Annotated in this window: 96 protein-coding genes, 2 tRNA genes and 4 pseudogenes (2 of these 102 cut by a window edge); 68 read left to right on the top strand and 34 right to left on the bottom strand. The window is 70.1% G+C overall.

From position 1 onward, the window contains the following. Together ACH35V_RS29950 and ACH35V_RS29945 are read left to right on the top strand one after the other, a co-directional pair. On the top strand, nucleotides 1-231 hold the 3' portion of the coding sequence (locus ACH35V_RS29950; RefSeq protein WP_395977333.1) for an LLM class flavin-dependent oxidoreductase. 1,176 nt of this gene lie to the left of the window's left edge; the window shows 231 of its 1,407 coding nt (coding positions 1,177-1,407); its start codon lies off the left edge, out of view; it ends in the stop codon at nucleotides 229-231. Beyond that, on the top strand, nucleotides 228-752 hold the full coding sequence (locus tag ACH35V_RS29945; protein ID WP_395977331.1) for a flavin reductase family protein: 525 nt from the start codon (nucleotides 228-230) through the stop codon (nucleotides 750-752). The genes ACH35V_RS29950 and ACH35V_RS29945 overlap by 4 nt, the downstream gene beginning before the upstream one ends. A gap of 124 nt (nucleotides 753-876) precedes the next feature. Here the strand turns inward: ACH35V_RS29945 and ACH35V_RS29940 are convergent, their stop codons facing one another. From ACH35V_RS29940 to ACH35V_RS29930, 3 genes are all read right to left on the bottom strand, one after another. Further along, the gene (locus ACH35V_RS29940; protein ID WP_395977329.1) at nucleotides 877-1,776 is read right to left on the bottom strand and encodes a glycoside hydrolase family 19 protein; all 900 of its coding nucleotides are present in this window, start codon (nucleotides 1,774-1,776) and stop codon (nucleotides 877-879) included. Then, nucleotides 1,773-2,294 (bottom strand): lytic polysaccharide monooxygenase auxiliary activity family 9 protein, encoded by a 522-nt coding sequence (locus ACH35V_RS29935; RefSeq protein ID WP_395977327.1) that lies wholly within the window; start codon nucleotides 2,292-2,294, stop codon nucleotides 1,773-1,775. The genes ACH35V_RS29940 and ACH35V_RS29935 overlap by 4 nt, the downstream gene beginning before the upstream one ends. A 432-nt stretch (nucleotides 2,295-2,726) precedes the next feature. Next, nucleotides 2,727-3,185 carry an Lrp/AsnC family transcriptional regulator gene (locus tag ACH35V_RS29930; protein WP_395977325.1) on the bottom strand — a complete coding sequence of 153 codons (459 nt, stop codon included), beginning with the start codon at nucleotides 3,183-3,185 and terminating at the stop codon, nucleotides 2,727-2,729. A 72-nt stretch (nucleotides 3,186-3,257) separates the two neighbouring features. On the opposite strand from ACH35V_RS29930, the gene ACH35V_RS29925 reads away from it, so the two are divergent. Beyond that, complete coding sequence (locus ACH35V_RS29925; protein ID WP_395977323.1) at nucleotides 3,258-4,133, top strand: phytanoyl-CoA dioxygenase family protein; 876 nt, start codon at nucleotides 3,258-3,260, stop codon at nucleotides 4,131-4,133. A gap of 168 nt (nucleotides 4,134-4,301) precedes the next feature. Here the strand turns inward: ACH35V_RS29925 and ACH35V_RS29920 are convergent, their stop codons facing one another. Continuing rightward, on the bottom strand, nucleotides 4,302-4,943 hold the full coding sequence (locus tag ACH35V_RS29920) for a GNAT family N-acetyltransferase (protein ID WP_395977321.1): 642 nt from the start codon (nucleotides 4,941-4,943) through the stop codon (nucleotides 4,302-4,304). A 40-nt stretch (nucleotides 4,944-4,983) separates the two neighbouring features. Here ACH35V_RS29920 and ACH35V_RS29915 point away from each other — a divergent pair, with 40 nt between their 5' ends. After that, on the top strand, nucleotides 4,984-5,472 hold the full coding sequence (locus ACH35V_RS29915; RefSeq protein ID WP_395977319.1) for a winged helix-turn-helix transcriptional regulator: 489 nt from the start codon (nucleotides 4,984-4,986) through the stop codon (nucleotides 5,470-5,472). 68 nt (nucleotides 5,473-5,540) lie between these two features. Here ACH35V_RS29915 and ACH35V_RS29910 read toward each other — a convergent pair whose 3' ends face one another. After that, complete coding sequence (locus ACH35V_RS29910) at nucleotides 5,541-6,116, bottom strand: TetR/AcrR family transcriptional regulator (RefSeq protein WP_395977317.1); 576 nt, start codon at nucleotides 6,114-6,116, stop codon at nucleotides 5,541-5,543. 86 nt (nucleotides 6,117-6,202) lie between these two features. On the opposite strand from ACH35V_RS29910, the gene ACH35V_RS29905 reads away from it, so the two are divergent. Beyond that, nucleotides 6,203-6,682 (top strand): hypothetical protein, encoded by a 480-nt coding sequence (locus ACH35V_RS29905; protein ID WP_395977315.1) that lies wholly within the window; start codon nucleotides 6,203-6,205, stop codon nucleotides 6,680-6,682. Between the two features lie 7 nt (nucleotides 6,683-6,689). On the opposite strand, the gene ACH35V_RS29900 is transcribed toward ACH35V_RS29905, so the two are convergent. After that, nucleotides 6,690-7,346 (bottom strand): alkylmercury lyase family protein, encoded by a 657-nt coding sequence (locus ACH35V_RS29900; protein ID WP_395977313.1) that lies wholly within the window; start codon nucleotides 7,344-7,346, stop codon nucleotides 6,690-6,692. Between the two features lie 278 nt (nucleotides 7,347-7,624). On the opposite strand from ACH35V_RS29900, the gene ACH35V_RS29895 reads away from it, so the two are divergent. The 6 genes and pseudogenes from ACH35V_RS29895 to ACH35V_RS29870 form a co-directional block, all read left to right on the top strand. After that, nucleotides 7,625-8,065: a hypothetical protein gene (locus tag ACH35V_RS29895; RefSeq protein ID WP_395977311.1), complete on the top strand. Its 441-nt coding sequence runs from the start codon at nucleotides 7,625-7,627 to the stop codon at nucleotides 8,063-8,065. 72 nt (nucleotides 8,066-8,137) lie between these two features. Then, nucleotides 8,138-8,227, top strand: coding sequence for a K(+)-transporting ATPase subunit F (gene kdpF, locus ACH35V_RS29890; RefSeq protein ID WP_395977309.1), 90 nt, complete (start codon nucleotides 8,138-8,140; stop codon nucleotides 8,225-8,227). Further along, on the top strand, nucleotides 8,227-9,894 hold the full coding sequence (gene kdpA / locus ACH35V_RS29885; protein ID WP_395977307.1) for a potassium-transporting ATPase subunit KdpA: 1,668 nt from the start codon (nucleotides 8,227-8,229) through the stop codon (nucleotides 9,892-9,894). The genes kdpF and kdpA overlap by 1 nt, the downstream gene beginning before the upstream one ends. Next, entirely contained in the window at nucleotides 9,894-12,119 is a 2,226-nt protein-coding gene (gene kdpB, locus ACH35V_RS29880; RefSeq protein WP_395977305.1) for a potassium-transporting ATPase subunit KdpB, read from the top strand. The genes kdpA and kdpB overlap by 1 nt, the downstream gene beginning before the upstream one ends. 1 nt (nucleotide 12,120) lies before the next feature. Further along, the gene (locus ACH35V_RS29875) at nucleotides 12,121-13,038 is read left to right on the top strand and encodes a potassium-transporting ATPase subunit C (protein ID WP_395977303.1); all 918 of its coding nucleotides are present in this window, start codon (nucleotides 12,121-12,123) and stop codon (nucleotides 13,036-13,038) included. Between the two features lie 103 nt (nucleotides 13,039-13,141). Beyond that, nucleotides 13,142-15,722, top strand: a pseudogene (locus tag ACH35V_RS29870) (ATP-binding protein); the annotation flags it as partial. A gap of 169 nt (nucleotides 15,723-15,891) precedes the next feature. Here the strand turns inward: ACH35V_RS29870 and ACH35V_RS29865 are convergent. Together ACH35V_RS29865 and ACH35V_RS29860 are read right to left on the bottom strand one after the other, a co-directional pair. Next, nucleotides 15,892-16,278 (bottom strand): SdpI family protein, encoded by a 387-nt coding sequence (locus ACH35V_RS29865; protein ID WP_395977301.1) that lies wholly within the window; start codon nucleotides 16,276-16,278, stop codon nucleotides 15,892-15,894. Beyond that, nucleotides 16,269-17,783: a TROVE domain-containing protein gene (locus tag ACH35V_RS29860; RefSeq protein ID WP_395977299.1), complete on the bottom strand. Its 1,515-nt coding sequence runs from the start codon at nucleotides 17,781-17,783 to the stop codon at nucleotides 16,269-16,271. The genes ACH35V_RS29865 and ACH35V_RS29860 overlap by 10 nt, the downstream gene beginning before the upstream one ends. Nucleotides 17,784-18,233: 450 nt before the next feature. Here ACH35V_RS29860 and ACH35V_RS29855 point away from each other — a divergent pair, with 450 nt between their 5' ends. From ACH35V_RS29855 to ACH35V_RS29830, 6 genes are all read left to right on the top strand, one after another. Then, nucleotides 18,234-18,407, top strand: coding sequence for a hypothetical protein (locus tag ACH35V_RS29855; protein ID WP_395977297.1), 174 nt, complete (start codon nucleotides 18,234-18,236; stop codon nucleotides 18,405-18,407). Next, on the top strand, nucleotides 18,404-19,213 hold the full coding sequence (locus tag ACH35V_RS29850; protein WP_395977295.1) for a hypothetical protein: 810 nt from the start codon (nucleotides 18,404-18,406) through the stop codon (nucleotides 19,211-19,213). Before ACH35V_RS29855 ends, ACH35V_RS29850 begins: the two co-directional genes overlap by 4 nt. A 28-nt stretch (nucleotides 19,214-19,241) precedes the next feature. After that, the gene (locus ACH35V_RS29845; RefSeq protein ID WP_395977293.1) at nucleotides 19,242-19,919 is read left to right on the top strand and encodes a winged helix-turn-helix domain-containing protein; all 678 of its coding nucleotides are present in this window, start codon (nucleotides 19,242-19,244) and stop codon (nucleotides 19,917-19,919) included. Nucleotides 19,920-20,424: 505 nt separating this feature from the next. Next, nucleotides 20,425-21,120: a response regulator gene (locus ACH35V_RS29840; protein ID WP_395977291.1), complete on the top strand. Its 696-nt coding sequence runs from the start codon at nucleotides 20,425-20,427 to the stop codon at nucleotides 21,118-21,120. 154 nt (nucleotides 21,121-21,274) lie between these two features. Further along, nucleotides 21,275-23,137: an APC family permease gene (locus ACH35V_RS29835; protein ID WP_395977289.1), complete on the top strand. Its 1,863-nt coding sequence runs from the start codon at nucleotides 21,275-21,277 to the stop codon at nucleotides 23,135-23,137. After that, nucleotides 23,134-23,358 carry a hypothetical protein gene (locus ACH35V_RS29830; protein WP_395977287.1) on the top strand — a complete coding sequence of 75 codons (225 nt, stop codon included), beginning with the start codon at nucleotides 23,134-23,136 and terminating at the stop codon, nucleotides 23,356-23,358. The genes ACH35V_RS29835 and ACH35V_RS29830 overlap by 4 nt, the downstream gene beginning before the upstream one ends. A 39-nt stretch (nucleotides 23,359-23,397) precedes the next feature. Here the strand turns inward: ACH35V_RS29830 and ACH35V_RS29825 are convergent, their stop codons facing one another. Beyond that, entirely contained in the window at nucleotides 23,398-23,991 is a 594-nt protein-coding gene (locus ACH35V_RS29825) for an RNA polymerase sigma factor (protein ID WP_395977285.1), read from the bottom strand. Between the two features lie 1,179 nt (nucleotides 23,992-25,170). Between ACH35V_RS29825 and ACH35V_RS29820 the strand changes: the two genes are divergently transcribed. From ACH35V_RS29820 to ACH35V_RS29810, 3 genes are all read left to right on the top strand, one after another. Then, nucleotides 25,171-27,132 (top strand): DNRLRE domain-containing protein, encoded by a 1,962-nt coding sequence (locus ACH35V_RS29820; RefSeq protein WP_395977283.1) that lies wholly within the window; start codon nucleotides 25,171-25,173, stop codon nucleotides 27,130-27,132. Nucleotides 27,133-27,410: 278 nt separating this feature from the next. Next, nucleotides 27,411-34,478, top strand: coding sequence for a DNRLRE domain-containing protein (locus ACH35V_RS29815; protein ID WP_395977697.1), 7,068 nt, complete (start codon nucleotides 27,411-27,413; stop codon nucleotides 34,476-34,478). Nucleotides 34,479-34,544: 66 nt separating this feature from the next. Next, nucleotides 34,545-35,084, top strand: coding sequence for an SUKH-4 family immunity protein (locus ACH35V_RS29810; protein WP_395977281.1), 540 nt, complete (start codon nucleotides 34,545-34,547; stop codon nucleotides 35,082-35,084). A 509-nt stretch (nucleotides 35,085-35,593) separates the two neighbouring features. Here ACH35V_RS29810 and ACH35V_RS29805 read toward each other — a convergent pair. Both ACH35V_RS29805 and ACH35V_RS29800 read right to left on the bottom strand, forming a co-directional pair. Continuing rightward, nucleotides 35,594-36,997 carry a dipeptidase gene (locus tag ACH35V_RS29805; RefSeq protein ID WP_395977279.1) on the bottom strand — a complete coding sequence of 468 codons (1,404 nt, stop codon included), beginning with the start codon at nucleotides 36,995-36,997 and terminating at the stop codon, nucleotides 35,594-35,596. Next, nucleotides 36,990-38,171 (bottom strand): MFS transporter, encoded by a 1,182-nt coding sequence (locus ACH35V_RS29800; protein WP_395977277.1) that lies wholly within the window; start codon nucleotides 38,169-38,171, stop codon nucleotides 36,990-36,992. Before ACH35V_RS29800 ends, ACH35V_RS29805 begins: the two co-directional genes overlap by 8 nt. Before the next feature lie 104 nt (nucleotides 38,172-38,275). Here ACH35V_RS29800 and ACH35V_RS29795 point away from each other — a divergent pair, with 104 nt between their 5' ends. From ACH35V_RS29795 to ACH35V_RS29785, 3 genes are all read left to right on the top strand, one after another. Next, nucleotides 38,276-41,200: an AAA family ATPase gene (locus ACH35V_RS29795; protein WP_395977275.1), complete on the top strand. Its 2,925-nt coding sequence runs from the start codon at nucleotides 38,276-38,278 to the stop codon at nucleotides 41,198-41,200. Nucleotides 41,201-41,286: 86 nt separating this feature from the next. Then, nucleotides 41,287-43,308: a PQQ-binding-like beta-propeller repeat protein gene (locus ACH35V_RS29790; protein ID WP_395977273.1), complete on the top strand. Its 2,022-nt coding sequence runs from the start codon at nucleotides 41,287-41,289 to the stop codon at nucleotides 43,306-43,308. Between the two features lie 69 nt (nucleotides 43,309-43,377). Beyond that, a complete protein-coding gene (locus tag ACH35V_RS29785) occupies nucleotides 43,378-45,585 on the top strand; it encodes a PQQ-binding-like beta-propeller repeat protein (protein ID WP_395977271.1) in 2,208 nt (735 codons plus the stop codon). Nucleotides 45,586-45,734: 149 nt separating this feature from the next. On the opposite strand, the gene ACH35V_RS29780 is transcribed toward ACH35V_RS29785, so the two are convergent. The 5 genes and pseudogenes from ACH35V_RS29780 to ACH35V_RS29760 all read right to left on the bottom strand — a co-directional run bounded on the left by ACH35V_RS29780 (nucleotide 45,735) and on the right by ACH35V_RS29760 (nucleotide 51,387). Next, the gene (locus ACH35V_RS29780; RefSeq protein WP_395977269.1) at nucleotides 45,735-46,925 is read right to left on the bottom strand and encodes an NAD(P)/FAD-dependent oxidoreductase; all 1,191 of its coding nucleotides are present in this window, start codon (nucleotides 46,923-46,925) and stop codon (nucleotides 45,735-45,737) included. Between the two features lie 14 nt (nucleotides 46,926-46,939). Beyond that, nucleotides 46,940-47,221 carry a hypothetical protein gene (locus ACH35V_RS29775; protein WP_395977695.1) on the bottom strand — a complete coding sequence of 94 codons (282 nt, stop codon included), beginning with the start codon at nucleotides 47,219-47,221 and terminating at the stop codon, nucleotides 46,940-46,942. 291 nt (nucleotides 47,222-47,512) lie between these two features. Next, a pseudogene (locus ACH35V_RS29770) lies at nucleotides 47,513-48,651 on the bottom strand (AMP-binding protein); the annotation flags it as partial. Continuing rightward, the gene (locus tag ACH35V_RS29765; RefSeq protein ID WP_395977267.1) at nucleotides 48,648-50,594 is read right to left on the bottom strand and encodes a beta-ketoacyl synthase N-terminal-like domain-containing protein; all 1,947 of its coding nucleotides are present in this window, start codon (nucleotides 50,592-50,594) and stop codon (nucleotides 48,648-48,650) included. The gene ACH35V_RS29765 and the pseudogene ACH35V_RS29770, both read right to left, overlap by 4 nt. Nucleotides 50,595-50,754: 160 nt before the next feature. Further along, complete coding sequence (locus tag ACH35V_RS29760) at nucleotides 50,755-51,387, bottom strand: TetR/AcrR family transcriptional regulator (protein WP_395977265.1); 633 nt, start codon at nucleotides 51,385-51,387, stop codon at nucleotides 50,755-50,757. A gap of 292 nt (nucleotides 51,388-51,679) precedes the next feature. Between ACH35V_RS29760 and ACH35V_RS29755 the strand changes: the two genes are divergently transcribed. The 4 genes from ACH35V_RS29755 (at nucleotide 51,680) to ACH35V_RS29740 (ending at nucleotide 53,403) form a co-directional block, all read left to right on the top strand. Beyond that, entirely contained in the window at nucleotides 51,680-51,925 is a 246-nt protein-coding gene (locus ACH35V_RS29755; RefSeq protein WP_395977263.1) for a hypothetical protein, read from the top strand. A gap of 27 nt (nucleotides 51,926-51,952) precedes the next feature. Continuing rightward, nucleotides 51,953-52,336 (top strand): hypothetical protein, encoded by a 384-nt coding sequence (locus tag ACH35V_RS29750; protein WP_395977261.1) that lies wholly within the window; start codon nucleotides 51,953-51,955, stop codon nucleotides 52,334-52,336. A gap of 415 nt (nucleotides 52,337-52,751) precedes the next feature. Beyond that, on the top strand, nucleotides 52,752-53,195 hold the full coding sequence (locus tag ACH35V_RS29745; RefSeq protein ID WP_395977259.1) for a hypothetical protein: 444 nt from the start codon (nucleotides 52,752-52,754) through the stop codon (nucleotides 53,193-53,195). Between the two features lie 13 nt (nucleotides 53,196-53,208). Continuing rightward, nucleotides 53,209-53,403, top strand: a complete 195-nt coding sequence (locus tag ACH35V_RS29740) for an ANTAR domain-containing protein (protein WP_395977257.1) — start codon at nucleotides 53,209-53,211, stop codon at nucleotides 53,401-53,403. A 231-nt stretch (nucleotides 53,404-53,634) separates the two neighbouring features. Here ACH35V_RS29740 and ACH35V_RS29735 read toward each other — a convergent pair whose 3' ends face one another. Both ACH35V_RS29735 and ACH35V_RS29730 read right to left on the bottom strand, forming a co-directional pair. After that, entirely contained in the window at nucleotides 53,635-54,630 is a 996-nt protein-coding gene (locus tag ACH35V_RS29735; RefSeq protein WP_395977255.1) for an acyl-CoA desaturase, read from the bottom strand. A gap of 163 nt (nucleotides 54,631-54,793) precedes the next feature. Next, nucleotides 54,794-55,114 carry a helix-turn-helix transcriptional regulator gene (locus tag ACH35V_RS29730; protein ID WP_395977253.1) on the bottom strand — a complete coding sequence of 107 codons (321 nt, stop codon included), beginning with the start codon at nucleotides 55,112-55,114 and terminating at the stop codon, nucleotides 54,794-54,796. Between the two features lie 128 nt (nucleotides 55,115-55,242). On the opposite strand from ACH35V_RS29730, the gene ACH35V_RS29725 reads away from it, so the two are divergent. Both ACH35V_RS29725 and ACH35V_RS29720 read left to right on the top strand, forming a co-directional pair. Then, on the top strand, nucleotides 55,243-55,737 hold the full coding sequence (locus ACH35V_RS29725) for a ferritin-like domain-containing protein (protein ID WP_395977251.1): 495 nt from the start codon (nucleotides 55,243-55,245) through the stop codon (nucleotides 55,735-55,737). A 109-nt stretch (nucleotides 55,738-55,846) separates the two neighbouring features. Beyond that, complete coding sequence (locus ACH35V_RS29720) at nucleotides 55,847-57,481, top strand: MFS transporter (RefSeq protein WP_395977249.1); 1,635 nt, start codon at nucleotides 55,847-55,849, stop codon at nucleotides 57,479-57,481. Nucleotides 57,482-57,546: 65 nt separating this feature from the next. On the opposite strand, the gene ACH35V_RS29715 is transcribed toward ACH35V_RS29720, so the two are convergent. Then, nucleotides 57,547-58,032, bottom strand: coding sequence for an STAS domain-containing protein (locus tag ACH35V_RS29715; protein WP_395977247.1), 486 nt, complete (start codon nucleotides 58,030-58,032; stop codon nucleotides 57,547-57,549). Nucleotides 58,033-59,218: 1,186 nt separating this feature from the next. Between ACH35V_RS29715 and ACH35V_RS29710 the strand changes: the two genes are divergently transcribed. After that, nucleotides 59,219-59,437: a hypothetical protein gene (locus tag ACH35V_RS29710; protein WP_395977245.1), complete on the top strand. Its 219-nt coding sequence runs from the start codon at nucleotides 59,219-59,221 to the stop codon at nucleotides 59,435-59,437. A gap of 84 nt (nucleotides 59,438-59,521) precedes the next feature. Here the strand turns inward: ACH35V_RS29710 and ACH35V_RS29705 are convergent, their stop codons facing one another. Next, nucleotides 59,522-59,914, bottom strand: coding sequence for an ArsR/SmtB family transcription factor (locus ACH35V_RS29705; RefSeq protein ID WP_395977243.1), 393 nt, complete (start codon nucleotides 59,912-59,914; stop codon nucleotides 59,522-59,524). Nucleotides 59,915-59,995: 81 nt separating this feature from the next. On the opposite strand from ACH35V_RS29705, the gene ACH35V_RS29700 reads away from it, so the two are divergent. The 3 genes and pseudogenes from ACH35V_RS29700 to ACH35V_RS29690 form a co-directional block, all read left to right on the top strand. Next, nucleotides 59,996-61,078 carry a flavin-containing monooxygenase gene (locus ACH35V_RS29700; RefSeq protein ID WP_395977241.1) on the top strand — a complete coding sequence of 361 codons (1,083 nt, stop codon included), beginning with the start codon at nucleotides 59,996-59,998 and terminating at the stop codon, nucleotides 61,076-61,078. Nucleotides 61,079-61,159: 81 nt separating this feature from the next. Next, nucleotides 61,160-61,558, top strand: coding sequence for a hypothetical protein (locus ACH35V_RS29695; RefSeq protein ID WP_395977239.1), 399 nt, complete (start codon nucleotides 61,160-61,162; stop codon nucleotides 61,556-61,558). A gap of 67 nt (nucleotides 61,559-61,625) precedes the next feature. Then, nucleotides 61,626-62,282, top strand: a pseudogene (locus tag ACH35V_RS29690) (MFS transporter); the annotation flags it as partial. A 167-nt stretch (nucleotides 62,283-62,449) separates the two neighbouring features. Here the strand turns inward: ACH35V_RS29690 and ACH35V_RS29685 are convergent. After that, nucleotides 62,450-62,842, bottom strand: a complete 393-nt coding sequence (locus tag ACH35V_RS29685) for a PPOX class F420-dependent oxidoreductase (RefSeq protein WP_395977237.1) — start codon at nucleotides 62,840-62,842, stop codon at nucleotides 62,450-62,452. 1,049 nt (nucleotides 62,843-63,891) lie between these two features. On the opposite strand from ACH35V_RS29685, the gene ACH35V_RS29680 reads away from it, so the two are divergent. From ACH35V_RS29680 to ACH35V_RS29670, 3 genes are all read left to right on the top strand, one after another. Further along, the gene (locus tag ACH35V_RS29680; protein WP_395977235.1) at nucleotides 63,892-65,124 is read left to right on the top strand and encodes an IS110 family transposase; all 1,233 of its coding nucleotides are present in this window, start codon (nucleotides 63,892-63,894) and stop codon (nucleotides 65,122-65,124) included. A 447-nt stretch (nucleotides 65,125-65,571) separates the two neighbouring features. Continuing rightward, nucleotides 65,572-65,892, top strand: coding sequence for a hypothetical protein (locus ACH35V_RS29675; protein WP_395977233.1), 321 nt, complete (start codon nucleotides 65,572-65,574; stop codon nucleotides 65,890-65,892). Between the two features lie 203 nt (nucleotides 65,893-66,095). Continuing rightward, nucleotides 66,096-66,416, top strand: a complete 321-nt coding sequence (locus ACH35V_RS29670) for a hypothetical protein (protein WP_395977231.1) — start codon at nucleotides 66,096-66,098, stop codon at nucleotides 66,414-66,416. Nucleotides 66,417-66,552: 136 nt separating this feature from the next. On the opposite strand, the gene ACH35V_RS29665 is transcribed toward ACH35V_RS29670, so the two are convergent. Next, complete coding sequence (locus tag ACH35V_RS29665; RefSeq protein ID WP_395977229.1) at nucleotides 66,553-67,701, bottom strand: tyrosine-type recombinase/integrase; 1,149 nt, start codon at nucleotides 67,699-67,701, stop codon at nucleotides 66,553-66,555. Continuing rightward, nucleotides 67,698-67,889 carry a hypothetical protein gene (locus tag ACH35V_RS29660; protein WP_395977227.1) on the bottom strand — a complete coding sequence of 64 codons (192 nt, stop codon included), beginning with the start codon at nucleotides 67,887-67,889 and terminating at the stop codon, nucleotides 67,698-67,700. Before ACH35V_RS29660 ends, ACH35V_RS29665 begins: the two co-directional genes overlap by 4 nt. Nucleotides 67,890-67,990: 101 nt before the next feature. Here ACH35V_RS29660 and ACH35V_RS29655 point away from each other — a divergent pair, with 101 nt between their 5' ends. The 5 genes and pseudogenes from ACH35V_RS29655 to ACH35V_RS29635 all read left to right on the top strand — a co-directional run bounded on the left by ACH35V_RS29655 (nucleotide 67,991) and on the right by ACH35V_RS29635 (nucleotide 70,607). Next, the gene (locus tag ACH35V_RS29655) at nucleotides 67,991-68,512 is read left to right on the top strand and encodes a hypothetical protein (RefSeq protein ID WP_395977225.1); all 522 of its coding nucleotides are present in this window, start codon (nucleotides 67,991-67,993) and stop codon (nucleotides 68,510-68,512) included. After that, nucleotides 68,509-68,892, top strand: coding sequence for a hypothetical protein (locus tag ACH35V_RS29650; RefSeq protein ID WP_395977223.1), 384 nt, complete (start codon nucleotides 68,509-68,511; stop codon nucleotides 68,890-68,892). Before ACH35V_RS29655 ends, ACH35V_RS29650 begins: the two co-directional genes overlap by 4 nt. Further along, nucleotides 68,889-69,035: a hypothetical protein gene (locus ACH35V_RS29645; RefSeq protein WP_395977221.1), complete on the top strand. Its 147-nt coding sequence runs from the start codon at nucleotides 68,889-68,891 to the stop codon at nucleotides 69,033-69,035. The genes ACH35V_RS29650 and ACH35V_RS29645 overlap by 4 nt, the downstream gene beginning before the upstream one ends. Before the next feature lie 797 nt (nucleotides 69,036-69,832). Beyond that, nucleotides 69,833-70,060, top strand: a pseudogene (locus ACH35V_RS29640) (recombinase family protein); the annotation flags it as partial. A gap of 40 nt (nucleotides 70,061-70,100) precedes the next feature. Beyond that, complete coding sequence (locus ACH35V_RS29635) at nucleotides 70,101-70,607, top strand: hypothetical protein (protein WP_395977709.1); 507 nt, start codon at nucleotides 70,101-70,103, stop codon at nucleotides 70,605-70,607. Nucleotides 70,608-70,852: 245 nt separating this feature from the next. Here ACH35V_RS29635 and ACH35V_RS29630 read toward each other — a convergent pair. Next, a tRNA-Leu gene (locus tag ACH35V_RS29630) sits at nucleotides 70,853-70,938 on the bottom strand. A 106-nt stretch (nucleotides 70,939-71,044) separates the two neighbouring features. On the opposite strand from ACH35V_RS29630, the gene ACH35V_RS29625 reads away from it, so the two are divergent. The 3 genes from ACH35V_RS29625 (at nucleotide 71,045) to ACH35V_RS29615 (ending at nucleotide 75,006) form a co-directional block, all read left to right on the top strand. Next, nucleotides 71,045-72,364: a M20/M25/M40 family metallo-hydrolase gene (locus tag ACH35V_RS29625; RefSeq protein ID WP_395977219.1), complete on the top strand. Its 1,320-nt coding sequence runs from the start codon at nucleotides 71,045-71,047 to the stop codon at nucleotides 72,362-72,364. 79 nt (nucleotides 72,365-72,443) lie between these two features. Next, the gene (locus ACH35V_RS29620) at nucleotides 72,444-73,154 is read left to right on the top strand and encodes a hypothetical protein (RefSeq protein WP_395977217.1); all 711 of its coding nucleotides are present in this window, start codon (nucleotides 72,444-72,446) and stop codon (nucleotides 73,152-73,154) included. A 154-nt stretch (nucleotides 73,155-73,308) separates the two neighbouring features. After that, complete coding sequence (locus ACH35V_RS29615; protein ID WP_395977215.1) at nucleotides 73,309-75,006, top strand: chaplin family protein; 1,698 nt, start codon at nucleotides 73,309-73,311, stop codon at nucleotides 75,004-75,006. Between the two features lie 210 nt (nucleotides 75,007-75,216). Here ACH35V_RS29615 and ACH35V_RS29610 read toward each other — a convergent pair whose 3' ends face one another. Then, on the bottom strand, nucleotides 75,217-75,402 hold the full coding sequence (locus tag ACH35V_RS29610; protein ID WP_176406678.1) for a DUF5703 family protein: 186 nt from the start codon (nucleotides 75,400-75,402) through the stop codon (nucleotides 75,217-75,219). Nucleotides 75,403-75,657: 255 nt separating this feature from the next. On the opposite strand from ACH35V_RS29610, the gene topA reads away from it, so the two are divergent. The 12 genes from topA (at nucleotide 75,658) to ACH35V_RS29550 (ending at nucleotide 91,251) form a co-directional block, all read left to right on the top strand. Next, nucleotides 75,658-78,354: a type I DNA topoisomerase gene (gene topA / locus ACH35V_RS29605; RefSeq protein ID WP_395977213.1), complete on the top strand. Its 2,697-nt coding sequence runs from the start codon at nucleotides 75,658-75,660 to the stop codon at nucleotides 78,352-78,354. A gap of 28 nt (nucleotides 78,355-78,382) precedes the next feature. After that, the gene (gene tmk / locus ACH35V_RS29600) at nucleotides 78,383-80,530 is read left to right on the top strand and encodes a dTMP kinase (protein WP_395977211.1); all 2,148 of its coding nucleotides are present in this window, start codon (nucleotides 78,383-78,385) and stop codon (nucleotides 80,528-80,530) included. A gap of 19 nt (nucleotides 80,531-80,549) precedes the next feature. Beyond that, nucleotides 80,550-81,689 carry a DNA polymerase III subunit delta' gene (locus ACH35V_RS29595; protein WP_395977209.1) on the top strand — a complete coding sequence of 380 codons (1,140 nt, stop codon included), beginning with the start codon at nucleotides 80,550-80,552 and terminating at the stop codon, nucleotides 81,687-81,689. Nucleotides 81,690-82,036: 347 nt separating this feature from the next. Then, nucleotides 82,037-83,584: a S8 family peptidase gene (locus ACH35V_RS29590; RefSeq protein ID WP_395977207.1), complete on the top strand. Its 1,548-nt coding sequence runs from the start codon at nucleotides 82,037-82,039 to the stop codon at nucleotides 83,582-83,584. A gap of 111 nt (nucleotides 83,585-83,695) precedes the next feature. After that, a complete protein-coding gene (locus tag ACH35V_RS29585) occupies nucleotides 83,696-84,280 on the top strand; it encodes a permease-like cell division protein FtsX (protein ID WP_395977205.1) in 585 nt (194 codons plus the stop codon). 7 nt (nucleotides 84,281-84,287) lie between these two features. Further along, nucleotides 84,288-84,770 carry a low molecular weight protein-tyrosine-phosphatase gene (locus ACH35V_RS29580; protein WP_395977203.1) on the top strand — a complete coding sequence of 161 codons (483 nt, stop codon included), beginning with the start codon at nucleotides 84,288-84,290 and terminating at the stop codon, nucleotides 84,768-84,770. A gap of 125 nt (nucleotides 84,771-84,895) precedes the next feature. Next, nucleotides 84,896-85,780: a fructosamine kinase family protein gene (locus ACH35V_RS29575; RefSeq protein WP_395977201.1), complete on the top strand. Its 885-nt coding sequence runs from the start codon at nucleotides 84,896-84,898 to the stop codon at nucleotides 85,778-85,780. A gap of 184 nt (nucleotides 85,781-85,964) precedes the next feature. Continuing rightward, nucleotides 85,965-86,969 (top strand): hypothetical protein, encoded by a 1,005-nt coding sequence (locus ACH35V_RS29570; RefSeq protein ID WP_395977199.1) that lies wholly within the window; start codon nucleotides 85,965-85,967, stop codon nucleotides 86,967-86,969. Between the two features lie 65 nt (nucleotides 86,970-87,034). Then, complete coding sequence (locus ACH35V_RS29565; protein WP_395977693.1) at nucleotides 87,035-88,039, top strand: stage 0 sporulation family protein; 1,005 nt, start codon at nucleotides 87,035-87,037, stop codon at nucleotides 88,037-88,039. Nucleotides 88,040-88,244: 205 nt separating this feature from the next. After that, the gene (locus ACH35V_RS29560) at nucleotides 88,245-88,919 is read left to right on the top strand and encodes a S1 family peptidase (RefSeq protein ID WP_395977197.1); all 675 of its coding nucleotides are present in this window, start codon (nucleotides 88,245-88,247) and stop codon (nucleotides 88,917-88,919) included. A 300-nt stretch (nucleotides 88,920-89,219) separates the two neighbouring features. Then, the gene (locus ACH35V_RS29555) at nucleotides 89,220-90,293 is read left to right on the top strand and encodes a S1 family peptidase (RefSeq protein ID WP_395977195.1); all 1,074 of its coding nucleotides are present in this window, start codon (nucleotides 89,220-89,222) and stop codon (nucleotides 90,291-90,293) included. A gap of 118 nt (nucleotides 90,294-90,411) precedes the next feature. Continuing rightward, nucleotides 90,412-91,251, top strand: coding sequence for a GNAT family N-acetyltransferase (locus tag ACH35V_RS29550; RefSeq protein ID WP_395977193.1), 840 nt, complete (start codon nucleotides 90,412-90,414; stop codon nucleotides 91,249-91,251). On the opposite strand, the gene ACH35V_RS29545 is transcribed toward ACH35V_RS29550, so the two are convergent. From ACH35V_RS29545 to ACH35V_RS29530, 4 genes are all read right to left on the bottom strand, one after another. Next, nucleotides 91,248-92,339: a fatty acid desaturase family protein gene (locus ACH35V_RS29545; RefSeq protein WP_395977191.1), complete on the bottom strand. Its 1,092-nt coding sequence runs from the start codon at nucleotides 92,337-92,339 to the stop codon at nucleotides 91,248-91,250. The two genes, ACH35V_RS29550 and ACH35V_RS29545, sit on opposite strands and share 4 nt — an antisense overlap. A gap of 12 nt (nucleotides 92,340-92,351) precedes the next feature. Next, entirely contained in the window at nucleotides 92,352-93,329 is a 978-nt protein-coding gene (locus tag ACH35V_RS29540; protein ID WP_395977189.1) for a ferredoxin reductase, read from the bottom strand. 765 nt (nucleotides 93,330-94,094) lie between these two features. Next, nucleotides 94,095-94,841 (bottom strand): DUF427 domain-containing protein, encoded by a 747-nt coding sequence (locus tag ACH35V_RS29535; protein WP_395977187.1) that lies wholly within the window; start codon nucleotides 94,839-94,841, stop codon nucleotides 94,095-94,097. Between the two features lie 414 nt (nucleotides 94,842-95,255). Beyond that, entirely contained in the window at nucleotides 95,256-96,740 is a 1,485-nt protein-coding gene (locus tag ACH35V_RS29530) for an MDR family MFS transporter (protein ID WP_395977185.1), read from the bottom strand. Nucleotides 96,741-96,843: 103 nt separating this feature from the next. Between ACH35V_RS29530 and ACH35V_RS29525 the strand changes: the two genes are divergently transcribed. The 3 genes from ACH35V_RS29525 to ACH35V_RS29515 all read left to right on the top strand — a co-directional run bounded on the left by ACH35V_RS29525 (nucleotide 96,844) and on the right by ACH35V_RS29515 (nucleotide 99,253). Then, complete coding sequence (locus ACH35V_RS29525; RefSeq protein ID WP_395977183.1) at nucleotides 96,844-97,539, top strand: TetR/AcrR family transcriptional regulator; 696 nt, start codon at nucleotides 96,844-96,846, stop codon at nucleotides 97,537-97,539. Between the two features lie 68 nt (nucleotides 97,540-97,607). Beyond that, nucleotides 97,608-99,116 (top strand): alpha/beta hydrolase, encoded by a 1,509-nt coding sequence (locus ACH35V_RS29520; protein WP_395977181.1) that lies wholly within the window; start codon nucleotides 97,608-97,610, stop codon nucleotides 99,114-99,116. A gap of 64 nt (nucleotides 99,117-99,180) precedes the next feature. Beyond that, nucleotides 99,181-99,253 (top strand) — tRNA-Thr (locus tag ACH35V_RS29515). Between the two features lie 81 nt (nucleotides 99,254-99,334). On the opposite strand, the gene ACH35V_RS29510 is transcribed toward ACH35V_RS29515, so the two are convergent. Together ACH35V_RS29510 and ACH35V_RS29505 are read right to left on the bottom strand one after the other, a co-directional pair. Next, entirely contained in the window at nucleotides 99,335-99,814 is a 480-nt protein-coding gene (locus ACH35V_RS29510) for a tyrosine-type recombinase/integrase (RefSeq protein WP_395977179.1), read from the bottom strand. 71 nt (nucleotides 99,815-99,885) lie between these two features. Continuing rightward, a complete protein-coding gene (locus ACH35V_RS29505) occupies nucleotides 99,886-100,266 on the bottom strand; it encodes a MarR family winged helix-turn-helix transcriptional regulator (RefSeq protein WP_395977177.1) in 381 nt (126 codons plus the stop codon). 102 nt (nucleotides 100,267-100,368) lie between these two features. Between ACH35V_RS29505 and ACH35V_RS29500 the strand changes: the two genes are divergently transcribed. Beyond that, the gene (locus tag ACH35V_RS29500) at nucleotides 100,369-101,820 is read left to right on the top strand and encodes an MFS transporter (protein ID WP_395977175.1); all 1,452 of its coding nucleotides are present in this window, start codon (nucleotides 100,369-100,371) and stop codon (nucleotides 101,818-101,820) included. Nucleotides 101,821-101,892: 72 nt separating this feature from the next. Here the strand turns inward: ACH35V_RS29500 and ACH35V_RS29495 are convergent, their stop codons facing one another. Then, on the bottom strand, nucleotides 101,893-104,292 hold the full coding sequence (locus ACH35V_RS29495; protein WP_395977173.1) for a VIT domain-containing protein: 2,400 nt from the start codon (nucleotides 104,290-104,292) through the stop codon (nucleotides 101,893-101,895). Continuing rightward, nucleotides 104,289-105,356: a MerR family transcriptional regulator gene (locus tag ACH35V_RS29490; RefSeq protein WP_395977171.1), complete on the bottom strand. Its 1,068-nt coding sequence runs from the start codon at nucleotides 105,354-105,356 to the stop codon at nucleotides 104,289-104,291. The genes ACH35V_RS29495 and ACH35V_RS29490 overlap by 4 nt, the downstream gene beginning before the upstream one ends. A gap of 141 nt (nucleotides 105,357-105,497) precedes the next feature. On the opposite strand from ACH35V_RS29490, the gene ACH35V_RS29485 reads away from it, so the two are divergent. The 3 genes from ACH35V_RS29485 (at nucleotide 105,498) to ACH35V_RS29475 (ending at nucleotide 109,710) form a co-directional block, all read left to right on the top strand. Then, on the top strand, nucleotides 105,498-106,253 hold the full coding sequence (locus ACH35V_RS29485; RefSeq protein ID WP_395977169.1) for a nuclease-related domain-containing protein: 756 nt from the start codon (nucleotides 105,498-105,500) through the stop codon (nucleotides 106,251-106,253). A 233-nt stretch (nucleotides 106,254-106,486) separates the two neighbouring features. Next, nucleotides 106,487-108,337 carry an RNA polymerase sigma factor gene (locus tag ACH35V_RS29480; RefSeq protein ID WP_395977167.1) on the top strand — a complete coding sequence of 617 codons (1,851 nt, stop codon included), beginning with the start codon at nucleotides 106,487-106,489 and terminating at the stop codon, nucleotides 108,335-108,337. A gap of 101 nt (nucleotides 108,338-108,438) precedes the next feature. Next, nucleotides 108,439-109,710 carry an NlpC/P60 family protein gene (locus tag ACH35V_RS29475; RefSeq protein WP_395977165.1) on the top strand — a complete coding sequence of 424 codons (1,272 nt, stop codon included), beginning with the start codon at nucleotides 108,439-108,441 and terminating at the stop codon, nucleotides 109,708-109,710. Nucleotides 109,711-109,928: 218 nt separating this feature from the next. Here ACH35V_RS29475 and ACH35V_RS29470 read toward each other — a convergent pair whose 3' ends face one another. Beyond that, entirely contained in the window at nucleotides 109,929-110,420 is a 492-nt protein-coding gene (locus ACH35V_RS29470) for an inorganic diphosphatase (protein ID WP_395977163.1), read from the bottom strand. Nucleotides 110,421-110,684: 264 nt separating this feature from the next. On the opposite strand from ACH35V_RS29470, the gene dacB reads away from it, so the two are divergent. The 5 genes from dacB to ftsH form a co-directional block, all read left to right on the top strand. Then, the gene (gene dacB, locus ACH35V_RS29465) at nucleotides 110,685-111,956 is read left to right on the top strand and encodes a D-alanyl-D-alanine carboxypeptidase/D-alanyl-D-alanine-endopeptidase (protein WP_395977161.1); all 1,272 of its coding nucleotides are present in this window, start codon (nucleotides 110,685-110,687) and stop codon (nucleotides 111,954-111,956) included. A 144-nt stretch (nucleotides 111,957-112,100) separates the two neighbouring features. Continuing rightward, nucleotides 112,101-113,210, top strand: a complete 1,110-nt coding sequence (locus tag ACH35V_RS29460) for a zinc-dependent metalloprotease (RefSeq protein ID WP_395977691.1) — start codon at nucleotides 112,101-112,103, stop codon at nucleotides 113,208-113,210. 87 nt (nucleotides 113,211-113,297) lie between these two features. Further along, the gene (tilS, locus tag ACH35V_RS29455) at nucleotides 113,298-114,323 is read left to right on the top strand and encodes a tRNA lysidine(34) synthetase TilS (RefSeq protein ID WP_395977159.1); all 1,026 of its coding nucleotides are present in this window, start codon (nucleotides 113,298-113,300) and stop codon (nucleotides 114,321-114,323) included. 126 nt (nucleotides 114,324-114,449) lie between these two features. Beyond that, nucleotides 114,450-115,010, top strand: coding sequence for a hypoxanthine phosphoribosyltransferase (gene hpt / locus ACH35V_RS29450; protein ID WP_395977157.1), 561 nt, complete (start codon nucleotides 114,450-114,452; stop codon nucleotides 115,008-115,010). 325 nt (nucleotides 115,011-115,335) lie between these two features. After that, nucleotides 115,336-115,343 carry the 5' end (the start) of an ATP-dependent zinc metalloprotease FtsH gene (ftsH, locus tag ACH35V_RS29445; protein ID WP_131966287.1) on the top strand. It continues 1,996 nt past the right edge of the window, so only the first 8 of its 2,004 coding nucleotides appear in the window; it begins with the start codon at nucleotides 115,336-115,338; its stop codon lies off the right edge, out of view.

Below are 115,343 nucleotides of genomic sequence, written 5' to 3'. Positions count from 1 at the left end.
CCGTACCTCACCGGCGGCTTCGACGACTTCGCCGAGCACGTCGTCCCGATCCTGCGCAAGCGGAACCTGTTCCGCACGGACTACAGCGGCAGCACGCTGCGCGACCACTACGGCCTCCCGCGCCCGCCGAGCCGGTACGCGGAGCCGAGCCGGTACGTGGAGCCGAGCCGGTACGCGGAGCCGAGCCGGTACGCGGAGCCGGGCCGCACGGAAGGAGGATCACCGTCGTGACCGCCCCGCACGTCGCCGCGCCGCGGCACGCCCTCGCCCCCGTCGGACCCGACCTGTTCAGGGAGGCGCTGGGACGTCACGCGTCCGGCGTGGTGGCGATCACCGCCATGGCCGGCGGCACCCCCGTCGGCCTGACCGCCACGTCGTTCACCAGCGTCAGCCTCGCCCCGCCGCTGATCTCCTTCTACATCGCGGACTCGTCCACGACCTGGCCCGGACTTCGCCGGGCCCCGCTCTTCGGCGTCCATCTCCTCGCGGCCGGGCAGTCGGACCTGGCCGCCCGCTTCGCCGCCCGGGGAGCCGACAGGTTCGCCCCGCCCACGTCGTGGCGGCCGAGCGAGGAGAACGTCCCGCTGATCGACGGCGCCGCCGCCCACCTCATCTGCGACCGCCACGAGACCCGCGCCATCGGCGATCACTGGCTCGTCGTCGGACACGTCAGGCGAGCCCTGCTGAACCGCCGGAGACCACCGCTGCTCTACCACGGGGGCGCGTTCGGCGGCTTCGCCCGCCTCCCCTGACACCCCGGCTCCGGAGGAGCGTCGTTCGAGGGATCGGTGCTCGCGGGAGACGTCCGTCCCTGAGACGAGACGAGTCGGCCCGCGCGCGGTGGTCGCCGCGCGCGGGCCGAGGGGCGGAGTCCGGTCAGCAGGTCAGGTTGGCGCCTGGCGGCACGCCGAGCAGGGTGGTGAACCGCTTGTAGGCGTCCACCCGGCTCTGCACCTGGGACGGGTTACCGCCGTTGCATTCCAGGCTGCCGTTGATGCTGCGGATCGTCTCGCCGAACCCGCGGCTGTTGACCATGGCGTCGTGCCCGGTCATAGTGCCCGGGCCCTTCTGGGTCATCCAGTACCACAGGGCGGATTTCCATGCCACCGCCGCGTTCCGCTCAACCTGCCAGGGGTCGTTGAGCAGGTTGATGCCGAGCGCGTCGCCGGCGGCCTTGTAGTTGAAGTTCCAGCTGAGCTGGATGGGCCCGCGGCCGTAGTAGGCCGCCTGGCCCGCCGGGCATCCGTAGGGCTGGGTCGCGTCGCAGTAATGCGGGTAGTTGTCCTTGTTCTGCTCCACGATGTGGACCAGCCCGCCGGTCTCATGGTTGACGTTGGCCAGGAAGGCGGCCGCCTCCTGCTTCATGATGGTGTCGCCTCCCGTGTTCGCGAACGCGGGGTAGGCGGACATTGCCTCGGTCAGACCCTGGTAGGTGTAGAAGGAGTTCCGGCTCGGGAACATCTGCCCGAACTGTGCCTCGCTCACCACGAAAGCGGAGTTCCCGGGGTCGCCGGGCTCGTCCGGAGGATCGCCGGCGCCGCATGTTCCCTGGTCGGCCCAGACGATCGTGCTGCCCGGAGCTTCGTTTTGCGTCCACCATTTCGCCGACCAGTTGTGCCCCCCATGGGAGACCTGGGCGCCACCGGTGTAGACGGACGAGGCGCTCCAGGCCGCCGAGCACTCGGCGGCGGCGGCGGACGACATCGGCAGGACGGCGGGCACCGCGCCCGCCGTCAGCAGCGCGGCCCCGAGCAGCGTGAGGATTCGGCGCGTCACGAGATGTTGACGTCGATGCAGGCGTAGAAGGCGTTGGGAGTGTCGCCGATGTTCCAGACGGCCAGGATCTTCTGGCGGCCGGACGCGCTGCCGAGGTTGACGTTGTGGGTCACGGTGGCCGGGGGCTGCTGCATGTTGCCGTCGACGGTGGCGACCTTCTGGCCGCCGACGTAGTACTCGTAGTTGAGGGTGCGGTGCCGGGCGGTGAACGTCCAGGTGAACGAGAGCGAGCGGCCGACGTTGGTGACCCTCCAGCCCTTGCTGTCGTTGTCGAGCTCGGCGAACCCGGCGTTGCCGCCGCTGCAGCTGCGCAGGCCCTTGGGGCCCTCGACGCTCTGCGGCTCGTACTTGATCGCTCCGCACTGGACGACGCCCTGCGCGCACTGCGCCTGGCGGCTCGGCGGCGCCGAGACGTAGCCGTGCGCGAGCGCGGCGGTCGCGGGGAGCACGACGGCGACGAGCGGGGCGATCGCGACGCCTGCGGTCGCGGCGGCGAGCTTGCGTCCTGTCTTCTTCATGCGGGGGGTCCTCGCGTTCTGGGGTGGGCTTGTGTGATCGCGGTCGGCGGCCGTGCGGGAGGGGGTCTGCCGGCTGTGCGGCTGCGGAAGTCGGCCCGGCGGGCGCCGGAGCCGGGGAGCGCCGCGGCTGCCGGACGGCACGGCCGCTTGCACGGGCGATGGAGGGGAGCGGGCCATATGTCACTCCATCTAACAGGAAACTTTCCTGTCTGGTGGCGGAACGTTAACCCCAAGCCCCGAGCCTGGGCAAGGCTTGCCGGGATTCCGGCCGTTCGTACGTCATAGAACGCGATTAGACCGTGTCATGTCACCGCAGGCCGGAAGGTGAACCGGTCCAAAGAATCCAGCGAAATTGGCAATTTCACCCGATTTTGCTGCGCACTACTGGGCAACATTCGCTCGATAGAGGCTGGCGCCGCCGACCGTGGGGGGTCAGGCCGGTGCCGTGATCGGGCGGCGGCGGTACTCGTACACCAGGTGTGTGGTGATCGACTGCACCGATTTCGCCGACGTCACCTTGGCCCAGGCGAAGGTGCGGAGATGCTCGGCCGACGGTACGGCGACGCGCAGCAGCACGTCGATCTCGCCGGACACGACGGTGGCGTCGAGCACGCAGGAATCATCCATCACCACGCTCAGGAAGCGCTCCACCACGTCCTCGCTCTGGGGACGCAGCCGGACGGCGATCATGGCCTGCATCGGCCGGCCGAGCGCGGCCGGGTCGATCTCCGCGGTGAACCGCTTGATCACGCCGCCGCGGACCAGGCGCCGGACGCGTTCGTGCGTCGTCGACTCGGCGGCGCCGATCCGCTTGGCCAGCTCGCGGTTGGTCAGCCGAGAGTTCTCCTGCAGAGCGACGATAATCTCCAGGTCAGCCCGTGACAGTTCCATACATCACCTGCTTTTCCCGAGAGAGTTTCGGATGATCACAGATGGCGGCGAAGGTACCGTAGCTTTCGCCGTATGCACCCGATCATCGCCTGGGACGAGCCCGGCGCCGCGCGTGAACGCTTTCACCGCGACGGGTTCGTCGTCATGGAACCCGTCTTCACGCCCGACCAGTGCCGATGGGCGCGCGACCGCCTCGCGGGGCTCTTCGCGGGCCGCTTCCCGACCGGGATCTATCCGGACGAGTGGTATTGGCGGGAAGGGCTGAGTCTCCCCGACGCGACGCGTCACATGGCCAACGCATGGAAGTCCGACCAGGTCATCGCGTCGATCGTCCAGGCGCCCTGGGTCGGCGATTGGATCGCCTACGTCACCGGATGGCCCGGGACGCGCCTGGGCCAGGACACGATCTGGATCAAACCCCCGCTCGCGCGGGCGTCGGCGCTGCACCAGGACAACTCCTTCGTCGGCTTCCTGGCGCCGGCGACGATGAGCACCTGCTGGATGACGTTCGACGACACCCGCGCCGACGCGGCGACGATCGAGTACGTTCCCGGCTCCCACCGCTGGCCGACCGTCCCGCTGCCGGCCGACTTCCACGATCCCGGCGACCACCGCGCACGGATGCGGGCGTCCGCCGCCGCCGCGGGAGTCGCGGATCCCGCCGTCGTCCAGCTCGAAGTGCCCGCGGGCACGATCGTCTTTCACGACGGCAACGTGTGGCACGGGGCGGCCGCCTCTCAGCGGGCCGGGACGGCGTGGCGCCATACCTTGGCGGCGCACGTCCTGCCCGTGGACGCGCGCTTCACCACCGCATCGGGCGGCTACATCTACCGCCGCTACCAGCTACCCGATGACGATTCGCTCCACGACGCCTTCTTCCCGCCCTATCCACGACCGGATCCCCGGCCAGGCCGCCCCTGGCTCCCGGCGCTCGCGTCCACGTCCTGAACGGCTGATTCCGGTGCGCCCGCCGAAGGGCCGTCACCCGGCCGGACCCGCCAGAGGGCCGGCGGACGGGAACGCGCGGCGGCCAGCCGGGCGAGAAGCGCCGGCTTGACGGTCGGCCATTCGGCGGCGATCACCGCGAACATGGCCGAGTCGCGGACCTCGCCCTCCTCAGCCGCCGCGCACCCACGACACGGACCAGGCGCGCAGGACGCCCTCGAACGGGATGCCGAGTCGCTCCAGGGCGCGGCGGCTGCGGTGGTTGCGAGCGTCGGTCTTCAGGTCGACGCGGGTGACGCCGAGCGTCTCGAACGCGTGCGACAGCAGCAGCAGCTTCGCCTCGGCGTTGATCCCGGTGCCCTGCGCCGAGGCGGCCAGCCAGGTGAAGCCGATCTCGATCGCCCGCAGTTCCGGCCGATCCGGCCACGTGCGCGGATCCCACAGGCCGGTGCATCCCACCGCCTTCCCGTCGGCGGTCCGGACCTGCGCGAACGGGGTCAGCCCGTCGCGCGCGAGCTGGGCCGCGAGGTAGTCCGGCACCTCGGCGCCGCGAGGCACCAGCGTGAAGCCGCAGGACGACCGGTCCTCCTCGGCCGCCGCCGCGAGATCCGGCGCGTGCCGCATCGCCAGCGGCTCCAGCCGCACCAGATCACCGGCAAGAACGGGCACGTCAAGCCGGACGTTCATCAGCTTCCCCTTCGTCAGCGGGATGGCCTTGCCGTGCTGCCAGGCCAGGCCCCCGAAGACCGTCCTGGACGCTCGTGGCGATGATCGCTCCGGTTCGCCGGAGGTAAGTTCTCTAGAGAGACTCACCCTAGGACAGTCAGTTCAGTACGGCAACTAACATGGGGGCATGCGCCGTACCCGCTTCGACACCTGGCACTGCTCGATCGCTCGCACCGTCGATCTCGCCGGCGACTGGTGGACTCCCCTGGTCATGCGCGAGGCGTTCTACGGCGCCCGCCGTTTCGAGGAGTTCCAGCAGCGGCTCGGCCTGAGCCGCAACGTCCTCACCCAGCGCCTGGAGCGCCTCGTCGAGGAGGACATGCTCGACCGCGTCCCCTACCAGGAACGCCCGGTCCGGCACGAGTACCGGCTGACGGAGAAGGGCCGCGACTTCTTCACGGTGCTCGCCGCGATGATCCGCTGGGGCGACCGCTGGCTCTCCGATCCCAACGGACCGCCCATCGAACTGCACGACCGCGCGACGGGCCGTCCGATCGACATCGAGGTGGTCGACGCGAGAACGGGCCGTCCGGTCGACGTCCGCCAGATCGTCGCGACGCCAGGCCCGGGCCTCCCCGACGACCTGGCGAAACTCCTCCGCGAAAGAATGCAGTGAATCACCGGCGGCCGCCTCACCGCTGATCGAGGTGGACGTGCGCGCGAGTTCCCTGAACGGGGTGTCCTTCACGCGTTGCGGGGGCGGTCGAGCAGCAGGTCGGCGGCGTGGGCGAGAACCTGGGCCCGGGTACGGCCGCCGTGGTCGGCGGCGAGGAAGTGCTCGCCGATCGCCGCGCAGAACGCGAGCAGGCTGCGGGCCTCGACCTCGTCGGCGTCGGCGCAGAAGGCGCCGATCACCTCGCGCAGCAGCGCCATGCGCCGGTTGTCGACCCGCCGCAGGCGCGCGGCGACCGCCGTGTCGCGCCGCGCCCAGTCCCGGATCGCGAGGTCGATGGGCAGCAGGCGGTCGCTGGAGAAGGTGAGCCCGCCCGCACGCTGGATCTTGGTCTTCGGGTCGCCGCCCTCGCGCTCGACGCGGTCGATCACGTCGTCGACGCTCTCCCGCTCCCAGCCGTCCAGCATCGCCTCCAGCAGCGCGTCGCGGTCGGCGAAATACCCGTAGAACCCGCCTTTGGTGACACCGAGCCGCTTTGCCAGCACCTCGACGCGGACGGAGTCCGGACCGCCGGCGGCCAGCGCCCGCAGCCCCTCCTCGATCCACCTGTCACGCGGCGTGCGAGTCGCGCCCACGATGTGCCCCACCTCACCTCTCCACCGCATATACGCCACCGTATATATCGCCTAACCTCTATCTATACGCTACCGTATACATGAATGGAGACCGTGAAATGGCCGCCGGCCTGGTCGACAGAACTGTGGGGACGGACGACGTCCCGCGCCCCGTCCGCGCTCTCAGCTCGTTGTCCGACATCGACTACGTCGATTTGTTCACCCTCACCACCGACAGGGACGCGCCGCCGGAGCAGTGGGCCCGGACGATGTTCGGCGACACTCCCACCCTCGCGGAACGATTCATCTGGCGCGTCCTGCTCGGCCTGCGGCTCGCCAAGGGGCGATCACCGGACACCGTGGCCGGATGGCAGATCACCGGACGCGGCGAGAACTGGATCCGGCTCGAGGCCGCTTCCCGGTCCCTGACCGGCAACCTTCTCGTCCAGGCGGCCGACGGTCGCGTTTCGCTGGCGACCTTCATCCGCTACGACCGGCTCCCCGGCCGTCTCCTGTGGTCACCGCTGTCCGCCGTCCACCGCCGACTGGCCCCCGGCCTGCTCCATGAAGCGGCGGCAAAGATCCGCCCGCCTCAATAGCGCCAGGCTACGGCAGCTTCCAGAACGAGCCTGTGAGGCCGCATTCATCGAGAAGACGCTGGTTGTGCTCGCGGCTGTGCGGTCGGAACTCTGGGTCCAGGCGGTCGCCGTACCACGGCTCTGCCAGTCGCCAGACGGTCGTCGCGTCAGCGACATAGCCGCGGCCCGGCGCGTTGTTCGTCGTCCATTGCCCGGCGTGCCCGCGGTCACAGAACATGCGGATCATCGTGCAAGTGCTGACCACGTCGTCCCACCACTCCTGAGCGGGCCGCGGAAAGCGGACCGCGAGCTCCCGTGGAGGCGGAATCTCCGGGCCGGCCTGAAAACTGATCGGGGTTCCGCACTGCGGACATGCCGTGTCAACACGGACGTCCAGATGAAGAGCGGCGCTGATGCCGAACGAATCCCACGCGCATCCGCCCCACCAGCGGCGGTCGTCATACCCGTCCAGCGGAGTCACCGTGAACGCCATGGGCGCCGACGTGAACGGGTGCGCCATCCGCACCGCATCCCCATCAGGCGTCAAGACCAGAGCATGGGCCTCCGCCAGGTCGCGCAAGGCCCCCTGAACTGCGTCGACACTGCTCCGCGTCCTGCGCGCCAGCTCGGCCGCCGACGGCGCGCGCCCCTCCGAAGCGAACGTCCCATAGACAAGCTCGCGCACCCTCCGCGAATCCGTCGGCGTAACCAATGGCGTCTCCTCCTGTTGTGCTCGATTTCCACACTAATCGTGAGCCGCGCCGACGCCCTGTCGCAGCGACCTCAAGCCCCGAACTAGGCCCAGCATCGCCGAAGCCCTGTCGTCGTTGGTGTCAGGGACGCGTTAAAAAGCGGGGGCGGGGCGTTAAGAAACCGTCAAAGGGGCTTATAGCGGCAGCTAGCAGGCGTTTTACTCCTGTTGGTCTCGTGAACGGGGCCGTGCGATGTCGGGGAGGGGGTGTGATGAGTCGTCTGGAGCAGATCGCGTTTCCGCTGGCCGGCGGGGCGCTGTGCGTGTTCGTCGGCGCGGTCGTTCTCAAGGACGCGCCTTGGCAGGCCGGGTTCGTGGCGGTCGCGGTCGCGGTGGTCGGCTGGGGGCTGCGTGCACCGGTCGTGGTCGGCGGTGTGCTGGGGACGGTGGCCTGGGCCATGGTGACCGGATTCGACGTCGTGAAGACGGGAAGTCTCGCGCTGACCGGGCCGGACGACGCGCTCCGCGCGGGGCTGCTGGTGGGGTGCGGGCTGATGGCACGTCCCACCCTGCACGTCATGGGCGGTCAGAGTTGCCGTCCTTGGGTGACGCCGCGCTCGGTGCCGCCCGCGCGTGGTCTCCGGCCGGCGGTGCGGTCGCGGGCCGTCTCGGCACGCGGCCATTCGGTGAATGAAGGAAAAGGCGATGTCTGACGCGATTTTCGTCCTGCTGACGCTGACGGTGTTCGTCCTGCTCGGCCTATTGGTGAAGGGCGTGGGAAAACTGTGACCGCCGAGAACGTGGTGGGTCTGGTTCTGGCATTCGGGCTGATCGTCTTCTTGGTCGTCGCCCTTCTCTATCCGGAGCGATTCTAGTGAGTTCGACTGTCGCGGGGATCCTGTTCATCGGGTCCCTCGTCGCCGTGCTGGCGGTGGTCTACCGCCCGTTCGGGGATTACATGTACCGCGTCTACAGCGGCCGTTCGCATTGGCGGGTGGAGCGCGGGGTCTACAGGCTGGTGGGCGTCCGGGCGGACGCCGAGCAGAGCTGGGCGGCCTACGCCCGCAGCGTGCTGGCGTTCTCGGTGGTCGGCATCCTGTTCCTGTACCTGCTGCAGCGCCTGCAGAACAGGCTGCTGCTGTCGATCGGCATGGAGCCGGTGAAGTCGGACGGCGCCTGGAACACCGCGGTCAGCTTCGTCACCAACACGAACTGGCAGTGGTATTCGGGCGAGTCCACGATGAGCCATCTGACGCAGATGGCCGGACTGGCGGTGCAGAACTTCGTATCGGCCGCGGTCGGGATGGCGGTGGCCATCGCGCTGGTGCGCGGGTTCGCGCGCAGGAAGAGCGATCACCTGGGCAATTTCTGGGTCGATCTGACCCGCGGCAGCGTGCGGATTCTGCTGCCGATCGCGTTCGTCGGGGCGGTGCTGCTGATCGCGGGCGGCCTGGTGCAGAACTTCTGGGACCCGGGCGACCACGTGGTCGAGACCCTCGTCGGCGGGCAGCAGACGATCACCGGCGGGCCGGTGGCGAGCCAGGAGGCCATCAAGGAGCTGGGGACCAACGGCGGCGGGTTCTACAACGCCAACTCCTCGCACCCGTTCGAGAACGGCACCGCCTGGACCAACTGGATCGAGATCTTCCTCATCCTGCTGATCCCGTTCTCGCTGCCCCGCGCCTTCGGCCGGATGGTGGGCCAGAACCGGCAGGGCTACGCGATCGTGTCGGTGATGGCGGTGATCGCCGTGGCGAGCATGGTGGTGACGCAGGTCTTCCAGCTCATGCACCACGGGACCGTCCCGACCGCGGCCGGCGCGGCCATGGAGGGCGTCGAGACCCGCTTCGGGGTGTCGAACTCGGGCGCGTTCGCCTCGGCGACGACGCTGACCTCGACCGGGGCGGTCGACTCGTTCCACGACTCCTACACCAGCATCGGCGGCGGGATGCTGCTGTTCAACATGATGCTGGGCGAGGTCGCGCCCGGCGGTGTCGGCGCGGGCCTGTACGGGATGCTGGTGCTGGCGGTGATCACGGTGTTCGTCGCCGGGCTGATGGTCGGCCGGACCCCGGAGTACCTGGGCAAGAAGATCGGCGCCCGTGAGATCAAGCTGGCGTCGATGTACTTCCTCGTCACCCCGGCCCTGGTGCTGGCGGGCTCGGCCGTGGCGGTCGCCACCGGCTGGGGCCGCGAGGGGATGGCGAACACCGGCGCGCACGGGCTGAGCGAGGTGCTGTACGCGTTCACCTCGGCGTCCAACAACAACGGGTCGGCGTTCGCCGGGCTCACGGTCAGCTCGGTGGAGTACAACACCGCGCTCGGGCTGTGCATGGCGTTCGGCCGGTTCATCCCGATCATCCTGGTGCTCGCGCTGGCGGGCTCGCTGGCGCGGCAGGGCACGGCGCCCGAGTCGGACGGCACCCTGCCCACCCACAAGCCGCAGTTCGTCGGGCTCGTCGTCGGGGTGACGTTCATCCTGGTCGCGCTCACCTTCCTCCCGGCGCTCGCGCTCGGGCCGCTCGCCGAAGGAATCCACTGATGCCCACCCAGACGCTTCAGGCGCCCAGTTCGGCGCCGCAGCCGCCCGCGAAGAAGGACGGTCGCGCGCAGGGCGGCCTGTTCGACCCGGCGATGCTGGCCCGGTCGCTGCCGGACGCGGCCCGCAAGCTGGACCCGCGCACCCTGTGGCGCAACCCCGTCATGCTGATCGTCGAGGTCGGCGCGGTGTGGACCACGGTGCTCGCGGCGCTGGACTCCAGCGTGTTCGCCTGGCTGATCACGGCCTGGCTGTGGCTGACGGTGCTGTTCGCCAACCTGGCGGAGGCGGTGGCCGAGGGCCGCGGCAAGGCCCAGGCCGACTCGCTGCGCAAGGCCAAGACCGACGCGGTCGCGCGCCGCGTGCTCGGCTGGACGCCGGGCCAGGCCAGGCCGCGCGAGGAGAACGTCGGCGCGACCGAGCTGCGGCAGGGCGACCACGTGGTCGTCGAGGCCGGGCAGATCATTCCCGGCGACGGGGACGTCGTCGAGGGCATCGCCAGCGTGGACGAGTCCGCGATCACCGGCGAGTCCGCCCCGGTCATCCGGGAGTCGGGCGGCGACCGGTCCGCGGTCACCGGCGGGACGAAGGTGCTGTCGGACCGGATCGTCGTGAAGATCACCCAGCGGCCGGGCGAGTCGTTCATCGACCGGATGATCGCGCTGGTGGAGGGGTCGAGCCGGCAGAAGACGCCGAACGAGATCGCGCTGAACATCCTGCTCGCCGCGCTGACGGTCATCTTCCTGCTGGCGGTCGCGACGCTGCAGCCCATGGCGATCTACTCCAAGGCCGGCAACCCCGGCGTCGCCGACTCGCTCGCCCTCGACGGCGCGGGCGTCACCGGCATCGTGCTGGTGTCGCTGCTGGTGTGCCTGATCCCGACGACGATCGGCGCGCTGCTGAGCGCGATCGGCATCGCGGGGATGGACCGGCTCGTCCAGCGCAACGTGCTCGCCATGAGCGGGCGTGCGGTGGAGGCCGCCGGCGACGTGAACACGCTGCTGCTGGACAAGACCGGCACCATCACGCTGGGCAACCGGCAGGCGGCGGAGTTCCTCCCGGTGAGCGGCGTGGCGGAGGCGGAGCTGGCCGACGCGGCGCAGCTGTCCAGCCTGGCCGACGAGACGCCCGAGGGGCGCTCGGTCGTGGTGTTCGCCAAGGAGCGGTACGGGCTGCGCGAGCGCACTCCGGGCGAGCTGTCGCACGCGACCTGGGTGCCGTTCACCGCGCAGACCCGGATGAGCGGCGTCGACCTGGACGAACTCGGCGACGGCGTCCCGGATCGGCTGCCTGTGGGGGGACGACCCCCCACACCCCCCGGAACCGACCGCTGGCTGCGCAAGGGCGCGGCCGCTGCCGTGGCGGACTGGGTCAGGGAGCGCGGCGGGAACGTTCCGGCCGAGCTGAGCCAGATCGTGGACGGGGTGTCTGCTTCGGGCGGCACACCCCTCGTGGTCGGCGAGCAGTCCGGGGAGACCGCGCGCGTGCTGGGCGTCATCCACCTCAAGGACGTCGTGAAGGCCGGGATGCGGGAGCGGTTCGACGAGATGCGCCGGATGGGCATCCGCACCGTGATGATCACCGGCGACAACCCGCTCACCGCCAAGGCCATCGCGGACGAGGCCGGGGTGGACGACTTCCTCGCCGAGGCCAAGCCCGAGGACAAGCTCGCGCTGATCAAACGCGAGCAGGACGGCGGCCGGCTCGTCGCGATGACCGGCGACGGCACCAACGACGCGCCCGCCCTCGCGCAGGCCGACGTCGGCGTCGCCATGAACACCGGCACCTCGGCCGCCAAGGAGGCCGGGAACATGGTCGACCTGGACTCCGACCCGACCAAGCTCATCGAGATCGTCGAGATCGGCAAGCAGCTGCTCATCACGCGGGGCGCGCTGACCACGTTCTCCATCGCCAACGACATCGCCAAGTACTTCGCGATCATCCCGGCGCTGTTCGTCTCGCTGTTCCCCGGGCTGGACGCGCTGAACGTCATGCGGCTGCACAGCCCGCAGTCGGCGATCCTGTCCGCGGTGATCTTCAACGCGCTGGTCATCGTCGCGCTGATCCCGCTCGCGCTGCGCGGGGTGAAGTACCGGCCGTCCGGCGCCTCGGCGCTGCTGAGCCGCAACCTGTCCGTCTACGGCCTGGGCGGGATCATCGCCCCGTTCATCGGCATCAAGCTCATCGACCTGCTCGTCCAGTTCCTTCCGGGGATGGGGATGTCCTGACATGCGTGTTCCGAATTGGTTCCGGCAGCACCTGGCCGCGCTTCGCGCGCTCCTGGTCTTCACGGTGCTGCTCGGCGTCGTCTACCCGCTCGCCGTCTTCGCGGTCGGACGCCTGCCCGGCCTGCACGACGACGCCGACGGCTCGCTGCTCAAGGTCGACGGGAAGACCGTCGGGTCGTCGATCATCGGCCAGTCGTTCACCGACGAGAACGGGGACCCGCTCAAGCAGTACTTCCAGAGCCGTCCGTCCAACGCGGGCGACGGCTACGACCCGACCGCGACGGCGGCGAGCAACCTCGGCCCCGAGGACATCGTCGACGTCCTCCCCGACCCGAAGCTCACCGCGGCGGGTAAGGACGACGAGAACGCCAAGCAGAGCCTGCTCACGCAGGTCTGCGAGCGCGGCAGGTCGGTCGGCGAGTTGGAAGGCGTGGACGGCTCCCGGCCCTTCTGCACCGGCGGCGGCGTGGGCGCGGTGCTGGCCGTCTTCGGCGACCGCACCACCGACGGCAGGGTCCCGCACCCGACCCGGGTGGTCAGCGTGAACGAGCAGGAAGGCGTGGTCAAGGCGCCCTTCGTCCCGTCCTACAACGGTGTGCGGGTCGAGCTGGCGAAGTACGGCGCGGACTACGGCAAGGGGCTGATCGTGCCCGTCAAGGGCGGCGCGCCGACCACGCCGGCCGTCCCGCCCGACGCGGTCACGGCCAGCGGCAGCGGACTGGACCCGCACATCTCACCCGAGTACGCGGCGATCCAGGTGGGTCGCGTCGCCGAGACCCGCGGGATCACCGCCGGTCAGGTCACCGAACTGGTCGAGGCCAGCACGACCGGCCGGGCGCTCGGGTTCATGGGGGAGCGTGCGGTCAACGTCCTGGAACTGAACGTCGCGCTCGACCAGCGGTACCCCGTCCGCCGCTGACCTCGACGAGGCGCACGATGAACGGTGCCGGACCGCCCCGTACACGACGGGGCAGTCCGGCACCGCTAGCGGCCCCGGTGGGCGCACGCGGAAGAAAGGTGTGATGGGCCGAGGACGGTTGCGGGTGTATCTCGGGGCGGCGCCCGGGGGCGGCAAGACCTACGCCATGCTCGCCGAGGGCGGCCGCCGCGCCGCGCGGGGGACCGACGTGGTCATCGGCTACGTGGAGACCCACAACCGGCCCAAGACCGCCGCGCTCATCGAGGGCCTGGAAACGGTTCCGCGCAGGACGCTGAGCTACCGCGAGACCACCTTCACCGAGCTGGACGTGGACGCGGTCATCGCGCGGGCGCCGCAGGTGGCGCTGGTGGACGAGCTCGCCCACACCAACGTCCCCGGCAGCCGCAACGCCAAGCGCTGGCAGGACGTCGACGAGATCCTCGACGCCGGCATCGACGTCATCACCACCGTCAACGTCCAGCATCTGGACTCGGTCAACGACGTCGTCGAGCAGATCACCGGCGTCCCGCAGCGCGAGACCGTCCCCGACGAGGTGGTGCGCCGCGCCGAGCAGATCGAGCTGATCGACATGACGCCGGAGGCGCTGCGGCGGCGGATGGCGCACGGCAACGTCTACGCCCCCGAGAAGATCGACGCCGCGCTCGGCAACTACTTCCGGATCGGCAACCTCACCGCGCTGCGCGAGCTGGCGCTGCTGTGGCTGGCCGACAAGGTCGACGACCAGCTCGACCGCTACCGCGCCGACCACGACATCCACCGGACGTGGGAGGCGCGGGAACGGGTCGTCGTCGCCCTCACCGGCGGTCCCGAGGGCGAGACGCTGATCCGCCGCGCCGCCCGCATCGCCGACCGCACCAAGGGCGCCGACGTGCTGGCCGTGCACGTCACCCGCAGCGACGGCCTCACCGACGCCGACCCCGCCAACCTCACCCGGCAGCGGGACCTGGTGGAGAGCCTGGGCGGCAGCTACCACCAGGTCGTCGGCACCAACGTGCCCGACGCCGTGCTCGACTTCGCGGGCGGGGTCAACGCCACCCAGCTCGTGCTGGGCGCCTCCCGCCGCGGCCGGCTGGCGCAGCTGTTCTCCCGCGGCGTCGGCGTCACCGTCACCGCGCGGTCCGGGCCGATCGACGTCCACCTGGTCACCCACGAGGAGGCGAACCAGGGCCACCGCTGGAAGGCGCTGCGGGAGAGCTGGGGCGTCCCGGCCCGGCGGCGCAACCTCGGCTTCGCCGCGGCCGTGACCGTCCTGCCGCTGCTGGCGCTCCTGCTGGACCGGCTGGACGACACGGTCTCCCTCACCACCGAGATCCTGGTGTTCCAGGCCGGGGTGGTCGTGGTCGCCCTCATCGGCGGCCTGCTCCCGGCGCTGTTCGCCGCCATCGCGGGCACCCTGCTGCTCAACTACTACTTCACCGACCCCCGGCACACGTTCATGATCAGCGACCCGGAGGTGATCTTCCAGCTCGGGGTCTACGTGGTGGTCGGGGTGATGGTCAGCACGATCGTCGACCGCGCCGCCCACCGCGCCCGGGAGGCGGCCCGCGCCCGCGCCGACGCCCAGGCGCTGTCCACCCTGGCCGGGGACATCCTGCGCGGCGACGGGACGGACCCGCGTCCGGACGGCCGCCGTGCCCCGGGCACCGCCCCGGGCGCCCTGGACGGCATCCTCGAACGGCTCCGGGAGACCTACGCGCTCACCGTCCGTGACCCTGCTCGAACGCGACCCGGACGAGCCCGACACCCCCGTCACCAAACGCGACCCGGACGCCTGGAACGTCGTCGCCAACGTCGGCGGCGAACCCTGTACGTCCCCGGCCGCCGGCGAGACCGACATCCTCGTCGACGACACGCTCGCCCTCGTCCTGCACGGCCGTACGCTTCCCGCGTCCGACCGGCGCGTGCTGGAGGCGTTCGCCGCCCAGGCCGCCGTCGCGCTGCGGCAGCGGCGGCTGGCCGAGACCGCCGAGCAGGTCCGGCCCCTGGCCGCCGCAGACAAGATGCGCACCGCCCTGCTGAACGCCGTCAGCCACGACCTGCGCACCCCGCTCGCCTCCGCCAAGGCCGTCGTGGACAGCCTGCGCAGCCCCGACGTGACCTGGAGCCCGCAAGATCGGGAGGAGCTGCTCGAAACCGCCGCGCAGTCCCTGGACCGGCTCGACCGGCTCGTCGCCAACCTCCTCGACATGAGCCGCCTTCAGGCCGGGTCGCTGGGCATCTCGCTCCGCAAGGTCGCCGCCGAGGACATCGTGCCGCGCGTCCTGGCCGACATGGGCCCGGCCGAGGTCCAGATCGGCATTCCCGAAGGACTGCCGGAGATGACGGCCGACCCGGCCCTCCTGGAACGGGTGCTGGCCAACCTGCTCACCAACGCCGTCCGCTACAACCCGCCGGGCGAACCGCTGCTGGTCACCGCCAGCGCCCACGCCGACCGGATCCAGCTGCGCGTCATCGACCGCGGCCCCGGCATCCCGCCCGAGAACCGCGACCGCGTCTTCGAGCCCTTCCAGCGGCTCGGCGACCGCGACAACACCACCGGCGTCGGCCTCGGCCTCGCGCTGGCCCGCGGACTCGCCGAGGCCATGGACGGCTCCATCGCCATCGAGGAGACCCCGGGCGGCGGGCTCACCATGGTCCTCGACATGCCCGCCTCCCGCGCGACGCCTCCCGCCGGCCGGTCCCCGTCCGGCGAGCACGACGTCGACCCCGCGATGCTCGACCAGGTCGCCGCCTGGCGGGACCGCCTCGGCGACCACGGCGAAGGGCAGCAGGAGCGGCCATGCTACGAACCCTGACCCGGGGCAGGGCCGCCGCCGCAGTCAGCGGCCGCGTTCAGCGGCCGCGGTCGTGCGCATCGCGGCGGGAGTCCGGGTGGCCGGTCCGCCGTCCGAGCGCCGCGACGCCGCTCGCCGCCGCGACGACCAGCAGGATCACGGTGAGCAGCACGCCCGCCCCGCAGAGCGCGGCGGTGACCGGCGCCGGGGGCCCGGTGAGCAGCGCGGCGGCGAACAGCAGGTCGGCCATCCCCGCGGCGAGGACCCAGGGACCCGCCGCCTGGTGCGCGACGTGCCAGGCGGCCGGGTCGGCCAGGGTGCGGCGGGTCCGGATGCCGAGGAGGTGGTTGGGCGGCAGCCGTCCGGTGAGGGTGAGCCATCCGGTGGCCAGCAGCAGCCCGGCCGTCCACGTCATCAGCACGGCGGGCAGGTGGTTCATCGCCATGACCGGGCCTCGATCAGCGGGATCGCCTCGAAGGCGGCGTCGGTGAGCCCGGCGAAGACATGCCTGGGCGCCGGCGACGGGGGCCCGGCGGTGCTCGCCACGTTCCAGATGTAGGACGGGACGGCGGCGGGCAGCGCGTCCACGGGGCTGCCCGCGTCCCAGGCGGAGCCGTCGGGCTCGTCGGTGATGACGGCGACGCGGTCGTGCCCGCGGTAGCAGGCGTCGACCACCGCGGCGGCGTTGCCGTCGCCCATCTCCCGGAACCGCGCCGCGACCTCGGCCGGACCTTCTCCGCGCCTGAAGGGCACCCGGGTGTGCGCCGTGCCGAACTGCACCAGGTCGGCGTGTTCGGCCCGCAGCGCGATCGCGGCTCCGAACGCGGCGGCCTGGTCGGCGACGGTCACCGAGGAGTCCCGGGTCACCTGGGTGAACATGGACGCCGAACGGTCGACGAGGATCAGCGTGCGGCCCGGCAGCGCGGGGACCCGGTTCAGCGCGGTCCCGGCGGCCCGCTCCAGCGCCCCGTCCCAGCGGCGGGACCGGGTCGCCCGCGCTGCGGCCAGGATTTCCAGCGGCAGCACGCCGGCCCGCGCGGCCAGGTCCTCGTCGGCGAGCCCGGCCGCCACCGTCGCGGCCGTGTGGTCGTCCAGTCCGGCCTCGTCGAAGGCGCGCAGGGCGCGCAGCCGGTCCCGGTAGCCCATGAGGGGGAGGACAGCGGCCCAGGCGTCGGCGTCCAGCGGGCGGCCCAGCCACCCGGCGATCCTGTCCCAGGTCATCGCGGCGCGCTCCAGCACGTCCAGCGCGCCGGGCCCGCGCAGGACCCGCGCCCGCTCCTCCTGCGGCAGCCGGTACAGAGCGGCCTGCGCGCCGAGCGTCGGCAGCGACGCCGGGACGTCGACCGCCGACCGGCGGCGGGAGAGCAGGATGTGCCGGAACAGATCCGCCTGAGCCGCGTTGGCCGGGGCAGGGTGCGTCATCTTCAGGACGTCGGCGAAGCGAACCCCGCCACCCCGCCCGTCGTGCGCGATCACCGCGCCCCCGTCGTGGACGATCATCGCGCGCTCGTCGTACAGGTCGCGGACGGCGTCGGCGATCCCGCGCTTGACCGGCTTGGGGACGGACCGGCCGTAGCGGCGGAACCAGTACCCGAGCATGCGGCCGGGCTCGTCCGCCCGCCGCAGCACGCCGCTGATCACCTGCCGGTTGCCGCCCGAGGTGAACAGCCCCGCGGCGAGCCGCGCCCGCACCAGCTCGACGGCGGCGACGAGGGCGACCGATCGCAGGCCGTCGTCCCGTTCCGCCGTCCAGTCGATGAGGCCGCAGAGCCAGCCGTCGTCGTCCAGCGCCACCCGCGCGGCGCGCTCGGCGAACCCGTCGCCGGCGGTCTCGGGGAACTGGTCGCGCGCGGTCAGCCCGTGGACGGCCAGCAGGAACAGTTCCGCTTTGTCGTCCCTGCCCGACTCGGTCAGAGCCGGCAGGGCGACCCCCTGACGGGGCTTGCTCATGGTCAACACTTCCTTCTGCGGCCGAAGCGCGCTGTGTGTTGCCGTGGCAAGTGGAGGTCCTCCCGAGAAATGGCCACGACCAACTCGTGACCGCCCCATCGGCGTCAATCGCCGGGCTCGCACCGGGAGGAGCCGCCGTCCCAGGCCACGGCAGGGGGATACCGGCCTAGGGGACGGGATTTCGGTGGCAGCGGGCAAGCGGTGACGAGAAATGAGACACCGTCACCGCCCCCTTGTTTTGAATGCAGCTTGCCACCGACCACTCTGCGGCGCCGGACCGGACGGCGCAAGAGAATTGACGAGACATTAACGCGCTAAGAAACCGTCACGGCCATTGGCGCCCTTGTGTGGATGGGTTGGTGTTAAGAACGCGTTGAAATTCGCCGGTGCCGCGTATGGATGGCGTATAAGGCGTTCCAGTGAAGCGGCCTCCGGCGCGACGATGGCGCCATGCGCACGAACGAGACCCGCCCCGCCCTTCTCCGGGACGCGCGGCGGAACCCGCAAGAGCCTCCCGACCGCGTCGCCGCCCTCACGGTCACCGCACTCAGGATCTTCGCGTTCCTGTCACTGGTCGCGATGCTGACGATGGTGCTGGTGCAGTCCATCGGGGGAGAGGGATGAGTACGGCACCGGACGACCGGGACACCAGAGCCACCCTTCTGCGCCTGCTCGCCGACGGCGTCGAACGCGGCATCGACTGGTACGCGCCAGAGGACGACCGGTTCGCCGACCTGGTGGCCCGGCTGGCCGTCACCGACGGCCCCTGGATCCTGCGCTGCATCACCTGGATGCGTGCTCACCAGGCGCTGGCGCCCGCCGCGATCGTCGCGGCGGCCGAGGTCGTGCGGGCACTCCTGCGGGAGGGAGGGACGGGCACCGGCGTCAACCGCCGGCTCATCGCCCTCGTCCTGAACCGCGCCGACGAACCCGGGGCCATGCTCGGCTACTGCCTGACCCGCTACGGCCCCCTGCCCAAACCGATCCAGCGCGGGATCGCCGACGCCGCCGGGAAGCTCTACACCGAGGAATCGGCCGCCGAATTCGACGTCCCAGGCCGAGGACCGCGGTTCGGCGACGTCCTTTCCATCACCCATGCCCGGCCCGACAGCAACCAGCAGGCTGCCCTGTTCCGCCGGCTGCGAGAGCACCGCGGCGAGCTGACACAGCCGGTCTCCTCCTCGCCTCCGCCCGCGGATCCCGAACTGGCGAAGCTCCTCACCAACGCAGCACAGACCACCCACCTCCCGCCGCCCGACCCGCCGCCCGACCCGTCGCCCAGCCCGTCGTCCGGTCGGTCGCCCGGCCCGCCGTCTGGCCCGTCGGACGGCCCTTCGCCCGGCCCTTCGCCTGGCCCTTCGCCTGGCCCGTCGGCCGGTGCGGACGGCCATCGCGCCGCGATTAGGCGGCGGTCGGCCGCGAGCGGGTGAGCGGAGGCGACCGGGCGCGGAGTGGGCGATGATGCGGGTGCTGCTGGTCAGCGGTTCGCCGCGGACCCTGACGACGCTCCGTCCCGACCTGCGCGCCGGGCACTACGACGTGCACGTCGTACCGGACACCGGGCAGGGCGCCGGCCGCCCCGCCGACTGGCGTCCCGACGTGGTCCTGCTCGACTTGGGACCGTCCGGCGTCGACGGGGTCGAGTCGGTCCGCGGGCTGCGCGACTGGACCGAGGCCGCGATCATCGTCCTGTCCGGCTGGGCGCGCAGCCGGGACAAGGCGGCCGCCCTCGACGCCGGCGCCGACGACTATGTCACCGAGCCGTACGGCGTGGACGAACTGCTGGCCAGGATCCGCGCCATCAGCCGCCGGACGTCCGCCGCACCGACGACCCGGACCGTCCGGCTGGGGCCGTGGCTCGTCGACCTCGTCCGCAAGACCGTCACCGGTGACGACGGGCGGAAGGCGCACCTCACCCCGACCGAATGGAGCATCCTCGAACTGCTGCTCCGCAAGCCCGGCGAACTCGTCCCGCACCGCATGCTGCTGACCGAGATCTGGGGAGCCGACCATGCCGATCGCACCGTCTACCTCCGGGTCTACCTCCGGACGCTGCGCCGCAAGCTGGAGGCGGCCCCGTCCAGCCCACGACACCTGATCAACGAACCGGGCCTGGGATACCGCTTCGACCCGTAACCGCCGAGCGCCGAGCGCCGAGCCTTCCGCCCGCTGGCCGAACACCGAAAATGGTGCTGATGAATGGTCCTGCTTCATTCCGTCGCGGGGACGGTCAAGGGCCTCGGGCATCGTGCCGCACGGGGTCGGGACGGTCGCGGGGCAGCCGCAATGGCCGTCCGGGCCGAGCCGAGGGCTTCCGCCCCAAATGCGGGGCCGCCTATTCCTGCACGCCGAACCTGAGGCTGGGGGCGCTCATTGAATCCGCCCGCGTTCTCTGGCCTTTCTGAACATCTACGGAAGCAGCGCCGCTCTCGGGCGTCGGACGGGTGGCGCGTCAGGATGGCGTCAATATTTCGGGTGACGGCGTAGAGAACGCGTATACGACCACCACCCCAGCTGAATTCTCACCTTACGGTGAGGCTGTGGATGTGTTCGAGGAGCGCGCATCCGCAGCACCTGAAACCGCGGCCCGATAAGCCGCCGAAATGCGGAGGCTCCCAATGGATCACTTGGAATCGGCCGCATGGCGGGGCGGACGTCCATGACCCGGGTCCTGGTGGTGGACGACTCGCCGCAGCTGCTGGCGACACTCCGGCTCAACCTGCGGGCCCGCGACTACGAGGTCGAGGTCGCGCCGAACGGGAACCGAGCCCTCACCGGCGCCGCGGAGTGGCGCCCGGACGTGGTGATCCTCGACCTCGGGCTGCCCGACCTGGACGGCATCGACGTCATCCACGGCCTGCGCGGCTGGTCTGCGGTGCCGATCATCGTGCTGTCCGGCCGGACCGGCAGCCGCGACAAGGTCGCCGCCCTGGACGCCGGCGCCGACGACTACGTCACCAAGCCGTTCGGCATCGACGAACTGCTCGCCCGGATCCGCGCGATCACCCGCTGGGCGCCCGCCGAGGAGGCGCCGCCGACGGTGGACGTCGGCCGCCACTCCGTCGACCTGGCCGGGAAGATCGTCCATGGCCCGGACGGCACGCGGGTCCACCTCACCCCGACCGAATGGGGCCTGCTGGAGGTCCTGGTGCGCAACCCCGGCAAGCTGATCACGCACCGGCGGCTGCTCGCCGAGGTCTGGGGCCCGAAGCACGTCAGCGAGACCAACTACCTGCGCGTCTACCTGGCCACGCTGCGCCGCAAGCTGGAGGACGACCCCGCACGCCCAAGGCATCTGGTCACCGAACCCGGCATGGGCTACCGCTTCGACCCCTGACCCCCGGACCCCGGCCCCCTGTCCCCTGACCCCTGGACCTCTGCCCCCTGACCCCCGGACCCCTGACGCCCGGGCCTCTGCCCCTTGGCGCCCTGCCCGGCGCCCCCGACCCCTGGCGCCTCGCTCAGAACCCGTTTGACCCTCAGGAGAACGAATGAGAATCCCCCTCGTCCGCGGCGATGAGCCCGCAAAGGACGCCGCAGAGGAACCCCCTGATGCCGGGGAACGGCACCGGCTGAGCGTCGTAGGCGGGCTGGCCGCCCTGTCCCTGGACGCGATGGCGTCGGTGGCCTACGGGCCGGAGGCCATCGTGCTGGTGCTGGCGCTCGCCGGGGGCGCGGGCATGGGCTTCACGCTGCCGGTCACGCTCACGATCGCGGCGCTGCTGACCGTCCTGACCCTGTCCTACCGCCAGGTGATCGCGGCGTTCCCCGAGGGCGGCGGCGCCTACGGTGTCGCCGGACGGTATCTGGGCCGCCGCGCCTCACTCGTCGCCGCCGCCTCGCTGATCATCGACTACGTGCTCAACGTGGCGGTCTCCGTCGCCGCCGGGGTCGCCGCCCTGACCTCGGCCTTCCCCGAGCTGCTGCCGCACACCCCGTGGTTGTGCCCGGCCGTGCTGGCATTGATCACCTTCATCAACTACCGCGGCATCGCCTACAGCGCGCGGATCTTCATCGCCCCCACGGTCGTCTACGTCGGCGCGATCGTCCTGGTCATCGTGATCGGACTGCTGCGCGAACAGCCGGTCACGTCCGAGCACGCGGCTGCCGCGCAGGCGGACGGGCTGCAGACGGTCGGCGTGCTGCTGTTGCTCAAGGCGTTCGCCAACGGCTGTGCCGCGCTCACCGGGGTGGAGGCCATCGCCAACGCCGTCCCGTCCTTCCGCAGGCCGCGGGTCAAACGGGCGCAGCGCGCCGAGGTCGCCCTGGGCGCGCTCCTGGCGGTGATGCTGATCGGCATCGCGCTGCTGATCGAGCGGTTCTCCATCCGCCCCGTGGAGGGCGTGACAGTGCTGTCGCAGGTCACCGAAGGGGCCGTCGGACACGGCGCCGGGTTCTACGTGGTGCAGTTCGCCACCGTGGCCCTGCTCGCGCTGGCCGCGAACACCTCCTTCGGAGGGTTGCCCGTCCTGGCCCGGCTGCTGGCCGCCGACCACCACCTGCCGCACCTGTTCGCGCTACGCGCCGAACGGCAGGTCCACCGCTACGGGATCGGCTTCCTGGCCGTCACCTCGGCGCTGCTGCTGGTGGCCGCGCGCGGCGACATGAACACCCTGGTCCCGCTGTTCGCGATCGGGGTTTTCGTCGGGTTCACCCTGTCGCAGACCGGGATGGTGCGGCACTGGCTGGCGGACCGGCCGCGCGGCTGGCGGCACCGGGCCCTGCTCAACGGGTTCGGCGCGCTGCTCACCGGTGTCGCCGCGGTCGTGGTGACGATCTCCAAGTTCACCGAGGGCGGCTGGCTGATCCTGGTCGCGCTGCCCGCGCTGGTCGTCCTCATGGAACGGATCGGCCGCGCCTACGGGCGGATCGGAGACCGGCTCGAACTCGGCCGCACGCCCCGTCCGCCCCGGCCGCGCAGGTCCGTGGTCGTCGTGCCGATCGGCGGGGTCAGCGACCTCACCCGCCAGGCCCTCGCCGCCGCGCTCAGCCTCGGCGACCGGGTGGTCGCCGTGCGGGTCGTCCACCCCGAGGACGCCGACGACCAGCGGCGGTTCCTGACCGAATGGGAGGCATGGTCGCCGGGCGTGGAACTCGTCCTGCTGCACGACGACCGGCTGCGGCTGGTCGAACCGATCGTGCGGTACGTCCGGGACGCAAGCCAGCAGCACGTATTCGTGGTCATTCCCGAACTGGAGCCCGAGCACCTCTGGCAGCGCGTCCTGCAGAACCAGCGCGGCGCCGTCCTCGCCCACGCGCTCCGCCGCGACACCGACGCCGTGGTCTGCCGCTTCCGCTTCCGCCTCGCGCCACTCACCGAACCAGTGCCCGCCCACCAGTCGGCGACCACGTGAACTACCGCGACGAGACCGCGGTCTGGTCGACGTCATGTTCCCTTGTCGCGTCGTCCGGGGCCGCGCCGTCCTTATTCCTCGCCATCTTGAACGCCTACCGGATCTGGTCCCGCAGGTCCTCCAGCGCCACGTTCGACACCTCCATGAGCGTCGCCGATCCGGTCTTTGGCGCGGGCATCGATGCGGAGGGACCGCGGAATATGGCGAAGTTCAGGATCTAGCAATAGGCGTCACGTAGGGGCCTGATTGGTGCTGTCTGGTTACGGTGTGAGACCGATTTGTTGGGCGTGGTGGGTGAGTTTGCGGAGTCCGCGGTAGGCGGCGGTGCGGATGGCGCCGGGTTCTTTGCCGAGGATGTGGCCGGCTTCGATCGTGCTGAAGCCCAGGACGTTGCGTAGGAGGACGGCTTCGGCTTCGCTGCGGGGCAGCGTGGTGATGAGGAGTAATGCCGATTGCCAGGCGATGCGGTTGAGGACGTCGGTTTCCGTGTCGTGGTGGGTGGAGTGTTCGGTGAGTTCGTGGATTGGGATGTGGGTTTGGGGTTGTCGTTGTTGGTGGCGGAGGTGGTCGAGGGCGCGGTTCCGGGCGATGGTGACGGCCCAGGAGCGCCATTTGTGCCAGGTGCCGTGGAAGGTGGGCAGGTCGCGTCCGATTTGGAGCCAGGTTTCTGAGGCGATGTCTTCAGCGTCGGTTCGGACGAGTGTGCGCAGGTAGCGCAGGAGGCGGGGGTTGAGGTCGTCGTAGAGGAGCTTGAATGCGTGCTGGTCTCCTTGCCGGGCTGATTTCAGTGCCCAGGTGAGGTCTGGGCGGTCGGGTGAGTGGTCGGGTTCGTCGCAGACGGGGCTCGTGATCACCGCGCGGTGTGGGGGTCGCGCGTGCCCGGTCGCGGTGGGTGCTGGGACGTGGCGGCCTGCTGTCCAAGGGTCAACGGGCATGGTGCGGAGCAGCCTTGCTGCGGGGGAGGGCGGACGGCTAGCGAGTTAGAGCGCGATGAGCGGTGCCGTTGGTGGTCCGTGGCGCGGTGGTGGCGCTGAGGTGGTGGCTGCCGCCGTATCTGGCGTTTCGCCTTCGCGGTCGGCGGTGATGTCGCGGCGTGCCGAATGCGTCGCCGGGACGGAGCCGCTGATGACCTGGGGCTTTCCTGGTGGAGGACGACGGCCCGCACGCAGCCGGCCCACCCAACCGACGACTTCGGCTACGACGGCAACCAGGTTCTCGTCGGCGGATTGACCGCCGCCGCTAACGGACGAGCCGAGGCCAAGCTCCGTCTGCGGCACCGCCCCAGAGCGGTGACTGTGTTTATCGACAGGGTCGAGGAGGCCGGCCGTGAGTGCGGTGGTCATCACCGTGGTCGGCAGGCGAGACCTCACGTTCGTGTCCTCCCGTTGAGTTGGGCAACGGCCGGTCATTCGATGCGCCCACTTTCCCTGAATCGAAAAGTTGACCTGTCCGGGCAACCGGTACGTCCAGGTTTTAACACGGGACTCTGACTTTGATCTATTGCCGGATTGGCCCGATTGTCCGGCCGGTTCTGATGCGGGGATCCGGTCCAAGCGGTCTAGGCCGAGGCCGCAGGCACGAAGGGTAGCTATAGCCCGCTCTGTTTTGGCATGTCAGGGCACTTCTCAAGAAATCTCTCAGAATCGACGTGACGTTCACCCATGGGGTGTCGCTTACCTATGCAGACGATCGCGCGATCACAGTGGCCGATGTCGGCATCCCTGGTGACAGGGGTTGACAGAGATTATCCGACCGTGCGTCGTCTCACCGGGAGTCGTCGCTTTCGGTGGCACCTTGTGATGTGCCCGGGGGAGCGCGTCCTTCAGTGCTGTATTGGAGGTTGGATGAGCTTCCCCGACAGTTCCTGACTACCTGCTAAACGGCGATTCTGCCCGTCTTCTCGTTGTAGCTGCACCGCCGTGCGGTGGTGCCGTCACGTCTGAATCCAAGGTCTTCGTGTGCGTGTTTGTGCTGCCCGGAGATCTGCCTTGCTGTGCGTTTCTCCGGATTGCGGCCGTCGAACGTCGTGCTCGGTGGCCGGGCGAGAAGGGACCTTTAAGGTGAGCAGGTTTCGCAGGCTCCTGGCAGGAATCATGGTTGTGGTTCTGGCGCTCGCGTTGGCGCCGCCGGCAAGAGCCGAGCAGCGCCCGGCCAATGCTGAGGCGTCCGCGCCTGGGGACGGGTGGAAACCGGAGAGCAAGCGCAACGCATGGGACCGGTTCAAGGGTCTGTTCGGTGATGACGAGCCCAAGTCGCGCAAGCTGGCGGCCGTGGGCGTGCCACGCAACGACCCGATGCCGCCCAGCGCAAAGGCGGCACCGGCCAAGCGGGTCAAGGAGCTGACGGGCCGCCGGACGGCGAACGCCAAGGTGTTCGAGTTGTCGGACGGGCGGCTGCAGAAGGAGCTGTCGGCGGTCCCGAGGCACTACCGCGGCAAGGACGGCGACTGGCACGACATCGACCCGCGGGTCAAATCCACCGACCGCAAGGGTTTCGTCTACGGCAACCAGACCAACACCTTCAGCAGCTTCTTCGGCACCCGCCCCGATGAGCTGGTCACTTTTGACGCAGACGGGGCGAGCCTGACGCTCGGCACCCCGCAGACCAACCAGGCCAAGTCGGCCAAGCCGAAGGCCGATGGCAACGCGGTCAATTACCAGGATCTGCTCGGCGGCGGTGCGGACCTGTCGTATGAGGTCGTCCAGGACGCGCTGAAGGAGAAGATCGTCCTTGCCGCGCCGCCTAGCAACGGCAGCTATGCCTTCACGGTTAAGCCGGACGGGGTGCGGGCCTGGCAGCGTCCAGACGGGGCGATCGCGTTCTACAAGGGCGATTTCGACGGCCGTCCGGTGTTCGTGATGCCCAAGCCGTTCATGTACGACTCGGCGCCGGACGCCTCATCCCCCTACGGGGCGGCGTGGTCCCCAAAGGTCACCCAGTCGATGCGGTGGGACGCCAAAACCGGCCTGCTGCACATCACCGTCCAGGCCGACAAGACCTGGTTGAACGACGCCAAGCGCAAGTACCCGGTGGTGATCGACCCCACCATCAAGATCGCGCCGACCCCGACCCAGTCGCAGGACACCATGATCTCCTCCGACGGCCCGGACCAGAATTACGACGACAACTGGCGGTTGTCGGTCGGCACGACCAACTCCGGCAAGTCCCGCGCGCTGCTGAAGTTCCCCCTCGGCGAGATCCCAGCCGGGACCAGGATCGACTCGGCACAGCTGCAGCTGTACTACGACCAGAACCACACCAGCAGCACCAACCCGGTCACCCTGGAGGCGCGCCGAGCCACCCAAGCATGGGACGAGACGACCGCGACGTGGAACAGCGCCAACGGGATCGTCGGTGAGCTGAGCGGTAACACCGAGCAGGTCGACGACGGCGACCCGGGCAAGACCGCCGCGACCGGGTCCTGGCCGTATTCGGGCAACCCCACCACCACCCAGGCCGCGATCAACCACGACTACCCCTACAACAACGACGCGGCCGCCGGGGACAAGTACACCTGGGTGCCCACGCTGACCGAAAACGGCACCTACCGCGTCGAAGCCCACTACGTCGAGGCGGCCGACCGCGCCACCAACGCCCCCTACACCGTCACCTACAACGGCGGCACCCAGACCTACCCGATCAGCCAGTACCACGCCACCGAGACCAAGGGCGTGTGGAAGACGCTGGGCAGCCGCCCCTTCACCGCCGGCACTACCGGCAAGGTCACCCGGGGGACGTGGCAGGCAAGGCCGTCGTCGCCGACGCGGTCCGGCTGTTCAAAGAAGGCACCGCCGTCCGTCCGGCCAACGATGGCGCCTCGCGCTGGCATGCGTTCTCCGTCCGGGACACCGTCCAGCATTGGCTGGACGGCTCTCAGCCCAACCACGGGTTCGTGGTCAAGGCCCGCGACGAGAACACCCTCGGACAAGGCGGCCCACGCTACGAGGGCAGCCTGTTCTTCTACAACGGCGAGACCGCGACCTACCCCAGACTGACGGTCACCTACGGTCGTCCGGGCGTCGAGGTCGCCGCGCCGACCACCATCCACGCCACCGGCGCCGAACTGGCCTGGCCCGCCTACACCGACCCGTCGACCTCCGGCGACGACGACATCGTCGAGTACCAGGTGCACCGCTCGGTGTGGCAGACCTTCACCCCGTCCCAAGCCACCCTCATCGCCCCGGTGCCGTCCGGTACCCGGTCCTATACCGACACCACCGCGGAGCCGACACCGGCCGCCAGCAGCGACCCGTTCGGCAACTCCTACTACTACATGGTCGCCGTCAAGACCCGCGACGGGAAGATCACCCCGGGCCCGACCCAGCTCGCGCGGCTGCCCAAGGCCGGACGCGCCTACCGGATCTACCAGTCCGGCGTCACCGACACCACCCTCACCGCCTCCCGGCCGGACGAGAACCAGGACGTGCTGGCCGGCGAGCCGTGGCTGATGGCCGGCAACAACAGCGGCACCTACGGCAGGGCACGCGCGGTGCTGAAGTTCCCCGACCTGTCCGACATCCCCTCCACCGCCCGGGTGCTGGACGCGCAGCTGCGGTTGTGGAGCGTGGGCGTCGACCCGGGCGGAGCGGCCACTTACGAACTGCGGGGCCTGACCCGCGCCTTCAACGAAACCACCGCCACCTGGAACAAGGCCGACGCCGCCACCTCCTGGACCACCCCCGGCGGAGACATGGACGCCACCGCCGCCGGGACCGGCGGGAACTGGAGCAACGACCCGCAACAACGCGTACTGAACGCCACCTCGCTCGCGCAGAGATGGGTCGCCGATCCCGCGTCCAACAAGGGCGCGATCGTCAAGCTCGCCAACGAGACGACCCCGGCCGAGCGTGCGATCTTCGTCTCCAGCGAGGGCCGCGAACCCCAGCTGCGCCCCCAGCTGGTGGTCACCTACCTGGAGACCACGCCGGAGAACACCTACTACGTCCCGGCGACGCCGGCGGCGGTGGCGCCCGATTCCACCCAGCCCATCGAGGTCACCCTCACCAACACCACCACCGAGACCTGGAATCTGGCCGACTGGGTGCTGTCGTATCGGTGGAGCCGCCCCGACGGGTCCCCGGTGACCGTCACCCAGCTGCACACCGCGTTGCCCAAGAACCTGGTGCCCGGCGACACCGTCACCGTCCAGGCTCAGGTCAAGGCTCCGGCGTCGTCCACCGAAGGCAACAAACGCGTCGACCACGTCCTGGAATGGGACTTGTGGAACAAGACCACCAGCACCTGGCTCTCCCAACAACCCGCCGCGGCCGGGGCCCGCGCCGCTGCAGCGGTCAACCGGGTCGGCGCGCTCAAACAAAGTCTGGCCGTCGAGGAATCCACCTCCGACCAGGTCGGCCTGGAGAAGTTCTACGCCTACGCCGGAAAGAACACCGGCGCCGGCTCCGCGGTGATGAACAACCTTCACGCCGGCAACGCCGTCTGGCAGTACAACGCCTTCACCAACCCTTCCCGTGGACTGGCGACCTTCCTGCGCCTGGCCTACAACTCCAAGGACACCTCCGACAGCGTCGCCGGCTACGGCTGGTCCATTCAGGCGTCCTCGCTGATGCGGCTCGGCTCCCCGATCGACCCGCACCCCAACACCCACGGACGCACCGTCTCCCTCACCGACGGCGACGGCACCACCCACACCTTCACCCTGAACGATAAAGACAACAGCGATCCGGCCGACGACGAATACACCGCCCCCGCCGGCGTGCACTACTACCTGCAACGCCTCGCCGAATGCAAACCCAAGGACGAACTGTCCCGCGCCTGGGTGATGACTCGCCCCGACCGCACCCAGTTCTTCTTCGACTGCACCGGCTACCTGTCCTCCATCGAGGACAACAACGGCAACCGGATGGACTTCACCTACGAAGTCCGCAAATCCCAGAACAAGCCGACCAAGTTCCTGCGCTACATCACCGACCCGGCCGGTCGGCAGACCCTCACCATCGACTACTGGGCCAAAGGCCAGGACTACTCCTACATCGATGACACCACCTGGGAGAAGAAGACCGGCACTGGCCTGACCAATCCCCACATCATCGACCACGTCAAATCGATCAAAGACATCTCCGGCCGCACCCTCACCCTCACCTACACCGACAAAGGCCTGCTCGGAGAACTCATCGACGGCGCCGCCTCGTCCCAGCCCAAGGTGTTCGGGTTCCGCTACGACGCCACCCAGGGCAACAAGAACGTCAAACTCGTCAAGGTCACCGACCCCCGCGGCCACGCCACCGACCTGGCCTACTACGACACCCCCGAAGACGACCCCAAATTCAAATGGTCGCTCAAGACCATCACCGACCGCCTCGGACACCCCACCACCTACGCCTACACCGACCCCGACGGCACCACCGGCCAACAGATCCGCACCGCCGTCACCGACGCCGAAAACCACGCCACCACCTACCTGATGGACGGCAAAGGCCGCCCCATCCAAACCACCAACGCCAAGAACCAGACCACCAAACTCGGCTGGGACGACGACAACAACGTCACCCGCCTCGAAGAACCCCCCGCCACCACCGGAGCCACCCCAGCGGTATCGACCTGGGCCTACGACCCCAACACCGGCTATCCCACCGAAATCAAGGACGCCGAAGCGGTCAAGAACGGCTGGTCAGGCACCACCCTCACCTACCAGACCGGCCTCAACGGCCACATCGCCGACCTGATCTCCAAGCGTAGCTCTGAAGGCCGCACCTCCACCTTCGGATACACACCCGAGGGCGACCTGTCCACGGTCACCGACCCACTCGGCAACGCCACGGGAACCGGCGGCGACTACACCACCACCTACACCTACGACACCTGGGGCCAACTCCAAACCGCCAAAGACGCCAACGGCCACACCACCACTAACACCGACTTCGACCCCAACGGCTACCCGCGCACCATCACCGACCCGCTACAAAAGCAGACCAAGTTCCTCTACGACGAACGCGGCCAGGTCACCAAGGTCACCGACGCTCTCAACCACCACTCCACCCAGACCTACGACACCTACGGCCGTCCACTCGAAAGCACCACCCCCAAGGAACAGGCGGCGGGCGACGTTATCACGACCCCCGCCCCGGAATACGACGCCAACGACAACGCCGTTAAGGTCTACGCCCCCAATGGCACGGTCGCCACAGCCAACTACGACGATGCGGACCAGCTAGCCGCCTCTTACGCGCCCCGCGATGAATCCGGCGACCCTGAGCGCAAGACGACTTTCACCTACGACAAGGTCGGCAACCTCACATCCCAGACCGACCCCAAGGGCAATCTGACGGCCGCCGAGAACGATTTCACGGTGACCAGTGTCTATGACGAGCTCAATCGGCTCGCCGAGGTCGTCAACGTCAAGGGCGAGAAGATCACCAACACCTACGACAACGTAGGGAACCTGGTCAAGGTCGTCGACCCGCGGAAGAACGCCACCACCGACACCGGCGACTTCACCACCAAGTACACCTTCGACCTGAACCACCGGACCAAGTCGACCACCGATGCCATCGGGAAATCGACGTCGACGAATTACGACCGCGACGGCCTGCCGATCGAAACGATCGACCAGGAGAACAACAAGACCATCGTCTCCTTCGACGCCCGCGGCAAGCCCTACGAAGTGAAAGTGCCGCACGAGGACGACGGCGGGATCGTCTACAACACCACCCGGTACGAATACGACCAGGTCGGCAACCAGACCAAGACGGTCACTCCTCGCGGAGTGGCGACGGCCGCGGCCGGTGACTTCACCTACGAGACCGTCTATGACGAGTTGAACCGGGTCAAGGAGCAACTGACCGCCTACGACCCGGCCGACCCTCGCTACAACACGCCCGACCGCACTCTGGTCGAGTACGACCCGGTCGGCCGGATGACCAAGGTCTCGGCACCCCCGTCGGCGGGCCAGAGCGTCCGCAACGACACGACCTACACCTACTTCGACAACGGCTGGACGCGCACCAGCACCGACCCCTGGGACATCGCGACCAAGTACGACTACAACCTGCTCGGCCAGCAGATCTCCAGCACCCTCACCTCCGCCGGAGGGTCGTCATCGCGGACGCTGGGCTGGGAGTTCTACCCCTCCGGCAATCTCAAGGCCCGCACCGACACCGGAACCCCCGTCGGGCAGCAGGTCGTGCTGGTCGACGACTCCGACTACAACAACACCGCCGAAGCCCCGAGCGGAGGCTGGACGTCGGCGACCGCGCAGCAGCAGTACGGCTACTCGGTCCACACCCGCCCTGCCGGTGACGGCACTGGCCTGTTCGTGTGGCAGCTCTCCATTCCCCAGGACGGCACATACGAGGTCTTCGCCCGCCATCCCAGCACGACGGGCGCGGCCCCCAACGCCCAGATGACCGTCACCCACACCGCCGGCGACACCACCAAGACCGTGGATCAGACCGCCGGCGCGGGCGAATGGCAGAGCCTCGGCTCCTACGACTTCACCGAGAACGGCCCGCACAAGATCACCCTGTCGGACAGGGCCACCGCGGGCACGACCGTGATCGCCGACGCGGTGAAACTCGTCCGCGACAACACCGGTGAAGCCGACACCGAGAACAAAGCCTTCACCTACCGCTACGACCCCAACGGCAACCTGACCGAGGTCGGCGACAACTCACCCGCCGCGAAGATCGACACTTACGCCACCACCTACGACGAGGTGAACCGTGTCGCCAAGGTGGAGGAGAAGACCGGGACCGGCGTCGTCAACTCCACCGCCTACACCTACGACCCCAACGGCAACCCCCTCACCCGGACCCACGACGACACCTGGTCGAAGTTCGACTACAACACCCTCGACCTGATCGAGAAGATCACCAACGCCCCCTCCGCGACCGCCGCGGACCCGCGGGTTTCGACCTTCACCTACACCCCGCGGCAGCAACTGGCCGCCCAGACCAAGCCGAACGGCAACACGGTCGCCTTCACCTACACCCTCGACGGGCTCATCGGTCACCAAGTCGAGAAGAAGACCGGCGGCGGCGTGGTCGCCGAACACACCCTCGAATACACCCCCAACGGGCACATCGCCAACGACGTCGCCCGGCTGATGAACGCCGACAACCCCGGCTCCCTGCTGGACACCACCTACGCCTTCACCTACGACCCGCAGGACCGGATCGCCCAGGTCGCCAAGACCGGACACTCCGCCGGCACCGAGGCCTACGCCTACGACGGCAACAACAACGTCGTCACCCAGACCGTCGCCGGAACCACCACCACGCACAACTACGACCGCAACCGGCTGCTGACCTCCTCGGCCAACGGCATCACGTCCACCTACAACTACGACCCGCTCGGGCGTCTCGACACCACCTCCACCGGCGGACAGGTCACCGGGAAGTACCGCTACGACGGCTTCGACCGCATCGCCTCACACACCACCGGCACCGGCAGCACGGCAAAGACGACCACCTACACCTACGACCCCTTCGACCGGACCACCTCCACCACCGAGGGCACCGAACGCACCGACTTCACCTACCTGGCCACCGGCCCCGACGTCCTCACCGAAGAAGTCGCGGGCAAGGTCACCAAGTCCTACGAGTACTCCGCCTGGGGCAGCAAGCTCACCCAGCTCAAACACACCGACTCCCGCCAGGAGATCTCCCAGTACACCTACCACCCGCGCGGCGACGTCGAGGCGATCACCAGGGAGAACGGCGACACCCGCGCCACTTACGGCTACACCGCCTACGGCGACAACGACTCTCCATTCTTCACCGGTGCGGACAAACCTGATCCCCAACAGCCCGACGCCGAGCCTTACAACTCCTACCGGTTCAACGCCCACCGCTGGGACCAGGGCTCAGGCACCTACGACATGGGGTTCCGCAACTACGACCCCGGCTTGAACCGGTTCCTCACCCGCGACATGTACGGCGGCGCCCTGGACGACATGGGCCTGGCCACCGACCCGTTCACCATGAACCGCTACGCCTTCGCCGGCGGCAACCCCATCAGCAACATCGAACTCGACGGCCACTTCGGCTGGAAAGACCTCGGCAACGGCCTCGCCGGCGCCGCCACCTCCGCGATCGGCACCGTCGCACTCACCAACCCACTCACCGGGACGATCGAGATGGCCGGCTGGGCGGGGATCGGCCCCGGCATCTCCGGCGGCTACCGGGACAGCCTGGAGCAGTTCGGCGTCGACTCCGGCTCCGGCGCATTCAAGGTCGGCTTCTGGGGCACCGAGATCGCCTCAGTATTCCTCGAGGGCGCCGGTGCCTACAAAATGGGAGGGAAGTTCGCGATCCGCGGCGGCGCGCGCCTCATTCGTCACCTCCTGTCGCGGGGTGGGGACGAAGCGGCCACCGCCGTCAGCCGGCTCGGCGGCGACGCGGCCGCGGCCGCCAAGGCCGCGTCCTCTGCCGCCGACTCCCTCCCCTCCAAGGCCGGTTCCGGCGCCAAAGCGGCACGCCCCAGGTCCGGACCGGCCCCTGCCGCCCAAGCCCCCAAGTGCAGCTTCCTGGCAGGAACCAGCGTTCTGATGGCCGACGGGTCGCAGCAGAACATCGAACAGATCCAAGCCGGTGACCAGGTCATCGCCACCGACCCCGAAACCGGTGACACTCGCCCCCGCACAGTGGTCGAGCCCTTGACAGAGAAGGGCAAGAAGACCCTCGTCACGATCACCATCGACGTCGACGGAAACCACGGCTCCCAGACCGCCGAAATCACCGCGACCGACAACCATCCCTTCTGGCTTCCCGACTACGGCCGCTGGACCGACGCCGACGATCTCAAAGCCGGAATGTGGCTGCGCACCAGCGCCGGCACCTGGGTCCAGATCAAGGCCATCGCGCGGAAGATCGTCCGAGACCAGCGGGTCCATAACCTCCTCGTCGCCGGAACGCATTCCTTCTACGTGCTGGTGGACGGCACCCCGGTACTCGTACACAACTGCGGCGGGAAGATCAAATATGGAACCGGTATCAGCCGGCTCGCCATCGACGCCAGGAAAGCGAACAATTGGCTCACGGGCGGGCGAAACGTAGCGGCGATCGTATTCAGTGACGGGAGTGGCGCCACGCGCACCGCTGTCGCGCGCAGCTGGGGTCGGCACGCGGAGAAACGAGCTTGGGACAAGGCTCAGAAAATGGGGGCGACCGTTGACGACGTCGACCACATCTACACCGAACTCGCTCCCTGTGACTATGCGGGATGCGACGTGTGGCTCGCCACCACGTTCAGGGAGGCGAGCGTGTGGTGGAGCTTCAACTACACCCACGGTCGTGGCCTTGCGGGCTACTATGGCCGGCGGGCCGGCATGAACGCTCTTAAAAAGGCGATCGCAGGCATCCGCCGAGGAGATTTCGGGTGATGAGTTGATGGGGGGAAATGTGGCTGATAGCATTCCCGAAGTCATCTGATGCCGGGAGAAGTCACCATGCCGTACGCGCCGAAATGGCTCTCAATGGAATCATGGCAAGGGGTCGGAAAGATGGACCTTTCGCCAGCGGCGATCGAATCCGCGGGCGTGCCGGCCGACGCGGCTCTCGCCCTCAGGGAATTCGGGCTCCCCCGGGAGATCGAGGGCATGTTCTATCCGTGCGAGAATCACCGTCCGTTGGAGCCGGTCGCCTTGCCCGACGGAAGACGGGCCTTCGTGCTCGGGCAGAATGAAACCGGTGTTCCGGGTCTGTACTGCGTGGATGCCGCAGGCACGGTCGTGCATTGCCTCGAGGAGGACATTCGAATCGTCAATACCTCGCTGCTGGCATTTCTCGACGCGTTGGCGGCGTGGCAGACCTTCCTCGAAGCATTCCCGGAAGAAGACGAAGCTGAGGACGAAGACTACGAGAAGAGCAGGACCTCGTACGGCAAGAAGTTGGCCAAGAGCGTAAAAAAGGCTGACAGCGAAGCTTATCGTCAGCGTGGCTCTTGGTGGTCGAGAGTCTATGAAGACGTCAAACGAGGCATTCTCTAAGCAGTCGAGAGGGCCGGGTCACGGGCGAGCGAACCGCTGGCTGTCAGTAGGCAGATACCGCGTCCGGCAATGACCTTACGTGAGGTGACGGTCGAACCTGGTCATGTCCGAGCCCAGCGAAGAACCAGAGGGGCCGCCCCCACGGGTCGCTTGGTTGATGAACGAAGGGGCAGCCAGATAGTGAGATTCCCCGCTGCGCGGACACCGGCGGTGAGGTCACTCGTGGATGTCTTAGGGCAGGGTGAGCCCTTCGAACGTGACGGGGCTGTGCATTCCGATACTGGAATGGCGTCCATGGGGATTGTTCCAGCATTCGATCCATTCGAAGACCGTGCCAGCCGACTCTTCCCTGGCTTTCTGTGTCCGAGTGACATGCCCGATAAACCCACACCGCACCGCCGCTGGTGCGTTATCGGTGCGTGCTAGGTGAGGCGCGGTTGTGTTGCAGAGTGGGGTCTGTGGAGGCATCGGGTGTGAAGCAGTTCTCGGGGCTGGCGAGAATGTGGTGGTCAGGCGGAGTTTGCAGGCGGGGGCTCGGATTCTGGGCCTGCGGTTTGAGGGCCGCTGTCCGGTAGGGCGGCGAGTTCGTTGAGCAGGAGTGCTTCGGCTAGGCAGGCGTGCTCGAAGTCGGCCAGGTGCAGGCTCTCGTCGGTGCTGTGGGCCCGGCAGGCGGGGTCGCCTCCCGGGCTGGTCACCAGGATGGTCGATTCGGGGAATGTTTCGGCGAATTCGGCGACGAATGGGATGGCGCCGCCGCCCCCGATGTCGATGACGTCGCGGCCGTAGGCGAGCCGGTAGGCGCGGCGCGCGGCGTCGTAGACGGGGCCGTGCGGGTCGATGGCGTGTGGCTGGGCGAGGTCGGACTCGGTGACCTGGACCCGTACGCCCCAGGGGGCGTGGTCTAGGAGGTGGCGGGCCAGCGCCGCCCGCGCCCGCGGTGCGTCGTCGCCGGGCGCGAGCCGCAGGCTCACCTTGGCGCGGGCCGCCGGGACTAGGGCGTTGGGGGCGCCGGCGACCGCGGGTGCGTCGATCGCCAGCACGGTCGCCGCGGGCTTGGCCCAGATCCGGTCGGCGACGCCGCCGGTGCCCACGAGGGGCACGCCGTCGAGGACGGAGGCTTCGGCGCGGAACCGTTCCTCGGGGTATTCGACCGTTGGACGCGGGGCGGTGACGAGTCCCTCCACCGCGACGTCGCCGTTGTCGTCGTGGAGGGTGGCGAGCAGGCGGCACAGTGCGGTCAGCGCGTCGGGCGCGGCGCCGCCGTAGGTTCCGGAGTGCACGCCCGTTTCGAGGGTCCGCACCTCGACGACGCATGCGGCCAGACCGCGCAGCGTGGTGGTGAACGCCGGTACGCCGACGGCGAAGTTCTCGGAGTCGGCCAGCACGATGGCGTCCGCGGCGAGGCTGTCGCGGTGGCGGGCGAGGAAGCCGCCCAGCGTCGGGGAGCCGATCTCCTCCTCGCCCTCGACGAGGATCGTGACCCCGACAGGTGGACGGCCGCCGAACGCCCGGACGGCCGCCAGGTGCGCGGCGATCCCGGCCTTGTCGTCGGCGGACCCGCGGCCGTACAGGCGCCCGCCGGTGATCTCGGGTTCGAACGGCGGGGTCGTCCACGCGCCGGGATCGCCGGCGGGCTGGACGTCGTGGTGCGCGTAGAGCAGGACGGTCGGCCGCCCCGCGGGCGCGGGAAAGCGGGCGAGGACCGCCGGCCGGCCCGTTCCCGCGTCGTCCAGGATCTCGGTCCGGTGCGCGCCCGCGGCGGCGAAGAGGCCGGCGGTCATCTCGGCGCTGCGGCGCAGTTGCGGTGCGGCGCCGGGGTCGGCGCTCACCGACTGGACGCGGATCAGGTCCTTCAGATCGGACAGGACGCCGGGCAGGACGCGGTGCACGGCCCGTCGAAGATCGTCACTCATGGGTCGCTCCTCCGGTGATCCTTCGGTCGGTCCAGGTTGGGACGAGCGCGGCGAGCAGCACGGCGGCGGTCAGCAGGAAGCCGGCCGGGTATCCGGCCAGCCCGGCCACCAGCCCGAACCCGACGGCGCCGACGCCCATACCGCCGTCATAGGCGAGGTTCCACAGCGCGCTGACCTGGCCGAACCGTGACCTGGACGTGCGCTGGAACATCAGCGTCAACGTGACGTTCTGGGCGGCTCCGAACCCCGCTCCGAAGAGCGCCGCGGCGGCGATCGTGATCCACGGGTCGTGCGGCCAGGCGAGCCCGGCGGTGCCGGCGGCGGCCGCCAGCACCGCGGGGAGGAGCAGGCGTCCGGGGTCGCGGCGGTCTCCGTAGCGGCCCGCGAGCCAGCGGGCGAGCGGCATGGTCGAAGCCTGGGCCAGCAGGGCCAGCGAGGCCGTCCCGCGTGACGCGGCGGGTACGGCGAGGGGCAGGAAGGTCAGCAGGATTCCCGCCGCCAGCGTGACGGCGGCAAAGATCATCGTGGGCCGGGCGAGCCCGCCGTCGCGAAGCCCGCCCAGGACGCCCCTGTGCTGTTCGACCCGGCCCCGCGCCGAGGGCAGGCCGATCACGGTGGCGAGCGTGCCCAGCGAGACGACCGCTCCGGCGGTGAACACGAACCCGTACCCGAGCTGCTCGCTCAGCCACAGGCCCAGCGGCAGGGCCGCGACGGCGGGAACCCCGACCGCGACGCCGTACACGCCCAGCGCCTCACCCCGGCGCCTGCTCGGCACCAGTTCGGCGACCAGCGCGGGACCGGCCACCACGATGATCCCCAGCCCCGCCCCGCGCACCGCGCAGGCCGCCAGGACGAGCGGCAGCGCGGGCGACACCGCCAGCACGGCGGACGGCGCGCCCAGCAGGAGCAGGCCGGCGGCGATGCTGAGGCGATAGCCGCATCGCCCCAGGACGGCCGGTACGGCGAGTTCCATCAGCACGGTGGCCGCCATCATCACGCCGGTCGCCAGGCCCGCGCCGGTATCGCCCGCCCCGCCCGTCGCCGCGTACAGCGGGACGACGGGGACCAGCAGATAAAAGCCGGTCAGCGCGCCGAGCGACGCCGTCAGCAAGCAGATCATCTGGCGGTTCGGCATCGCCTCGCGCCGTTCCGCCGCCACGTCCAGATCGGTCACCGGAGCAGTGTCCTGCAGCGGCCGGTATGCGCGGATCGGGCAGTCGCCCTATCCGGTATGCCTGAGTTTTTCGGTTCGGAATCCCCATCTGGGAGTCTGGGGACGTGAACGCGCGCCCGGCAACCTCCGTGTTCGTTGGCCGAGACCAGGAGCTCGCGGTGCTCGCGGACGCCTTCGCCCAAGGCGAGAAGGGCTCGCCTGCCGCGCTGCTCATCGGCGGTGAGGCGGGTGCGGGCAAGTCCCGGCTGGTGGCCGAGTTCACCGCGGGGCTTTCCGGCCGGGCGCTCGTCCTCCATGGAGGATGCGTGGAACTCGGCGCGAGCGGACTCGCGTTCGCGCCGTTCACGGCCGTGCTGCGCGGCCTGGTGCGGAGGCTCGGCGCGGCCGGGGTCTCCGGCCTGCTGCCCCATGGCGAGGTGCGGGAGCTCGGACGGCTGCTCCCGGCCCTCGGTCCCGCCGCCGACGACCACCCCGGCATGGCGCGGGCGCGGCTCTTCGAGGAGTTCCTGACGCTCTTCGCCGCCCTGGCCGAGCGGCGGCCCGTCGTGCTGGTCGTCGAGGACGCGCACTGGGCGGACGGATCGAGCCGCGAACTGCTCGGCTTCCTCGTCCGCAACCAGTACACCGTTCCGGGCCTGCTGGTCATCGTCGTCCACCGCACCGACCAGCTCCACCGGGCCCACCCGCTGCGCGGGCTCCTGTCCGAGCTGGACCGGCTGGCATGGGTGACGCGGTTCGAACTGGACCGGCTGGCCAGGAACGACGTCGTCGCCCTGCTGCACGGTCTCCTCGGCCGCCGGCCGGACGCGCCGCTCGCCGAGAAGGTGATCCGGCGCAGCGCCGGGAACCCGCTGTTCGTGGAGGTCCTGTCGGCCGGGGCGGACGCTCCGGTGCCCGACACCATCCGCGACCTGCTGGTCGCACCGCTCGAACGGCTGCCTGACCGGACCAGGCGCGTCGTGCGCGCCGCGGCCGCCGGGGGCGTTCGCGTCGACCACACGCTGCTGTGCGCGGTCACCGGCCTGGGCGACGCGGGGCTGACGGACGCGTTGCGTCCAGCGGTGCGTTCCAACCTCGTACTGACCGTGGAGAACGCGTACACGTTCCAGCACGCGCTCGTTCAGGAGGTCGTGTACGAGGACACGCTGCCCGGAGACCGGACCCTGCTGCACCTGCGGTACGCCGAGGTGATCGAGAACGATCCCGTTCTCGTCCAGGACGGCCGCGCGGAGGTCGAGGCGGCGCACCACTGGTACGCGTCCAGACGCCGTCCGGCCCGGGCGCTTGCGGCCTCGTGGCGCGCCGCCGCCCAAGCCCGGGCCGCACTGGCCTACGCCGAGCAGCTGCACATGCTCCGCCGGGTCCTTGAGCTGTGGGAGCAGGTCCAGGACGCCGAACACCTGATCGCGACGCCCCGCGCCCAGGCGGTCGACGAGGCGATCCGTGCGGCCATGTCGGCCGGCGAGGCGACCCAGGCCATGGACCTGATCGACGCCGCCCTCGCAGAGAACCGGGGCGCCGCCCTCGCGGGGAACCAGGGCGCCGCCCGCGCGGAAAACCAGGGCGCCGCCCGCGCGGAGAACCAGGAGGCCGCTCGCGCGGGCCGGCTGCTCTCCTGCCGCGGGGAACTGCGGTTCGTTCTCGGCCGGCCGGGCGATCTGGCGGACCTGCGGGAGGCGGCGACGCTCATGCCGTCCGGTGACGGCGCCCGCGCGTCCGTCCTCAACACGCTGACCGGCCGCCTCCTGGCCATCCCGCGCGACGAGGAGGCCCGCGAGGTCGCGCGGGAGGCGTTCGCGGCGGCGCAGCAGGGCGCCGAGCGCGGCCCGCAGCTCACGGCCGCGGTCAATCTCGCCTACGCCCAGGGCCGGGCGGGCGACATCGACGGGCAACTGTCCCGCATCGCCGCCGCACGGACCGAGGCCGGCGATGTCGGCGACCACGACGCCCTCATGCACGCCCTCCGCTGCGAGGCGGACCTGCTCCAAGGATTCGGCCGGTACGGGCAGGCCGCCACCGCCGCCCGGCAAGGGCTGCGCGCCGCGGTCGAGGCCGGGCTGGCCCGCACCTCCGGCCCCGCGCACGCCGGCAACCTCGCCGAGGCGCTCATCGCGCTGGGCCACTGGGACGAGGCGAACGAGACGATCGACCACGCGCTCGACCACGCGCCGAACCCCAGCCTGCATGCCTACCTGCTGGTACTCCAAGGGACGATCGCCCTGCCCAGAGGCGACCTCCCACTCGCGCGAAGCTGCGCCGGCCATGCACGGGAGATCTTCACACGCGGCACCCGCCACGCCCAGGACTACCTGCCGCTGGTCCACCTCGAGGTGGAACTCCAACTCGCCCAGGACCACCTTCCCGAGGCCGCGAGCCTCGTCGGGCAGGCGCTGGAGACGGCGGAGACCGGGGCGAGCTCACGCTACCTCTGGCCGCTGATCGAGGCCGGGGCCCGCGCCGGGGTGCCCGGTCTGGACGAAGCGTCCTCCCAGCCGCCGGTCATCGGCCCCGTCCAGAGCGCTCACCGGCTCACCGTCACCGCGCAGACCCGAAGGCCCGACCTGTGGGACCGCGTCGCACGCGCCTGGGCCGACCTGGACCAGCCGCACCCCGAAGGGCTGGCCCTTCTGCGGGCGGCGGAGGCGGCCATCGAAGCCGGAGCACGGGACCGGGCCGCCGCACACCTGCGCCGCGCCGCCGCCCTGGCGGAACGGCTGTCCGCCCGTCCGCTGCGCGCCCGGATCGACCGGCTGGCGAGACTGGCCCGCATCTCCCCAGGCCCGGCCGACGCGGCGCCTGCCGGGCACGGGCGGGAGGACTTCGGCCTCACCCCGCGCGAACGCCAGGTCCTCGACCTGCTCGCCGCCGGACGAACCAACCGCCAGATCGCCGCGGAACTGTTCATCTCGGCCAAGACCGCGGGCACCCACGTCTCCAACATCCTCGCCAAACTCGGCGTCACCGGACGTCTCCAAGCCGCCACCACCGCGTACCGCCACCATCTCGTCCGAAACGACGAACCACGATGACGGGCCGACCAGTGGTGGGGGGTGTGCTCAGGTTGTTATGACCCCTTGAGGCGTTTGGGGCGTCGTATCACTCACGAGGACTATGAGTGAGCGAGGAGACGATGGCCCAGCTGGAACCGGACGACCCGCGGGAGATCGGCGGGTACCGGCTGCTCGGTCGCCTGGGCGAGGGCGGAATGGGTCAGGTGTTCCTCGGTCGCTCGGCGTCGGGGCTGCTGGTCGCCGTCAAGGTGATCCACGCGCGGTATGCCGACGACAAGAGCTTCCGGGCGCGGTTCCGCCGGGAGGTCGGCACGGCGCGCGCGGTCAGCGGGGCGTTCACCGCCCCGGTGATCGACGCCGACGCGGACGCGCCGAGCCCGTGGCTGGTCACCACGTTCCTTGAGGGCAGGCCGCTGAACGAGGCGGTCGCCGAGCACGGGCCGCTGCCCCCGCCCGCCGTGGCCGCGCTGGGCGCCGGGCTCGCCGAGGCGCTGATCTCGATCCACCGCGCGGGGATCGTGCACCGCGACCTCAAACCGCACAACGTCATGCTCAGCCCGGACGGCCCGCGGGTCATCGACTTCGGGATCGCGCGCGCCGCGGACGTCAGCGCCATCACCAGGACGGGCGCGGTCATCGGCTCGCCCGGCTACATGTCGCCGGAGCAGGCGCGCGGGAACGACACCGGCCCGCCCGGAGACGTCTTCTCGCTCGGCGCGGTGCTGGCGTTCGCCGCGACCGGCACGGGCCCGTTCGGCCGGGCGCAGATGCAGATCATGGTGTACCGGGTCGTCCACGAGGACCCCGATCTCAGCGGTGTCACCGATCCCCGGCTGCGGTCGATCATCGCCGCCTGCCTCGACAAGGACCCGTCGCGGCGGCCCGCTCCGCGGCTCCTGCTGGACTGGCTCGGGACGGCCGCTCCGCAGGGCGTGGCGTGGCTGCCGCCGCGGATGGCCGCGAGCATCGCGCAGGCCACCACCCAGGTCGCCGTGGGACGCAGGCCGATCGGACGGCGCGTCCTGCTGTTCGGCGGCGCCGGGACGGTCGCCCTCGCCGCCACCGGCGCCGTGGCCGCCACCGCACTGGACGCGCCGAAGAGGACGGCGCCGCAGGGGCGGCTCGTCCGGACGTTCGCCACCGGCGGCGCGGTCTCCGCCGACCCGATCGTCGCCGACGCGGGCCGGCGGGTCATCGTCGGCAGTGACGCGGGCCGGCTCTTCGCGTTCGACACCCGGAACGGGAACCGGATCTGGAGCTACCCGGAGACGGCCGACCGGCAGGCGCCCTTCAACGCCGCGCCGTCCTCGGCGGGGCCGACCCTGTACGCCGTCAGCGGCGACGGCAGGCTGCACGCCGTGGACGCGGCCTCGGGACGCGGGCAGTGGAGGACCACGAACGCCGACCATGTTCCGGGCACGATCCCGGTGCTCGGCGACCGGCTCATCTTCGTCCTCACCGGAAGCACCACCGAGAACAAGGCCGTGAACGTCTATGACCTGGAGGGCAGGGTCAAGGGGAGGATCCCGAACGTCCTGGGCGCGCCCGTCGCCGGAACGGGGAACGACGGCGAAGCGCTCGTCTACATGTCCGTACTCGGCGGCGTGGCGGCCTACGACCCCGGGACGGGCGCGCACAAGGCGTCGTTGCAGGCGCCGATCAGCTCCGTCCTCCTCAAGGCCGGCAACGGACTCCTGTACGGGATCGACATCCAAGGGCGGATCTGGGCGCACTCCCCGCGTGACGGCAGCCGGGTCTGGACGCCCCGGCGTCCGGGCGGCTCCGACCGGGCTCTCCCGTCCGGGCTTCCTGAGATCAGCGGTTCCGACGCCTACGTCACCGACAAGGACGGCTTCCTCTACGCGGTGGACGCCGGCAGCGAGTGGAAGGCGCCCAAGTGGACCTTCAGAACCGACGCGCCCTTCGACGTCGCTCCCCGTTCGGACGGGAGACTCGTCTACGCCGTGAGCACCGACGGCTACCTGCACGCCGTCGACCGGACCGACGGTGAAGAGGTGTGGCGCCTCCGCGCCCAAGGCAACGGCAGGGCCCGTCCCGCGGTCCACGGCGGCACCGTCTACGTGGGCGGCGCGAACGGCCTCCACGCGATCCGCCCGCCCGCCTGACCCGTCCGCCTGACCTGCCCGCTTGACCGACCGCTTCACCGACCGTCCACCCGAGCGACTGGAGACCGGATGGAACCCCTGCACGCCGACGACCCGGCGGGATTCGGCCCGTACCAGCTGCTGGCCCGCCTCGGCTCCGGCGGGATGGGCCGCGTCTACCTGGGACGCTCGCCCAGCGGCCGGACGGTGGCCGTCAAGGTGGTGCACGCGGAACTGGCGAAGGAGCCGGACTTCCGAGCGCGGTTCCGCCGCGAGGTCGCGGCGGCGAGCGCGGTCAGCGGGGCCTTCACCGCACCGGTGGTCGACGCCGACCCGGACGCGCCGAGCCCCTGGCTGGTCACGGCGTTCCTGCCCGGCCTGTCCCTGCAGGCGGCGGTGGAGCGGCACGGTCCCCTCCCGCCGCACGCCGTCGCCGCGCTGGGCATGTCGCTGGCCGACGGGCTCGCGGCCGTGCACCGCGCCGGGGTCGTGCACCGCGACCTCAAGCCGTCGAACGTCCTGATCACGCCGGACGGCCCGCGCGTCATCGACTTCGGCATCGCACGCGCCGCCGAGGGCGGCGCCGTCACCCAGTCGGGCATGGTCGTGGGCTCCCCCGGGTTCATGCCGCCCGAGCAGGCGGGCGGGCACGAGTCGGGGCCGCCCGGAGACGTGTACTCGCTGGGCGCGGTCCTGACGTTCGCCGCCACCGGGTCCGGGCCGTTCGGCGAGGCCCCGATGCACGCCATGGTCTACCGCGTCCTGCACGAGAACCCCGACCTCGGACGGGTGCCCGAACCACGGCTCCGCGCGGTCATCGGCGCCTGCCTGAACCGGGACCAGGCGGAGCGTCCCGCGCTGCCGACCCTCATGCACTGGCTCTCCCAGCTCGTCCCCGAGGACACCTCGCCGCAGAGCACCGGATGGCTGCCCGCCCCCGTCGCCGCGGAGATCACTTCGCTCACCCGGCAGGTCCCCCAGGGGCCGGTCAGGATGACGGGGACCGTCCCGGCCGCCGCCGCCCAGGCCCGCCCGGTCGGACGACGCAGGGCCCTGGCCGTCGGGCTGTCGCTGGCAGGGGCGGCCGGGCTGGCGGCGGCCGGCGGCGGCGCCGGCTGGTGGCTGCTGAACCGCGACGACTACCGATGGACGTGGGAGACCGAGTGGGGCGACGTCATCGACGGCCCGGCGGTCATGGGCGGCGTCGCGGTGCTCGACCAGGAGTGGGACAACGAGAACACCGTCTACGGGCTCGACGCCGACACGGGCGAGGAACGCTGGAAACGCAAGCTCGACGGCCGCGTCATCGGCTTCGCCGGCGTTCAGGACGGTGCCGTCTTCCTCTACAGCGGGGTGAGGCAGCTCATCGTCCTCAACGCGGCCGACGGGAAGGAGACCCTGCGGCTGCCCATCACCGAGGCCGGCGGGGGCGTCGTCACCGGCGGCGGCCTGATCTTCATGCGGCGCGGCGACCCGGAGACCGGGAAGGACGGGCTCGCCGCGATCTCCCTCGCCACCGGGGCCCTCCGCTGGCACGTTCCCATCGGGGACGCGGTGTCCTCCCCGCCGGTGTACGCGAACGGCGCCCTCTACTTCACCGCCGACCGCAGCCTGATCGCCGTCGACGCCGCCACCGGAAAGCCCCGCTGGACCAGCCCGGGCGAAACGAAGCTCATCGGCACCCCCGCCGTGGCCGGGGACACGGTGTACGTCTCCAGCGAGGCCGGGCTCAACGCGATGAGCACCACCGACGGCAAGCCGCGCTGGGCGTTCCCCAACACCGCGCCCAAGGGCGTCAGCTACGGCTGGATCCCGACCATCGCCGACCGGCTCGTCTTCATCCCGTCGAGCGGCGGCGACCTCAACGCCATCGACATCGCCGGCCCGGGACCGCGGGCCAGACCGCGCTGGACGTTCCCGACCGGCGGCGACGTCGAACTCGGCCCGACCAAGGAGCGCCTGCTCTCACCGGTGATCCACGGCGGCGTCGCGTGCGTCTTCAACGGACGGGACCGCCTGTCCGGCGTCGATGTCGCCACCGGCCGCCGCCTGTGGGAGCACCGGGCCGCCGCCTTCCAGGACGAGCTCCCGGTGATCGCCAAGGGCGGGGTTCACCTGGCCACCAAGGACGACGGCATCCTGTCCGTGGAGCCGAAGTCCGGGAAGGTCCTCGGCCGGATCGAGGGCCTCAAGACATCCCGCCTGTCGGCGGTCGGCGACCGCCTCTACTTCGCCGCAGGCCCCGTCGACCGCACCAAGCCCGACCGCGCTTCCGCCCTGGACCCGCCGACCCCATGAGCCAACCCCAACCGACCCAACTCAGACCACCAGCGCCTCCGTCGATCCCGGTGCACTGGAGGCTGATCGAAGCGCTCTGATCAGTCGACGTTCGGGGCAGCCACGAGGGCTTCTTTCCTGGGCCCGTCCTTCTCGAAGGCGGACTCCGTTCAGAGGGTGGCGAGCAGCTTTGGGGTGAGCAGGTCGCTCGTTGTGCCGATGCCGGCGACGATGTCGAAGTAGATCGAGGTGAGCTCGGGGTCGTCCTGGACGGCGCGCAGCAGCGCGAGGCGCTGGTCCGGGGGCGGAGCCAGCCGCGCGACGTCCAAGGTGGCCTGGTATCCGGGAGTGAGCGCGGTGTCCCGGTCGCGGGCGTACCGCCGCAGCGCGTCGTCGAGCAGGGCCGGGTCGCCGGTGAGCGGGTCGTTCACGTGCCGGACGAGGGACTCGGCCTGGGTGAAGGCGTCGCTGATGCCGCGGGCGGTGATGGAGTCCTTGTGATGCCCCGCGTCGCCCGCCAGCGTCCAGCCGGGGCCGACCGCCTGCCGGAAGAAGTTCGCCTGGTCGCCGGTGCCGCGGAGCCGCTCCACCTGGTGTCCGTCGAGGAGGCGTTCCCCTAGTTCCGGCGCCGTCGCGTGGACCTGGCACAGGTGGGCGCGGCCGGCGTCGGCACGGATACGCCGGAAGTCGTCCTGCGGGAAATAGGTCAGGACGAGCGTGGCGTCGTCATGGGTGGGCACGGCGGCGACCCAGGCGCCGGCCCGCTCGTGGAGTTCGAGGCCGGCGACGGGGACGTCCGTCCAGTACGAGTAGTACGCGCAGGTCAGTTTCGGGTCGTGGACGGTGTAGGGGGCGCCGGCGAGCCGTGCGACGGTCGAGCGCATGCCGTCCGCGCCGATCACCAGCCGGGCCGTCTCGGTGAAGGGCCGGCCCTGGTGGTCGCCTTCGACGCCGATGACGCGTCCGGTGTCGTCGCGGAGCAGGCCGGTGATCCGGGAGTGCTCGCGCAGTTCCGCACCGGCGGCCGTCGCGGCCCGGACGAGGAGGGTGTCCAGGACGTGGCGGCGGGGGGCGTAGGCGGCGCGCTGCCCGTCCACGCCTCGGGCGCGGCCGTCGAGGCGGACGTCGGCGACCCGGTACCGCACGCGCTCCACCGGCGGGCAGCCGGAGGAGCGCACGGCGTCCAGCAGGCCCCAGCGGGCCAGGGCCGCGACGCCCGGCTGGTGGATGAGGTGGGTGGACAGGGTGTCGGAGGGGAACGCGGCCCGGTCGAGCAGGAGCACCCGGTGCCCCGCGCGGGCGAGCAGCATGGCGGTGGGGGACCCGGCGCACCGGGCCCCGACCACGATGGCGTCGTACACGATGGGCCTCGGAATCAGCGGGGGCCGGCGGCGGTGCCGGCGAGGGCGGAGAGCAGGGAGCGGCGGTCGATCTTGCCTCTGGGGGTGAGCGGCAGCCGGTCCAGGACGGTGATCCGCCGCGGCAGCATGTAGGCCGGGAGCCGCTCGCTGAGCGCGGTGAACAGCTGCTCGGCGCTGCTCCGCTCGCCGGTCACGGCGGCGGCCAGCTCCGGCTCTGCGTCCGCCGCGGCTCCGGTGGCCGCCCCGGCTCCGGTGGCCGGCACCGCCAGGACGGTCGCGTCGCGGACGCCGGGCATCGCGCGGAGCACGGCCTCGATCTCGCCCAGCTCGATCCGGTGACCGCGGATCTTGACCTGGTGGTCGGTCCGGCCCAGGTGGACGAGGACGCCGTCCTGCCGGCCCACCCTGTCCCCGGTGCGGTACCAGCGGCCGGACTCCCCGCCGGACTCCGCACCGGCCTCCCCACCAAGCTCCCCGCCGGACTCCCCGTCTGCGGGCAGGAACCGCCCGGCGTCGGCGGCGGGATCGAGATAGCCGGGGAAGAGCTGCGGGCCCCGGACGCACAACTCCCCGCTCTCGGCCGGGTTCCCGTGCTCGTCCACCGTCGTCCACTCGAGGGAGGGGAAGCATGTCCCGATGGGGACGGTTCCGTTCGCGGTGCCGGGCCAGTCGCGGGCGGAGTCCGGCAACCGGTACGCGCTGCAGGCGACCGTGAGCTCGGTCGGGCCGTACAGCACCTCGATCCGGCTGCCGGGGGCGGCGGTCTTCCAGCGCCGCGCCGCGTCGAGGGTGAGCGCCTCGCCGCCGAACAGGCTCCACCGCAGCGTCGGCATGCCGCCCGGCCGGAGCGTGCCGAGGCGGTCGGCGAACGAGATCAGCGACGGCACCGAGAACCAGTGGGTGAGCCGCAGGTCGTTGACCGTCCGCACCGGCGACAGCAGCGCGTCGCGCTGCGGCACCACCAGCGTCCCGCCGCGCGCCCACGTCACGAACAGGTCGTGCACCGACCCGTCGAAGGTGAGATCGAAGTTCCCCGAGACCCTGCTGCCCGGCTCGATCTCGTAGCGAGCCGCGACCTGCGCCAGGTAGGCGCCGAGATTCCGGTGAGTGATCGGCACTCCCTTGGAGCCCCGGTCGAGCCGGACGTGAAGATGACGTAGGCGACGTCATCCGGCTCGGCCTCCCGGTATCGGGCCGTCGGCCCCGCGCCACCGTCCGCCGCGCCGTCGCTGTCCGCCGCGTCGCCGCCCGTCGTGGCGGCGGTCGTGGCGGCGGTCGTGGCGGCGGTCGCCGTGAGAGCGGGGACGCCGAGGTCGAGGCCCGCGTGCGCGTCGTCGGTCAGGACCAGGTCGATGCCGCCGGCTTCGACGATGCCCCGCAGGCGGTGCGCCGGGTGCTCGGGATTCAGCGGGACGACGGTGCCGCCCGCGCGCAGGACGGCCAGGTAGCCCGCGTAGGCGCCCGCCGTCCGTCCGGCCAGGAGCCCGACCCGGCGCGGCACGGTTCCGCCGGCTGCTCCGGCCGCTCCGGCTGCTCCGGCCGCTCCGGCCAGGCGGTCGGCGAGGCGGGCGGCCAGGCGCTCGGCCGACCTTCGCAGCCCGGCGTAGGTCAGCCGTTCCCCGTCGACCTCCAGGGCGGTCCAGTCCTCGCCGAGGGCCTCGGCCGTCCGGCGGAACCATGCGTAGGCGTTCGGCGGCTCGTCCCGTGGATCGTTCCAGCTGGTCATGCCGCGGCCTCCAGCTCCTCGGTCCAGCGGCGTAGGTCGTCCACGGTGCGCAGCCGGCCGAGGACCGCGGGGTCCACCTCCAGCCCGGTCTTCTTCTGCAGCTCGACGATCAGCTGCAGCTTGGCCAGCGAGTCGATGCCGATGTCGGCCAGCATCGCCTCGGCGTGCACCTGGCTGCGCGCGTGCCGGCTCAGGATCCAGGTGGCCAGGCCGTCCCCGTTCTCCTCCGCTTCGCCGGGCCAGTACCGCCGGGTCTGCCACGGGTAGGTGGGCAGGGGGACGTAGCGGTAGTCCGAGCCGAACACGGCCTCCGTGTCGACCGCCTCACCGGCGCGGTAACGCACCGCGGTCTCGGTTATGTCGGGGAAGCCGTCCAGCGTCGCCTGGAGCGCGGCCACCAACTCCTCATGGGAGGCCCCGACGACGGCCGAGCGGTGCTCCAGATGCTGACGGCGCAGCGCGGCGCTGTGGCAGATGTCCCGCACGGAGTGCCCGGCGCCCCGGCCGTCCGGGCCCAGGTGGTCGATGTACGCCTGGGTCAGGTCGCGAAGAGCCTCGGGGGAGCGCGCCGAAAGCATCAGCGGGTACGGCTTGCCGTCGCCCTTGTCCGGCTTGTCCGGCTTGTCCGGCGCTGTGGCGGACGGAGCCTGCCGCAGCACCACGTGTGCGTTGAGGGACGACGACCCCTGCGCCGAGACTCCCGCGATAGCCGACCTCCCGCCGGGTGCGAGGTCCGTGAGGGCTGCCGGGATCTCCAGCGGCAGCGCGTCCCAGTCGACGTCCGGACGCCGGGGCTCCGCGTGCAGGCTGGCCGGGACCCGCCCGTGCTCCAGGCAGAGCACGGCCTTGATCAGCCCGGCCAGGCCGCCCGCCGCCTCCGCGTGGCCGATGTTCGACTTGACCGAGCCGACCAGCAGCGGCCGGTCAGGGCGGCGTCCCTCCCCGAGGACCCGTCCGAGAGCGGTGAGCTCCAGCGGGTCGGACGCGGGGGAGCCGGCGCCGTGCGCCTCCACGTAGTCGACATCGGACGGGTCCACCCCGGCGTCCCGGTACACCGAGCGCAGCACCTCGACCTGCCCGGTGAGCGACGGGTTCAGCACCGAGTCGGAGGTGCGGCCGTCGTTGCCGATCGCGCTGCCGGCGATGACCGCGCGGATCCGGTCGCCGGCGGCGAGCGCCGCCTCCAGCGGCTTCAGCACGACCACCGCCACCCCGTCGCCCGGCGCGTGCCCGTCGGCGGACGCGCTCGCGAACTTGCTGCAGCCGTCGCGCGCGAGCACCCCGGCCTGCGTCATCATCACGCCCTCGTCCGGACGCAGGGGGAGGTTCACTCCCGCAGCCAGCGCGACCGGGCACTCGCCCGAGCGCAGGCTCTGCACCGCCTGGTGGACGGCGACCAGCGACGACGAGCAGCCCGTGTCGATCGACACGCTGGGGCCGCGCACGTCGAGCACGTACGAGAGCCGGGCCGGCAGCAGCGAGCGCATGTTTCCGATCTGCCCGGCGGTGAGCGCGTCCAGCCCCCGCCGGGACGCGTTCTCCAGGTAGTCGGCGCGCGAGTTTCCGACGAAGACGCCCGTCCGGGAGCCTGCCAGCCGGTCGGCGGGCTGGCCCGCGTCCTCCAGCGCCTCCCAGGCCGTCATCAGCAGCAGCCGCTGCTGCGGGTCCAGCTCGACGGCCTCCGCCGCCGACATGCCGAAGAACCCGGCGTCGAAGTCGGCCATCCCCGTCACGTAGCCGCCGCGGCGGCCGGTCATCCTTCCCGGCGCCGAGCGCGGCTCGTACAGCTCGTCCGGGTCGTAGCGATCGGCCGGCGTCGGCCCGGTCGCGTCGCCTTCACCGGCCAGCAGCTCCCACAGCGCGGCGGGATCCGCCGCGCCGGGCAGCCTGCAGGCCATCCCCACCACCGCCACGGACCGTGCGTCCGTCGCACCAACGCTCATCTGTTCACTCCCCTGGTGACCATCGCCGTCCGCGCAGCGCGCGGCTACCCCGTGGTAAGTAACCATACGATCGGTCGTATGGACGATGCAATATGACTTTGGCCGAAAAATTACGACCCGTCTCCGTGGTGATGCGCACGGCGACGGGTCGTGGGGGAGATCAGGAGAGCGGCACGAGGAGACCGTCGACCACCCGGCGGGCCTTGCGCACGGCGTCGTCGTCGCCGACGCGCACGGCGGAGTTCGCGGCGGCGAGCACGGCGGCGATCTGGAAGGCCGCGAGTTCGGCGTCCACCTCGGCGATCTGACCGGCGTCGATGGCGTAGCGCAACTCGCCCGCGATCAGGTCGAGCCAGTCGCGGTGCTGGGCGAACAGCGCGTCGCGCACCCGCCCCGGACGGCTGTCGAACTCCGGCAGGTTCTGCGACCAGAAGCAGCCCCCGACGAACAGCGGCGTCGTGGCGTAGGTGATCCAGTTCTCGATCAGCGCCCGCACCCGGGCCGCTCCCTCGGGCTCGGCCATCGCGGGCTGCACCACGGCCTCGCCGAACTGCTCCTCCGCCGACTCGACGACGGCGAGCTGCAGGTTCTCCTTCGTGCCGAACAGCGACTGCACGCCGCTCTTGCTCAGCCCGATCTCGCCGGCCAACCGCCCGATGCTGAGCGCATGGAGCCCTTCGACGGACGCGATGTCGACGGCACGCCTGGTGATATTCCGTCTGGATCGTTCGCCACGGACAAGACGCTGGTCGACCTTCGACTCGCCGGCGGACGACTGCGAACGCTCACTCATCCATCCCATGATGTCACAAACTGACCGTCCGGTCGTACACCCAAACGAGACCGCGAGCCCCGGATCACCCGGACAACGGCATGCCGCATGCATGTCGTCCACGGAACATCGACGTCCTGCTGACGCGTCCACGCTCGGACTCCTGCCCAGTCCTCCGTGACGCCGATGATCGTCTTGCCGAAGGCGCGGACGCCAGGGGCGAACGACGAGAGCGCCCCGGCAAGGGCCACACCGCACCGACGATCGGCTAGAGCCGACCGCCCCTTACCCCCGCGGCAAGGCCCGGTGAGCTGTGCGCGCTCGGACCCGGCCCGGACCGGGCCGGGCGGTAGGTCGTGGGCGGGCCGGGCTGCGCTGGCTGGACGTGGACCTGGAGCACGGCACCGCGACCAGTACCCAACAGTTGCAGCGGCGGCATAGACGGCTGGAACCCTGCCCGCCTAAGACCGCGCACAGCGCTCGCGTCATCGCGCTCGACCGCACCACGATCGCCGCGCTGCGGGCGCACTGGGATCGGCAGCAGGCTGAGGCCGCGTAAGGGGACCGGTACCGCGACAGCGGGTATGTGTTCGCCAGCCTCAACGGCGACCCCGTCTCCCCGGGACGGCTCAGACACGGGTTCCAAGGGCTGCTGGCCGAGCACCGGCTGCCGCCGGTGCTGCTGCACGACCTGCGGCACGGCGCGGCCACGCTGGCGCCGGCCGCGGGTGAAGTTGAAGGTGGTGCAAGACGTGCTCGAGCACTCCAGCTCGTGCTGACCGCCGACACCTACACCAGCGTGCTCCCCAAACTCGCGCACACCGCCGCCGAGCAGGCCGCCACGTACGTGCTGCGGGCCGGGTGGCGTGTGCCCGCACCCGATGGCGCCGACGACCGGCGGGAGGGGGTGTTTGCCCTGGGCAGGGGTGGTGTGGGTCGCGTGGGACTCAAGCCCACAGCCACGGATTGAACGTCCGAATGCTTGATTACGGCCTGGCTATTTTGCTGTCGCTCGATGTCGTTCCGTCCTCGTCCAGGCCCATTTCAGTGCCAGGCGAGGCCGCTGCGTGCCAGCCCCGTACCAATGCCGCCGAGCCGACAACGAGCCAACATGGCGGTCGATCGTCGTGCCCAATGAACCTGCTCCGAACTGTACGTCTAGAAGAAGCGTATACGTTGAGGGCTGCGCCACCACTGGATGTAATAATGCGAAACACATGGGTGTACCGGTATCGGTCGTGTGAGCCGGTCCTGGTTGGCGTTGGCTTCGGCGCATCGGAGAAGGCGTTGCCGCCCTCGTCCTCTTCAGGTCGTCCCCAGGCATGATCAACTGCGGGCTGTCGAAGCCGCGTTTGCTCACGCTTGTGGCGAGGATGTGTCGTAGAGTGTTCGTCGATGCTCTAGGGCTTTGGGAGGACAGGCATGTGCGGCTGGCCTGGGAGAATCCGCTGATGTTTCAAATGCCTTGGATGGCGGCGCCCGAGAAACCCGGTCTCGATAACCCGATTCTCGCGGTCGTTGGCATGGTGGCGCTCGTCATCTTTCTTATCGGCTGTGTCGTGGCCGGGGTCCTTGCCTTCAGCGGGCGGTGGCGTTCCTGGTATCCCATCAAGTTGAACACGACGACCTCCCCACTGGTGTTCCCATGGATGGCCGGTGCCATGCTCCTTATGCTGCTCGCGGTGGGGCTGCATTACCTTCTCGATCCTATTCCGCTGTGGCTGGGAGGTTTCCTGGCCTGCTGTTCTGGGCTTCTGTGCCTCATCGGTGGGATCTATATCGTTCTGCCCCGCCGGCTGTTGCCTAGCTGGATGCGGGACCTCGAGTGATCGAGAGAATTGGGTGTTCAACTTCGGAGCGCTCGATTTCAGCCACCAGACCTCGCTCGATCAGGCCTTCGCCGCTCTGCGCACCCGGGCCCGCAACACCAACCGCAAACTCGCCGACCTCGCCCAGGCCGTCATCGACGACGACCCCGCCGTGGTGAGTTCCCTGCGCCCGCCCCACGAACCCAGCCGCCGCGCCGACCAAACATGACCGCGAACGTTAACGGAGAAGGCGCCGAAGAGTGCGCGGACGGGCCGTCTCCGTGCGCCTCCTTAGTGTGCTCACCCGCGCCGCCTGGGCCGCGACACCCGGCCATGGGGGAGGCGACCATCGTGGCGCGTTGGGCGCTGTTTCAGATCACCGTGCCGTTTCGCGACCATGAAGATCTTGCGCCAAGTGGCCGACGCGCCCTGGGTCGGCGCCGCCGCTGCGGCGGTGGGGCTAGGCGATGGACTCTCGGACGGGGTCGTGGTCGGTTTCACGGCGCCGTCCGGCGATGCGGGCCTGAGTGGGCCAGCGGACGGCGTGTGCCCAGCCGAGCTTCTCCAGCCACCGGATGACCCGGGCCGAGGGGTCGATCTGTCCCGGCAGCATGCCGTGCCGGGCGCAGGTGGGATCGGCGTGGTGCCCGTTGTGCCAGCTCTCGCCGAACGACAGGATCGCCAGCGGCCAGAAGTTGGTGGCGCGGTCCCGGGTGGTCAGCGGCCGGTCGCCGAACACGTGGCAGACCGAGTTGATCGACCAGGTGACGTGGTGCAGCAGGGCGATCCGGACCAGGGTCCCCCAGAAGAACGCGGTCGCGGCGCCCGTCCAGGTCCCGGTGATCAGCAGCCCCGCCGCCGGTGGCGTCAGCAGCGACACCCTGGCCAGGACCGGGAACCACCGGTCCACGCGGCGAATCGCGGGGTCGGCGAGCAGGTCCTTGGCGAACCGCGCCCGGTTGGTGAAATCGCGGTTGAACATCCAGCCGACGTGCGCGAACACCATGCCCTTGGCCAGGCCGCGGACGCTGTGCCCGAACCGCCACGGCGAGTGCGGGTCACCCTCGCGGTCGGCGAAGGCGTGGTGACGGCGGTGGTCGGCCACCCATCCGATCACCGGCCCTTCCACGGACAGGCTTCCGGCCACCGCCAGGGCCACGCGCAGCGGCCGGCCGGTCTTGAACGACCCGTGCGTGAGGTAGCGGTGGAACCCGACGGTGACGCCGAGCCCGGCGATCACATAACCGGTCATCGCGATGAGCACGTCGAGCGGGCTCAACCCCCAGCCCCACGCCACCGGCACGGCCGCGGCCAACGCGGCGAACGGCACCACCACCATTACCCACATCACCACCACGGCCGTGGTGGACTTGCGTCCCTCCGTCAAGGCCGGTGCGGGCCGGCCACGCGCTCTCGGCCGGTCCACGGTCAGCCCCGGTGAGGTCATCGAGGTCATGACCTTCGCCTCCTCCTTCGCTGGGTAGATCTACGGTTGTCTCCGGTTCTGGAGCGCACCGCATACCCGAGCACGCCGCACCCATGCCTCCACGCAGCCTCCCGCTCACCCGATCTTGCCTCTGAGGAGGTCTCTCACCAGGCCAAACCGTCCACCTGCGGGCTCAGTTGTCGCGGACGCCTTCCGGGACGGGCAGGTCGCGGTGTGCGTTCACACCGGCCAGCAGGCCGAGCAGTTCGCCGACGGTCGGCTGATGGCCGATCACGTCGTGCAAGGGCAGGTGCTCCTGGATGCGGTACCGGTTGCGGCGGCCGGCCTTGTCCTTGACCACGTACCCGGCCGTGACGAGGTCGGCGACGATCTCATGGGCGCTGCGCTCCGTGATGCCGACCAGGCCGGCGATGTCGCGCAGCCGTACGCCTGGGTCGTCAGCGATGCACAGCAGGACACGAGCGTGGTTGGTGAGGAAGCTCCACCGGCGCATGCCTACATTGTATCAGTAGAATTCTAGAATTTTATTGCATGTTTCTTACTTCAGGCATAGGCTGAGGGCACAGCCCGAAACGTTGATCCGTCGTCGACGGATCACTGCCCGGGCATGAGGGGGACACCATGGGAACAGCGGGAATCCAACTGGTCCGCGGCATCGACCCGGCCGATCTGGCCGACGACCTCGATCGCCTCTACTGCTACGAGCAGGTGGCGGTCGCGTGGGCCCGGGCCCTGGACAACCGGCTCACCGGGCTGGCCGAGATCATGCTCGAAGAGCCGGCGCGAGAGCATGCCGCACTGGCCGAGCGGCACGCCGCCCGGCTCGCCGCACGCGTCGCGCAACTCGGCGGCGCCATCACCGCCGACCCGACCCGGTTCGCCGAACGAGCCCAGGTGGACGTCATCGATCTGCCCGATGAGGTCGGCGACCTGGCCCCGCTCGGCTACGCGCTGGTTCAGGAGCAGAAGATCATCGGCCGGTACGGTCAGCTCATCGACCGGGTCCGCGGCGCCGACGACGTGACCGAGCGGCTCCTGGTCTCGATCCTGTCCGCCAAGGTCGCGCAGGAGGACGAGCTGGAGTCCGGCGTCGCCGCCGGGCAGTCCGCGGTTTGACCGTCCGCCAGGCACCGGTGAGGCGAGCCCTCGGCCGCCCGCCGGTCCGTCCGCTGGACTGCCCGCCGGTCCCGCCGGTCCGGCCGTCCCGCCGGGGCGGGGAGATCCGATGAACCTGGCCCTCGTGCGCCGCCGGCGATGGTTGATCCTGGCCGTGCTGTGCGTGAGCGAGTTCATGGTCGTCGTCGACAACACCATCGTCAACGTCGCGCTGCCCACGCTCAGCCGGGACCTGGGCGCCACCACCAGCCAGCTGCAATGGATCGTGGACTCCTACAGCCTGGTCTTCGCCGGCCTGCTGCTGGCCGGCGGCAGCCTCGGCGACCGCTTCGGACGCAAGGGCGCACTGCAACTCGGCCTCGCGTTGTTCGCGGTCACCTCGGTGCTGGCCACCTTGGCCGGCTCACCCGGCCAGCTGATCGCCGCACGGGCGGCGATGGGCATCGGCGGAGCGCTGATCTTCCCGGCCACGCTGGCGATCCTGACCAACGTGTTCCATGACGCGGCCGGACGGGCCAAGGCCATCGGCATCTGGGCCGGCATCTCCGGCCTGGCGGTCGCGCTGGGCCCCGTCGCAGGCGGCTGGCTGCTCGAACACTTCTGGTGGGGTTCGATCTTCCTGGTGAACGTCCCGATCGTGATCGTCGCCCTGGTCGCCGGCCAGATCCTGCTCCCCGCCTCACGCGACCCGCGCGCCGGACGCTTCGACCTGCCCGGCCTCGGCCTGTCGGTGGTGACCGTGACCACGCTGGTCTACACGGTCATCGAGGGCCCGCACCACGGGTGGACCTCGCCGATGACCCTCGGCGGCTTCGCGCTGGCCGCACTCCTGCTGGGCGTCTTCATCGCCTGGGAACGGCACCGCGTCGACCCGATGCTGGACGTGCGGATCTTCCGCAACGCCCGGTTCAGCGCCGCCGCCGCGGCGATCTCCATCGCGTTCTTCGCGCTGTTCGGGTTCATCTTCCTGATCACTCAGTACTTCCAGTTCGTCCGCGGCTACTCCACGCTCAGCGCCGGCCTGCACACGCTGCCATTCGCAGTGGCCGCCGGGGCGGTCGCGGTGCTGTCACCGTGGCTGGCGCAGCGCCTCGGCTCGACCCGGGTCGTCGCCGCCGGGCTGGCGTTCATGGCGGCCGGCTTCGTCGTCGCGGCGACACTCAGCGCCTCCAGCGGCTACTGGGGGCCGGTCATCGCGTCCATGGTCCTGATCGCCGCCGGGCTCAGCCTGACCACCGCACCGGCCACCGAGGCCATCATGGGGGCACTGCCCCGCGCCAAGGCCGGCGTCGGCTCCGCCGTCAACGACACCACCCGCGAACTCGGCGGCACCCTCGGCGTCGCCGTGGTCGGCTCCGCGTTCTCCTCCGTCTACGGCCCCCAGCTGATCGACGGGCTGCACGGGGTCGCCGTCCCCGCCCCCGCCCTCACCGCCGCCGAGGGGTCCGTCGCCGCCGCCACCGACCTGGCCGACCAGGCACCCGCGGCGACCCAACCGGTGATCACCGAGGCCCTCCAGACCGCCTTCATGAGCGGCCTCACCGCCGGCTCCCTCATCGCCGCCATCGCCGCCGCCCTCGGCGCCATCGCCGTGCTCAGATTCCTGCCCGCCCGAGGCGCGCAACCGGCACCACCACCCACCGGCCACGAACCGCCGGACAACCAACCGGCGCCCCCGCCACCTCCCGTCGGCGTTGGAGGCCGACCACAATCACCGGCACCCGGGACGACGACGATGAACTGACCGCACAGGCCGTATGCCGGGACGGACGGTGCGATGCGTGCTCGGCATGCCGAGCCGTGTGGTGGTCACGCTGGGCTGCACAGCGCCTTCAACGCGTCCGCCGGCTCCGTGTGCAGGGTGAGGACGTCGTCGATGCCGGTCAGGCGAAGGATGCGGTCGACCCGGCCCGTGGCTCCGGCCAGCTCCAGAACCAGGTGCATGCTCTCAGCATGTTTGAATGCCTCGACCAGGGCAGCGATACCGGTGGCGTCGCAGAACCTGACGCGCGTGAGGTCGATGATCACACCACCGCTCGGCGCGGCGCCGGCGTGGCCGGTGGACGCGCTGGTGATCATGGCGCTGAGCCGGACGGTCAGCCAGCCGCTGTTGGAGGCGTCGATCTCGCCGGCGAGTGCCAGCAGCATCGCCGGCGGCTCGGCGGCGCAGTCGAGGTCCGTCCGCCGGAGACTGACCTGCGACCCGGGTCGGACGCGGTCGCCGGTCGTGGTGTCCAGCCGCGTCCGCACCGCCAGTGGAACGGAGGATGGGGGCGAGGGTTCGAATGCCGTCATGACAGCCCTTCCCTGGAGCGTGTGCACACACGCCGCCAGGGTCTGGAGCGGCCCGACAGACGACTGCCGCCGTCGCACGTAGCGTAGGCCGCTCACGACCTGCGGTCTAACCCCCGCGACCCGTTCAATGCACAGCGCCAGCGGCGCGCCTGCTGCTTCAGCCGTGCCACTGGTTCGTGGTGCCCGACCTGGCAGAGGGGAGGCCGCCCGGCCCGTGGCCAGTACGGGAGGCGGCGAACAGACCGCGCCGGGGACCGGAAGCGGCGCGTATTCACGCGGCGCCCCATGCACAACCCATCACTCGCGCTGATAACCCGTCGGCTCAACCGGAATCGGCTGAAATGGAGCGGATTTCTCGCGCTCCAGTGTCGACGGCCCCTATGTGTGAGCGAATCACCCAGAAACAATTTCTGTTTCCCCGTCTCTCCCAGCACACCTCATCGGCGTCGCCCCGGACACAGGCGGTCTCAGAACAGCTCATCACCTGGCGTGATGCGCCGCACGCGCGGCGGCGGACCGAGCCGGACCGAGGGCGGCCGGCCCTGGGGAACTCTCATGCGCATCGACGCCCGGCTCATCGGCCGTGCAAGGGGCCGGGCAGGCCGCGCCGTGGGCGGCACCAGGCAAGTCGGTGAGCCGGCCAAAGACGCGGCGAGGAAGGGCCGCAGGGTTTCCGCCGTTGACCTGGGGCTCAACGCCCCCGGCCACCACGTGGCCCGACCGCCCAGCGAGGGAAACAGCCGAGCCTCGAACGGCCTTTCGCCGTAGGCGATGACCGCCCCGGGCTGTGGCGCCCGTCCCAGCGAGGCGATCAGCCCTGGTGATGACCTGTGCGCAGATTGCCTGTGTCCGCTGCCGCTCCGCCGGTCTTGCCTGGAAGGTGGCCGGCCACTGCTGGTGACCGTGTCGATATCCCAGGGCCGTCCGCCGCTCACCGGGCCGCAACTCACCGAGCCGGACGGTCCTGGACCACCAGGGTGCAGCGACACGTGCTCGGAGGCGCGGGCCGTTTTGAGGGTTGGCACGGCCTAGGTGGCTTGCGTCCCCAAGGCCTGCGACGTCAGCAACCTTCGCGAATGGGACGGTCGTGCCGACGTGAAGGCGTCGAGGTCGGAGGCTCGGTCATGTCGGTCAATCTCACCGCGAGCCAGTTCCGCCGTAACCCGGCCTGGTGCATCGCCCGTCGGTGCAGATGTTCGCGGGTTATGCGGGCTCCAGCGAGTCTGGCTTTCGCGCCGAGGTCGAAAGCGAACAGGACTTCGCCCGTGGCGAGCATTTGATCGAGCTGGCCGACACCCCCCGGCCAAACCGGCTTGGCCGGGCCAGGGCCTACGAGGCGGTCCGAAGGCTGGAAGCGATCTGCCTGCAGACCGACGGTTTCGCCCGGCGCGGTCATCACCGATGAACGCCGGTCGAAGCGGATGATCCAGCGGCAGGATTGCGCGGTTGACTCGCCTGCCCCCCGCTCGTACGCGGCACGGCAGGCAGTTCAGGGGTTGTGCTGGTTGGTTGGTGGGCAGCAGGTGTGCAGGTAGGTCTGGAGTTCGGTGAGTGAGCGCTCTACGGCGGCGGTGTCGATGCGGTAGTGCACTTGTTTGCCTTGCTTGCGGGAGATGAGCAGGCCGCCGCGGCGCAGGAGGGCGAGTTGCTGGGAGGCGGTCGGCTGGGCGATGCCCAGGCGTTCGGCGACGGTGCCGACGGTGAGTTCGATCCCGCCGGTGAAAAGTTCGAGCATCTGCTGGCGCTGCTCGCTGGCCAGCGCCCGGAGGAACTCCCGCGCCTGCGAACCGAGCTGCACGGGCTCTGTGGCGCCGCATCCCGGCGTGTCCGCATCCGGGCCGCAGGCCGTCCCCGCCGCCTGGTCGATCACCGGATCGCTCATGACACCTCCCGCGCCGTGTCCACGATCCTAGGCCACACATTGTTACATTGGCATATTGCGTAATAGCAATATATTGAACCCATGGACTCCACCACCTCACCCATCGTCATCATCGGAGGCGGCCAGTCGGGGCTGGCCGCCGCACGCGCCGTGACCGCCGCAGGCCTGCGGCCGGTGGTCCTCGAAGCCTCCGGCCGCGCCGCCGGGTCATGGCCGGACTACTACGACAGCCTCACCCTCTTCTCCCCGGCGCGTTACAGCGCGATGCCCGGCCTGCCGTTCCCCGGCGACCCCGACCACTATCCGCATCGGGACGAGGTCGTGGCCTACCTGGAGCAGTACGCCGCGCTGGTCGCCGAGCAGGACGCCGATATCCGGCCGAACACCCGGGTCGCCGCCGTCCGGGCCGATGGGGCCGGTTTCGTGGTCCAGGGTGATGGCGGGGAGGAGATCGCGGCCTCGGGTGTGGTGGCGGCCTCGGGGGCCCGTCCCCTGATCCCGTCGCTTCCCGGCGCGGACGCCTTCACCGGCGAGCTGGAGCACGTCGCCGCCTACCGCAACCCCAAGCCGTATGCGGGACGGCGGGTGGTGCTGGTCGGCGCGGGCAACTCGGCGGTGCAGATCGGCTACGAGCTGGCCGAGGTCGCCGATGTCACGCTCGCCTCGCGGCAGCCGGTGCGGTTGATGCCGAGCCGTCTCCACGGGCAGGACGTCCACCACTGGGCGGTCACGACCGGGTTCGATCGCCTGCCGCCCGCGTGGCTGGCCCGGCTGGTGTCGGGCCGGCTGGTCAACGATCCGGGTGCCTACGCTCAGGCGGTGCAGGACGAGACGCTGCGGCGCCGCCCCATGTTCACCGCCCTGGACGGCGACCGCATCATCTGGGACGACGGCACCTCAGAACACGTCGACGCGGTCTTGATGGCCACCGGATACGTGCCGAATCTGGACTACCTGGCGGGTCTGGGAGCGCTGGACGAGACGGGCACGCCGCTGCACGACGGCGGGCTGTCGCTCACCCACCCGGGGCTGGTCTACCTGGGGGTGGAGTTCCAGCGCTCCTACGCCTCCAACACCCTGCGCGGCGTCGCCGCCGACGCCGACCACGTCATCGCCGCCCTGGCCGCCTACGCCGGCGGCGCGGTCGCCGCCCTCGGACTGTGACCGGCGTGCGGCGGGTCGGGCGGCGGGTCAGGCGGGGGCGAGAGCGGGCAGGGCGACCACGTCATCGCGGCCGACACCGTCGTGGCGGCCACCGGTTTCCGGCCCGACCTGGACATGCTCCGGGAGGTCCGCCTCGACCTCGACCCCGCGACCGAGGCGCCGGCCAAGCTCGCCCCGCTGATCGACCCGAACTTCCATTCCTGCGGGACCGTCCCGCTGCACGGCGAGCGCAACCTCGCCCACCCTGAAGCCGGGTTCTACCTGGCCGTGATGAAGAGCTACGGACGCGCCCCCACCCTCCTGATGGCCACCGGGTACGAGCAGGTCCGCTCGATCGCCGCCGCGCTCGCCGGGGACCGCGAGGCCGCCGACACCGTCCAGCTCGACCTGCCCGAGACCGGCGTGTGCTCCACCAACTTGGTCAGCGAAGACCAACTACCAGGCTCCACCGCCCGCCGCCGGTACCCGGTCGGCACGTGACCGCGCCCGGCGGGCCCTGCACGGCCCGCTGGCCGCGCTGTGCGTCACCGAGATCACCAGCTGGGGCGTGCTGTTCTACGCCTTTCCCGTGCTGGCCCCGGCCATCACCCGCGACACCGGCTGGTCCACCGGCGCGGTCACGGCCGCGTTCTCCGCCGGGCTGATCGTGGCCGCGCTGGGCGGGATCCCGGTCGGCCGCGCGCTGGACCGGCGGGGCCCGCACGCCCTGATGACCGGCGGCTCGCTGCTCGCCGTGCTGGCCGCCGCCGCCGTGGCCGCCGCACCGAATCTGTGGTGCTTCGCCGCCGCCTGGCTGCTCGCCGGTGTGGCGATGTCCGCCGTGCTCTACCAGCCCGCCTTCGCCGCGCTCACCCGCTACTACGCGCCCCACCACGTCGCCGCGCTGACGACCCTCACGCTGGTCGCCGGGCTGGCCAGCACCGTGTTCGCGCCGCTCACCGACGCATTGACGGCCCACCTTTCGTGGCGCGGCGTATACCTGGTGCTGGCAGCGGTGACCGTCCCGCTGCACTTTGTGGCGCTGCGGCGCCCCTGGCCCCCGCCGCGCGACGGAGCGGCAGACGGGAACGAGCACGACCAAGCCCGTGCGCGGTCAGGCGCGGCCGTGTGGGGGACGGTGCGCAGCACCCCGTTCGTCCTGCTCACCATCGCGCTCACCCTGTCGGCCTTCACGATGTACGCGGTCCTGATCAACCTGATCCCGCTGCTCACCTCCCGCGGCCGCAGGCTGAACCCTGTCCACGATCCGGCTCGCCACCCTGACCGGCAGATTCACTCAACTACCCCAGATGACCATCGCAGGCGCGGTCGGTCGCGGCGGGACACCGCTACCGACCGCTCAGCTTCCCAGACCGAGATCGCTTCTGATGTTCAGGGGGTGAAGTGGATGACCTTTTCGGGCTCCACGCGGACGATCAACCTGACCTCGCCGGGCTCGGGCTTCGGCGGGTCCTCGCCGAGGTATCTCTGTGAGAGCTCATGCGGCAACCGCTTGTCTTCGTCGAGGGTCAGTTCAGCGGCGCCGCGAATCTCCACCGAGTCATAAGGGTTGGCCAAGTCGAAGATTGAGACGCTGACACGGGGGTCGACGGCGAGGTTCTTGGCCTTCTGCCGGCCCTTGGTGGTGGAGAACAAAATCGTGTCGCCGTCTCGCTTGATCCAGACGACGGACGCCTGGGGTGAGCCGTCGGGCCCCACGGTCGCGACGGTGGCGAAGTTCTTCCCGTCCAGGATCCTTCGCACAGGTTCTTCCAGGATCGTCATACACCCTCCTCGGCAGTAACATATGAGACCTTAGCATATAATCCGCAAGCAGATTATATGCTAAGGTCTCATATCCCTCAGATGAGCCGCCTCGCACCCGTGCGGCACCCGCGAGCCAAAGCCCAGCCGCTTCGGCGACGGCCCCGTCCGGTTTCCACGGACAGGCCACGGGTGAGACCTTCACCGGGAGGGGCAAGTCCGACATCCTGCTGCGGTGGATCACCGCCGACGACCAGGCCAAAGCCTCCTTCGCCGGGCTCGTCGGCACCGCGGGCTATGACGCGGCCGACCCCGGCACCGACATCGACCGGTTCGGCTTCCTGCTCGGTCCCAACGACGGAGAGCACCTGCTCGCATAGGTCCTCACCCGACGGCCATCACTGGCAGACCTTCACCGACCGCCGTCCCGGCACCGCATGGATCAACGCCATGGCCGACGGCGCCCTGCGCTGGGCCGACCACCGAGGCCTCGCCATCACTCGATGAACCGGGCAAGACCGCGGATCACCTTCACCTACGTGCCTAATGGGGGTTGAAGGAGGTGTGCGGCGACCGTGAACGCCTTCTACGTGCCGGGCTTGGATGCCTCGTGTAAGACCGGCGAAGTGGGCTCCGCACACCCCCTTCAGCGCGTGAGCGAAGTCGGCGACGGTGAACGCCTTCCCGTTACCCGGTGTAGACACCTCGAAAAAGACCGGCGAAGCGGTACCGGCCTCCGCTCGTGACAGCTCGCTGCCCGCCACGACCTGTGACACCTCTGGCCAGCAGGCCTCGTGCAAGACCGGCCGTGGGCAGTGTGGCCGGTGGGTGGTGGAATTTTGCCGCCACCCACCGGCGTCTTCCGGTTCGATCGGGTCCGTGATCTCAGCCCGCCAGCACGGAACATCCCTCGCTCAGTCCGGGCCTGGAGCCCTCATCAAAGACAGGGAGCCGTGACGGTTGCTGGGGCCACGGACGGCTAATCGGATGTCAGGCCGACGAGCCTTTCCATTAGGGTGCCGTGTGGTCCCTCCAGGGCTGTGACCAGCACCAACACTGGGAGGGCAAGCTTGAAGATCACCTGTGGTATCGACTGGAGCGAACGCCACCACGACATCGCTCTGGTCGATGAACACGGCGACCTGGTCGCCAAACGCCGCATCCCCGAGAACGTGGACGGCTTCGGCGAACTGCTCACCATGCTGGCCGAGGCGGGCGACACCCCCGAGAACCCGATCCCCGTCGCGATCGAGACACCCCGTGGGCTGTTGGTCGCCGCGCTCCGCGCCACCGGCCGCACGATCTACCCGATCAACCCGATGGCCGTCGCCCGCTACCGCGAGCGCTACTCGCCCTCGGGCAAGAAGTCCGACCACTTGGACGCCATGGTCCTGGCCAACATCCTGCGCACCGATGCCCGGCTCCACCGGCCCCTGCCCGACGACAGCGAGCTGGTGCGCTCCATCGCAGTGCTGGCCCGCGCCTGCCAGGACGCCACCTGGCGCCGCACCCGCGCCTCCAACGAACTGCGCTCGCTGCTGCGCGAGTACTACCCGGCCATGCTGGAGGCCGCCGCGCTGCGCAGCGGCAGCCTGACCAGCACGACCGCGCGCGCCCTGCTGCAGCTCGCTCCCACCCCGACCGCGGCCGCCAAACTCTCCAAGGCCAGGATCACCGCCGCGCTGCGGCGAATCGGCCGCAAACGTGAGGTCGAGGAGTTCGCCAACGAGCTCCAGGCCGCGCTGCGCCAACCACACCTGCGCCAAGACCCGCTGGTCGAGGACGCGATGGGCGTCCAGGCGCTCCGGCTGCTGGCCACCCTCAACGCCGAGTGCGACAGCGTCGACCAGCTCGCCACCGCCACCGAGGATGCCTTCCGCCGGCATCCCGACCACCATGTCATCACTAGCTTTCCCGGCCTGGGCGACCAGAGCGGCGCCCGCCTCCTGGGCGAGATCGGCGACGACCGGGCCCGCTTCTCCGACGCCCGCAGCCTCAAGGCGTTCGCCGGATCAGCCCCGGTCACCCGCGCTTCTGGCCGCAGCCAGGTCATCACCCACCGGCGCGTCAAGAACGACCGGCTCGCCGGCGTCGGATTCACCTGGGCCTTCGCAGCCCTGACGGCATCACCAGGAGCCCGCATCCACTACGACCGCCGCCGCCAACACGCCAACGATCGCCACGCCGCCGCCCTCCGCCACCTGTTCAACCGCTTCCTCGGCTGCCTCTACCACTGCCTCCAACACGGCATCCCCTTCGACGAAACCACCGCCTTCCCCACACCAGCCACCGCAGTCACTTGACGCCCACGACCCATCGGATGTCTTACATGGCTGACAGGCCACCAAGCACCTGACCGGCAGGTTCACTCAACTACCCCAGATAACGATGGGTCCCGCCCGGCACCTCACTGGCGGGCTGAGCTGCCGGAAGTTAGGTGAGTTAGGTGGTCGGGCCGGGTTAGGTGAGGGGTGGCAGGGCCTTGCTTGAACCACTCGCGGGGACGCTCGGCGACCTAACTAACTCACCCCGAATGCCCGCAGGACTGCTGCTGCAGGCAGTCGGGCCCACGAACGGAGGGTGTGCTCACGCGCTGACCTGCGATGGCTGGCGGTGGTGGGCGTTCTTGTCATAGGCGGAACCCCGTTGGCGGAACGCCGGGCTGCGGGCAGCCGCCCCGGTGACGTCACCCGCCCCAATACTAACTTAGTGTCACATCATCAAAACTAAGAGTAGTTGGGAGTAGCGATATGAGAGGTCGTACCGCCGCCGCGTTCCGCGGTGCCGTCGCCACTGCCGGCGCGGCGCTGGTGCTGGGCCTGCCCGGCGCCGCCCACGCCGCCACCGGCAACTTCTACTACCACACCCTGCCCGGAAGCCAATACAAGGAGGTTCTGCAGGACCCCGCCGACGACACCTGCCACAACATCACCGGCATCGGGGAAGTGAACAACGACACCGACCGCACCGCCGTGCTGTACACCCCTGACTGCTTCCAGGAGCTCAGCCGCATCGCCCCAGGGCAGTCCGAGGCGCACGTCACGTTCGGCAGCGTGAAGTTCGTGCGCTGACACCCGCCCCACGCGGCGGGTCCTGGGTGATCGCGCGCATCGGTCGGCGACGCACGGGCGGCGCACGAGCAAGGTCTGGACCCGAGGTGGGCGTTGGGGTGCCGGGACGCCCGGACTGTGGACAACCGCCCCGGTGACGCCAACCGCACCAATGCTAACTTAGTGTCACATTGTCAACACTAAGAGTAGTTAGGAGTAGTGCTATGCGAGGTCGTACCGCCATCGCGTTCGCCGGTGCCGTCGCCGGCGCGGCGCTGTGCCTGCCCGGCGCCGCGCACGCCGCCACCGGCACCTTCACTTACCACACCCAGCCCGGAAACGTGCCGCACGTTCTGCGGGACCCCGCCGACGGCCGCTGCTACGACGTCGGCGCCGACGGGGCGGTGCGCAACGACACCGACGCCATCGCCGTGCTGTACGCCATCCGCGGCTGCCGCATAACGGTCGGCGTCATCGAGCCAGAGGAATCCAGGGAGCACGCCGAGTTCGGCAGCGTGAAGTTCGTGCCCGACCAGGGGCGTTAGCCCGGAAGCAAGATATGCGTTATGCCTGACCTACCGCTGGTCAGGGGCCCGGGCGGGGCGCGGAGGGTTCCGGGATAAAGGCGCCTATCCCCGCTGTGACCTGGCCGTGGTGCGCACAGATGGCCCGATCCGCTGGTTATCGGCCGCCGCCGAGGAGGGCGGCGAGGCGGTAGATGCCGTGGCCGTCTAGGCGGCGGGTGCCGCGGTCGTAGCGCTGGGTGGTGGCGGGGGAGGCGTGCGCGAGGAGTTGCTGGACGACCTCCACCGGGACACCGGCGTCCAGTAGCAGCGTGGCGGCGGTGGCGCGGAGCACGTGCGGGGTGAGCCCGGCGGGGTCGACGCCGCCGGCGCGGGCCGCGCGGCGCAGCGCGGTGGTCAGCCGCCACCGGTCGAACGGGCGGCCGTCCTCACGCTGCAGGACGAGCTCGTGCCCGTCCCGGCCGTCGACGAGCGGCTCGATCAGCGCGCAGACCCGGGCGGGGAGCGGCACGGCCACGGTCTTGCCGCCCTTGATCCGGACCCGGATCACCCGGTGCCCGGCGTCGTCGACGACCGCGGCGACGGTCAGCGCGGTGGCCTCGGCCGCGCGCATCCCGGTGGCCACCAGCAGCGCGGCCGCCGCGGCGTCGGCCGGGTGGCGGGCGGCGATCGCCTCGGCCCCGTCCAGCAGCGCGGCGGCCTCCTCGAGGGGCCGGGCCGGGGTGGCGCCGTCCCCGGACACCTCCGGGCGGGCCACATGCTCGGCCGGGGACGCCGGAAGCACGTGCCGCCGGACCGCGTAGGCGTACAGGCCCGACAGGGACGACAGCCGCCGCGCTACGCTCGCCGGCGCCAGCGCCCGCCCGCCGCGGTTCAGCGCCGCGGCCGCGCCGGTCCCGGTGCCGATCTGGTCCCGGTAGGCGATCAGGGTGTCCTCGGTGACCGTCCACAGGGTGGTGCCGGGCGTGGCCGCCGCCAGCCACCGCAGGAACGCCGTGGCGTCGGCGAGCCGGGCGCGGCGGGTGGTGACCGCGCGGGCCGCCTGCAGCCAGCCCGCCACGGTCGGCCAGGCGGCGGCCGGGCCGGTGCGGGGCAGCGCGTCGATCAGGTCGACGTCCGCCGCCGGCACCTCGCCGGTGGTGGGCCCGCCGTCCCCGCGGCGTCGCCGTGGCGTCAGGCCGGGGATGTCCCCGACCGAGTCCAGCAGCGGCGCGGGCCGCACCACGGCGCCCGGGCCGGGCGTCAGTACCGGCGTCGACACCGTCGTCGGCCGGGCCGGGGAGGGAGCGTCCGAAGGTGCGGTCATCGGGGGACCCAGGGCCGTTTGAAGGTGAAGGAGTACGAGTATTGGCCGGCGGCGTGGCTGACGAGTTCCCAGCCGTCGGCGGAGTAGGCGGCCAGCATCTGGTTGATCTCCTCGGGGTATCCGCGGTACGTGAGGAAGGCGTGCTCCCAGCGCTGCGCGGACGGTGGGGCGGGCTGCGGTGTGGTCATCGCGGCGGGGTCCTTCCGGGGCCGGTGTCGGGGCGCGGGCCCTCGAATTTTCTCACATAACTGAAATTATGTGAGACTTACGCCTACGGCCGGGGCACCGCGTGCGGGGCCGACTCACCAGGACGCCGGCCGGTTTCGCGGACTGCGGAACCATCCCCGCGCGTGCGGGGCCGACCGCCTACGGCGTCGTGTGGGCCGCTGAACGCCTGAACCATCCCCGCGCGAAACACAACAACCGCTACTCCACCGACCGCAACCTCGCCCACCACCCACTCCCGGGCCTACTGAACGGCTTCGGCCAGATCCTGGCCGGCAGCGCCAGCCTGCTACGGCCCCGAGGCGTGATCGCGGTGACCGTCCGTCCCATCCGCGTCCAAGGTGAGCTGATCGACCTGCCCGGCCAGGTCATCGACACCGCGAACAACAACGGTCTGGTCCTCGTTGGGCGGTGCGCCGCCCTGTTGGCGGGCTTGCGTGACGGTGGCTTGGTCAACCGGGTGTCTTTCTTTCAGATGCTCGAAACCCGCCGGGCTCGTGACCGCGGCATCCCCGCCTGCGCCATCGCACACGAAGACCTCCTGCTCCTCCGGCCCGTCACCGACCGGCCGGAGGCGAACCGATGACCGCGAACCGACACGGCGAGCGTGTCGGACGCAACCGGGTGCTGGAGATGCTGGCCATCCTCCAGACCGGCCTGTGCGGACGGTGCGGACGCGCCCGCTACGCCACCCGCCGCAACGCCCGGCACGCCGCCCGCATCGCCGCGCCCGGCACTCGGTTGCGCGCCTACCGATGTGGTGACGCCTGGCACCTAACCACCCCGCCAGGCCGACCCCAGTTCATCGCGCCGCCCGTCACGGTGCCCCGCACCCGACCCTGGATCAGGCTTGACCTCCACGGCCGAGACCAGCGTCGATACCGGAACCGTCACCGTCCCCGCAGCGGCCGCACCCCAGGGCACACGCGCCGCGTGGGTGCCGGATCTGCTGCGGGACGACGGTGACCGGCAACGGCAGGAAGTTGCACCTGGTCGCGCCAGACCAGCCTCCACGGCTTACCCCCGGCGCGGCCAAGGTGCTGCTGCTGATTCTGCTCAAAGCCGCCGACAACCCATCAAGAGCTGAGAAGGAGTCAGGCAAGAAATGATCAAGTTCGCGATCAGTAGCCGAATGAGCTCGAGAGCGCCTCGCTCTCCGGTGCACTCCATCACCGAAGGGAGCGCGTCGTCGTGACTGAGAAGGACATCGATCCGCAGCACCGGACCGCGCGGGACGACGCCAGCAGGCCCTCCGCACCAGCAGAGGCTGGCGCTGCAGCGGTGAGACCCGCGGCTGCGGCCCCGTCGAGCCTTCGGTTCGCGTTCTAGGGGCGGGTCTCGACCGAGGACAACCAGGACCCCGAGGCTTCGCGTGCCTGGCAGCTTCGCCGCGCCCGCGGGCTCATCGAGCCCAAGGACGGGGTGATCGTCGCCGAGTTCTTCGACGTCGACAAGTCCCGCTCGATTCCCTGGCCGCGACGTCCGCACGCCTCGCTGCCGATAGAGGAACTCAAAGACCTCCGGCGGAGCTTCGACGCGGTGGTGATCGGTGAGCCGCACCGTGCCTTCTACGGCAACCAGTACTCCCTGACCTTCCCGATCTTCGAACACTTCAAGGTCCCACTCTGGGTACCCGAAGTCGGCGGTCCCATCGACCCCGGTAACGAAGCCCACGACATGATCACGGGCGTGTTCGGGGGTCTGTCCAAGGGTGAGCGGAACCGGATCAAGATCCGGGTGCGGTCCGCGATGGCCGCTATCACGGCCACTGAGGGCCGCTACCTCGGTGGGCGTCCGCCCTACGGCTACCAACTCGTGGACGCAGGTCCACACCCCAACCCGGGCCAAGGCAGCCGATGGCAAGCGACTCAAGCGGCTGGAGGCGCACCCGGTCCACACCCTGGTGATGAAGTGGATCTTCGCGCAGTACATCAAGCAACAAGGGCGCGGGCTGCTGGACATCGCCGAGGAACTGACCCGGCAGGGCATCCCCTGCCCCTCCGCCAGCGACCCGGCGCGCAACCCGCACCGCAACCAGCTCGCCTGGTCCAAGTCGGCCATCCGGACGATCATCAACAACCCCCGGTACACCGGCCGGGAAATCTGGAACAAGCAACGCAAAAGACGAAGTCCTCGTCGACGTCGATGCCGTCGCCCTCGGGCACACCACCAAGATGCGCTGGAACGACCGCTCCGACTGCATCTGGTCCGAATACAAAGTCCACGACGCCCTCATCAGCGCCGAGGACTTCGAAGGAGCCCAGCAATTCCGGCAATCACGAGCCCGTGGAACCTACTCCAAGAAAGGGAACCTGACCCCGCGGCCCTATGTTTTCCGCGGGTGCCTCTCGTGCGGCTACTGCACACGCAAGATGCAGGGGAACTGGAACAACCAACAGGCGTACTACCGGTACCGGTTCCCCACCGAATACGCCGTCGTCAATGAGCTGAACCATCCCAAGGTGGTCTACCTGCGCGAAGCGGAAATCCTCGGCGACGTCGACGGGTGGCTGGCGACCGCGTTCACGCCGGACCGGATTGCATCGGTCATCGACATGATGGCCGACCAGCTGACCGACCCCGACGCGCAGAAGGCTGCCGACCTACCTTGCCCAGTACCGGGCGGCGCTGGACGCCGGAGCCGACCCCGTGGAAGTCACCAACTGGATCAACGACGTTAAGCAAGAACGCGCCCGACTGGAACACGCCGTGAAGACCACCCTACGCGGATCAGGCATCTCCCGAGAAGAAATCGCCGATCTGCTCCAGCGAACCGGGGACCTGGCACAATTGGCCATCAACGCCAATCCCGAAGACAAGGCCGACCTCTACCAGCAGCTGGGCCTGACGATGACCTACTATCCCCAGAAACACGTAGTGGAGGCCCGTGTGATCCCGGAGCCCCCCCACATGTGCGGTCGGTGCGTGTCCGAGGGGGGACTTGAACCCCCATGCCCCGTGAAGGGCACTAGCACCTCAAGCTAGCGCGTCTGCCTATTCCGCCACCCGGACCGGTTGCAGGCCGCAGCGGGCTGCGGCGGGCTTCACCATACCAAAGGTGGCGAGTCGCGGCGAAGTCGATCGGCGGGCACCATGGACGGGTACGCGACTACGCGAGGTGAGCACTGTGGCCCAGCAGCCGACCGCTGAGGACGAGGTCGTCCGGCTCTGTCAGGAGCTGATCCGGATCGACACCAGCAACCCGGGAGATCATTCGGGACCGGGGGAGCGGGTGGCGGCGGAGTATGTCGCGGAGCGGCTCGCGGAGGTCGGGCTGGAGTCGCGGATCTTCGAGTCGCATCCGGGGCGGGCGAGCCTGGTGGCGAGGGTCGAGGGGGAGGACCCGGAGCGGGACGCGTTGTTGTTGCACGGGCATCTGGACGTGGTGCCCGCGCGTAAGGAGGACTGGACGCGGGATCCGTTCGGCGGGGAGATCGCGGACGGATGCGTCTGGGGTCGCGGGGCCGTGGACATGAAGGACATGGACGCGATGATCCTCGCGGTGGTGCGGCAGCGGCTGCGGGAGGGGCGGCGGCCGCCGCGGGACGTGGTGCTCGCGTTTCTGGCCGATGAGGAGGCCGGGGGCAAGTGGGGGGCGCAGTGGCTGGTCAAGGAGCATCCGGAGCTGTTCGAGGGGTGCACCGAGGCCGTGGGGGAGGTCGGCGGGTTCAGCCTGACGGTGCCCGGGGACCGGCGGATGTACCTCATCGAGACGGCGGAGAAGGGCATCGCGTGGATGAACCTGACCGCCAAGGGGACGGCGGGCCACGGGTCGATGGTGCATCCCGACAACGCGGTGACGGCCGTGGCGGCGGCGGTCGGGAGGCTGGGGTCGTACGAGTTCCCGGTGCGGTTGACGAAGTCGGTGCGGGCGTTCCTGGAGCGGGCGTGCATGGCGTACGGGGTGGAGTTCGATCCGGAGCGGCCGGAGAAGTGCCTGGAGCAGATCGGTCCGCTGGCGCGCATGATCGGCGCGACCCTGAAGAATACGCTCAATCCGACCCGGCTGGACGCCGGATATAAGACGAATGTCATTCCGCAGACGGCTTCCGCGCAGGTGGACGGACGCTTCCTTCCCGGGCATGAGGATGAATTCTTCGCGGTAGTAGACGAACTTCTCGGTCCGGACGTCCAGCGGGATTTCGTCCACCATGACCACGCGCTCGAGACGGATTATGAAGGGGCGCTCGTCGCGGCGATGGAGGCGGCGCTGACCTCGGAGGACGCGGGCGCGCTGCCGGTTCCCTACTGCCTGAGCGGCGGGACGGACGCCAAGGCGTTCGCCCGGCTGGGAATGCGATGCTACGGATTCGCGCCGCTGAAACTGCCCCCAGAGTTGGACTTTTCCGGAATGTTCCACGGGGTCGACGAGCGCGTTCCCGTGGACGGTCTTCGCTTCGGCGTGCGGGTACTCGACACATTCCTTGATCGGTCCTGAATTTGCCAACTCCAATGCGCTCCGTGGTGCTATCGTCACCATTCGTTGAGGACGATCTGGTCGCGACGGAGGTTGATCGGTGGCACGTGACGCGGCGCGCGCCGGGGCGGTCGCCGTCCCGCCGTGCCGCGACATGGTCGCCGTCCCGCCGCGCCGTGTCGCGGTGGTCGGCCGGGCCGTCCGGCGGCTGCTCGTCCTCGCCGGGCTGCTGATCGCGGGCTGGCTCCTCGGGTGCGCCGCGCAGTCGGCCCACGCCGACGAGGGCCCCGCGGCGGACGCGCACGTGGTCGCGGAGGCGCCCGTGCTGGGACACGCGGTCGAGGCCGCGACCGACCGCCGGCCCGTCCCGGACGTGGTGCAGACCGTGGTGGAGAATCCGCCGCCGATCGAAGCGGCGAACGAACCGGTGGCGCACGATGCGGTGCCCCTACCAAAGGTCTCCGAGAGCGTTCACGAAGTCGGCGACGCGTCCGTGACGGATGGCGCGATGACCGCGTCGCAGCCGCATCGGTGGACGCACAAGGCCGTGTCGGGCCGGTCGACTGAGACGGACGACGGCCAGGCCGCGCAGCGGACCGTCCGCCATCATCCGGTGCCGATGCAGGCGCCGGAGCGGCCCGACGATCACTCTGTCGCCGGTGGCCTCGCCATGCCCGGCGTCACCGCGGGCTTTCCCAGCGCCGCCGCCTGGGCGCCGGCTCCCGCGCGAGCGCCGTCGGGCCGCCTTCCCGGCGCGCTGCCCCCGGCCGTCCGCACCGCCGCGGACGAGCCGTCCTTCGCGCCCGACTGATCACTGATCACTGACTCCGGACAGGGGCCCGGTCCGGCATGCCCGGGCCCGCTCTGTCCGGGACGTGCCGTGCCCTCCGCGCGGCATGTCGCCCCCCCCACGAGACCCACATGACCGTGCGTCTCGATCCCCCCATTTCACTGAACGGAGCATCATGCGAACGTGGGCAAAGGGCACATCTCGTGCCGCGGTGCTCACCGCGGGCTTTGTCGCCCTCGGTGTCAGCGCCATCCCCGCCAACGCCTACGCCGACATCACGGACGGCAGCGGCAGCGTCCTCGGCGGCAACCAGGTCGCCGCGCCGATCTCCGCGCCGGTCGACGTGAGCGGCAACGCCGCGTCCCTGCTCGGCGCCTCGTCCGCCGGGTCCGTGGGCGGCGCCAAGGTCCACGACCACGGCGACGGCGGCGGGCAGCTGACGTCCGGCGCGGGCGGCATCGCTTCCGGAAACCAGGTCACCGCGCCCATCTCCGCGCCGGTGAACGCCTGCGGCAACGCCGTCGCCGTGCTCGGGCACGCGGACGCGGGCTGCGAGGGCGGCGCCGAGGTCGCGGGCGGCGGCGCCGGCGGCCAGGTCACCGACAGGACGGGCGGCGTGCTGTCCGGCAACCAGGCGAACGCGCCGATCTCCGTCCCCGCCGACGTGTGCGGCAACGCCGTGGCGATCGCCGGTTTCGCGGTCGCCGGCTGCGAGGGCGGCTCCGCCGTCGGGGGCGGCTCCCACATCATGGACGGCGGACGGAGCGGATCCGGACAGGAGACGTCCGGCCTGTTCGGCACCGGCAGCGGCAACCAGGCCGGACTGCCGGTCAGCGCGCCCGCCGACGTCTGCGGGAACGCGGTCGGCGACGCGGCGGCGTTCTGCGAGGGCGGCGCGTCCACCGGCGACGGCGGTCACGGGACGGGCGGCCAGGTCACCGACGGGACGGGCGGCGTCCTCTCCGGCAACCAGGGCAGTGCCCCGATCAGCATCGCCGCGACCGTCTGCGGCAACGCCGTCGCGGTGCTCGGCCAGGCCGTGGCGTTCTGCGAGGGCGGCGCCCAGGCGGGCGGCGGCTCCGGAGGCGGCCAGTCCACGTCCGGGGTCGGGGGCGTCCTGTCCGGCAACCAGGGAAACGTGCCGGTCACGCCCTCCGCGGACGTGTGCGGCAACGCCGCCGCCGTCATCGGCTTCGCCGTCGCGATGTGCGACGGCGGCCCCGGCCACGACGACGGCTACCCCCACCACCGGACGGCCCGCGCCGGTGAGCCGCTCCCGCCGAAGGACCTCCCGAAGGTGGACGGCCTGCTCAAGGGGCGCGGCCTGCCGAAGACGGACGGCGTTCCCCCGACGGGCCGCCAGTCCCCGACGACCACCCTCCCCAAGCCCGACGCTCTGCCCAAGCCCGACGCTCTGCCCAAGGCCGATGGTCTGCCCAAGGCGCTGCCCAAGACGGGTGTCCTGCCCAAGGCGAACGGGCTGTCGTCCGGTCAGCGGAGCGGGAGTATCGCTCTGCTGGACGGCGGGTCGCGGCAGGCGCACGGGGTCGAGGCGCCGAAGACGCTGCCGGCGTCGCAGAGGATCCCCGGTGTGCCGGGTGGGGACGTCCTGCCCGCGAAGCCGGTCGTCCCGAAGCTCAAGACGGTGACCGAGAAGCTGCCGGAACCCGCCGGAGCGGTCGGCGGCGGGCAGGTGTCCGAGGTCGTCCCGGGGACGCGTGAGCTCGGGCCGGTGCAGAAGGTCGCGGCGGAGGAGGCGATCACGGACGGCGCCGACGCCGGATCGACGTGGACGCTGGCCGTGGCCGGAATGTTGGCCGCCGCGGCCGGTGCGCTCACGCTGTCCCGGCGCGTCCGCGCGGGCCGCCGCTGAGAGCGCTTCGCCCGTCCCGGAAGGCGCGGTCCGGGACGGGTGAAGCCCCGCGTGTGGATCACCGTCCGTCAAGGGGATCGTACGTAGTGCTACACTCCCGGACGGACCGCCGGTATCGGTCGGGCGGAGCTCGTCATCCGATCGATGGCGGGCGGGGCCGGAGGACGGTCGGAACGTGCGGTCGAGCGGCCGGAATCCGCGGCCGGCCGGTCAGAACGTGCGGACGGCGCGGATGACCTTGCGGCGGAGTTGAATACGGCGGCGGCCGTCCGGGTAGAGGCGCAACCGATCGATTTCCCAGCCGCCGCGCTCTGCGTGCTCGGTCATGATCTGCCGGGCGGTATCACGCGTGGTGCCGCGCGGCAGTGACAGGACGAGGTAGGTGTACTCCGCCATCGCGACCATTATTACTTGGTCTACCGGGGGCCGGGCACCGTACCGTGGCGACCCCGTCCGCACGGCGGTCGGGGGCATGTCATCCTGTCTGGGGCGTGCGGCGGTGAGAATCCCGTTCGTCCGCGAGGGCGGAGCGATGATCGTGGGACGGTCGGGAGCGGCCCGCGGGCATGAACGCGCCGTCCCGCGACGTTGTACGAAGTCTGTAAGGAAGAGCCTGTTCAAGAGGACCAAGACAGCGAGGTTGGAGCGACTGTGCCAGCCAAGAACGGCACCGCGAGCAGTGGCCGGAGCAACGGCGCCGGTACCCGTCTGGTGATCGTCGAGTCGCCCGCGAAGGCGAAGACGATCGCGGGTTACCTGGGGCGCGGCTACATCGTGGAGTCCAGTATCGGCCATATCCGGGACCTCCCGGGCAGCGCCTCCGAGGTGCCGGCCAAGTACAAGGGCGAGTCGTGGGCCAAGCTCGGCGTGAACGTGGAGCGCGAGTTCGAGCCGCTGTACGTCGTCAACTCCGACAAGCGGCAGCAGGTCCAGAAGCTGAAGAAGCTGCTCGCCGAGGCCGACGAGCTCTACCTCGCGACGGACGAGGACCGGGAGGGCGAGGCGATCGCCTGGCACCTCCAGGACGTCCTCAAGCCGAAGGTCCCCGTGCACCGGATGGTCTTCAACGAGATCACCAAGGACGCGATCCAGCGCGCCGCCGCGAACCCGCGGGAGCTGAACATGCGCCTGGTGGACGCGCAGGAGACGCGCCGCATCCTGGACCGCCTCTACGGGTACGAGGTCAGCCCCGTCCTGTGGAAGAAGGTCATGCCGAAGCTGTCGGCGGGCCGCGTGCAGTCGGTGGCGACGCGCCTGGTGGTCGAGCGGGAGCGGGAGCGGATCGCGTTCGTCCCGGCCCATTACTGGGACATCGCAGCCCAGTTCGACACCGGCAAGGACGAGGAGCCGAAGGTCTTCAAGGCCGGGCTCGTGTCCGTGGACGGCAAGCGCGTCGCGCAGGGCCGGGACTTCGCGTCCGACGGCACCCTGAAGACGAGGGACGCGCTGCACCTCGACGAGCCCGCCGCGCGCGCTCTGGCCGAGCGGCTCCGGGACAGGCCGTACGAGGTCAAGTCCGTCGAGCGCAAGCCCTACACGCGCCGCCCGTACCCCCCGTTTCGGACGACGACCCTCCAGCAGGAGGCGAGCCGGAAGCTGAACTACTCCGCCAAGTACACGATGTCGGTGGCGCAGAAGCTGTACGAGAACGGCTTCATCACGTACATGCGAACCGACTCGATCACGCTGTCGGAGACGGCGATCACGGCGGCGCGGCGGCAGGCGGCGTCGCTGTTCGGCGGCGAGTACGTGCCGGACAAGCCGCGCGTCTACGCGTCCAAGGTGAAGAACGCGCAGGAGGCGCACGAGGCGATCCGCCCGGCGGGCGAGACGTTCCGCACGCCGGCGGAGACGGGCCTGTCCGGCGACCAGTTCCGGCTGTACGAGCTGATCTGGAAGCGGACGATCGCGTCCCAGATGAAGGACGCGACGGGCCAGTCCGTGTCGATCCGCGTGACCGGGCTGTCGACGCGGAACGAGCGGGCGGAGTTCGGCGCGACCGGTAAGACGATCACGTTCTACGGGTTCCTCAAGGCGTACGTGGAGAGCGCGGACGACCCGTCCACCGACCGGGACGACCAGGAGCGGCGGCTGCCGAACCTGGCCGAGGGCGACCCGCTGACCGCCGCGGCGGTCGACGCGGAGGGCCATTCGACCCGTCCGCCGGCGCGCTACACCGAGGCGAGCCTGGTGAAGGAGCTGGAGGAGCGGGAGATCGGGCGGCCGTCCACCTACGCCTCGATCATCGGGACGATCCTGGCCCGCGAGTACGTGTTCAAGAAGGGCACGGCGCTCGTCCCGTCGTTCCTGGCGTTCGCCGTGGTCAACCTGCTGGAGCAGCACTTCGGCAACCTGGTCGACTACGACTTCACGGCGCACATGGAGGACGGTCTCGACGAGATCGCCCGCGGCGAGGCGGAGCGCGTCCGCTGGCTGACGCGGTTCTACTTCGGCGCCGAGGGCGAGGAGGGCCTGAAGGAGCTGGTCGGCGACATCGGCGACATCGACGCCAAGGGCGTCAGCTCGTTCCCGATCAAGGGCTCCGACATCATGGTGCGGGTCGGCCGGTACGGGTCGTACCTCGACCGGGACGGCGAGCGCGCCAACATCCCGGACGACTTCGCGCCCGACGAGCTGACCGCCGAGAAGGCCGCGGAGCTGCTCGCGCAGCCGTCCGGTGACCGGGAGCTCGGCACGGACCCGGAGACCGGGCACACGATCGTCGCGAAGTCGGGACGGTTCGGCCCGTACGTCACCGAGATCCTCCCTGAGCCGGCCCCGCCCGCCGAAGGCGAGAAGAAGAAGCGGACGAAGAAGGCGGACACCCCCAAGCCGCGCACCGGTTCCCTCTTCAAGTCGATGTCGCTCGACACGATCACGCTCGACGACGCGCTGAAGCTGCTGTCGCTGCCGCGCACGCTCGGTGAGCTGGACGGCGAGCCGGTGACCGCGCAGAACGGACGTTTCGGCCCGTACATCAAGAGGGCCTCCGACAGCCGCTCGCTCTCCTCGGAGGACGAGCTGTTCACCGTCACGCTGGAGCAGGCGAAGGAGCTGTTCGCGCAGCCGAAGCAGCGGGGGCGCCGGTCCGCGTCGGCCGCGCCGCTGCGCGAGCTGGGCAAGGACCCGGCGAGCGAGAAGCCGGTGGTGGTGAAGGAGGGGCGTTTCGGCCCGTACGTCACCGACGGCGAGACGAACGCGAGCCTGCGCAAGGGCGACGAGGTCGAGTCCATCACGATCCAGCGCGCCGCGGAGCTGCTGGCGGAGCGCCGTGAGAAGGTGGCCGCGGACGGCGGTAAGAAGAAGCCGGCAACCCGCCGTCGAACCTCCGCAAAGTCCGGCTCCTAGGGACATCTACGCCGATACCCTGACCGACATGACCAGAACGGGCGCATCCCGGCCGCACCCCGCAGCGTCACCGCCGCCGGGCGTTTCGTCTCTATCGTCGAGCGGGCCGTTCCGGCGGCTGCGGTCCGCGCTGTCGCTGTCCGGCCTCGGCCTGTGGTTGAGCGTCCCGGCGCTGACCGCGATGGCCGCGGCGCTGACCAGCGACGACGACGCGGCCGCGCAGGCGCAGGCGGTCGGCGCCGTGCTCGCGCTGATGCTGCTGCCCGCGGTGCTGCTCGCGCCGCTCGCCGGGATGATCGCCGCCCGCGTCGACCGGCGGCTCATGCTGCTGATCGCGGACGTGCTGCGGCTGGTGATCCTCGCAACGGTCCCGCTCGTCGGCACGCTGCCGTGGACGATGGCCGCCGCGTTCCTCGTCGCCTTCCTGGGCCTGCTGTGGACGCCGGCGGCGCGCGCGTCGCTGCCCGCGCTCGTCCCGGACGAGGATCGGCGGGCCCGCGCCCGCCGGTCGGCGACCCGCGTCGTGTTCGGCCCGGCCCCCGTCGCGGCGCTGCTGTTCGCGGTCCTCGCCCTGATCGCGGACGGGACGCTCGGCCGCGACTCCCGCGCTGACCTCGCCCTGTACGTGACGGCCGCCGTGTTCCTGGCGTCGGCCGCCGTCGTCGCCGCGATCCGCGACATCCCGGCCTCGGTGCCGATCCACGTCGCGTCGCCGCTGAAGCTGCTCTTCCAGGGCCCCGGGACAGGCCACGGGAGCGGCCACGGAACGGGCCACGGGACGGGCAACGGGACGGGCGCCGTGCGCGGCCTCGGCCTGGCCGTCACGGCGGCGTCCCTCATGGCCTGCGCGGTCGTCGCGGTCGCCCGCGTCCACACGGGTGAGCTGGGCGGCGGTGACGCGGGCTACGGCACCGTCCTCGCCGGTCTCGCGTTGGGCGTCGGCTCCGGGCTGTTCCTGGGGCCGCGCGTGCTCGTCCCGTTCAGCCGCCGCCGGCTCCTGGGCCTTGCCGTCCTCGCCGCTGCGGTCACGCTCGTGGTGCTGGCGCTCGTCCAGAACCTCGTGGTCGTCGTGTTCGCCACGGGCCTGCTGGGCGTCTTCGCCGGGGCAGCCTGGACGACGGGCTCCACCGCCCTCAACGACCCGGACGGGCTCGCCGACCCCGACGCGCCGGACGATTCCCGTCCGTCCGCCTACCTGCGCTCGGTCGCCCTCGTCACCGCCGTGGTCGCGTTCGCCGCCGTCCCGCTGATCGCCGGTGCGGTCGGCTCGCACCGCCTCGAACTCGGCGGCGGCGTGTACGACGTCACCGGCACGGGCGCCGCGCTCCTCATCGCCGCCGTGGTGGCCCTGCTCGCGGGCGCCGTCGCGTACAAGCGGCTCGACGATCGGCGCGGCATCCCGCTCCTCCCCGACCTGCGCGCCGCCCTGCACGGCGAGGTCTACACGCCGCCGGAGCAGGCCGCCGCCGCTGCCGCCGCCGCGCAGCCCGTCCACCGGGGGCAGCGCGGCGTGTTCGTCGCGTTCGAGGGCGGGGAGGGCGCCGGGAAGACCACCCAGGCGCGGCTCGCCGCGATCTGGCTCCGCGACCACGGTTACGACGTCGTCACCACGCAGGAGCCCGGCGCCACCAAGATCGGGATGCGGCTGCGCGCGATGCTGCTCGACCGCGACACCACGGGCCTGTCGGTCCGCGCCGAGACGCTGCTGTACGCCGCCGACCGCGCCGACCACATCGCGAACGTCATCAAGCCCGCGATGGAGCGGGGCGCGATCGTCGTCAGCGACCGCTACGTCGACTCGTCCCTCGCCTACCAGGGCTTCGGACGGCAGCAGCGAGTCGAGGACATCGCCCGCGTCAACGCCTGGGCCACCGGCGGCCTCGTCCCGGACCTGACCGTCCTGCTGGAGATCCCGCCGCGCGCCGGGCTCGACCGGCTGTCGGCGCCCGCCGACCGGATCGAGTCCGAGTCGCACGACTTCCACGAGCGCGTCCGCGCCGGGTTCCGCGCCCTCGCCGAGGCCGACCCGGACCGCTACCTGATCCTGGACGCGAGCCGCCCGCAGGCCGAGCTGAGCCGCGAGATCCAGTACCGCATCCGCGAGATCCTCCCCGACCCGGTCCCGGCCGGGACCGAGGACGTCACGAGCACGTTCCCGGTCATCACCGACCTCTGACCCGGCTAGCCTCGTACCCATGAGCGTCTGGGACGACCTGGTGGGGCAGGAGCCCGTCGTCGCGCAGCTGTCGTCGGCCGCGGAGAACGACGGCGGCCTCGCCCACGCCTGGCTCTTCACCGGCCCGCCCGGCGCCGGGCGTGTCACGGCGGCGCGGGCGTTCGCGGCGGCGTTGCAGTGCGAAGAGGCCCCGCGCGGATGCGGGCACTGTCCGTCCTGCCACCAGGTGCTCCAGGGCACGCACGCGGACATCGAGGTCGTCCGTCCGGCGGGGCTGTCCTACGGCGCGGCGGAGGCCCGGCGGCTGGTGCTGCGCGCGTCGTCGTCGCCGAGCGGCGGCCGCTGGCAGATCGTGCTCTTCGAGGACGCCGACCGCGCGACGGAATCGGCGGCGAACGTGCTGCTGAAGGCGATCGAGGAGCCCCCGGCCCGGACGCTCTGGCTGCTGTGCACCCCGTCGCCGGACGACCTGCTGGTGACGATCAAGTCCCGCTGCCGGGTCGTGACGCTGCGCACCCCGCCGGTCGCGGCGGTCGCGGACGTGCTCGTCCTGCGGGACGGCATCGACCGGGACATGGCGGAGACGGCGGCGCGCGCGGCGCAGGGCCACATCGGCCAGGCGCGACGCCTCGCCACGAACCCCGAAGCGCGGGAGCGGCGCGCGGCGGTGATGTCCGTGCCGCGCCGGCTGACCTCGGTGGGTCCGGCGGTCGCGGCGGCTGAGGCCATCGTGAAGGCCGCCGAGGCGGAGGCGAAGGTCCGGACCGAGGAACTGGACGACGTGGAGACGTCCGCGATGCGCAAGGCGCTGGGGGAGAGCGAGAAGGGCCGCATGCCGCGCGGGACCGCGGGCGCCCTCAAGGACCTGGCGGACCGCCAGAAGTCGCGTGCGACGCGCGCGAAGCGCGACGCCCTGGACCGGACGCTCCTCGACCTCGCGTCCTACTACCGGGACGTCCTGACGCTCCAGCTCGGCACCGGCAGCGAGCTGCTCAACGTCGATCTCGCCCCTGAGCTGCGGACATCGGCGGCGGACGGACGTCCCGAGGACACGCTCAGGCGGCTGGACGCGATCATGGCGTGCCGGGAGCGGCTGGAGCTGAACGTCAACCCGCTGCTCGCCGTCGAGGCGCTCACGCTGGCCCTGCGCACCGGCTGAGCACTTCCCGAGCACTGCCGAGTACCGCCCGAGTTCGCTCGGATGGACGTCCGAAACCCCTGCCTTACAAGAGATCTCCCTTATCGTTATATAACTGTTCGCATCTCTCAACGGGAACATACGTACCTTGCTCCTCGCTTGGGCCCCGATCCCCGGGCCGCTCCCCCACTGCCAGGAGGTCTGCTTTGCGGCGAGCCTTGATTTCCGCCGCGTGCGCCGTCACGACCGTGACGGCCCTCGCGTTCCCAGCCTCAGCGGCTCCGAACCCAGCGCAGGCGAAGGGTGAGGTTTCGGAATACGTCGTCCTCTACAAGGAGGGCGCGTCCTCCAGCAGTGCCCGTCGTGCGGTGCGGGAGGCCGGAGGCGACATCGTCCACGAGAACCGGGACGTGGGCGTCGCGACCGTCCGGTCCGACAACCCGGCGTTCATCCAGGACGCCATGGAAGAGCGGGCCCTGGAGGGCGCCGCGCACAACCGCGTCATCGGCCAGGCGCCGAAGACGGCGAAGAAGAAGTCCGCGAAGGTCGAGCAGCTGGTCGGCACGAAGAACGCGGTGGCCCTGGACGGCAGGCCGTCCAAGGACAAGGAGCCGCTGGCCGACCTGCAGTGGGACATGAAGCAGATCCACGCGACGGCGGACGGCTCGTACAAGAAGGAGCCGGGCGACAAGCGCGTGCTGGTCGGCGTCCTCGACACCGGCGTGGACGGCGACCACCCGGACATCAAGGCGAACTTCAACCGCCAGCTCAGCCGCAACTTCACCACCGACATCCCGACCGACGCCAACGGCGCCGAGGTCGACGGCCCGTGCGAGTTCAAGGGCTGCGTCGACCCCGACGACTGGGACGACAACGACCACGGCACGCACGTCGCGTCCACCATCGCCTCGCCGCGCAACGGGCTCGGCATGTCCGGCGTCGCGCCGAACGTGTCGCTCGTCAACCTGCGCGTCGGCCAGGACTCCGGCTACTTCTTCCTCCAGCCGACCGTGGACGGCCTGACGTACGCGGCCAAGAACGGCATCGACGTCGTCAACATGTCCTACTACGTGGACCCGTGGCTCTGGAACTGCGGCAACAACCCGGCCGACAGCCCCCAGGACCAGCTGGAGCAGCGCACGATCGTCACGGCCGTGCAGCGCGCGCTGGACTTCGCGCACGAGCGGGACGTCACGCTGGTCGCCGCCGCCGGCAACGAGCGCGTCGACTACACCAAGACGAACGTGGACGACACCAGCCCTGACTTCCCGTCCGTCCCCGGTGAGAAGCCGTACGAGCGGACGATCCCGGCGAGCTGCATCTCGATGCCGTCCGAGGGCAAGAACGTCATCCCGGTCTCCTCGACCGGGCCGAGCACCCGCAAGTCGTACTTCAGCAGCTACGGCAACGGGTACGTCGCGGTGGCCGCGCCTGGCGGCGACAAGGTCGACACGGCGGACCAGCGTCCGGACGACCGCGCCGGCATCTGGGCCGCCTACCCCGAGCGTCTCGCGAAGGAGCGCGGCGAGCTGAACCCGGACGGCACGCCGAAGGTGCCGAACATCATCCGCAGCTGCAAGGGCGACGACTGCGCCTACTACCAGTCGATCCAGGGCACCTCGATGGCGTCGCCGCACGCCGTCGGCGTCGCCGCCCTGATCGTCAGCAAGTACGGGCAGCGGGACCGCGGCCGCGGCGGGCTCACCCTCGACCCGCGCGCTGTGGAATGGGCGCTGCGCGGCACCGCGACCGAGAAGGAATGCCCGAGCCCGCGGGCCTTCGAGTACGTCTGGTACACGCTGCAGGACGGCAAGTGGGTGAAGAACACGTCGACGCAGACCTGTGAGGGCTCGAAGGGCCAGAACGGGTTCTTCGGCAGCGGCATCGTGGACGCGCTGAACGCCGTCAGCCACTGACACCGTCAGCGTCGCCGGCTCGTCTCGTATAGCGAAGCGGCCCAGGACCGAGACCGGTCCTGGGCCGCTTCGTTAACTTGGCTGATTCCGCTATCTGACGAGGGAGCGCCAGTGGACGGACCCGAGGAACGCCCGGCGGACGCGGCGAAGGACGCCGAGGAGCCCGTCCGTCCTGCGGCCCGGCCTGGGGCCCGGCCTGGGAGCGTCCCTCCGCCGCCGTCCACGGCGTTATCGCGCCCGCTGGTCATGGGCGCCTTGATCACCGCGTTCGTCCTGATGATGGCGGGCGTGGCCGTGGGCGGCTATCTGGTCGTCGACCGGACGTTCGGGGAGGGGAAGGCGGCGTCCAGCGAGCGCAGGGTGTCGGTGTTCCTGTGCGCCAAGACGTCCGACGCGCGACGCTGCCGGAAAGAGGACGCCACCGAGCAGCAGAAGGCGGAGATCAAGCGGCGGCTGGACGCGATGCCGCAGGTGCGGCGGGTCGAGTACGAGTCGAGGGAGCAGGCGTACGCGAGTTTCAAGAAGCGGTTCGTCGAGGACAAGGAACTCCTGGAAGGGGTCCGTCCGGGCGACATTCCCGACTCGTTCCGCGTTCGGGTCGCGGATGCCGAGGCCGCGAAGGCGGTGAAGGCCGCGATGGACGGCGTCCCCGGCGTGGACGCCGTCGTCATCGACCCTCGAAAGCCTCGTGCATGATGGAGGGATGCCGTATCGCGTCACGTTCGTCTGCACGGGGAACATCTGCCGCTCGCCGATGGCCGAATGGGTCCTGCGCCACCATGTCGAGGACGAGGGCCTCGACGTCGAGGCGGACAGCTCGGGCACCGGCGGCTGGCACGTCGGCGACGCGGCCGACGAGCGGACGGTCGCGGCGCTGCACCGCGCGGGCTACCGGTCGGCCCACATCGCCCGGCAGTTCGAGGCCGGCTGGTTCGACCGCTACGACCTGATCATCGCGCTGGACGAGGGGCACCGGCGGGCGCTGCGATCGATGGCTCCGGACGACGAGGCCCGCGGCAGGATCCGGCTGCTCCGCGAGTTCGACCCGGACGCCGACGCGTCGGACCTCGACGTCCCCGACCCCTACTACGGTGGGCGCGCCGACTTCGATCTCGTCCTGGAGCAGGTGGAGGCAGCTGTTCCGGGCCTCCTGGAGGAGATCCGCACGGCACTCAAGGAGCGCTGACCCGCGTGCACGCCGATGCGTCCGACGGGCTGTCCAGCGGTGCGTCGGGCGGGCTGTCTGGAGCTGCGTCCGGCGGGGCGTCCGATGCGAGGTCCGCTGCGAGGTCCGCTGCGACGTCCGACCAGGTGCGCGATCGGGTTGAGCGTCTCGTCGGGGTCGGGGTGGACGGCTTGCGCGGCCTCGGGTCGAGCCACTCGTGGACGTTGCATCGCGCGACCCTGGCCGATGGGCGCGAGGTGTTCGTTAAGGCGGCTGCGTCCGAATTCGTCCGGGATGGCCGGGACGGGGGCGTGTTCGCCGCGGAGGCGGCGGGTTTGCGCTGGCTGTCCGAAGCGTCCGCCCAAGAGTCGGGCGTGAGGGTGCCCGTCCCCGAGGTGGTGGCGGCGGATGAGCACATGCTCGTCCTTCCGTGGCTGCCGTCCGGGTCGCCGTCTCCGTCCAGCGCGGAACGGCTCGGACGCGAACTGGCCGCGCTCCACACCACCGCCCGTCCGACCACCTACGGAGCCCCCTGGGACGGCTACATCGCCGACCTCCCGCTCGACAACACCCTGGCGCAGGACGGCCGGGGCTGGGCCGGCTGGTACGCCGAACGCCGCCTTGAACCGTTCCTCCGCCTGGGCGCCCGCCATCTGTCGTCCGCCGACGTCCGCCTGGTCGAACGCGTGATGGCGGACGTCGAGACGCTCGCGGGCCCGCCCGAGCCGCCGAGCCGCATCCACGGAGACCTGTGGTCCGGCAACGTCCTGTGGACGGACGGCCGGGCGCTGCTGATCGACCCCGCGGCCCACGGCGGCCACCGCGAGACCGATCTGGCCATGATGGCGCTGTTCGGGACGCCCCACCTGGAACGGATCCTCGCCGCCTACGACGAGGCCGCGCCGCTCGCGGACGGATGGCGCGCCCGCGTCCCGCTGCATCAGTTGCATCCCCTCCTTGTGCATGTGGCCCTGTTCGGCGCGTCGTATCGTGCGTCCCTGGTAGACGCGGCCCGCACGGCGCTCGGCTGACGCTGCGCTCGGCTGACGCGGCGCTCGCTCCGGTGACGCGGCGCGCCCGGCTGACGCGGCGGAGACACCGGGAATCTGGTTTCGCTTCGATGTGGTAACTCCGCGTTCATGGGTTTTTGTCGCGATGGAGATGAGGTAGAAACGACGGGCGACACGGACGCGACGCAGAGCAGCGGAAAGGCAGGTGCGGGACGACCCGATGGACGGCAGGCGCGAGAACCCACCCTGGAGGGGCCTCATCCCCATCGCCGTCGCCGCCGCCGCGGCGCTGTTCGTCGGCGGCGGGATGGACGTCGTCCACCGGCACCAGCGCGCCGCCGAGAAGGAGCACGAGGCGGCGCCCGCCGCCGAGTCCAGGAAGACCGAGCCCCGGTTCGTCGTCGGGGTCGCCGAGTCGGGCACGGCGCTCATCGTCCGCGACGTCCGCAGCGGCGCCGATGTCGGGCTGCCCGTCGCCGCGCCGCAGGGCCGCCGCTTCCAGCGCGTCGCGGCGCTGAAGGACGGCTCGTACGTCGTCGCGTCCTACGCCGGCCGGGCGGTGACGTTCCACCGCCTCACGCTGCAGGACAACGGACGTCCCAAGGACCTCGGGGACATCCCGAAGGCCGCCGTGCCCGGCGTGTCCACGTCCTGGTCCGACCTCGCCGTGAGCCCGACCGGCGACCGCATCGCCTACGTCACCTACCAGGGCGCCCGCAGCCGCGTGGACGTCGTCGCCGCGGGCACCGGCGTCCACAGGGTGTGGACGACGAAACTGCCCGCCCGCGTGAGCAGCCTCTCCTGGTCTGGCACGACGCTCTCGTTCGTTTGGAGCCCGGTCGTCCGTTCCGCGGGCGGCAAGGTGGTCGAGTCCAAACACCAGCTCCGGACGCTCAACATCGATGGCCCTACGGGCGACCTGAAACTGAGCAAGGCCGTCCTGACTCTCCCCAAGGACGGCACTACGGCGATCCTGAGCCGTGACGGCAAGACCGTATTCGCCGGCATCGTGAAGAACTCCCAGATGTCCGTGCAGGCGCTCAGTGTGGTGGGGGAGCCCACCAAGGTCCTGTGGCACCAGAAGGTGAAGGACGAACTGACCAGCCTCGACACCTCGCACACAGGCAAGGCACTCCTGGCGACCGCCGGGGACCTCTATACGGCGGATGTCGCCGTCCCAGGGGAAGATCTCGCAGACGCCGCCTGGTGAGCCCGGCTTCCGGACGGCCTAAAGTGGGTCGCACGGAATCGGGCGAACGGAGCGAAACCGTGGGCATGGTGATGGCAGTCAGCTTCACCCGTTACGGCCGCCTCTATTACCTGGACCCCGGTTCGCACACCCCGAAGGTGGGCGACAAGGTCCTCGTCCCCACCGACTCCGGCCCCGAGGTCGCCGAGTGCGTCTGGGCGCCGCAGTGGGTCTCCGAGGACATCGGCGGCCTCCCCGAATGCGCAGGCCCCGCCGCCGACGAGCACCTGGCCCGCGACGAGACCAACCGCCGCCGCCGCGCCGAGGGCCGCTCGATCGCCAAGCGCCTCATCCGCAAGCACGAGCTCCCCATGAAGGTCATCGGCGTCGACTTCCTCGACACCGACAACGTCTTCAAGATCTACTTCACCGCGCCGCACCGCGTCGACTTCCGCGCCCTCGTCCGCGACCTGGCCCGCGGCATCAAGGCCCGCGTCGAACTCCGCCAGGTCGGCCCCCGCGACGAGGCCCGGCTCCAGGGCGGCATCGGCCCCTGCGGCCGCGACCTGTGCTGCGCCACTTTCCTCAAGGACTTCGAGCCCGTCTCCGTCCGGATGGCGAAGGAGCAGGACCTTCCCGTCAACCCGCTGCGCATCGCGGGCGCGTGCGGGCGTCTGATGTGCTGCCTGAAGTATGAGCATCCGCTTTACGTCAAGGCGCACGAGAAGATGCCAGCGCTGGGGGCGCGCGTGGACACCCCGAACGGTCCGGGCCAGGTGGTGGGACGCAATGTGCCGTCCGACAAGGTGACCGTCCGTCTGGCGAGCGGCGGGCGCTGCTCCTGCCCGTCCGCCTCGGTCTGTTCTCCGCGCCAGCAACACGACGCCCTGTACGACCAGCCCACCACCGCCGCCGATCCGGCTCCCGCCCCCGCCGCGCCCGATCCAGCTCCCGACCTCGCCGCGCCCGATCCAGCTCCCGATCCCGCCGCCGCCGACCCAGCTTCCGATCCCGCTGCCGAGCCCGATCGCGCCGCCGCTCCCGATCCGGCTGCCGCCCCGGACCCCGACGACGACGGCGCCCCGGCCTGACCAGCCCGCTCCGCGTCCGAATCGGCGGGAGGACGACGGGCGTCCGCATCTCGGCATGGCAGTTGATAGACGGCCACCGCCAAAATTGGCACTTTCGTCCTCTTGTAAGGACCTTCGTTTCTCTGCACTATTCCGGAAAGTCGTCATCTTGGGCGTCCATCCCCCCGCCGCTCCCGCAGGAGGCCCTGTGATACCCCGCCTTTCCATGATCGCCGCGACGGCCACCGCCGCCGTCACCGCGACCGCCACCGCTGCCATGCTCGCCCTCGCTCCCACCGCGACCGCGTCCTCTGCCGCCGATGACCCGCCGAGCGGTCAGGGCGGCCAGGCCGTCTTCGCGAAGGGCGGCGTCCGCTGCACCATCGGCTTCAACGTGCGTAAGTCCGACACCTACTACTTCCTCACCGCGGGCGGCTGCGCCAAGCAGGGGCAGAAGATCTATGCCGATCCGGGACTGACCGTCGAACTCGGTACCGTCGTCTCGGTCATGAACGTCGCCGTCGCGCTCGTCGCCTACGTCGAACCCCACGTGGAGCGGCCCGGCAGCGTGCTCCTCCATCCCGGGTCCCGGGACATCACGGCGGCGGGCAAGGCGTCCGTCGGCGAGCAGGTATGCCGCAGCGGTTCCACCACCGGCACGCGATGCGGCACCGTGACGGGGCTCAATCAGAGCGTGAGCTTCCCCGAAGGGACGATGACCGGCCTGGCGAGGACGAACATCTGCTCGGAGCCCGGTGACAACCCGGGTGCGCCCTACTTCACCGGCACCTTGGCGCTCGGCGTCGGGGTCGGCGGAAGCGGCAACTGCTCCAGCGGCGGGACGTCCTTCTATCAGCCGATCAACGAAATCCTCAGCGCCTACGACGTCAACGTTTACTGAAGTTCGCTCGCCGGGCTCATTCCGTTCCACACCGTAGCCGTGGTTGGTCGTGATTGCAGCCGCGCCCGCTCACAGTAAGTGACGCTGGAGAAACCGGGCGAACATTTGTGCAGGCCTGGCCCGTCCCGGCCGTCCGCCGTTACCTATCGATCTCACTGGCCTTCGCCTTGCATTTGATAGGTGTCCACTCCAAATCTTGGCAGTTTCCACCCTTGTGAGAGACATCGCCTTTTCAGCACTATTCCGGCAAGTCGTCATCCTGGGCCGACCCCCCCTCACCCGCCAACCCCAGGAGGCCCCGTGAGACCAATCCCCCTGACCATGCTGGTGAGCGGTACGGCGATCATCGTCGCCACGGCTCCGTACATGATCACCCAGGCCCCCGATTCCATTTCCGCTCCCGCCCCGGCCCCGGCGCCCGCCCCGGACTCCGAGTCGCTCCCCGACGCCGAGCCGACCCCGGAAACCGACTTCGCGGACGAGTCCGCGCGCGGCTACGGCGCCCGCGCGTCCGGCGCCGACCCGTCCCGCGGCCGCTCCCAAGGCCGCGCCGCCGACGGCCGGTCGGAGGCTGCGTCCGGCGCGTCCGGCGGGACCGTGGTTCAGCCTCCCGTCGTGGCCGCGCCCGCTCCCGGCTCGGCACCCGCGCCCGACCCCGACCCGGGGCCGGACCGGGACCCGAACCCCGCACCGGACGACGACCCACCGCCGAGCCAGGACCCGGCGCCCGACGACGACCCACCGCCGGACCAGGAGCCCCAACCCGATCCGGACGAGCCGCCCCACGGCCTGATGGGTCCCCCGGACCCCGAGGGCGGAGAGTCGATCTTCGCGCCCGGCGGCGTCCGCTGCACCCTGGGCTTCAACGTGCGCAAGGCCGACTCCTACTACTTCCTCACCACGGGCGCCTGCGCCGAAGTCGGTCTGAAGCTCTACGCCGACCCGACGCTGCGCATCAAGCTCGGCACCGTCGTCCAGGTCACGAACGGCACCACCGCGCTCGTCCGCTATGTCAGCCCTCACACAGAGAGGCCCGGCAGCGTGGGCACGCCCACGGGGTCGCAAGACGTCACAGGGACGCAAAGCCCGAGAGTCGGCCAGCGGATCTGCCGCATCAACTCTGACACCGGCACCGAGTGCGGCACCGTAACGGCGCTCAACACAAGCGTCACCTCCCATGAAGGGACGATCCGCGGACTAGCAAGGACGACAATCTGCACAGAGCCCGGCGACACCCCAGGCGCGCCCTACCTCTCCGGCACCTTCGCGCTCGGCATGGGATTCGGCGCTAGCGGGAACTGCAGCAGCGGCGGAACTACCTACATCCAGCCGGTCAGCCAAGTCCTAGACGCCTTCGGCGTCGAGGTCTACTGACCGTCCACCGCCCGTCCTGCCCGCGGGACGACCCGTCCTGCCTGCGGGACGGCCCGTCCTGCCTGCGGGGCGGCTAATTCGGTTGTGCGGTCGGACGCGGCCGATCTAGCGTCCGACCATGGACTCACCGGTGCCGGACGGCCCCGTGCGGCTGCTCGGAATCAACGACCTACCCGCCTGCCAGCGCCTCGCCGAAGACCGTGACTGGGGACGCGAGGACCACAAATGGCGGTTCCTGTTCTCGGTCGGCGACGTCTACGGCATCGACGACGGGAACGGCGAACTGGCCGGCACGGTGATCTCCACGCCGTACGGCAAGGACGTCGCCGCCATCAGCATGGTCCTCGTCGCCCAACGCTACGAGCGACGCGGCCTGGGCGGACGCCTGATGCGGCACGCCATGGACAACACAGCGACGGCGAGCTTCTGCCTAACCGCCACCGACTATGGACGTGCGCTGTACGAGCGTCTGGGATTTCGTTCCGTGGGGCTCTACACCGCGTATACGGGCGTGGCCGAGGGTCTGTCCAAGCGGGGAGTCTCCGTCCCGGTAGAGGCGAGCGACATGCCCGCCGTCCACGCCCTCGATACTGAGGTTTTCGGCGCTGACCGCTCAGCATTGGTCAAGGGCCTGCCGTCCTTCTGCGAATCGTTCCGCGTCGTCCGGAACGGAGGCGGCATCGCAGGCTTCGGCGGCGCCTGGAAGAACGAGGACCGCACCATAATCGGCCCGGTCATCGCGCAAGACACCGAAACCGCCCTAACCCTCGTGGACGAAGCCATCCCACCAGGCCGCCCAGTGCGCCTCGACGTAGACCACCGCCACCCAGAACTGTTCGCCTGGGCAGAAGCACACGGTCTGCGCCCCGCCTTCACCACCACGATCATGGAGTACGGTGCCCCCATCAACGGCGACCCGTCCCGCCTCTACACCCCGGTAGCCCAAGCCCTCGGCTAACCCCGGACGGTCGCCTTCTTGGGCGGGAGGGCGTAGCGGAAGATCTTCTTCCAGGTGCTCGTGACCTGCTTGGACAGCGAACCCGTGTGGTACGGCACCCCGTACTTCTCGCACAGGGCCCGGACGCGCGGCGCGACCTCGGCGTACCGATTGCTCGGCATGTCAGGGAACAGATGGTGCTCGATCTGATGGCTGAGATTGCCGGTCATCAGATGAAAGAAGCTCCCACCAGTGATGTTGCCCGACCCGAGAAGCTGCCGGACGTACCATTCCCCCTTGGTCTCGCCCTCCAGCCGTTCCTCCTCGAACACCTCGATGTCCCCGGGAAAGTGCCCGCAGAAGATGACCGTGTGCGCCCACACGTTGCGCACCACATTGGCGGTGAAGTTGGCGGCGAGCGTGGAGAAGAACTGCGGACCACTCAGCAAGGGGAACGCGACATAGTCCTTGCCCCACTGGCGGAGGATCTTGCGTCCGATCGCGCGCAGCTTCGCCTTCGTCACCTCCTTGTCGTGCGTCCCGTCCTGGATCTCCTCGACCTCCAGGTCGTGCATCGCGACGCCGTACTCGAAGAACATCGCCAGCAGCACGTTGTAGATCGGCTGCGCGAGGTGAGCGCGACTCCACTCCTGCTCCGGCGTGACACGGAGGAGGCCGTAGCCGACGTCCCTGTCCTTGCCGAGGATGTTGGTGAACGTGTGATGGACGAAATTATGGGTGTGTTTCCACTGAGCGGCGGGGGAGACGTTGTCCCATTCCCAGGTCGTCGAATGGATTTTCGGGTCGCGCATCCAGTCCCACTGACCGTGCATGACGTTGTGCCCGATCTCCATGTTCTCCAGGATTTTCGCGAGGGCCAGCGTCGCGGTCCCGGCGATCCAGGCGGGCGGCAGCGAGGACGCCATCAGCAGCGTCCTGCCCCCGATCTCCAGGCCGCGCTGCCAGCGGATCACCCGCCGGATATAGGCCGCGTCGCGCTCACCGAGTCCGGCGAAGATCTCCTCACGGAGCGCGTCCAGCTCGCGCGCGATGGCGTCATAGTCGCCGTCCCTGAGATGCCCGGTCGTTGACACAGTCGTGGCGGTCATCCTCGTGCTCCTTCAGAGTTCGATTTCCACAGGCCCTGCGGCCGCCGAGACACAGGTCTGGACGATGTCGCCTTCCTCACCGTGCACCTCGCCGGTCCGCAGATCCCGGACCTTGCCGGAGCACAGGCGGCCGACGCAGCTGCGGCAGATGCCCATCCGGCACCCGCTCGGCAGCAGCGCACCGGCGTCCTCCCCGGCCACCAGCAGCGGCGTGGCCCCGTCCGCGTCGACCTCGACGCCGCTCTTGCTGAACGTCACACGCCCGCCCCGGCCGCCGCTGCCCGTCCCGCCGCCGTCCAGGACGGTCCGAAAACGCTCAACACGCAATCTGTCCTCAACGTCGGCAGCGCGCCAGTACGCCACCAGGTCGTCCAGCATCTCCCCAGGCCCGCAGGCCCACGACTCCCGCTCCGCCCAATCAGCACAAATCCCGGACAGTTCGGACGGCTTGAGTCGCCCCTCAACGACCGTGTGCCGCTCATACAGCCGCAGCCCCGCCATAGCGCGCAGCTCGGCGCCGAAGATGACATCCCCGGCCGTCCGATCCGAATGGACGAGCACGACATCACGCGACGACTCGCCGAGCCGCCGCAACATGGCCATGACCGGCGTGATCCCGCTCCCCGCCGTAACGAACAGCAGCTTGCGGGGAACCTCCGCGGGCAGGACGAACTCACCGTCCGCCAGCCCAAGCCGCACGATCGCCCCGGGCCGGACCTTCCTGACAAGGTGCGCGGAGACGAACCCGTCCGGCGCGGCCTTGACCGTGATGGTGATGCGCCCGTCCGGCCGTGGCGGGGACGAGAGCGAGAACGTCCGCCAATGCCGGACACCGTCCACATCCACGCCGACCTTGACCCACTGCCCCGGCAGATGCCCGCACCACGCCCGCCCCGGCTTGATCACCAGAGTCGCCACCCCGGGAGCCTCATGCCGGACGGCCTCGACCCGCCCGCGGAGCTCCGCCGTCGACCAAAGCGGGTTCACCATCCCGAGGTAGTCCTCAGGCAAGAGCGGCGTGGTCAGCTGCCGGACGGCCGCCTCAATCCCCCGCCACGTTGCAATGGATCGCCGCGATGCGGTGGCCAAGGTCCCTCCCGAAGGCACGCTAACTTACGATTGCGTAACCTACGAAGCCGTAAGGACGTCCTCAAGACCCCACCCGGAAAACGCGACAGGCATCACACCACCACCCAATGTCCCATCCAACGCTGTAACCCCCGCGCAGCCGCCCCAATCGAGCCCACCCGCGGACCCCACGACCCAACCACGTAGGGCTAGCGCGCGCTCTCCTCAGACAGAACGCCCCCGCCGGCCCCGGACGCAGGCAGTAGGCATCGCCACCCGCCACCTCGTCCAAGGACCTGGCCGCGCGGTGACGGGGCGGCAGCACAACACAGTCCAACGGCCAGCCCGCCTCACACGCTGCGCGCGGTATGCGTCTGTTGCTCCCTCGACACGGCCGCAATCTCTACGAGCGAGCCGCTCTTCGACAGACGACCCGACCCGGCGACCCGCCCTAACCCTCGCCACACGGTTCCGGGCCCTGCCGCCTACGCCACACTTCCCACAGCGTCCACGTACCCGGCTGCTTCCCAACGGCCGCCCCACGGCCACCCCACCTAATGTCCGCCACGGACGGTGAGGCTGGCGCTCTGCCGGTGAACGTATGCGCCGCCGTCGCCTCCTCCACGGCGGACCGGGTCTCCGGCCGCCGCGCACCGCCCAATCGTCGGCGACGCGACAACGACTCGCCTACCGGACAGACGGACGGGGCTGTAGGACGCCGTCGACGAAAATGTCGACCTTCTCGCTGTAGAAGCAGACAAGCCCGGCGATCTTGCGGCTCTCGTCCAGCGGGGTGGAATACGACCACGCCAGATCCTTGTGGACATTCCCGCCCGCGCGCACCGACCAGTACTCCGCAGTGCCCTTGTAAGGGCAGCGCGTCACCGTTTCCGTAGGCTCGAGCAGATCCATCCGGACGTGCGTTTTCGGCAGGTAGTAGCGAACCGGCAGCCCCGTCTCGAAAAGCAACCTTGGGCTGGACGATTCCGCGACCGTCACCCCATCCACCTCGACCCGAACATTCCGTGAAGCCGCCAGCACATCCACGCGCGTGTACGGATCCCGCGGATGGACGAAGATCTCCTCGTCTTCCTCGAACCAGGCGTCCATCGCCTCCCAGTCGAACCGGACGAGACCACGCAGTTCCTCGATCGGCGACTCTGCGTACCGGAGCGCCCCGCCTGGAGCCTCGGCACCGTCCACCTTCACCGTGTAGGCAGCCGCGTCACCCCGACTCGGCGACCGCTTGCCCGGCCCCTCCTCGACGAGTTCGGCCCGCACATCCGCCTCAGGGAAGTAGTAGGTCGGATAGTAGGGGACCTCCCACACCAGGAACGGCCCTGTAGTGTCCGCTACCAGCCGGCCGCCGAGATAAACCCGGACGCGCTTGCCGCTCTTCTCGATCCGAATCCTGGTCTTCTGAGATGTGCTCATGCCTGGGCAACCTCCCCGCTCCATCACCTATTTCGAGAACCTCGCCCAGATCCGGCCACACAAGCCCACGACGAGCCGATCGCCAGCGACTCCTGCCCAACTAGACAAGGCGATCACGGGGATGCGACGACAGACGTCACGACCCACGAAACCGGGCAAGAAGACCGAGGGTCAGGGTGGGCCGGTGGCCGAGCGTACGTCATCGCAACACGCGCAGCCCCGTGACATTGCAGGCACTCTCCACGCTGAGGAGAACGAGCCGGGATACTGGCGCGGCCACGAGCAAGGCAGGTTCAGCGGCTATTCGTCCCCACAGCCGCCCGCCCGGACGTTCGCCGCGCGATTCCTGCACCCACGAACGCGTGCCGGTCACGGATGTGCCGTCCCCAAACAGGTCGTCCTCGAAGAGGGTTCTCATTTAGTCAGTGAGACCTCCTTTGGTCTGCGGGGGACGGCGAGGATTGGGAGGAGGGCGAGGAGCAGGATCGCCGCCGCCCACCAGAACGTTTCGGTGAAGGCGTTCGTCAGGAGGATGGGCGTCTGTGCCGTGTGCCGGGCGGCGGCTTCGGACAGGTTGCCGGACGCGCCGGGGATCTCGTCGCGGATGGCGATCTGCAGGACGACCGCCATCACCGCCGTGCCGAACGAACTCCCCACCCTGACCAGGATGTTCGCGCCGGTGGTCGCCGCGGGCACCGCCTCGCGCGGCAGGCCCTGGTAGGCCATCGACATCAGGCTGGGGGCGATCATGCCGTGGCCGAGCCCGACGACGAACATCGTGCCCATGATCATGCCGCGGCCGGTCCCCGGGTCGAGGGCGGTGAGCGCCAGGGCGCCGGCGAGGACGCACAGGACGCCGCCCACGGCGAACCATCGTCCACCGAACCTGTCGACCAGCCGTCCCGACACCGACATCGTGATCATCGCGCCGACGCCCATCGGGGCCAGCAGCCAGCCCGCGTCCAGGGCCGACTCGCCGCGGACGATCACCGCGAACAGCGGGATGAGGATCATCAGGCCGAACATCGCGCCGCAGTAGAGGAAGAGCCCTCCGGTGGCGGCCGTGAACGCCCGCGTACTCAGTCGGCGCAGGTCGATGAGCGCATCCTGCCCCTTCCGCAGCGCGTGCGCGGTGAACGCGGCGACCAGGACGCCGCCGGCGAAGACGCTGGTGAGGAAGCGCGCGCCCGTGAGGCTCGCCCCGTTCCCGGCTTCCGACAGCCCGTACACCAGGGCCGCCAAGCCGGGGGACAGCAGCAGCATCCCAAGGACGTCCAGCCGGGCGTCCGCGCTGCGGTCGGTGTCGCGCGGCAGCATCCGCACGGCGGCGAACAGCGCGATCGCGCAGAACGGAACATTGACGAAGAACATCCACCGCCAGCTCAGATTGTCGACGATCACGCCGCCGAGAAGCGGTCCGAGCACCGGCGCGAGCATCGCGGGGACCGCGACGACGCTCATCACTCGGCCCATCCGCCCAGGCCCGGCCTCCCGGACGAGCATCGTCTGCCCGACCGGCATCAGCATTCCGCCGCCGAGGCCCTGCAGGACGCGGAACGCGATCAGCGAAGGGATCGACCATGCGAGCCCGCAGAGCAGGGAGCCGCCGATGAACAGTCCCAGCGAGACGAGCCACATCGTCCGGGCGCCGAACCGCTGCACCGACCAGCCGGTCAGTGGGATCGCCATGGACAGGGCGAGGGTGTAGCCGGTCACGACCCACTGGATCGTCGACAACGAGGTGTCGAAGTCCCGGCCCAGCGCCGCGACCGCGACGTTCACGATCGTGGAGTCGAGGACCGTCATGATCGCGCCGAGCAGCACGACGACCGCGAGGTTGCGCAGGTGCGGGTCGATGCGCTCCTCTCCGGCGGGAGGCGCGGTCGTTGCGCTGGTCATCCGGCCGCCTTTCCGAATCCGTACGCCGTATCGATGCCACTGTACACCGTATCTCGAAATCCGTACACCGTATCGATACGGTGTATCGCGTAGGATCTTTGTCGTGGCAGCGAGGTCAGGCGACGTGTGGACGCGTCCGCGCGGCGGGCGTCGCCCGAAGCTGACCCGGGAGGCGATCGTCGAGACCGCGATCAAGGTCGCGGACGCCGACGGCCTGGACGCCGTGTCGATCCGCCGCATCGCGAGCGAACTGGGCGTGCGCGCGATGAGCCTCTACACCCACATCGACGCGAAGGACGACATCTTCGACCTCATGTACGACGAGGTCGCGGAGGAGGCGCTGATCGAGGGCGACCTGCCGGACGACTGGCGCGAGGCGCTCCTCCAGATCACCCACCAGGAACGCGAGACCGGCCTCAGGCATCCCTGGATGTTCGAGCTCGCCCACCGCTCCCCGCGCGTAGGGCCGAACGGCCTGCGTCATGCAGAGCAGTCCCTGGCCGCCGCAGCACTGCTCACCGATGACCCAGAGAACATGGTGGCCATCATCACCACCCTCGACCACTACATGCTGGGTTACACGTTGCGGGAGCAGCACGTCCAAGAAATCGGTGAGAACGGCCTGGAGCGTGCCCACACCAGCCTCCTGGAGCGGGAGTACGTCCGCACGCTCTTGGAGAGCGGTGAGTTCCCGCACCTCAAGCCCGTCTTCGAGCGGGGCCTCTACGGACGCGCGAACTTCGAGCGGGGCCTCAACTGGCTGCTCGACGGCATCGAACACGACTACGGACAGAAGTAGCCCCAGGACGCCGCGTCGACGTAGCGTAGGCGACGGCGTACGTGGCGTTACGACGAGACGGGGTCCCAGTGCGGACATCGAAGTTCATCAGCGTGGCCGCCGTGCTGACGTTGGCGGCGGTCACCGGATGCAGCGACGACGGCGGCGAGAGGGCGACCGCGTCAGCGAGCGTCCCGGTCGGCCTCGGCTCGTTCTACGAGCAGAAACCGTCCTGGAAGGACTGCGGGGACGGATTCCAATGCGCGACCGTCCAGGTACCGCTCGACTACGCCAAACCGTCTGGCGCCAAGGTCGGAATCTCCGTGATCAGGCTCCCCGCCGAGGACGAGTCCGACCGCGTGGGCTCCCTGCTCACCAATCCCGGCGGTCCCGGCGGTTCCGGTACGGACTTCGTCCGCCAGGCAGCCCGGACGTTCGGAAACGACCTGCGCAGCAAGTTCGACATCGTCGGCTTCGACCCTCGTGGCGTCGCTAAGAGCGACCCCGTCCGCTGCAATACCGGCGCCCAGTTGGACGACTTCTTCGCCACCGACTCATCCCCGGACGACCAGAAAGAGACGGACGCCCTCGCCGCCAAGGGCAAACAGTTCGCCCAGAACTGCAAGACCAAGGCGACAACCGAACTCCCACACGTGGGCACCGTCAACGCCGCCCGCGACATGGACGTCCTACGCGCCGCCCTGGGCGACCAGAAGCTCACCTACTACGGCGCCTCCTACGGCACCTACCTGGGCGCCTTCTACGCCGAGCAGTTCCCCAAGAATGTCCGCGCCCTCGTCCTGGACGGTGCCGTCGACCCCAAGCAGTCCTCGACCGACATGCTGATCGAACAGGGCAAAGGCTTCGAGACGGCCCTGCGCGCCTTCGCCGGCGACTGTGTCAAAGCAGGCTTCTGCCGATTCGGCAACTCCGTCGACGCGGTTGTGGCCACCATCTCGTCCTTCCTGGCCAAGACGGACAAGACACCGCTCAAGAACACCCGAGACTCCCGCAAGGTCACCGAGTCCCTGGCCACCATGGGCATAGCCAGAGCCCTCTACGTCAAGGAGTACTGGCCCCTCCTCCGCCAGGCCCTCACCCAGGCCATCCAGAACGCGGACGGCACGATGCTCCTGACGCTCGCGGACGAGATGGTCGAACGCAAACCTGACGGCACTTACAGCACCCAGACCGACGCGAACATGGCCATCAACTGCGTCGACAAGCCCAACCCCCCAGACCTCAAGACCTACGGCAAGTCGGCCACCGAAGCCCAGAAGGCCGCCCCCCGCTTCGGCCCCTTCGTCGTCTGGGGCGGCCTGCCCTGTGTCTACTGGCCCGTCCAGAACGAACAACAGCCGAAACCCATCACCGCCAAGGGCGCCGCACCGATCGTCGTCATCGGAACCATCCGCGACCCCGCGACACCGTACAAGTGGTCCCAGAGCCTCGCCGACCAGCTCTCCAGCGGCGTCCTCCTCACCTTCGACGGCGACGGCCACACCGCCTACCTGCAGGGCGACGACTGCATCACCGATGCCGCCGACAAGTACCTCCTCACCGGCGAGCCGCCCAAGGACGGCACCACCTGCCGCTGAATAACCAGTGCACGCTCACCCCCGGAGACCCGGTAGACTTCAACCGCCGTGTCCCGCACGGCGCGCCGCCTTAGCTCAGTCGGCAGAGCGATTCACTCGTAATGAATAGGTCATCGGTTCGATTCCGATAGGCGGCTCCCACGTCAAAGCCCCCTTCCGATCTTGGAAGGGGGCTGTTTTGCTAACAGGTTTGCTAACAGGCTTGCTAACAGCGACATCTAGGCCGCCTCGTTCATGACCCGCGCGAACACGTCCGCCGCAGCCACCTCTGCCGACCGGATCACGTGCGCGTACACCCGGAGCGTGATCGCCGGATCGGCGTGCGCGAGCCGAGCGGCCACCACATGGACGGGGACGCCAGCCAGGAGCAGCGTGGTCGCGTGAATGTGCCGCAGGTCGTGCACCCGGGCATGGGGCAGTTGCTCAGCCGGACGCGGCCCCTCCTTCGGCGCGTTGTAGGCCCGGATGGTCTTGGTCATGAGCCAGCCGACCGAGTCGGGATGGATCGGGTTGCCCCGTCCGGTCGCGAACACGTAACCGTCTTCCGTGCCCTGCCACTTCTCGCCGACGAGGAGCTTGTCAGCCGCCTGGCCCTTGCTGTGCTCCCGCAGGTTCGTGAGATGACGGTCGTGGATCTTGGTTGTTTGCGCCTCGGACGGTGTTCGAGCAGTGCAGGGTGTCAACGCCTCGGCGCGCATCCGTGCGCGAGTGGCGCGGTGGGACGTCGGACGGGCGTGGGCGGGGCGGGCGCGAGAGGTGAGGGGCCAGATCAGGGTGCTGGTGCCAGGTGCTCGGCGAGGATCTTCAGGTGGGTTTCACGGGCGTCGGCGTGGCATCGGCGGCCCGCGTCGGTGATCTCGACGAAGACGCCGCGGCGGTCGGCTTCGCAAAGGCCGCGCTGCACGTATCCGTGCTTCTCCAGGCGGGCGACGGTGCGGGAGAGGGCGCTCTGGCTGAGGTACATGGCCGCGGCGATTTCCTGCATGCGGCGCTTCTCACAGTTGGCGTCGACGAGGCGGTCGAGCGTCTCGTACTCGCTCATGCTGAGGCCGTGGGCGTCCTGGAGAGCGCGATCGAGGGCGCAGGCCACTGTGTTGTAGCAGGTCGCCAGCTCGCGCCAGCGGCCGACGAGTGCAGCCTCCGCTTTCATGTCGCGCATCCTAGCATGCGCGCGCATCTGATGCATTCGAATTAAATTCTACAGAATTTAGTGCGTGGACATTTGATGCATGCGCATGTACCGTTCTTCGACGTGACTATCGCTGACACCTCACCTGCCTCCGCCGTCCGTGCGCCGGCCGCCGAGAGCGCGCCGGCCGAACAGACCTGGACTCCCCGGCTGTGGGGAGTCCTCGCGGTCCTGTGCGCCGTGTTGTTCCTGGACGGCCTCGACGTCTCGATGGTGGGCGTCGCGCTGCCGTCCATAGGCGCTGAGCTGGGCCTTTCGACCACGTCGCTGCAGTGGATCGTGAACGGTTACGTCCTTGGTTACGGCGGCTTGCTCCTGCTGGGCGGACGCACCGCCGATCTGCTCGGACGCCGGAAGGTCTTCCTCACCGCGCTGGCCGTGTTCGCCCTTGCTTCGCTGGTCGGCGGCCTGGTGGACGACGGCACGTTGTTGATCGCCACCCGTTTCGTCAAGGGGCTCGCCGCCGCGTTCACCGCGCCGACCGCCCTGTCCATCTTGACCACCACGTTCCACGAGGGGCCCGCACGCAACCGGGCGCTCTCCGTCTTCTCGGTGTTCGGTGCCAGCGGATATTCGTCCGGCCTGATCCTCGGCGGTCTGCTGACCAGCTTCGGATGGCGCTGGACGTTCCTGACGCCCGTGCCCCTCGCCGTCCTCGCCCTCATCGCGGGCCTTGCGCTGATCCCGCGAGACAAGCCGGCGGCGGGCGGCGGCCACGACATCGTCGGCGCCGTGACACTCACCGGCGGCATGCTGCTCGCCGTCTACACCGTTGTCTCCGCACCCGAACGGGGCTGGCTCGACCCGGTCACGCTGGGCTCGGTCGTGCTGGCGGCGGCGCTCCTGGCCGCCTTCTTCGTCACCGAGAAGAAGGTGCGGCACCCGCTGATCCGGCTGGGCATCCTGCGGATCGGATCGATCGTCCGGGCCAATCTGAGCATTGTCGCCCTGTTCGGGTCGTACCTGAGCTTCCAGTTCATGATGACGCTCTACCTGCAGGACGTGCTGCGCTGGTCTCCGCTGAAGATGGCCATGGCGTTGCTGCCCGCCGGACTCGTCGTGGCCTTCGGCTCCCCGTTCCTCGGTCGCCTGATCGACCGGTACGGGACGCCCCGTCTGATCATCAGCTCCATGACGTCCCTGACCCTCGGCTACGGATGGTTCCTGGCCACGGCCGGGAACGCTCCGCACTACCTGTTCACGATCCTGCCGACGATGCTCCTGCTGGGCGGCGGGTTCGCGTTCGGGTTCAGCTCGATCATGGGGCAGGCGACGGACGGGATCGACGACTCCGAGCAGGGGCTGGCATCCGGTCTCGTCCAGACGTCGGGACAGGTCGGCGCCGCCCTGGTCTTGGCGGTCGTCACCGCCCTGGTCGCGGGCGGAACGGCCGCCGGTGGCGATGGCTTCGGCGAGTTCAACCCGGGCGTCAACCTGGTCGGCGCCGTCGCCCTAGTCGGCTTGGCGCTGAACCTGGTGCCGCTCCTGCGCCGCTACCGCCCCAAGCACGCCTGACCAAACCGACGACCCATCACGCGGGGACGCACTCACCCAGAGTGCGTCCCCGCACCCTTCCCTACCCTGTGATTAGGTGTTGCGCTTCCAGAAGGGGCGGCGGGGTGCCGGGCCTCCGGTGTAGTCGCTGAGGACCTGGAGTGCGCGGGTCCATAGGTCGTTGACGGTGGTCTCGTTCGGTGTGGGGGGCAGGCGGCGTAGGTCGTCGCGTAGGGCGGTGAGGGACGTGGTGTCGAGCTGCTGTGCCTCCATTCGCTGGATGATCGACTCGAGGATGGGGAGGAGGTCGCTCAGCAGGTGGTGCACGCGCCGATCATGCGTGTCGGGGACCTGGCGGAGGCGGTCGAGCACGTTGTCGAGTTCCTGCTGGAACCCGGTGGCGGCCGGTGCCGAGCGGGCGCGGCGCGGTGACACCGGGCCTCCGCCTGCGGCCGGTTGCTGGTCGACGGGTCGGCTGGTCCCTCGCGTGGGCGGGCCGGCGGGCGGTGCGGCGCCGTACGCGAACGGCGGTGGGGATCCCGGAGCCAAGGGAGGTGCGGCGTCGGCTGTCAGGAGAGCTTCCGGGGCGGCGGCGGAGAAGGCGGCGTGCATCGTTCTCGCCGGGGCTGCGGGCGCCGCCCAACCTCGGGGCGTCTCCACTGGCTGGACGACCTGGTGCGGGCTGTCGCCATCAGTCACGACCCGGCTGTCCACGGCCACGAACGCGGTGAACCGGCACAGGACGCCGAAGCGGAGCGATGTGTCGACGATGCGCTGTTCCAGGTCGTCGAGGCCGCGAGCCGCGTAGCGGTCTTCTAGGTCGCGCAGGTGCGCGCGGGCCCAGATGGACGTGGCGGCCGGGTTCTTGGTGACGGTGCCCGTGGCGTGCTGTTCCCAGGGCTTTCCGCCGGACGCGGTGCCGCGGACGGACAGGGAGCCTGACGGCGCACCGCGGAAACGCCCCGCGATCACCAGCGGCACCTCGGGGAACAGTGCGCCCAGCCGGGCCGGTGCGACGGAGTCGGGGATGATCTCCAGGCCGTCGGGGTGGAGGGAGAGCCCGGTCGCGAGCGGTGCGGCGATCCGGTGGTGGATGTGCTCCATCGCCTCGTCCAGGCGGTCCTCGGACTCGACCAGTTCGCAGCGCCCCTGGCCGATAGCGGCGAGCCGGTTCAGGAAGCCGGCGTTGACCGCCTGGTCGATGCCGACGGCGTGGACGCGCACGCCCGGCAGCCGGGGTTCGAGATGGGCGAGGAGTTGGTCTTCGTTGCCGACCTGGCCGTCGGTGATGAGGACGAGCACCCGGTCGCGCGCGGAGTCGCCGAGCAGGCGGCAGCCCTCGTCGAGCGGGGCCAGCATCTCGGTGCCGCCGCGCGGGGTCAGCGCCGACAGGTGTTCGACTGCGCGGAACCGGTTGCGGTCGGTGCCGTCCACCAAGCCGGTGCCAAGGTCGCGGGGACGTTCGATGACAGTGTCGAAGGACAGGACGGCGAACCGGTCCTCGGTGCGGAACGTGTCGACGATGCGGGCGGCGGCGCGGCGGGCGGCGACCATCTTCCAGCCCTGCATGCTGCCGGAACGGTCGAGGACGAGCACGACGTCGCGGGGGCTCGGGCGGGTCTCCCCGGCCGGGAGCACGGTCAGGCTGAACGTTCCTTCTTCGCCGGATTCGTCCGGGGTCAGGGTGAGAGCCGCGCTCTCGTGCGCGGCGAAGTCGAACCGGAGGATGAAGTCGCGGTCGAGGCGTTCACCCGGCTGCAGCCGCACGGTGGTGCGTTCGCCGTCGCCCTCCTCGGCCACCACGTGCAACGCCGAGCGGATCTGGGTCAGCGGCAGCCCGGCGGGGTCGATGTCGACGGTGACGGCCAGCCGGACCGGATTGGGGAAGCCGGGCAGCAGGACGGGCGGGCTGATCCGGGAGGCGTCCGGCACGGCGTCGGTGTCGTCGGCGACGCCGGACCCGGCACGCTCGCCTTCCAGCGGTGCTCCCGGGATGTAGCGGTGCGCGACGATCAGCGGGAAACGGAACGTCGCGCTGGACGCCGACTCGTGCGGCAGGGGCTGGTCGAGCGCGAGCCTGATCGTCACGCGTTCGCCCGGCAGGATGTTGCCGACCCGCATGGTGAAGACGTCCGGACGGTCCTCCTCCGCGATGGCGGCTCGCTGACCGGCGGCGATCGCGGCGTCGTAGTCCTGCCGAGCCTGGCCGCGCTCCTTCAGCGTCCCTTCGATGACCCGGTCGGCGGCCTCCATTCGCATGGCGGTGACGGCGGCGCGGTCGGGCAGCGGAAAGATGTAGGTGGCCTCCAGCGGGACGTCGTACGGGTTGCGAAAACCCTGGACGACCTCGATGCCGGCGGCGAGCCCGGTGATCGAGGCGTGGACGTCGACGGAGTCGAGCGGCAGGTTGCCCTTGTCGGTGGTGAGCGCGCCCAGCCCGTGGTCTGGCTCGGGTGGCGCGGTCTCGGGCAACGGCAGTATGCGCACGGTCACTGGGACCTCCGAGAGGGATCGGCGGACGGGATCGCGGGGCTTTCGGCGGGGGCGAGAAGACCACGCCGGTGCAGCGTGTCGAGCAACGGGCGCGTGGCGGTCTCGATGGCGGCGAGGTCGTCGCCGTTCAGGGCGGCGGCGTCCAGGAGGAGGGTGACGCCGGGCGCAAGCCGGACCCCCTGGATGACCGTTGGAAGAGCTGCGCCGTAGTCGTCGGCCACGGTCGCCGAGCTGTACGACACGTCGGGACGCGTGTTCCAGAAGGTTCTGCGGGAGGCGTCCCCGCGGTGCCCAGTCGTTTCCTCTCGGTCTGTTGGGATGTCCGGGGCGGCGGCGGTGTCGTTCGCTGCTCCGTCCTTGGAGGTCGTGGGCGCTGCTGCTTCTGAGGCCGGGGAGTTTGTCGAAGCGGTGGTGAAACTGGCCGGCTCGGCATCGGTGAGGTCTGTCGAATCGGTGGTGGAGCCTGGGGGACGGCCGGGGCGACCGTCCGGCGAGGCGGCCGCCGGGGTGGCCGCCGGGGTGGCGTCGGCGGCCTCGAGACCTGCCTGGGCCGCGGGGGCGGCTTGCTCGCCGGCAGGGTCTGCCGGCCTGCCGGGGGCAGGCCCTTGGGCGCGGGGGGCGTGGTTTGCGGAGCGGTTGGGCGCGGACGGTTGGGCGCTCGGACCGTCCGATGGACCTGGACGTTGGAGGGTCTCGCGGGCCGCATCGGACGCCGGGTACGGCGTGCGGCCGGAGGTCGAGACCGGCCGGGACGGAAGAGAGGCGATTCGTTCGAGGGTCGCGTCGGTGGCGGCGGCGAGCTCGATCTGGATCTCGGCGATCGAGCGGCCGATGGCCTGACGGCGCTTCACGGCGACCAGCTGCAGGAGATGGCGCGGCCCGTACAGGGAGGTGCGGCCGCGGCGGCCGAGGGGCGGGTCGACCAGGCCGATCGTGGTGTACCAGCGGATCAGCCGCTGGTTGGGCAGATCGCGCACCCGGCCGCTGACCTGCGCGGACCCGTCCGCGGCGAGGGCCGCGGCGGCGCGTTCCGCCAGCTCGGTGATCGTCCAGGTGTCGTCCATGGCTCAATGATGACACTGTCACGATGACAGTGTCAAGCCAATCTCAAGATCGACTCTGGAAAGTCCTTGCTGGAACCGCTGGGCTGCCGCACGCTTGAGCCTCCAGGTGCGGCTCGGGGGCGAAGGAGAAGGGGCCTTGCGGTGCGCAGCAGCGGTGTCGGCGTTTCGAGCGCCGGGGCCTCGGCCCTGTACCGCTACCGTGCTCTGGCGGCGGAGCATCGCTGGGAACGACGTGCGGTGGGAGCCGTGCTGGCTTGTGGCGCGGGAGTCGTCGCGGTCGGTCTGAGCGTCTGGTGGGTGGGCGTCCTAGCCGCCGTTGTCTTCTTCGTCGCGCATGCCGCGTACCTCAGATACCGGCCGAGCCCCATGGCCAGTTGGCGTCGAGGCGCTTCGGCCGAACGGCGTACCGGACGGAGGCTGTCGCGCCTGGATCCGGCCGGATTTCATGTTCTGCATGACCGGGCCTTCTCGGACGATCCCGCCCCACCGACGAACCTCGATCACCTGGTGGTGGGCTTGTCCGGCATCTACGCGATAGCGAGCAGACGGCTCCGCTGGGGCGCCCGACTGCACGTCGAACAGAACCGTCTATGGGTGGGCTCCAAGCCGGTGACCGGGGCTACCGCAGCAGCGGCGCGCGCTGCCGAAACGGTGGCCGAACTGCTCTCCGAAGAGTTGGACAAGGATGTCCTGGTCACACCGATGGTCGTCGTACACGGGGCACGGGTCGCACGAGACGGCGTACGGCACGGGGACGTGTTTTTCCATGCGGCGAGGAGCATCCCGAGAGCAATTGCAAGGGAGCCGGTCATCTACACCAGCGCGCAAGTGGCCACTATGGCGGCGGCCGCTGAACGGCGCCTACCGCCGATGATGGAAATACTCCTTCCAGAGTGAATGTCGCATTTCCGAGCCCTTCGCTCTGTGTAGTGCGTCCATCGCTTACCGACATAACGTACTGGTCGTCCATTGATCGCCCCTGTCCAGACAAGCTGGACAAAGTGCCGCGAACTCCACTTCTGCGACACTCTGGAAAAGTATGATCGAAGTGGAGGAATGACGTTCGGTATCCCGGTTTGATCCCTTGAATTGGCCGGTAAATAGTGCTCGCAGCCCTTACCTTCTATGGGATGGACGACCATCTCCTGGTCGAGGCACTGCGTGAGCGCGACGCCGACGCTCCTGCCGCGATGTACGACGCTCATGCCGACCGCCTCTACGCCTACTGCTGGTTTCAGTTGCGTTGCAGGGACGCCGCCCAGGTGGCGCTGCGCGACACGTTCGTTGTGGCCGAGGCGCACATCGGCAGGCTGCGCGACGCGGACCGGTTCGGGCCGTGGCTCTACGCCCTCGCCAGGCTGGAGTGCGCGCGGCGAATGCCGCCCAAGGACCAGGCACCGGACGTGCCGGTGGCCAGCCACGACCAGGAGGACGTAGACCAGCGCATCATGGCCTGGCAGGCGGTTCTGGCGCTGCGGCCCATCTCGCGGGAGATTCTGGAGCTGAGAGTCAGGCACCAACTTTCCGTTCCCGACCTCGCCGCCGTGTTCGACGTGCCGCTGAAGGACGCCCAGACGGCGCTTGAGCGCGCGCACGCCGAGCTGGAAGAGGCGTTGATCGCCGAGATACTCGTGCACCAGGGTCCGTACGGTTGCTCCCAGCGTGCCCGGCTGCTGCGGGAACGGCGCGGCGATTTCAACCATGACCTGAATGGCCGGCTGATGAAGCACGCAGAGGACTGCTCCGTCTGCGGAGCCTTCCGCCCGCGCGCGGTGTCGGCCGCCAAGGTGTATGGGCTGCTGCCGGACGCTGACCTTGCCGCGGAACTCCGGCTCCGGGTCATGAGCTGCTTCCTGGACCCGGAACTCGTCGGCTACAGGCTCTTCGTTGCCACCAGGGTCACCGAATTCACCGCCGACGGATTCCCGATCCAGTCCAGAGAACCGGCGAGGTCGCTCAGGACATCGGGTCCAAGAGGGCTCTTCTGGCTCCGTCGCCTCCGCAGGACGGACTCCCGGCCGATCCGCAGGACGGACTCCCGGCCGAGGGCGCCCCTGCCCGAGGAAAGCGACCCCAGATCGACCGGCCTTGGAGCGTACGCCGTTCGTGTGATCCTGGCGCTCACGGCGATAGCCCTTGTTGCCGGGGGCGGGGTCGCTTCCATCTACGGGCTTTTCGGCACAGGCCGAGGTGACGCGAACAACGTCGCCGGTCCGCGTCCGACCGTGGTTCCCGGGGCTTCGCAGGAGCTGGGCCCAGGACGACCGTCCGCGGACCATCCCGGTGCTTCAGCCCACCTGGACGTCGCTCCCGTGTCCGCCACGTTCCCGTTGGGCTCGCGGGTATCGTCCGCGCCGCCGACCGCACTGCCGACACCGTCGGAGCCGTCCAGCCCCAGCGACGAACAGAGAGGTTCCCCAGCGAAGGGCGCGCTGGCGGCCTCTCCGCTCTTCCTGGACCTGGCAGGAGGCGCGGACGGTGCCGTAGAGCTGCGAGCAGAGGGCGGACCGGTGTCCTGGCAGGCGAAGACCCAAGCACCTCTGCGAGTCGACGCCGTGTCGGGACATCTGGGTGCCGGCCAGAGCGTGATCGTGCGCGTACACGTCTCACGCCAGCCGAACTCCCGTGGGAACGGCACCATCACGTTCTTCCCAGGAAGAAAACAGGTGCACGTCACCTGGCGACCCAACACTCAGGACCCGGGCCCGACACCTTCGCCTACGCCGACGAGTTCCAGCCCTGGGAAACCGTCCACTTCGCCGGGGACTCAGCGGCCGACCAGTCCGCCGCCCTCCAGGCCCAAGCCTCCATCGTCCAAGCCGCCGTCTTCCGGCCCGCCGTCGTCCAAGCCGCCTTCGTCTCCGGAGCCGTCGCCCTCCGTGCCGCCACCCAGCAGCGGACCGGACCCGTCTCCGTCCACGGAACCGTCCTCGCCGAGCAGGTCTGCCGCTCCCAGTACGAGCACGACGTCCAGTTCCTGAACGGCGGGGGTGGGTATACGTACCTGCCATTGCCCGAGTCAACTACTCCCCGTAAGGGATTGTTTGCGCTAAGCAGTGCATACCTGGGGGAGGACGTGCGCATGGCATCTGGCGCAACCAAGCCCCGTCGCGCGATCCCGTCCTCCCTCCGCGGTGCGGGACTGCCGCTGATCGCCTTCTCCGCGAGCCTCGCGCTCGGCATGAGCATGCAGGCACCGGCCGCTCCCGCCCGGGCCACCACCGCCGAGCCCGGCCCCAGCGCGAGCGACGTTGAACGGAGCCAAGACCGGGTCGAGGAAAGGGCCGCCGAGGTCGGACGGACGAAGGCACTGCTCGCCCAAGCGGACGGCGAACTGCACCGGCTCGCAGTCGCCGCAGAGGTCGCGATAGAGCGCTACAACGGAGAGCGGCTCAAACTGCAGCGATCGCAGCAGGCGTACAGGGACACCCAGGCGCGACTGGCCGAAGCAGGCCGAAGGCTAGAGGAGACACGAGCCGAACTGGCGTCGTTCGCTGCGCAGGCCTACCGCAACCACGCCGGCCACAACCAAATGGCAGCGTCGCTTACCGGCAGCGGTGGTCCTCAAGGCGCCATGGATCGCGCCGCGATGGTAGAGATGCTCGCCGAACGACGGGCTGCAATGGTCGAGCGGATGGAGGCGTCCAAGAGGGTCGCCGACGTGTTCCGCCGCCAGGCGCAGGCGGCATTCGCCGAGCAGGCCACGGCGACGAAACGCGCTGACGAGGCTAGGCAGGCCGCGCAGGACGCAGTGGCCAGGCAGCAAGCGTCCGTGCAGCGCATCGAGGCGGAGAAGCGCCGTCTCGAGCGTCGGCTTGGCAGCGCTCAGGCTCACGCTGCGCGAGTCAAGCGCGCGCGGCAACGGGCACTGGAGAAGGCTGAGACACGCAAGGTTCGTTCCGAATTCACCGGTTCAAAACGTCCTGTCGCGGGCCTGTCCTCGACGGCGCGCGGTGCCGTCGTAGTGCGAGCAGCACTCAAGTGGCTCGGCACCCCCTACTCCTGGGGCGGAGGCACCGTGGCGGGCCCAAGTTACGGAGTTGCGCAGGGGGCGGGAACTGTCGGCTTCGACTGCTCGGGCTTGGCGATGTACGCCTGGCACAAGGCCGGTGTACAACTCGACCACTGGACGGGCACACAGTGGACGTCCGGGCCCCATGTCCCCATCAACGAACTGCGTCCCGGTGACCTCGTCTTCTTCGCGACTGACATGTCAGACCCCGGCACCATCCACCACGTGGGCATCTACCTCCGCAAGGGCCGGATGGTCGAGGCGCCCTACACCGGCGCACGGGTGCGCGTATCCAGCATCCACCGTGGCGACCTGATCGGCGCGACCCGTCCCGCCCTCTGAGGCCGCGCCTACGTCCGCTGCCCGCGCCACCACGCAGGGCCTAGCCGAGACTGGTCCGATGGAAGACGAGAACCCTTCCGCAGGGGTTTCCACGCGGAAGGGTTCTCGCAGTCGTGTCACATCGGCGCGGGAGCGGAGTCGGCACCGGTTGACCACGTCCGGCTTGGCGCAGCCGGGTCGGTCTTGGAAGTCGCCAGAAGGAGGCAGCGTGGCGGCGCTCAGTGGCCGCCCTGGTCCGCCGCGCGCTTGAGGGAGCGCTCGATCTCCTGCTCGGCCTCGACGCGCCCCACCCAGCTGGCGCCCTCGACGGACTTGCCGGGCTCCAGGTCCTTGTAGACCTCGAAGAAGTGCTGGATCTCCAAGCGGTCGAACTCGGCCACGTGGTGGATGTCGCGCAGGTGCTCCATGCGGGGGTCGGTCGCGGGGACGCACAGGACCTTGTCGTCACCACCGGCCTCGTCGGTCATCCGGAACATCCCCACCGCGCGGCAGCGGATGAGGCAGCCGGGAAACGTCGGCTCCTGCAGCAGCACCAGCGCGTCCAGGGGGTCGCCGTCCTCGCCGAGGGTGTGTTCCACGAACCCGTAGTCGGCCGGGTACTGCGTCGAGGTGAACAGCATGCGGTCGAGCCGGATGCGCCCGGTCTCGTGGTCCACCTCGTACTTGTTCCGCTGGCCCTTCGGGATCTCAATGGTGACGTCGAAATCCAAGATGTCCTCCGCTCCCTGCGCGCGCGCAGTGAATAGTCTTTCGGGAGCCCGTGGGCGAGGCCGTCCCCACAGGTGAGTGTTTCCCTTATATAAGGATGTCGCACGTTGGTGAGTGCTGAGTGGGAGAGGGGCGGTCACGTCCCTGGACGGGCCCGTGCCCTCGCTGTCCTGTCGCTGTGCCTCCTTAACGTTTTCGCCATCGCCGCCGGGCCGGCAGTGGTGAAACTCACACCTGACCGCCAGCTGACCCCGCAGCCGCCCAGCGTGGCCGTTCGCGACCTCGTGCGCGCGCCCGCGCCGGCGGCGCTCTCCGCGGCCGATCTCGCGGACGGACGGCCTCCGAACACGTCCGCCCTGGCCGGACGGCTCTCGGCGCTGATCGGCGGCCCGCGCGCGAAGCTCAGCGCGGTGGTCATCGACGTGGCGACCCGCCGGCCCCTGTTCGAGTGGCGCGCCGACCGGCCCGCGACACCGGCGTCGACCACGAAACTGGTGACGTCGGTGGCGGCACTGGCCTCGGTCGGGCCCGCGCACAGGATCACCACGCAGGTCGTGCGGGGTACCGGTGGCGGGATCGTACTGGTCGGAGGCGGAGATCCGACATTGACGGTCCTTCCGGCGCGTCCTGACGCGGGCCATCCGCCCTATGCGTCCCTCTTGGACCTGGCCAGGCAGACGGCCACCACGCTGAAGGCGTCCGGCGCAGGACGGGTGCGCGTTGACTACGACACGTCCGCCTACCAGGGGCCTCGTACGGCAGCGGGGTGGAAGCCCAATTACGTGCCTGACGGGGAGGTCGCGCCGGTCACTGCACTGGCAGTTGATGAAGGACGGGTGGCTCCCTCTGACCCGTCCAAGAAGACGCGGGTCTCCGATCCGGCGGCCGCTGCCGCGAAGCAGTTCGCGCGGTTGCTTTCCAAGTACGGGGTCAGCGCGAAGGTCGGGCGCAGCACCGTCGCGCAGAAGGGGGCGGTGCGGCTCGGCGCCGTCCAGTCACCGCCGATGTCCGCGCTGGTGGAGCATTTGCTGACCGAGAGCGACAACGACGTGGCTGAGGCGGTGGCCAGGCAGGTCGCCATGAAGCTGGGCCGCCCGGCGACGTTCGCGGACGCCGCGCAGGCCGTCCAGCAGGTTCTCGCCCAGCTTGGCGTCGCGCAGGGGGTTCTGGTCAACGATGGCAGCGGTTTGTCCACGCGCAACCGCATCTCGCCTATCGCACTGGCCCATCTCGTCTCGATCGCCGCAGGAGAGAAGCACCCGGAACTCCGTTCTGCCATCACCGGCCTGCCGATCGCCGGCTTTTCCGGGACGCTCAGCCCGCCGCGCTACACCGGCGCGACCAGCCGGGCTGGCGCGGGCATGGTGCGCGCCAAGACGGGCACCCTGGCGGGCGTCAGCACGCTCGCCGGGCTTGCGTACGACGTCGACGGCCGGTTGCTCGCCTTCGCCCTCATGGCGGGGGACGGCAAGGGGCCGGTCGATCCAGGAAAGCTCGACCAGCTGGCGGCGGCCATCGCATCCTGCGGCTGCGGCTGACCGCTCTAACGGACACCTGGTGGTTTGGGGCGGAGTGTGGGCGGGTCCGTACGGGAGATAACCAGAACAGTTGTTCGTTGAACGACTGTGCAGGGCGCTCCGGCGCCGCGTCCGAAACGTACGGTGGAGTACATGAGCGCCTCAATGATCGACTGGAACGTGGCGGTCCAGGCCGGGACCCGGCTCGTCAGGCCGGGGCCGCAGGTCAGCCACGCCGAGGCCCGCGAGGTCGTGGCGGAGCTGCGCGAGCTGTCGAAGATCGCCCACGGGCATGTCCGGGACTTCACCGGCATGGCCTCCGAGCTCGATCCCGACCCGGCGACGATCGTGGACAGGCCCGGCTGGATCCGGGCGAACGTCGACGGTTTCCGCGTGGTGCTCGAACCGCTCATGGAGCAGATGTCCGAGCGGCGCACTCCCGGGGCGCTGGGCGGTGCGGGCAACGTCGTCGTCCAGGCCGTGGGCTCCCGCGTCACCGGCATGCAGGTCGGCGCGATCCTCGCCTACATGGCCAGTCGGGTTCTCGGTCAGTATGAGCTGTTCCTGCCGCCCGACCCGTCCGGGCGTGCGCCGACAGGACGGCTGACTCTGGTCGCGCCCAACATCGTGCACGTCGAGCAGGAGCTCGGTGTGGACGCGCATGACTTCCGCCTATGGGTGTGCCTGCACGAGGAGACGCATCGCGCCCAATTCACCGGGGTTTCGTGGCTGCGCGAGTACGTGCAGGACCAGATGACCCAGTTCCTGCTTGCGTCCGACCTAGACCCGGGCGTGATGCTGGACCGTATCCGCGACGCGGCCGAAGCGGTCGCGGACGCCGTGCGCGGCGGCGACGCCAACCTCATCGACGCGATCCAGAGCCCGGAGCAGCGCGCCATCCTCGACCGTCTCACCGCGGTGATGACGCTGGTCGAAGGGCACGGCGACTACGTGATGGACGCCGTCGGCCCAGAGGTCGTGCCGTCGGTACAGCAGATCCGGTCGCGCTTCCAGGGACGGCGTGACGGCGGCTCCAAGCTCGACAAGACGATCCGGCGCCTTCTGGGCATCGACCTGAAGATGAAGCAGTACGCGGAGGGTTCGCGGTTCGTCCGCCGGGTCGTCACCGAAGTCGGCATGAGCGGTTTCAACCAGGTGTGGGAGTCACCGGAGACGCTGCCCACGCACGACGAGATCAAGGAGCCGGCCCTGTGGATGGACCGCGTCGTCGGCCCGCGCGCCCTGGACGCCCCGCCTAAGGCCAACGAAGCCTGACCCTAGAAGCCCTGACCCTGGGAGAGCCGACGACGCTGCTGCGCGCGAGGCCGGGCGCAGAACGCCGCGTGGTGGTAGAGGTTTCTCATGGGGCCTGATCCGGCAGTGGCGGCGGTACGTCTCGCAGTGAGGCGCGCCCTGGCCGACGTTCCACAGGGCACGCTAGTGGTCGCCGCATGCAGCGGCGGTGCCGACTCTCTGGCGCTCGCCGGTGCGCTGGCCTTTGAAGCGCCCAGAGCGGGACGCCTGGCCGCCGGCATCACGATCGACCACGGCCTCCAGGACGGTTCTGCAGAACGCGCCGACGCCGTCGTCCGGACCATGGCGGGCCTTGGCCTTGACCCGTCCGGATCCATCGCGGTGACCGTCGACGGTCCGGGCGGACCGGAGAACGCGGCCCGCGACGCCCGCTACAGAGCGCTGGACGAGGCCGCCGACAGGTTCGGCGCTGCGGCCGTCCTCCTAGGGCACACGCAGGACGACCAGGCCGAAACCGTCCTCCTGGGTTTGGCGCGTGGTTCCGGAGCCCGATCGCTGTCCGGCATGCCAACCGAGTTCCACCACTCTGTCGCCACAGGCAACAGCGAGGGGGAGCGGAGCGTCCGCTACCTGAGGCCCTTGCTTGAGCTTGACCGCGCGACCACGCGCAGGGCCTGCGAAGCGATGGGGCTCGAACCCTGGGACGACCCCCACAACGTCGATCCCGCCTACGCACGCGTGCGCGTACGCCATGAGGCTCTACCGGCGCTGGAGAAGGCTCTCGGCCCCGGCGTGACCGAAGCGCTGGCGCGCACGGCGAAGATGCTGCGCGACGACGCGGACGCCCTAGACGAGCTCGCCGCCCACGCCTACGACGACCTGGAGTCCCCTGAAGACGGCTCCACCGTGGCGCTCCGCCTGGAAGGGCTCGAAGACCTGCCCAGAGCCGTCCGTACTCGTGTAATGCGGATGGCGGCGGTCAAGGCGGGAAGCCCACCAGGTACGCTCGCGGCCGTCCATGTCGATGCAGTCGATCGGCTGGTCACGGCCTGGCACGGCCAGCGGCACGTCGATCTGCCCGGGGGGCTTCGAGCCGTTCGGCGGTATGGGAAGCTGCTGTTCGGCCCGGTTTGACATCGCGCCGTGTGCGAATCGTCACACGAAGCTCGCACGGCGCGCCCGCTGCGTGAACGGCGAAAACGGCTCGCGGCGATGTCCGTCCCACCGGACGGGCGAGGTCTGAGCGATGAGGGTGGGGTAGTGGACGAGAAGGACCTGGGCACGGACCTGGCGAAGGTGCTCATCCCGGAGGCCGACCTGCAGGCCAAGGTGCAGGAGCTCGCGGGGCAGATCGACGCCGACTACGCGGGCAGGGACCTGCTCCTCGTCGGGGTCCTCAAGGGCGCCGTCATGATCATGGCGGATCTGGCGCGGGCGCTGCACTCGCCGGCCTCGATGGACTGGATGGCCGTGTCGTCCTACGGCTCGGGCACGAAGTCGTCGGGCGTCGTGCGCATCCTCAAGGACCTCGACACCGACATCCTCGACCGGCACGTCCTGATCTTGGAGGACATCGTCGACTCGGGTCTTACCCTGTCTTGGCTGGTGAGCAATCTGCTCTCGCGCGGCCCCGCGTCACTGGAGATCTGCGCGCTGCTGCGCAAGCCGGAGGCGGTCCGGACAGACGTCGAGGTCCGGTACGTGGGGTTCGACATCCCGAACGAGTTCGTCATCGGGTACGGGCTCGACTACTCGGAGAAGTACCGGAACCTGCCGTTCGTCGGCACGCTCGCACCGCACGTGTACGGAGGCGGGGCTTAGCACGTCCCAGGGGCCCTCGGGGCTGCTCAGGGAACAAAGGGACCGTGACGAATCGTTGCAAAGGTCGTTGACGGGTATATGGAAGGGATGCAGGAGAACGGCGTCGGCTGCGTCTTCTGCATCCTGCGGTGTACCGTCGTTGTCCCGGGCCCTCGGGTCGGGGAGCCAGACGAGGGACAGCCGCCACGGCGGAACGGGGCCTCTGGGCGCCGGGCCGTTCGTGGGACGCATTGTTGGTCGCCCCGGCGTCCGTCCCCCGGGACGGACGAGGATCGTACGCAGATGTTGGTCAGGAGGGACGGGCCCCGGAGGGGTAACCGGATAAATGGACGT

The organism is Actinomadura sp. 1N219 (assembly GCF_044326405.1).
Taxonomy (GTDB): Bacteria; Actinomycetota; Actinomycetes; order Streptosporangiales; family Streptosporangiaceae; genus Spirillospora.
Note: the sequence above shows the minus strand (reverse complement) of the source record. Positions and strands in the feature narration are given on the sequence as shown.

Excerpts from the sequence above, each read along its gene's own strand:
- ACH35V_RS29850 (WP_395977295.1), top strand. The coding sequence starts at position 18,404 with ATGAGTACGGCACCGGACGACCGGGACACCAGAGCCACCCTTCTGCGC.
- ACH35V_RS29475 (WP_395977165.1), top strand. The coding sequence starts at position 108,439 with ATGGCATCTGGCGCAACCAAGCCCCGTCGCGCGATCCCGTCCTCCCTC.
- ACH35V_RS29775 (WP_395977695.1), bottom strand. The coding sequence starts at position 47,221 with ATGCCCGGCGTCCGCGACGCGACCGTCCTGGCGGTGCCGGCCACCGGA.
- ACH35V_RS29765 (WP_395977267.1), bottom strand. The coding sequence starts at position 50,594 with ATGAGCGTTGGTGCGACGGACGCACGGTCCGTGGCGGTGGTGGGGATG.
- ACH35V_RS29510 (WP_395977179.1), bottom strand. The coding sequence starts at position 99,814 with ATGCGCGCCGAGGCGTTGACACCCTGCACTGCTCGAACACCGTCCGAG.
- ACH35V_RS29490 (WP_395977171.1), bottom strand. The coding sequence starts at position 105,356 with ATGGACGACACCTGGACGATCACCGAGCTGGCGGAACGCGCCGCCGCG.
- ACH35V_RS29615 (WP_395977215.1), top strand. The coding sequence starts at position 73,309 with ATGCGAACGTGGGCAAAGGGCACATCTCGTGCCGCGGTGCTCACCGCG.
- ACH35V_RS29595 (WP_395977209.1), top strand. The coding sequence starts at position 80,550 with ATGAGCGTCTGGGACGACCTGGTGGGGCAGGAGCCCGTCGTCGCGCAG.
- ACH35V_RS29720 (WP_395977249.1), top strand. The coding sequence starts at position 55,847 with ATGAACCTGGCCCTCGTGCGCCGCCGGCGATGGTTGATCCTGGCCGTG.
- ACH35V_RS29925 (WP_395977323.1), top strand. The coding sequence starts at position 3,258 with ATGCACCCGATCATCGCCTGGGACGAGCCCGGCGCCGCGCGTGAACGC.
- ACH35V_RS29530 (WP_395977185.1), bottom strand. The coding sequence starts at position 96,740 with ATGACCAGCGCAACGACCGCGCCTCCCGCCGGAGAGGAGCGCATCGAC.
- ACH35V_RS29725 (WP_395977251.1), top strand. The coding sequence starts at position 55,243 with ATGGGAACAGCGGGAATCCAACTGGTCCGCGGCATCGACCCGGCCGAT.
- ACH35V_RS29760 (WP_395977265.1), bottom strand. The coding sequence starts at position 51,387 with ATGAGTGAGCGTTCGCAGTCGTCCGCCGGCGAGTCGAAGGTCGACCAG.
- ACH35V_RS29810 (WP_395977281.1), top strand. The coding sequence starts at position 34,545 with ATGCCGTACGCGCCGAAATGGCTCTCAATGGAATCATGGCAAGGGGTC.
- ACH35V_RS29675 (WP_395977233.1), top strand. The coding sequence starts at position 65,572 with ATGAGAGGTCGTACCGCCGCCGCGTTCCGCGGTGCCGTCGCCACTGCC.
- ACH35V_RS29635 (WP_395977709.1), top strand. The coding sequence starts at position 70,101 with ATGCGCTGGAACGACCGCTCCGACTGCATCTGGTCCGAATACAAAGTC.
- ACH35V_RS29715 (WP_395977247.1), bottom strand. The coding sequence starts at position 58,032 with ATGACGGCATTCGAACCCTCGCCCCCATCCTCCGTTCCACTGGCGGTG.
- ACH35V_RS29685 (WP_395977237.1), bottom strand. The coding sequence starts at position 62,842 with ATGACGATCCTGGAAGAACCTGTGCGAAGGATCCTGGACGGGAAGAAC.
- ACH35V_RS29670 (WP_395977231.1), top strand. The coding sequence starts at position 66,096 with ATGCGAGGTCGTACCGCCATCGCGTTCGCCGGTGCCGTCGCCGGCGCG.
- ACH35V_RS29660 (WP_395977227.1), bottom strand. The coding sequence starts at position 67,889 with ATGACCACACCGCAGCCCGCCCCACCGTCCGCGCAGCGCTGGGAGCAC.
- ACH35V_RS29735 (WP_395977255.1), bottom strand. The coding sequence starts at position 54,630 with ATGACCTCGATGACCTCACCGGGGCTGACCGTGGACCGGCCGAGAGCG.
- ACH35V_RS29700 (WP_395977241.1), top strand. The coding sequence starts at position 59,996 with ATGGACTCCACCACCTCACCCATCGTCATCATCGGAGGCGGCCAGTCG.
- ACH35V_RS29705 (WP_395977243.1), bottom strand. The coding sequence starts at position 59,914 with ATGAGCGATCCGGTGATCGACCAGGCGGCGGGGACGGCCTGCGGCCCG.
- ACH35V_RS29460 (WP_395977691.1), top strand. The coding sequence starts at position 112,101 with ATGATCGACTGGAACGTGGCGGTCCAGGCCGGGACCCGGCTCGTCAGG.
- ACH35V_RS29855 (WP_395977297.1), top strand. The coding sequence starts at position 18,234 with ATGCGCACGAACGAGACCCGCCCCGCCCTTCTCCGGGACGCGCGGCGG.
- ACH35V_RS29935 (WP_395977327.1), bottom strand. The coding sequence starts at position 2,294 with ATGAAGAAGACAGGACGCAAGCTCGCCGCCGCGACCGCAGGCGTCGCG.
- kdpB (WP_395977305.1), top strand. The coding sequence starts at position 9,894 with ATGCCCACCCAGACGCTTCAGGCGCCCAGTTCGGCGCCGCAGCCGCCC.
- ACH35V_RS29565 (WP_395977693.1), top strand. The coding sequence starts at position 87,035 with ATGGTGATGGCAGTCAGCTTCACCCGTTACGGCCGCCTCTATTACCTG.
- tmk (WP_395977211.1), top strand. The coding sequence starts at position 78,383 with ATGACCAGAACGGGCGCATCCCGGCCGCACCCCGCAGCGTCACCGCCG.
- ACH35V_RS29560 (WP_395977197.1), top strand. The coding sequence starts at position 88,245 with ATGATCGCCGCGACGGCCACCGCCGCCGTCACCGCGACCGCCACCGCT.
- ACH35V_RS29665 (WP_395977229.1), bottom strand. The coding sequence starts at position 67,701 with ATGACCGCACCTTCGGACGCTCCCTCCCCGGCCCGGCCGACGACGGTG.
- tilS (WP_395977159.1), top strand. The coding sequence starts at position 113,298 with ATGGGGCCTGATCCGGCAGTGGCGGCGGTACGTCTCGCAGTGAGGCGC.
- ACH35V_RS29865 (WP_395977301.1), bottom strand. The coding sequence starts at position 16,278 with ATGGCGATGAACCACCTGCCCGCCGTGCTGATGACGTGGACGGCCGGG.
- ACH35V_RS29895 (WP_395977311.1), top strand. The coding sequence starts at position 7,625 with ATGAGTCGTCTGGAGCAGATCGCGTTTCCGCTGGCCGGCGGGGCGCTG.
- ACH35V_RS29805 (WP_395977279.1), bottom strand. The coding sequence starts at position 36,997 with ATGAGTGACGATCTTCGACGGGCCGTGCACCGCGTCCTGCCCGGCGTC.
- ACH35V_RS29540 (WP_395977189.1), bottom strand. The coding sequence starts at position 93,329 with ATGGTGAACCCGCTTTGGTCGACGGCGGAGCTCCGCGGGCGGGTCGAG.
- ACH35V_RS29905 (WP_395977315.1), top strand. The coding sequence starts at position 6,203 with ATGGCCGCCGGCCTGGTCGACAGAACTGTGGGGACGGACGACGTCCCG.
- ACH35V_RS29835 (WP_395977289.1), top strand. The coding sequence starts at position 21,275 with ATGAGAATCCCCCTCGTCCGCGGCGATGAGCCCGCAAAGGACGCCGCA.
- ACH35V_RS29610 (WP_176406678.1), bottom strand. The coding sequence starts at position 75,402 with ATGGCGGAGTACACCTACCTCGTCCTGTCACTGCCGCGCGGCACCACG.
- ACH35V_RS29860 (WP_395977299.1), bottom strand. The coding sequence starts at position 17,783 with ATGAGCAAGCCCCGTCAGGGGGTCGCCCTGCCGGCTCTGACCGAGTCG.
- ACH35V_RS29915 (WP_395977319.1), top strand. The coding sequence starts at position 4,984 with ATGCGCCGTACCCGCTTCGACACCTGGCACTGCTCGATCGCTCGCACC.
- ACH35V_RS29545 (WP_395977191.1), bottom strand. The coding sequence starts at position 92,339 with ATGACCGCCACGACTGTGTCAACGACCGGGCATCTCAGGGACGGCGAC.
- ACH35V_RS29650 (WP_395977223.1), top strand. The coding sequence starts at position 68,509 with ATGACCGCGAACCGACACGGCGAGCGTGTCGGACGCAACCGGGTGCTG.
- ACH35V_RS29550 (WP_395977193.1), top strand. The coding sequence starts at position 90,412 with ATGGACTCACCGGTGCCGGACGGCCCCGTGCGGCTGCTCGGAATCAAC.
- ACH35V_RS29730 (WP_395977253.1), bottom strand. The coding sequence starts at position 55,114 with ATGCGCCGGTGGAGCTTCCTCACCAACCACGCTCGTGTCCTGCTGTGC.
- ACH35V_RS29815 (WP_395977697.1), top strand. The coding sequence starts at position 27,411 with ATGGTCGCCGTCAAGACCCGCGACGGGAAGATCACCCCGGGCCCGACC.
- ACH35V_RS29930 (WP_395977325.1), bottom strand. The coding sequence starts at position 3,185 with ATGGAACTGTCACGGGCTGACCTGGAGATTATCGTCGCTCTGCAGGAG.
- ACH35V_RS29480 (WP_395977167.1), top strand. The coding sequence starts at position 106,487 with ATGGACGACCATCTCCTGGTCGAGGCACTGCGTGAGCGCGACGCCGAC.
- ACH35V_RS29840 (WP_395977291.1), top strand. The coding sequence starts at position 20,425 with ATGGCGGGGCGGACGTCCATGACCCGGGTCCTGGTGGTGGACGACTCG.
- ACH35V_RS29580 (WP_395977203.1), top strand. The coding sequence starts at position 84,288 with ATGCCGTATCGCGTCACGTTCGTCTGCACGGGGAACATCTGCCGCTCG.
- ACH35V_RS29785 (WP_395977271.1), top strand. The coding sequence starts at position 43,378 with ATGGAACCCCTGCACGCCGACGACCCGGCGGGATTCGGCCCGTACCAG.
- ACH35V_RS29505 (WP_395977177.1), bottom strand. The coding sequence starts at position 100,266 with ATGAAAGCGGAGGCTGCACTCGTCGGCCGCTGGCGCGAGCTGGCGACC.
- ACH35V_RS29875 (WP_395977303.1), top strand. The coding sequence starts at position 12,121 with ATGCGTGTTCCGAATTGGTTCCGGCAGCACCTGGCCGCGCTTCGCGCG.
- ACH35V_RS29535 (WP_395977187.1), bottom strand. The coding sequence starts at position 94,841 with ATGAGCACATCTCAGAAGACCAGGATTCGGATCGAGAAGAGCGGCAAG.
- ACH35V_RS29845 (WP_395977293.1), top strand. The coding sequence starts at position 19,242 with ATGATGCGGGTGCTGCTGGTCAGCGGTTCGCCGCGGACCCTGACGACG.